This is a genomic window from Williamsia herbipolensis, assembly GCF_036153515.1.
Lineage (GTDB): Bacteria > Actinomycetota > Actinomycetes > Mycobacteriales > Mycobacteriaceae > Williamsia_A > Williamsia_A herbipolensis.
Genome location: NZ_CP108021.1, coordinates 3,271,819 through 3,387,161 on the forward strand (window position 1 = coordinate 3,271,819; position 115,343 = coordinate 3,387,161).

Annotated in this window: 101 protein-coding genes, 1 tRNA gene and 4 pseudogenes (1 of these 106 running past the window's edge); 58 read left to right on the forward strand and 48 right to left on the reverse strand. The window is 66.7% G+C overall.

The genetic code is table 11. From position 1 onward, the window contains the following. Positions 1 to 521, reverse strand: partial view of a FadR/GntR family transcriptional regulator gene (locus OG579_RS15010; protein ID WP_328856593.1) — the 5' portion only. The gene continues 151 nt to the left of window position 1, outside the view; 521 of the gene's 672 nt are visible here — the first part of the coding sequence; its start codon is at positions 519 to 521; its stop codon lies beyond the left edge, outside the window. A 172-nt stretch (positions 522 to 693) separates the two neighbouring features. Here OG579_RS15010 and OG579_RS15015 point away from each other — a divergent pair, with 172 nt between their 5' ends. The 3 genes from OG579_RS15015 to OG579_RS15025 all read left to right on the forward strand — a co-directional run bounded on the left by OG579_RS15015 (position 694) and on the right by OG579_RS15025 (position 4,288). Then, positions 694 to 2,355 (forward strand): bifunctional fumarylacetoacetate hydrolase/alpha/beta hydrolase family protein, encoded by a 1,662-nt coding sequence (locus tag OG579_RS15015; RefSeq protein ID WP_328856594.1) that lies wholly within the window; start codon positions 694 to 696, stop codon positions 2,353 to 2,355. A 25-nt stretch (positions 2,356 to 2,380) separates the two neighbouring features. Continuing rightward, complete coding sequence (locus OG579_RS15020; protein ID WP_328856595.1) at positions 2,381 to 3,685, forward strand: metal-dependent hydrolase family protein; 1,305 nt, start codon at positions 2,381 to 2,383, stop codon at positions 3,683 to 3,685. 150 nt (positions 3,686 to 3,835) lie between these two features. Beyond that, entirely contained in the window at positions 3,836 to 4,288 is a 453-nt protein-coding gene (locus tag OG579_RS15025) for a biotin carboxylase N-terminal domain-containing protein (protein WP_328859254.1), read from the forward strand. Positions 4,289 to 4,398: 110 nt separating this feature from the next. Here the strand turns inward: OG579_RS15025 and OG579_RS15030 are convergent, their stop codons facing one another. From OG579_RS15030 to OG579_RS15040, 3 genes are all read right to left on the reverse strand, one after another. Further along, positions 4,399 to 4,602, reverse strand: coding sequence for a hypothetical protein (locus OG579_RS15030; RefSeq protein ID WP_328856596.1), 204 nt, complete (start codon positions 4,600 to 4,602; stop codon positions 4,399 to 4,401). A 123-nt stretch (positions 4,603 to 4,725) separates the two neighbouring features. Then, entirely contained in the window at positions 4,726 to 5,316 is a 591-nt protein-coding gene (locus OG579_RS15035) for a DUF1349 domain-containing protein (protein WP_328856597.1), read from the reverse strand. Positions 5,317 to 5,360: 44 nt separating this feature from the next. Then, complete coding sequence (locus OG579_RS15040; protein WP_328856598.1) at positions 5,361 to 5,780, reverse strand: winged helix-turn-helix transcriptional regulator; 420 nt, start codon at positions 5,778 to 5,780, stop codon at positions 5,361 to 5,363. Positions 5,781 to 5,879: 99 nt separating this feature from the next. Between OG579_RS15040 and OG579_RS15045 the strand changes: the two genes are divergently transcribed. Next, positions 5,880 to 6,539, forward strand: a complete 660-nt coding sequence (locus tag OG579_RS15045) for an SDR family NAD(P)-dependent oxidoreductase (RefSeq protein ID WP_328856599.1) — start codon at positions 5,880 to 5,882, stop codon at positions 6,537 to 6,539. 22 nt (positions 6,540 to 6,561) lie between these two features. Here OG579_RS15045 and OG579_RS15050 read toward each other — a convergent pair whose 3' ends face one another. Then, positions 6,562 to 7,566, reverse strand: coding sequence for an amidohydrolase family protein (locus tag OG579_RS15050; protein WP_328856600.1), 1,005 nt, complete (start codon positions 7,564 to 7,566; stop codon positions 6,562 to 6,564). Between the two features lie 62 nt (positions 7,567 to 7,628). Here OG579_RS15050 and OG579_RS15055 point away from each other — a divergent pair, with 62 nt between their 5' ends. After that, a complete protein-coding gene (locus OG579_RS15055) occupies positions 7,629 to 8,063 on the forward strand; it encodes a MarR family winged helix-turn-helix transcriptional regulator (RefSeq protein ID WP_328856601.1) in 435 nt (144 codons plus the stop codon). Between the two features lie 39 nt (positions 8,064 to 8,102). Here the strand turns inward: OG579_RS15055 and OG579_RS15060 are convergent, their stop codons facing one another. Continuing rightward, complete coding sequence (locus OG579_RS15060; protein ID WP_328856602.1) at positions 8,103 to 9,083, reverse strand: hypothetical protein; 981 nt, start codon at positions 9,081 to 9,083, stop codon at positions 8,103 to 8,105. Between the two features lie 64 nt (positions 9,084 to 9,147). On the opposite strand from OG579_RS15060, the gene OG579_RS15065 reads away from it, so the two are divergent. Next, a complete protein-coding gene (locus tag OG579_RS15065) occupies positions 9,148 to 9,714 on the forward strand; it encodes a TetR/AcrR family transcriptional regulator (protein ID WP_328856603.1) in 567 nt (188 codons plus the stop codon). Between the two features lie 96 nt (positions 9,715 to 9,810). On the opposite strand, the gene OG579_RS15070 is transcribed toward OG579_RS15065, so the two are convergent. Continuing rightward, a complete protein-coding gene (locus OG579_RS15070; protein WP_328856604.1) occupies positions 9,811 to 11,028 on the reverse strand; it encodes a serine hydrolase domain-containing protein in 1,218 nt (405 codons plus the stop codon). A gap of 176 nt (positions 11,029 to 11,204) precedes the next feature. Between OG579_RS15070 and OG579_RS15075 the strand changes: the two genes are divergently transcribed. Further along, on the forward strand, positions 11,205 to 11,726 hold the full coding sequence (locus OG579_RS15075; protein WP_328856605.1) for a TetR/AcrR family transcriptional regulator: 522 nt from the start codon (positions 11,205 to 11,207) through the stop codon (positions 11,724 to 11,726). A 40-nt stretch (positions 11,727 to 11,766) separates the two neighbouring features. On the opposite strand, the gene OG579_RS15080 is transcribed toward OG579_RS15075, so the two are convergent. The 5 genes from OG579_RS15080 to OG579_RS15100 form a co-directional block, all read right to left on the reverse strand. After that, positions 11,767 to 12,213 carry an alpha/beta hydrolase gene (locus tag OG579_RS15080; RefSeq protein WP_328856606.1) on the reverse strand — a complete coding sequence of 149 codons (447 nt, stop codon included), beginning with the start codon at positions 12,211 to 12,213 and terminating at the stop codon, positions 11,767 to 11,769. Continuing rightward, positions 12,210 to 13,019 (reverse strand): alpha/beta hydrolase family protein, encoded by an 810-nt coding sequence (locus OG579_RS15085; protein ID WP_328856607.1) that lies wholly within the window; start codon positions 13,017 to 13,019, stop codon positions 12,210 to 12,212. Before OG579_RS15085 ends, OG579_RS15080 begins: the two co-directional genes overlap by 4 nt. After that, positions 13,016 to 13,438, reverse strand: coding sequence for a hypothetical protein (locus OG579_RS15090; protein ID WP_328856608.1), 423 nt, complete (start codon positions 13,436 to 13,438; stop codon positions 13,016 to 13,018). The genes OG579_RS15085 and OG579_RS15090 overlap by 4 nt, the downstream gene beginning before the upstream one ends. Positions 13,439 to 13,535: 97 nt before the next feature. Then, on the reverse strand, positions 13,536 to 15,467 hold the full coding sequence (locus OG579_RS15095; RefSeq protein ID WP_328856609.1) for a primary-amine oxidase: 1,932 nt from the start codon (positions 15,465 to 15,467) through the stop codon (positions 13,536 to 13,538). A gap of 29 nt (positions 15,468 to 15,496) precedes the next feature. Further along, entirely contained in the window at positions 15,497 to 16,969 is a 1,473-nt protein-coding gene (locus OG579_RS15100) for an APC family permease (protein ID WP_328856610.1), read from the reverse strand. Positions 16,970 to 17,183: 214 nt separating this feature from the next. Here OG579_RS15100 and OG579_RS15105 point away from each other — a divergent pair, with 214 nt between their 5' ends. Together OG579_RS15105 and OG579_RS15110 are read left to right on the forward strand one after the other, a co-directional pair. Beyond that, positions 17,184 to 18,665: an APC family permease gene (locus tag OG579_RS15105; protein ID WP_328856611.1), complete on the forward strand. Its 1,482-nt coding sequence runs from the start codon at positions 17,184 to 17,186 to the stop codon at positions 18,663 to 18,665. Then, entirely contained in the window at positions 18,662 to 19,339 is a 678-nt protein-coding gene (locus tag OG579_RS15110) for a helix-turn-helix domain-containing protein (RefSeq protein WP_328856612.1), read from the forward strand. Before OG579_RS15105 ends, OG579_RS15110 begins: the two co-directional genes overlap by 4 nt. A gap of 110 nt (positions 19,340 to 19,449) precedes the next feature. Here OG579_RS15110 and OG579_RS15115 read toward each other — a convergent pair whose 3' ends face one another. Next, entirely contained in the window at positions 19,450 to 20,334 is an 885-nt protein-coding gene (locus OG579_RS15115) for a helix-turn-helix transcriptional regulator (RefSeq protein ID WP_328856613.1), read from the reverse strand. 210 nt (positions 20,335 to 20,544) lie between these two features. Between OG579_RS15115 and OG579_RS15120 the strand changes: the two genes are divergently transcribed. The 4 genes from OG579_RS15120 to OG579_RS15135 are packed head-to-tail and all read left to right on the forward strand — an operon-like array spanning position 20,545 to position 23,294. Beyond that, a complete protein-coding gene (locus OG579_RS15120; protein ID WP_328856614.1) occupies positions 20,545 to 21,582 on the forward strand; it encodes a zinc-binding dehydrogenase in 1,038 nt (345 codons plus the stop codon). After that, complete coding sequence (locus OG579_RS15125; RefSeq protein WP_328856615.1) at positions 21,579 to 22,343, forward strand: glucose 1-dehydrogenase; 765 nt, start codon at positions 21,579 to 21,581, stop codon at positions 22,341 to 22,343. The genes OG579_RS15120 and OG579_RS15125 overlap by 4 nt, the downstream gene beginning before the upstream one ends. Then, positions 22,340 to 22,852 carry a cyclophilin-like fold protein gene (locus OG579_RS15130; RefSeq protein WP_328856616.1) on the forward strand — a complete coding sequence of 171 codons (513 nt, stop codon included), beginning with the start codon at positions 22,340 to 22,342 and terminating at the stop codon, positions 22,850 to 22,852. Before OG579_RS15125 ends, OG579_RS15130 begins: the two co-directional genes overlap by 4 nt. Positions 22,853 to 22,874: 22 nt before the next feature. Next, a complete protein-coding gene (locus OG579_RS15135; RefSeq protein WP_328856617.1) occupies positions 22,875 to 23,294 on the forward strand; it encodes a (R)-mandelonitrile lyase in 420 nt (139 codons plus the stop codon). Between the two features lie 197 nt (positions 23,295 to 23,491). Here the strand turns inward: OG579_RS15135 and OG579_RS15140 are convergent, their stop codons facing one another. Both OG579_RS15140 and OG579_RS15145 read right to left on the reverse strand, forming a co-directional pair. After that, a complete protein-coding gene (locus OG579_RS15140) occupies positions 23,492 to 24,976 on the reverse strand; it encodes an MFS transporter (protein ID WP_328856618.1) in 1,485 nt (494 codons plus the stop codon). Next, positions 24,973 to 25,608: a TetR/AcrR family transcriptional regulator gene (locus tag OG579_RS15145; protein ID WP_328856619.1), complete on the reverse strand. Its 636-nt coding sequence runs from the start codon at positions 25,606 to 25,608 to the stop codon at positions 24,973 to 24,975. The genes OG579_RS15140 and OG579_RS15145 overlap by 4 nt, the downstream gene beginning before the upstream one ends. Positions 25,609 to 26,049: 441 nt before the next feature. Between OG579_RS15145 and OG579_RS21985 the strand changes: the two are divergent. Together OG579_RS21985 and OG579_RS15150 are read left to right on the forward strand one after the other, a co-directional pair. Continuing rightward, positions 26,050 to 26,196, forward strand: a pseudogene (locus tag OG579_RS21985) (hypothetical protein); the annotation flags it as partial. Between the two features lie 39 nt (positions 26,197 to 26,235). Further along, positions 26,236 to 26,439 carry an ACT domain-containing protein gene (locus tag OG579_RS15150; protein ID WP_328856620.1) on the forward strand — a complete coding sequence of 68 codons (204 nt, stop codon included), beginning with the start codon at positions 26,236 to 26,238 and terminating at the stop codon, positions 26,437 to 26,439. Positions 26,440 to 26,722: 283 nt separating this feature from the next. Here the strand turns inward: OG579_RS15150 and OG579_RS15155 are convergent, their stop codons facing one another. The 3 genes from OG579_RS15155 to OG579_RS15165 all read right to left on the reverse strand — a co-directional run bounded on the left by OG579_RS15155 (position 26,723) and on the right by OG579_RS15165 (position 28,760). Then, positions 26,723 to 26,932, reverse strand: a complete 210-nt coding sequence (locus tag OG579_RS15155; RefSeq protein WP_328856621.1) for a hypothetical protein — start codon at positions 26,930 to 26,932, stop codon at positions 26,723 to 26,725. Between the two features lie 207 nt (positions 26,933 to 27,139). Further along, positions 27,140 to 27,973, reverse strand: coding sequence for an oxidoreductase (locus tag OG579_RS15160; RefSeq protein ID WP_328856622.1), 834 nt, complete (start codon positions 27,971 to 27,973; stop codon positions 27,140 to 27,142). A 124-nt stretch (positions 27,974 to 28,097) separates the two neighbouring features. Continuing rightward, complete coding sequence (locus OG579_RS15165) at positions 28,098 to 28,760, reverse strand: SDR family oxidoreductase (RefSeq protein ID WP_328856623.1); 663 nt, start codon at positions 28,758 to 28,760, stop codon at positions 28,098 to 28,100. A 367-nt stretch (positions 28,761 to 29,127) separates the two neighbouring features. Between OG579_RS15165 and OG579_RS15170 the strand changes: the two genes are divergently transcribed. Both OG579_RS15170 and OG579_RS15175 read left to right on the forward strand, forming a co-directional pair. Beyond that, positions 29,128 to 29,823 (forward strand): ParA family protein, encoded by a 696-nt coding sequence (locus OG579_RS15170; RefSeq protein WP_328856624.1) that lies wholly within the window; start codon positions 29,128 to 29,130, stop codon positions 29,821 to 29,823. Next, positions 29,823 to 30,698, forward strand: coding sequence for a ParB/RepB/Spo0J family partition protein (locus OG579_RS15175; protein ID WP_328856625.1), 876 nt, complete (start codon positions 29,823 to 29,825; stop codon positions 30,696 to 30,698). The genes OG579_RS15170 and OG579_RS15175 overlap by 1 nt, the downstream gene beginning before the upstream one ends. 636 nt (positions 30,699 to 31,334) lie before the next feature. Here the strand turns inward: OG579_RS15175 and OG579_RS15180 are convergent. The 4 genes from OG579_RS15180 to OG579_RS15190 form a co-directional block, all read right to left on the reverse strand. Further along, the gene (locus OG579_RS15180; RefSeq protein WP_328856626.1) at positions 31,335 to 33,050 is read right to left on the reverse strand and encodes a hypothetical protein; all 1,716 of its coding nucleotides are present in this window, start codon (positions 33,048 to 33,050) and stop codon (positions 31,335 to 31,337) included. Positions 33,051 to 34,008: 958 nt separating this feature from the next. After that, complete coding sequence (locus tag OG579_RS15185; RefSeq protein ID WP_328856627.1) at positions 34,009 to 34,851, reverse strand: SMODS domain-containing nucleotidyltransferase; 843 nt, start codon at positions 34,849 to 34,851, stop codon at positions 34,009 to 34,011. 12 nt (positions 34,852 to 34,863) lie between these two features. After that, a complete protein-coding gene (locus tag OG579_RS21990) occupies positions 34,864 to 36,045 on the reverse strand; it encodes an S-4TM family putative pore-forming effector (protein ID WP_408068683.1) in 1,182 nt (393 codons plus the stop codon). A 225-nt stretch (positions 36,046 to 36,270) separates the two neighbouring features. After that, a complete protein-coding gene (locus OG579_RS15190; RefSeq protein WP_328856628.1) occupies positions 36,271 to 36,957 on the reverse strand; it encodes a DUF4190 domain-containing protein in 687 nt (228 codons plus the stop codon). A gap of 185 nt (positions 36,958 to 37,142) precedes the next feature. On the opposite strand from OG579_RS15190, the gene OG579_RS15195 reads away from it, so the two are divergent. The 3 genes from OG579_RS15195 (at position 37,143) to OG579_RS15205 (ending at position 39,169) form a co-directional block, all read left to right on the forward strand. Next, on the forward strand, positions 37,143 to 37,904 hold the full coding sequence (locus OG579_RS15195) for a DUF4839 domain-containing protein (protein ID WP_328856629.1): 762 nt from the start codon (positions 37,143 to 37,145) through the stop codon (positions 37,902 to 37,904). A gap of 399 nt (positions 37,905 to 38,303) precedes the next feature. Beyond that, positions 38,304 to 38,612: a type VII secretion target gene (locus tag OG579_RS15200; protein ID WP_328856630.1), complete on the forward strand. Its 309-nt coding sequence runs from the start codon at positions 38,304 to 38,306 to the stop codon at positions 38,610 to 38,612. Continuing rightward, complete coding sequence (locus tag OG579_RS15205; protein WP_328856631.1) at positions 38,609 to 39,169, forward strand: WXG100 family type VII secretion target; 561 nt, start codon at positions 38,609 to 38,611, stop codon at positions 39,167 to 39,169. The genes OG579_RS15200 and OG579_RS15205 overlap by 4 nt, the downstream gene beginning before the upstream one ends. A 1,082-nt stretch (positions 39,170 to 40,251) precedes the next feature. On the opposite strand, the gene OG579_RS22045 is transcribed toward OG579_RS15205, so the two are convergent. Continuing rightward, a complete protein-coding gene (locus tag OG579_RS22045; protein WP_456243459.1) occupies positions 40,252 to 41,502 on the reverse strand; it encodes a hypothetical protein in 1,251 nt (416 codons plus the stop codon). 291 nt (positions 41,503 to 41,793) lie between these two features. Between OG579_RS22045 and OG579_RS21995 the strand changes: the two are divergent. After that, positions 41,794 to 47,166: pseudogene (locus OG579_RS21995) on the forward strand (hypothetical protein); the annotation flags it as partial. A gap of 1,116 nt (positions 47,167 to 48,282) precedes the next feature. Here OG579_RS21995 and OG579_RS15220 read toward each other — a convergent pair. Further along, entirely contained in the window at positions 48,283 to 49,143 is an 861-nt protein-coding gene (locus OG579_RS15220; protein WP_328856634.1) for a hypothetical protein, read from the reverse strand. Between the two features lie 69 nt (positions 49,144 to 49,212). On the opposite strand from OG579_RS15220, the pseudogene OG579_RS15225 reads away from it, so the two are divergent. Next, positions 49,213 to 50,019: pseudogene (locus OG579_RS15225) on the forward strand (leucine zipper domain-containing protein); the annotation flags it as partial. Here OG579_RS15225 and OG579_RS15230 read toward each other — a convergent pair. Further along, positions 49,972 to 54,945: a PE family protein gene (locus OG579_RS15230; RefSeq protein ID WP_328856635.1), complete on the reverse strand. Its 4,974-nt coding sequence runs from the start codon at positions 54,943 to 54,945 to the stop codon at positions 49,972 to 49,974. The pseudogene OG579_RS15225 and the gene OG579_RS15230 overlap by 48 nt on opposite strands. On the opposite strand from OG579_RS15230, the gene OG579_RS15235 reads away from it, so the two are divergent. From OG579_RS15235 to OG579_RS15250, 4 genes are all read left to right on the forward strand, one after another. Beyond that, on the forward strand, positions 54,935 to 55,087 hold the full coding sequence (locus OG579_RS15235) for a hypothetical protein (protein WP_328856636.1): 153 nt from the start codon (positions 54,935 to 54,937) through the stop codon (positions 55,085 to 55,087). The genes OG579_RS15230 and OG579_RS15235 overlap by 11 nt on opposite strands. A 234-nt stretch (positions 55,088 to 55,321) precedes the next feature. After that, the gene (locus tag OG579_RS15240; protein ID WP_328856637.1) at positions 55,322 to 55,666 is read left to right on the forward strand and encodes a hypothetical protein; all 345 of its coding nucleotides are present in this window, start codon (positions 55,322 to 55,324) and stop codon (positions 55,664 to 55,666) included. Between the two features lie 1,381 nt (positions 55,667 to 57,047). Next, the gene (locus OG579_RS15245; protein WP_328856638.1) at positions 57,048 to 57,743 is read left to right on the forward strand and encodes a ParA family protein; all 696 of its coding nucleotides are present in this window, start codon (positions 57,048 to 57,050) and stop codon (positions 57,741 to 57,743) included. Then, positions 57,743 to 58,618 carry a ParB/RepB/Spo0J family partition protein gene (locus OG579_RS15250; protein WP_328856639.1) on the forward strand — a complete coding sequence of 292 codons (876 nt, stop codon included), beginning with the start codon at positions 57,743 to 57,745 and terminating at the stop codon, positions 58,616 to 58,618. Before OG579_RS15245 ends, OG579_RS15250 begins: the two co-directional genes overlap by 1 nt. 25 nt (positions 58,619 to 58,643) lie before the next feature. On the opposite strand, the gene OG579_RS15255 is transcribed toward OG579_RS15250, so the two are convergent. Continuing rightward, positions 58,644 to 59,087, reverse strand: coding sequence for a hypothetical protein (locus OG579_RS15255; protein ID WP_328856640.1), 444 nt, complete (start codon positions 59,085 to 59,087; stop codon positions 58,644 to 58,646). 590 nt (positions 59,088 to 59,677) lie between these two features. Here OG579_RS15255 and OG579_RS15260 point away from each other — a divergent pair. Beyond that, positions 59,678 to 60,748: a GGDEF domain-containing protein gene (locus OG579_RS15260; RefSeq protein WP_328856641.1), complete on the forward strand. Its 1,071-nt coding sequence runs from the start codon at positions 59,678 to 59,680 to the stop codon at positions 60,746 to 60,748. A gap of 421 nt (positions 60,749 to 61,169) precedes the next feature. On the opposite strand, the gene OG579_RS15265 is transcribed toward OG579_RS15260, so the two are convergent. Continuing rightward, positions 61,170 to 61,838 (reverse strand): TetR/AcrR family transcriptional regulator, encoded by a 669-nt coding sequence (locus OG579_RS15265; RefSeq protein WP_328856642.1) that lies wholly within the window; start codon positions 61,836 to 61,838, stop codon positions 61,170 to 61,172. 108 nt (positions 61,839 to 61,946) lie between these two features. On the opposite strand from OG579_RS15265, the gene OG579_RS15270 reads away from it, so the two are divergent. From OG579_RS15270 to OG579_RS15295, 6 genes are all read left to right on the forward strand, one after another. Beyond that, positions 61,947 to 63,071 (forward strand): VOC family protein, encoded by a 1,125-nt coding sequence (locus OG579_RS15270; protein WP_328856643.1) that lies wholly within the window; start codon positions 61,947 to 61,949, stop codon positions 63,069 to 63,071. After that, the gene (locus OG579_RS15275; protein WP_328856644.1) at positions 63,068 to 64,009 is read left to right on the forward strand and encodes a fumarylacetoacetate hydrolase family protein; all 942 of its coding nucleotides are present in this window, start codon (positions 63,068 to 63,070) and stop codon (positions 64,007 to 64,009) included. Before OG579_RS15270 ends, OG579_RS15275 begins: the two co-directional genes overlap by 4 nt. Then, entirely contained in the window at positions 64,006 to 65,571 is a 1,566-nt protein-coding gene (gene mhpA, locus OG579_RS15280; protein WP_328856645.1) for a bifunctional 3-(3-hydroxy-phenyl)propionate/3-hydroxycinnamic acid hydroxylase MhpA, read from the forward strand. The genes OG579_RS15275 and mhpA overlap by 4 nt, the downstream gene beginning before the upstream one ends. Beyond that, positions 65,568 to 67,439, forward strand: coding sequence for an acyl-CoA synthetase (locus tag OG579_RS15285; protein WP_328856646.1), 1,872 nt, complete (start codon positions 65,568 to 65,570; stop codon positions 67,437 to 67,439). The genes mhpA and OG579_RS15285 overlap by 4 nt, the downstream gene beginning before the upstream one ends. Then, positions 67,436 to 69,121, forward strand: a complete 1,686-nt coding sequence (locus tag OG579_RS15290) for an MFS transporter (protein ID WP_328856647.1) — start codon at positions 67,436 to 67,438, stop codon at positions 69,119 to 69,121. Before OG579_RS15285 ends, OG579_RS15290 begins: the two co-directional genes overlap by 4 nt. Positions 69,122 to 69,725: 604 nt before the next feature. Continuing rightward, complete coding sequence (locus tag OG579_RS15295; protein WP_328856648.1) at positions 69,726 to 70,706, forward strand: MlaD family protein; 981 nt, start codon at positions 69,726 to 69,728, stop codon at positions 70,704 to 70,706. A gap of 8 nt (positions 70,707 to 70,714) precedes the next feature. Here the strand turns inward: OG579_RS15295 and OG579_RS15300 are convergent, their stop codons facing one another. Further along, on the reverse strand, positions 70,715 to 71,350 hold the full coding sequence (locus tag OG579_RS15300; protein WP_328856649.1) for a TetR/AcrR family transcriptional regulator: 636 nt from the start codon (positions 71,348 to 71,350) through the stop codon (positions 70,715 to 70,717). 279 nt (positions 71,351 to 71,629) lie between these two features. Between OG579_RS15300 and OG579_RS15305 the strand changes: the two genes are divergently transcribed. From OG579_RS15305 to OG579_RS15320, 4 genes are all read left to right on the forward strand, one after another. Continuing rightward, complete coding sequence (locus tag OG579_RS15305; RefSeq protein ID WP_328856650.1) at positions 71,630 to 72,772, forward strand: cytochrome P450; 1,143 nt, start codon at positions 71,630 to 71,632, stop codon at positions 72,770 to 72,772. After that, positions 72,769 to 74,424, forward strand: coding sequence for an FAD-dependent monooxygenase (locus OG579_RS15310; protein ID WP_328856651.1), 1,656 nt, complete (start codon positions 72,769 to 72,771; stop codon positions 74,422 to 74,424). Before OG579_RS15305 ends, OG579_RS15310 begins: the two co-directional genes overlap by 4 nt. Before the next feature lie 142 nt (positions 74,425 to 74,566). Further along, the gene (locus tag OG579_RS15315) at positions 74,567 to 74,887 is read left to right on the forward strand and encodes a hypothetical protein (RefSeq protein WP_328856652.1); all 321 of its coding nucleotides are present in this window, start codon (positions 74,567 to 74,569) and stop codon (positions 74,885 to 74,887) included. A 12-nt stretch (positions 74,888 to 74,899) separates the two neighbouring features. Then, a complete protein-coding gene (locus tag OG579_RS15320) occupies positions 74,900 to 78,286 on the forward strand; it encodes a pyruvate carboxylase (protein ID WP_328856653.1) in 3,387 nt (1,128 codons plus the stop codon). 56 nt (positions 78,287 to 78,342) lie between these two features. Here OG579_RS15320 and OG579_RS15325 read toward each other — a convergent pair whose 3' ends face one another. After that, positions 78,343 to 79,173, reverse strand: coding sequence for a dienelactone hydrolase family protein (locus tag OG579_RS15325; RefSeq protein ID WP_328856654.1), 831 nt, complete (start codon positions 79,171 to 79,173; stop codon positions 78,343 to 78,345). 149 nt (positions 79,174 to 79,322) lie between these two features. Between OG579_RS15325 and OG579_RS15330 the strand changes: the two genes are divergently transcribed. The 4 genes and pseudogenes from OG579_RS15330 to OG579_RS15345 form a co-directional block, all read left to right on the forward strand. Beyond that, positions 79,323 to 79,904 carry a TetR/AcrR family transcriptional regulator gene (locus OG579_RS15330; protein ID WP_328856655.1) on the forward strand — a complete coding sequence of 194 codons (582 nt, stop codon included), beginning with the start codon at positions 79,323 to 79,325 and terminating at the stop codon, positions 79,902 to 79,904. Between the two features lie 80 nt (positions 79,905 to 79,984). Beyond that, entirely contained in the window at positions 79,985 to 82,183 is a 2,199-nt protein-coding gene (locus OG579_RS15335) for an MMPL family transporter (protein WP_328856656.1), read from the forward strand. A 174-nt stretch (positions 82,184 to 82,357) separates the two neighbouring features. Next, positions 82,358 to 82,876, forward strand: coding sequence for an isopentenyl-diphosphate Delta-isomerase (gene idi, locus OG579_RS15340; protein WP_328856657.1), 519 nt, complete (start codon positions 82,358 to 82,360; stop codon positions 82,874 to 82,876). A gap of 191 nt (positions 82,877 to 83,067) precedes the next feature. Continuing rightward, positions 83,068 to 83,547 (forward strand): annotated as a pseudogene (locus OG579_RS15345) (tyrosine-type recombinase/integrase); the annotation flags it as partial. Positions 83,548 to 83,630: 83 nt separating this feature from the next. Here the strand turns inward: OG579_RS15345 and OG579_RS15350 are convergent. Then, positions 83,631 to 83,704 (reverse strand) — tRNA-Pro (locus tag OG579_RS15350). A gap of 51 nt (positions 83,705 to 83,755) precedes the next feature. Then, the gene (locus tag OG579_RS15355; protein ID WP_328856659.1) at positions 83,756 to 84,346 is read right to left on the reverse strand and encodes a TetR/AcrR family transcriptional regulator; all 591 of its coding nucleotides are present in this window, start codon (positions 84,344 to 84,346) and stop codon (positions 83,756 to 83,758) included. Positions 84,347 to 84,434: 88 nt separating this feature from the next. On the opposite strand from OG579_RS15355, the gene OG579_RS15360 reads away from it, so the two are divergent. Beyond that, the gene (locus OG579_RS15360; RefSeq protein WP_328856660.1) at positions 84,435 to 85,475 is read left to right on the forward strand and encodes an ABC transporter permease; all 1,041 of its coding nucleotides are present in this window, start codon (positions 84,435 to 84,437) and stop codon (positions 85,473 to 85,475) included. A 4-nt stretch (positions 85,476 to 85,479) separates the two neighbouring features. Here the strand turns inward: OG579_RS15360 and OG579_RS15365 are convergent, their stop codons facing one another. Then, a complete protein-coding gene (locus OG579_RS15365) occupies positions 85,480 to 86,478 on the reverse strand; it encodes a metallophosphoesterase (RefSeq protein ID WP_045821466.1) in 999 nt (332 codons plus the stop codon). Between the two features lie 82 nt (positions 86,479 to 86,560). Between OG579_RS15365 and OG579_RS15370 the strand changes: the two genes are divergently transcribed. Next, complete coding sequence (locus OG579_RS15370; RefSeq protein WP_328856661.1) at positions 86,561 to 87,034, forward strand: GatB/YqeY domain-containing protein; 474 nt, start codon at positions 86,561 to 86,563, stop codon at positions 87,032 to 87,034. Positions 87,035 to 87,050: 16 nt separating this feature from the next. On the opposite strand, the gene OG579_RS15375 is transcribed toward OG579_RS15370, so the two are convergent. Then, on the reverse strand, positions 87,051 to 89,537 hold the full coding sequence (locus OG579_RS15375) for a penicillin-binding protein (RefSeq protein WP_408068684.1): 2,487 nt from the start codon (positions 89,535 to 89,537) through the stop codon (positions 87,051 to 87,053). 217 nt (positions 89,538 to 89,754) lie between these two features. On the opposite strand from OG579_RS15375, the gene OG579_RS15380 reads away from it, so the two are divergent. Continuing rightward, positions 89,755 to 90,069 (forward strand): WhiB family transcriptional regulator, encoded by a 315-nt coding sequence (locus OG579_RS15380; protein ID WP_045821468.1) that lies wholly within the window; start codon positions 89,755 to 89,757, stop codon positions 90,067 to 90,069. Positions 90,070 to 90,090: 21 nt separating this feature from the next. On the opposite strand, the gene OG579_RS15385 is transcribed toward OG579_RS15380, so the two are convergent. Together OG579_RS15385 and OG579_RS15390 are read right to left on the reverse strand one after the other, a co-directional pair. Next, positions 90,091 to 91,203, reverse strand: coding sequence for an ArsA family ATPase (locus tag OG579_RS15385; RefSeq protein ID WP_045821469.1), 1,113 nt, complete (start codon positions 91,201 to 91,203; stop codon positions 90,091 to 90,093). Next, positions 91,203 to 92,258, reverse strand: coding sequence for an ArsA family ATPase (locus tag OG579_RS15390; RefSeq protein WP_408068685.1), 1,056 nt, complete (start codon positions 92,256 to 92,258; stop codon positions 91,203 to 91,205). The genes OG579_RS15385 and OG579_RS15390 overlap by 1 nt, the downstream gene beginning before the upstream one ends. A gap of 44 nt (positions 92,259 to 92,302) precedes the next feature. On the opposite strand from OG579_RS15390, the gene OG579_RS15395 reads away from it, so the two are divergent. After that, positions 92,303 to 92,467: a hypothetical protein gene (locus OG579_RS15395; protein WP_188486393.1), complete on the forward strand. Its 165-nt coding sequence runs from the start codon at positions 92,303 to 92,305 to the stop codon at positions 92,465 to 92,467. Positions 92,468 to 92,472: 5 nt separating this feature from the next. After that, entirely contained in the window at positions 92,473 to 92,961 is a 489-nt protein-coding gene (locus OG579_RS15400) for a RidA family protein (RefSeq protein ID WP_328856662.1), read from the forward strand. Between the two features lie 4 nt (positions 92,962 to 92,965). On the opposite strand, the gene OG579_RS15405 is transcribed toward OG579_RS15400, so the two are convergent. Further along, a complete protein-coding gene (locus tag OG579_RS15405; protein WP_328856663.1) occupies positions 92,966 to 93,820 on the reverse strand; it encodes an MBL fold metallo-hydrolase in 855 nt (284 codons plus the stop codon). 164 nt (positions 93,821 to 93,984) lie between these two features. Here OG579_RS15405 and OG579_RS15410 point away from each other — a divergent pair, with 164 nt between their 5' ends. Next, positions 93,985 to 94,284, forward strand: coding sequence for a hypothetical protein (locus tag OG579_RS15410; protein WP_328856664.1), 300 nt, complete (start codon positions 93,985 to 93,987; stop codon positions 94,282 to 94,284). A 185-nt stretch (positions 94,285 to 94,469) separates the two neighbouring features. Further along, entirely contained in the window at positions 94,470 to 95,408 is a 939-nt protein-coding gene (locus OG579_RS15415; protein ID WP_328856665.1) for a quinone oxidoreductase family protein, read from the forward strand. A 25-nt stretch (positions 95,409 to 95,433) separates the two neighbouring features. Here OG579_RS15415 and OG579_RS15420 read toward each other — a convergent pair whose 3' ends face one another. From OG579_RS15420 to OG579_RS15430, 3 genes are read right to left on the reverse strand one after another with little or no spacing between them, the layout of a single operon-like run. After that, positions 95,434 to 96,294: a Gfo/Idh/MocA family protein gene (locus OG579_RS15420; RefSeq protein ID WP_328856666.1), complete on the reverse strand. Its 861-nt coding sequence runs from the start codon at positions 96,292 to 96,294 to the stop codon at positions 95,434 to 95,436. A 9-nt stretch (positions 96,295 to 96,303) separates the two neighbouring features. After that, a complete protein-coding gene (gene hypB, locus OG579_RS15425; RefSeq protein ID WP_328856667.1) occupies positions 96,304 to 97,098 on the reverse strand; it encodes a hydrogenase nickel incorporation protein HypB in 795 nt (264 codons plus the stop codon). Between the two features lie 9 nt (positions 97,099 to 97,107). Next, the gene (locus OG579_RS15430) at positions 97,108 to 98,547 is read right to left on the reverse strand and encodes an amidase (protein ID WP_328856668.1); all 1,440 of its coding nucleotides are present in this window, start codon (positions 98,545 to 98,547) and stop codon (positions 97,108 to 97,110) included. 144 nt (positions 98,548 to 98,691) lie between these two features. Here OG579_RS15430 and OG579_RS15435 point away from each other — a divergent pair, with 144 nt between their 5' ends. Further along, a complete protein-coding gene (locus OG579_RS15435; RefSeq protein ID WP_328856669.1) occupies positions 98,692 to 99,309 on the forward strand; it encodes a cold-shock protein in 618 nt (205 codons plus the stop codon). Between the two features lie 66 nt (positions 99,310 to 99,375). Here OG579_RS15435 and OG579_RS15440 read toward each other — a convergent pair whose 3' ends face one another. Beyond that, positions 99,376 to 100,050, reverse strand: a complete 675-nt coding sequence (locus OG579_RS15440) for a Crp/Fnr family transcriptional regulator (protein WP_045821488.1) — start codon at positions 100,048 to 100,050, stop codon at positions 99,376 to 99,378. 176 nt (positions 100,051 to 100,226) lie between these two features. Continuing rightward, positions 100,227 to 100,487 carry a hypothetical protein gene (locus tag OG579_RS15445; protein ID WP_045821489.1) on the reverse strand — a complete coding sequence of 87 codons (261 nt, stop codon included), beginning with the start codon at positions 100,485 to 100,487 and terminating at the stop codon, positions 100,227 to 100,229. 303 nt (positions 100,488 to 100,790) lie between these two features. On the opposite strand from OG579_RS15445, the gene nth reads away from it, so the two are divergent. Genes nth through OG579_RS15465 form a run of 4 tightly spaced genes read left to right on the forward strand, consistent with a single transcriptional unit; the run spans position 100,791 to position 104,138 of the window. Further along, the gene (gene nth / locus OG579_RS15450; protein WP_045821573.1) at positions 100,791 to 101,471 is read left to right on the forward strand and encodes an endonuclease III; all 681 of its coding nucleotides are present in this window, start codon (positions 100,791 to 100,793) and stop codon (positions 101,469 to 101,471) included. Between the two features lie 8 nt (positions 101,472 to 101,479). Beyond that, positions 101,480 to 102,172, forward strand: a complete 693-nt coding sequence (locus tag OG579_RS15455) for a TlpA family protein disulfide reductase (RefSeq protein WP_328856670.1) — start codon at positions 101,480 to 101,482, stop codon at positions 102,170 to 102,172. Beyond that, positions 102,169 to 102,945, forward strand: coding sequence for an NUDIX hydrolase (locus OG579_RS15460; protein WP_328856671.1), 777 nt, complete (start codon positions 102,169 to 102,171; stop codon positions 102,943 to 102,945). Before OG579_RS15455 ends, OG579_RS15460 begins: the two co-directional genes overlap by 4 nt. Then, on the forward strand, positions 102,942 to 104,138 hold the full coding sequence (locus OG579_RS15465; RefSeq protein ID WP_045821492.1) for a MarP family serine protease: 1,197 nt from the start codon (positions 102,942 to 102,944) through the stop codon (positions 104,136 to 104,138). Before OG579_RS15460 ends, OG579_RS15465 begins: the two co-directional genes overlap by 4 nt. A 6-nt stretch (positions 104,139 to 104,144) precedes the next feature. On the opposite strand, the gene OG579_RS15470 is transcribed toward OG579_RS15465, so the two are convergent. The 4 genes from OG579_RS15470 to OG579_RS15485 form a co-directional block, all read right to left on the reverse strand. Further along, positions 104,145 to 105,080 carry an alpha/beta fold hydrolase gene (locus OG579_RS15470; protein ID WP_045821493.1) on the reverse strand — a complete coding sequence of 312 codons (936 nt, stop codon included), beginning with the start codon at positions 105,078 to 105,080 and terminating at the stop codon, positions 104,145 to 104,147. A 51-nt stretch (positions 105,081 to 105,131) separates the two neighbouring features. Next, a complete protein-coding gene (locus tag OG579_RS15475) occupies positions 105,132 to 105,632 on the reverse strand; it encodes a phage holin family protein (RefSeq protein ID WP_328856672.1) in 501 nt (166 codons plus the stop codon). A gap of 116 nt (positions 105,633 to 105,748) precedes the next feature. Continuing rightward, the gene (locus OG579_RS15480) at positions 105,749 to 106,813 is read right to left on the reverse strand and encodes a cellulase family glycosylhydrolase (RefSeq protein WP_328856673.1); all 1,065 of its coding nucleotides are present in this window, start codon (positions 106,811 to 106,813) and stop codon (positions 105,749 to 105,751) included. Between the two features lie 437 nt (positions 106,814 to 107,250). Continuing rightward, on the reverse strand, positions 107,251 to 107,781 hold the full coding sequence (locus OG579_RS15485; protein ID WP_328856674.1) for a helix-turn-helix domain-containing protein: 531 nt from the start codon (positions 107,779 to 107,781) through the stop codon (positions 107,251 to 107,253). Between the two features lie 86 nt (positions 107,782 to 107,867). On the opposite strand from OG579_RS15485, the gene OG579_RS15490 reads away from it, so the two are divergent. After that, positions 107,868 to 109,082 carry a benzoate/H(+) symporter BenE family transporter gene (locus OG579_RS15490; protein ID WP_328856675.1) on the forward strand — a complete coding sequence of 405 codons (1,215 nt, stop codon included), beginning with the start codon at positions 107,868 to 107,870 and terminating at the stop codon, positions 109,080 to 109,082. Here the strand turns inward: OG579_RS15490 and OG579_RS15495 are convergent. Further along, positions 109,060 to 109,695 (reverse strand): pyridoxamine 5'-phosphate oxidase family protein, encoded by a 636-nt coding sequence (locus OG579_RS15495; RefSeq protein ID WP_328856676.1) that lies wholly within the window; start codon positions 109,693 to 109,695, stop codon positions 109,060 to 109,062. The genes OG579_RS15490 and OG579_RS15495 overlap by 23 nt on opposite strands. A gap of 23 nt (positions 109,696 to 109,718) precedes the next feature. On the opposite strand from OG579_RS15495, the gene OG579_RS15500 reads away from it, so the two are divergent. Then, entirely contained in the window at positions 109,719 to 110,225 is a 507-nt protein-coding gene (locus tag OG579_RS15500) for an SRPBCC family protein (protein ID WP_045821498.1), read from the forward strand. Positions 110,226 to 110,239: 14 nt separating this feature from the next. On the opposite strand, the gene nhaA is transcribed toward OG579_RS15500, so the two are convergent. After that, positions 110,240 to 111,445, reverse strand: a complete 1,206-nt coding sequence (gene nhaA, locus OG579_RS15505; RefSeq protein WP_328859257.1) for a Na+/H+ antiporter NhaA — start codon at positions 111,443 to 111,445, stop codon at positions 110,240 to 110,242. A 141-nt stretch (positions 111,446 to 111,586) separates the two neighbouring features. On the opposite strand from nhaA, the gene OG579_RS15510 reads away from it, so the two are divergent. Together OG579_RS15510 and OG579_RS15515 are read left to right on the forward strand one after the other, a co-directional pair. Next, complete coding sequence (locus OG579_RS15510; RefSeq protein ID WP_328856677.1) at positions 111,587 to 113,098, forward strand: SulP family inorganic anion transporter; 1,512 nt, start codon at positions 111,587 to 111,589, stop codon at positions 113,096 to 113,098. After that, positions 113,098 to 113,499, forward strand: a complete 402-nt coding sequence (locus OG579_RS15515) for a MerR family transcriptional regulator (protein WP_328856678.1) — start codon at positions 113,098 to 113,100, stop codon at positions 113,497 to 113,499. Before OG579_RS15510 ends, OG579_RS15515 begins: the two co-directional genes overlap by 1 nt. Here OG579_RS15515 and OG579_RS15520 read toward each other — a convergent pair. Further along, on the reverse strand, positions 113,460 to 114,398 hold the full coding sequence (locus OG579_RS15520) for a helix-turn-helix transcriptional regulator (RefSeq protein ID WP_328856679.1): 939 nt from the start codon (positions 114,396 to 114,398) through the stop codon (positions 113,460 to 113,462). The two genes, OG579_RS15515 and OG579_RS15520, sit on opposite strands and share 40 nt — an antisense overlap. Positions 114,399 to 114,500: 102 nt before the next feature. On the opposite strand from OG579_RS15520, the gene OG579_RS15525 reads away from it, so the two are divergent. Then, entirely contained in the window at positions 114,501 to 115,268 is a 768-nt protein-coding gene (locus tag OG579_RS15525; protein WP_328856680.1) for a glucose 1-dehydrogenase, read from the forward strand. The last annotated feature ends 75 nt before the right edge of the window (positions 115,269 to 115,343 follow it).

Below are 115,343 nucleotides of genomic sequence, written 5' to 3' on the forward strand. Positions count from 1 at the left end.
CGGCGTTTGAGTGATCCCCAGATCGGTTGGCTGCGGCTGTCGATCAGGAGGCGGCTCATGTTGATCAACACCACGTTGTGGGTCGCCAGCGCGAAACTGTGATGCAGCAACGTATCCCAGCGCTCAAACTCTTCAGACGTCGAAGCGGCTTCGCCACCGCGCAGACAGCGATGCATCTCATCGATATCGGCGCGGGTGGCAGCGCCGACTGCAAGGGGTAGCAGTTCGGGTTCGAAGACGAACCGGGACGCCATGATCTCGGCGGGGCTTGGGTGCTCAGCCACCTCGATCTCCGTCGGGGCCTGGGGGGTCAGGAATGTTCCGCGGCCGACATGACGAACGACCACACCGCGATCTTCCAAAGCGTCCAGAGCGGTACGTATCACCGCTCTCGACACTCCGGCTGCCGCTGACAACTCACGCTCGGTGGGCAACTTGTCGCCCGGACCGAACTGCCCGCTTTCGACGAGCGCCTCGACATGACGAAGAGCTACTGCGTTTACGCCGACCGCAACCGTCACCGCTGAACTCCGATCCCTTGCCTAACCAATTTGAACCAATCGTAAGCCATGGGCCCATTGATAATCCAGGTCACATTGCTGGCAGGCGAGTGTTGACGGTCACACCAAGTCGACCTATCGTAACCAATACGAGCCGATACCCGGTTTGGTCCATATTGGTTTGGGAGGTTCTGTGCGTTTCGCGCGAATAGAAGGACAACACGGGCCGCAGCTGTGCGCCGTGGACGACAATGGGGCCGCTCGCGCTGTCCGCTTCGCCGACACCGGCGAAGCCATCACCGAACTGCAGCAGATCATCGCCGCCGGCTCAGGGGGCCTCGGCCGACTCACGCCTGACACCGCTGCGGTGGGTGGCACACTGCTGGCGCCGATCGTGCCGCACCGCAATGTGTTCTGCGTCGGCCGCAACTACAGCGAGCACGCCGCAGAATTCGCCAAGAGCGGGTTCGACGCAACCGGCTCCGCTGATGGCCAACACGTCCCCGAGCACCCGGTGGTGTTCACCAAACCCGCTGCGACGGTCATCGCCTCCGGTGACGCCATCGACCCGCACACCGACATCACCTCGGCACTGGACTACGAGGGTGAGATCGGGGTCATCATCGGTAGGCGCGCGTCCAAAGTGAGTAAAGCCGACGCCCTGGATCACGTGTGGGGCTACACGCTGATCAACGACATGACCGCGCGTGATCTGCAGCGTGATCACAAGCAGTGGTTCATCGGCAAGTCCCTCGACACGTTCTGCCCCCTCGGGCCGTGGGCGGTGACTGCCGACGAGATCGACATCGACGACCTACAGCTCCAGACCCGCATCAACGGTGAACTGCGTCAGGACGCCAACACCGCGCAGCTGATCTTCGACGTGCCCACGATCATTGAAACCTTATCGGCCGGAATAACTCTCGAGCCCGGCGACGTGATCGCAACCGGCACCCCGGTCGGGGTGGGTATTGGTTTCGATCCGCCGAAATACCTGACGGTCGGGGACGAAGTCGTGATCTCCGCGCCCGGGCTCGGTGAGCTGCGCAACGTCATCGGTACTCCGGCCGATCCGGACCACCTCGTCGCCGCGGGATCGAGCCGCTTGTTCGTGGAAAAGACCGGCAGCGGGCCCGCCGTGGTGCTCATCCACGGGCTCGGTGGTGCTACCACCGTGTACGAGCCGCAGGTCGCAGCGCTCGCCGAGAACAACACGGTATTGCGCTATGACCTTTCCGGGCATGGTCGCTCCCCGGTGGCCGGCCCGAACAGCATTGCCGGCTGGGTCGACGAGCTCAAGGCGCTCCTCGACAGCCACGGCATCGAATCCGCGGTACTGGTGGCGCACTCGATGGGAACCCTGGTCGCCACCACGTTCACTGCGACCTACCCCGACCGGGTGAGCAAGGTTGCCCTGCTGGGGCCGGTCAAGGCGCAACCGGACGCAGCCAAGACCGCTACCCGGGCCCGGGCCCGGGCTGTGCGGGAGGGCGGGATGTCCGCGGTCGCCGACACCATTCTCGGTGCGGCACTCTCACCGACCACCCACGAGGGCCGACCGGTCGCCGTGACGGCAGTGCGTGAGCTGCTACTGGGACAGGACCCCGCCGGCTACGCCTTCGCCTGCGAAGCCCTCGCGGCCGCCGTCGAGCCCGACTTCGCGTCGATCTCGGTGCCGGTCCTGCTACTCACCGGCGACGCCGACAAAGTCAGCCCGGTCGCGGTCAACGAAGAACTCCTCGCGACCTTCCCGAACGCGCAACTCAACGTCCTTGAGGGTGTCGGGCACTGGCATTCCCTGGAAGACCCGACCTCCGTCACCCACCGGCTCCAGGACTTCCTGGCCAAGCCCTGATCCACCTCGAGAAAGGACACAGACGATGCCGTCTGCTCAGCCCCACGAAACCCTCGTTCTGTTCACCAACGTCCGCATCTTCGACTCGTCGGGGTCCGACCCCTTCGACGGCGAAGTCCTGGTCCGTGGTGATCACATCGCCGCCGTTCGTCCCGGATCCGGGGACCTCCCCCGCGAGGGTGCACGCGTCATCGACGGCCAGGGCAAGTTCCTCATGTCGGGCCTGTGCGATGCCCATACCCACTTCTCGTGGGTCAACTCCGCTGACCTACCCGGCCTGGGCACCATGGGCGTCGAGGAACACACCCTGCTCTGCGCGCGGTCGGCGCAGACCTATATCGACTCCGGCTACACCATGTGTGTCGGAGCGGCAGCGGCCAAACCGCGTCTGGACGTGGTGATCCGCAACGCGATCAACGACGGCCAGATCCCCGGGCCCCGGTATCTGGCGAACTGTCAGGAGATCGCTGTCACCGGCGGCGCTCTCGTCGATGGCATCACCGCGTTTGCCGACGGCCCCGAGGAGATGCGCAAGCAGGTCCGCCGCAACGTCGAGATGGGTGCCGATCTGGTGAAGCTGTCGATGTCGGGGGAGGAGATCACCGGCAACCAGCACGCCGAGGACAACTACTTCTCCGACGAGGAAACACTTGCCGCCACCACCGAAGCGCATCGACGTGGCCTACGCGTCTGCTCCCATGCCCGCTCGGGGGAGTCGGTGAAGATGTCGCTGCGCAATGGGGTCGACATCATCTACCACGCATCGTTCGTCGACGAAGAGGGCCTCGACATGCTCGAGGCCAAGAAGGACGAGATCTTCGTCGCGCCCGGACTCAACTGGCTGGTGGCCACCCTGCAGGACGCCGCCGATTTCGGTTACCCGCCCGAGGCCGCCGAGGCCGCCGGCTACAAGCACGAACTCGAGTGCGCAATCGACGGACTGAAGAAGATGAAGGAACGCGGCATCCGGGTCCTTCCCGGCGGTGACTACGGCTTCGCATGGACGCCGCACGGCACCTACGCCCGCGACCTGCAACATTTCGTCGACCTCCTCGGCTACACGCCGAAGGAAGCGTTACTGTCGGCGACCGCGCTCGGCGGACAGATCATGCGGCTTCCCGACGAGCTCGGGCAGGTCAAAGCCGGATTCTTTGCCGATCTGATCCTGATCGACGGCGATCCGATCGCCGACATCACCGTCCTGCAGGACCAGACAAAGATCGTCGGGATCATGAAAAACGGTCAATTCCACAAAGATCCCGGAGACGGCACCCAAGCCCGCCCCCGCGATCTCGACGAAATTCACCGCGGCAGCCCAGTACCCGCGTAGAGCACCCGACCGCCACAACGACTAGCAGGGCGGACGCAACCCGCGTCCGCCCTGCTGCTCGTGTGCGCGATGCGGTCGCGTGTGGAGTTCAACCCGCCCGATCCGTCACAAACCCGATGCAGCGAAATCGGGATCGAAAGGCCTCCACAGATGTTTTCGAAAGTGTTGGTGGCCAACCGTGGCGAGATCGCCATCCGTGCATTCCGAGCGGCGTACGAGCTCGGTGTCACCACCGTCGCGGTGTACCGTTCGAGGACCGGAACTCGGTGCATCGCACCAAGGCCGACGAGTCGTATCAGATCGGTGACGAGGGTTACCCGGTGCGCAACTACCTGTCGGTGGAGGAGAACGTCGACGCCTCCGTCTCACCGGGCCGACGCGATCCACCCGGGATACGGATTCGTCTCGGGAAACACCGATCTCGCGTGTGCGCGCGAGGCCGCAGAGTCAATGACGTTCCCGGTGTTCGTCAAGGCGGTCGCCGGTGGTGGCGGTCGCGGTGTGCCCGGGGTGGCCGACCCGACCGGTCTGCGTGAGGCCATCGAGTCCGCCGCGCGGGAGGCGGAGTCGGCGTTCGCTGATGTGACGGTGCTCCTCGAGTAGGCGGTTATCGAGCCTCGGCACATCGAGGTATAGATCCTCGCCGAAGCCCAGGGCAACGTGATGCACCTGTTCGAGCGCGACTGCTCAGTGCAGCGGCGGCATGCGCAGCGTCAGATCTGATCGGCGAACCGTGCGCGCATTGCGGCGATCTGACGGCGCAGGTCGTAAAGCCCACCGCGTCGTCGTCGGGTTGCAACCTGGGAGTTCTTAAGTGACTCGAGTTTGTCGGTCTGAACGACGAGCACGTCGCAGGCACGCTCGAACTCGACGATGAAGTACTGCGCCTGCAGGACATCAGGGTCAAGCGTCGACATCGATCTGACGTTAGCCGACGCCGTGTTCAGTCGCTGCTCACCCGCCGATGGGGCTATCAGCGGAGGGCATCGGGCCGCTTGATCAGCAATTAACCGCTGAACTGTGTTCCGCGCGGTTCAATCTCAAGGCTCGGGATGGAGGCTGGCGTCGGCCGGGGTGGTTCGCCATGACGTGAAGTGAACGGTCAGGTCGGCGTTCAGCGGCGCACAGCAGTACGGCCCCGCTGTCACGTCGGCGTTTGGGTCCAAAGGTGCTACTCGAACGAGTTGCCAGGGATCGTCGTCGACGCGGGCGCGGACGGTGAGCGCATTGCCGGACCGGCTGCCGCGGATGGTCACCAGATGCCCGGACCATTCGGTCACCGGACGCAGCGACCAGTCCGAGGTGCCCTGGGTGACAACGGCGCCCAGGCTGGTCTCGCCGTCGCTGACCTCGATGCCGGCTTTGATCCACGATGTGTCGTCGATCTTGACGAAGATGCCGGCCTGGTCGAATTGGTGGACGAAGTCGAGGCGGAACTGCACCTCGACGGCGGTCTCGAGCGGCAATGGGGCCAGTAGTGCGTGCTCTGAGGAGTGGATGAAGCCATAGGAGGTGATGCGCCAGGCGTCACTGCCCTCGTGGGCGGTGACCCGCATCCCGTCATCGTCGACCGCGACGGCGGCGGGTTCATGTGTCCAGGTCCCTTCGGACCAGGCGATCGTGCGGGGCATGACGTCCCTTTCGTGGAAACCGGCGCGCTGGGGGCCATGCGTTCTCAGGCTGTTCCTGATTGCCGCTGGTCGAATGCGTCGCGGTGGTGTCGGATCTCGCCGGTGTGTTCTGACGCCCACATCGCCATGCCCAGTACGTGTTCGAGGAGTGAGACACCGAGGTGAGTCAGGGCGTAGTCGACGCGCGGCGGTACCTCGGGGTAGACGGTGCGTGTCACGAGACCGTCGCGCTCGAGGTGGCGCAGGGTGAGGGTGAGCATCCGCTGGGATATGCCAGGGACGCTGCGGTGCAACTGTTTGTATCGCATCGGTGTGTCACGGAGAACGGCGATCACGAGAATGCCCCACTTGTCTCCGACACGGTCGAGGATGCTGCGGATCAACGGTGCATCGTCGCCCCACCCCTCGCACGGGCCGGGCAGGGTGGCGTCGTTTGTGAGCGTTGCGTTCTCGCTGGTGGACATGGGCGCTCCTCACGAACACGAATGTGCCTTCTTGTGGCGACGGTGAAACACACAGACGATGTGGTTGCACACAAACAGTAACCATCCAGGGGTGAGAACGTGACGTTGATTGTCATAGTCGGTGCCGGGCCAGGGATGGGTCTGGAGATCGCCCGCGTGTTCGGCCGGAACGGTTTCACCGTCGCGCTCGTCGCCCGTGATCGTGCAAAGCTGGATTCCCTCACCGACGTGCTCAACGGCGAGGGGATCGCGGCGACCGCCTTCACTGCTGACCTGCTCGACGCGGAGTCGATCACCGCGGCATTCGCCCAGATCCGTGAAACCCTCGGAACTGTCGATGTTCTCGAGTTCTCGGCGGCCGACACCAGCCTGCCCGTCGCCGGCGTCCTGGAGGTCACGCCGGCCAATCTTCAGCCACAGCTCGACTTCTACTTCAGCGCGATACATGTGGTGAAGCAGGTCGTCGACGACATGATCGCCGCCAGAACCGGCGCCATCATCATCACCGCCGGAGGTGGGTCGGTGGAGCCGTCACCGGCCATGGCGAACATCAACATCGCGTCGGCCGGTTTGCGCAACTGGGTTCTCAACCTGCACAACGTGCTCTCTGAACACGGGGTGTACGCAGCGCATCTCGCGATCAGCGTGTGGATCGGATCCGGACAACCCGGCACATCGGCAGCCGAGATCGCTCCCACGTACTTCGACCTGTACGAGGCACGCTCCGACGCCGACCCCCGCTACCCCGCGCTGAACTGACGGCTCCGCAGGCAGTCGAGGTTCACCGGTGCGCGGGGGCTGCGGCGCTCAGCCGGGGCACGAGACTGAAGGCGTTGTCGTGCATGACCTTCGCGAGCATCGCGGGACGTGTCGCAAAGTACCCGTCGACGTTGTCGGTGAACCAGCCGGCGGTGCGCGGGTTGGCGGCAGGGAAGTCGGTGCCGAACAGAATGTGGCTCGGGTCGACGAAATTCTCGAGCGCCACCAGATTCGTCTCGAATCCTGACAGTGCGGTCTCGTAGTAGAACGTCCGGAAGTCGGCAAGGATCTCGTTTGCAGTCAGTTCGCAGTCGAGGTGGAACGCGCACAGAGCGGCGACGCGGGCAGCCAGATAGGGCGTGCTGCCGCCCGAATGGGCGAGGATGATCCGCACGTTCGGATACTGCCGTTTGCGTCCGCTGGTCACCAGATCGGCTGCGCCTTTGTAGGTCTCGTTCGGAGTCTCGCTGATCGGGGTGGGTAGGAACCTGCTCGGGGCCCGATTGCTGCCCGGCGTCTGCTCGCCGTGCAGGAACACCAGCGCGTTTCGGCGATCGAGTTCAGCCCACAGTGGCTCGAAGATCGGGTCGCCCAGGGACCGGGCCTCATCCCCGGTGCCGTAGACGTTGGTCAGGGTGACGCCGTCGGCTCCCAACACGTCGAATGCGTAGGTCAGTTCCTCCAGTGCGGCGTCGGTGTCGGTCGGGGTCGGTAGATGCGCGAACAGCCCGAAGCGTCCGGGGTGGTCGTCGGCCGCCTGACGAGACAAGGTGTTCACCTCGCGAGCGAAGTGATGACGCTTGTCTTCCGGCAGCCGTGCTTCCACATCGTTGGGCACGGACAGGATCGCGGTGTCGATCTGCAGGCGATCCATGAAGTCCACACTGACCTGCGGTGACCACGCGTCCTCGTCGCGGAATTTCCAGCCGGTGGTGTCGCCGAACAAACCTGAGGTGAGCATGGCGGTCGGCATGAAGTGGTGGTGAAAATCGATCCGGCCCGGTGTGGTGGCGCTGTCATCAGTCATACCCACACCCAACCCGCAATAGTTGACGCATGTCAATAATCATTGAATGTTAGATTTCTCCCATGGCTGACACCGACGCCCCCGAGCTGCAGCTGCTCGATGCGCTCTACCGACTGAACAAGTTGGTCGTGGCCGACGCCCGGGTGCACGTCGCAGCCGCCGCACACCTGGACCTCGTGGATTTCCTGGTGCTGCGCACGGTGAAGATGGGCGTCGACAGTCCGGGTGATCTCGTGAGCGACCTCGGTCTCAACCCGTCCGTTCTCAGCAGGGCACTGTCCAAGCTTGCCGACTCCGGCCTGGTGACTCGGGAGATCGATGCCGCGGACTCGCGCCGGTCACGGATCCGACTGACCGATCACGGTGTGCAGACGACCGATGACATCGGGGCGCGAATCACACCTGTTCTGGCTCGGCGACTCCACCGTCTGAGCCCCGACAGGATTCGGATCGTGGTGGAGAGCCTGGACGTTCTCTGCGGAGAAACAGTCGACTGAAACCGAGCGAAGCCCTCACCGGGAACGGTGCGGCAGCCTTCAGGCGATGCTGGACGCCTCCTCGCGGTCGCCGACGGGGACGTCCACCGGTGCCGATCTCCGGAAATGCGCAGCGACCGAAAGAGTTACGCCGCCGAGGATCCAGGCGATCAGGACGAGCCACTCGTGCAGGGTTGATGCAGCGGGGAAGTAGTTGACCTCACGGAAGAGGCTCTGCGAGGCGCCGGGGACGAAGTACTGGCCGATCTCGCCCCAGGGGCCGGTGATGAACTGGTGCGGTGTGGCCCCGCCCGAGATCGGGTTCGCGAGCAGCATGGTGATGGCGGCGCCCACGCCGGTACCCGCGGCGCCGAGCAGGGCGTTGAGGCCCACAACCGCCGAGGCGGTGCCGAGCATCGCGACCCCGAGGACCACGGCGTCCGCCCAGAACGAGCCCGCGACGATGCCGAGCACGGGTCCGGTCACCACGGCGGCCAGGAGGCCGGCGGCGACGCCGTACACGCCGAGGGCGAGGAGTCTGCGCCTCAGGCCGGTGACGAGCGACGAGACCAGGACGCCGCCGACGATGCCGCCCAGGACCAGCGGGAACCCCATTGCGCCGAGACCGGTGCCGGTCGGATCGCCAGAGGCGAGCGGGACCACGTCGGTGACGGCCGGGGTCTTTCCCTGGGCGGCGGTCAGCTGGGCACCGACCTTCTCGATGACCGCGGTGCCTGACGCCAAACCGGCCCCGGCGATCAACACCTCCGGCGCGGCCTGGTCGAGTATGTAGGCGCCGGACACCTTTCGCTCCTTGATGGCCTGGACTGCGTCGGCGCGGGTGTTGTAGGACGTGGCGTCAACAGGCAGCTCGACCCCCTGTGGAAGCGCCGCGCCGACGACGCCCACCGGGAGGTCGCGCGGCTCCGAGGTGGCAATGGGCCAGAGGAAGGCCAGGACCACGAGCGCGACGACGAGGCCGGCGACGACTCCGAAACCGACGGCGGCCGTGGGACGGGTGCGGTTGATGGTGGTGCTCATGGCGTTACTCCTTAAACAGAATGACGGTTCTGTTTGGAGAGTAGCCTAGGTTAGGCTTCGTCGTATGCCTCGAGTCAGTGACGCGTATCGCCAGGCACGTCGGGATGAGATCGTCGCTGCGGCCCTGCGCGTGTTGCGTCGGCGAGCGCTGAACGACCTGACGATGGCCGACATCATCGAGGAGGCCGGCCTGTCCGCCGGTTCGGTCTACTCACACTTCGCGCGTAAGGACGAGCTGATCGAGCTGGTCGCGGCCGAGGTGATCGGGAAACGGCTCAGCCTGCTCGCCATGCCGGACGACGAGCCGGCACGTCCCCCGCGCGACGTCGTGCGGCGGTGGCTGATCGGCCTGGAGCAGGCCGGCATCCCGTTCGCGACCGTGGTGCAATTCTGGGGCGAGGCGGCCTTTGACGCCACGATGCGGGAGATCGTGCAGCGGCGGATGAGCGACATCGAGCGTGCGTTCGCCGCCGCCGCCGAGCGCTGGCTCATCGCCGAGGGACGTGAGCCTGCAACTGCGCCCGCCACGGCGCTGGCGATGCTCACCTTCTGTCAGGGCTACATCGTCCGCAGCGCGGTGCTGGGCGCGCAGGACGTGGATGCGTCGCTCGCGGCCATCGATTTGTCGTAAGCGGCGCGGTAGGGGCCGGCGCCCGCTGTCACTCCTGCGGTCGACTTCGCGGCCACTAATTTCGAAATGCCCGCCCCTGAGCGTCTTAGGGCGGGTCTAGATGGTTCGCGCGATCCAGCGCAGGAATTCGACGTTCTCCAGGTCACGGTTGGTGGTTTCTTCGGTGGATGTGCCGTATGCACGGTTGGCGGAGAGTTTGACGATGGTGGTTTTGGTGGCGGGGTTGACGTATACAAGTTGGTTGAGGACGCCGATTGCGCAGTAGTCGCCGTGGTGGCCTGCGGGGATCCACCATTGGTAGCCGTATCCGAGGTCGATGGCGTGGTCGCCGACGATGGGGTGGCCGGCCTCGCGGATGGGTGCGTCGATGGTGGTGGAGTCGTGGACCCACGCGGGGTCGACGATCGATCGGCCGTGCCATGTTCCGTTGTTGCGGTACAACTCGCCCAGTCGGGCGAAGTCGCGAGCGGTCAAATTCAATCCGCCGTAGGACATTTCGGTGCCACGCATGTCGGTGACCCAGAAACCGGGGGTTTCGAAGCCGAGGGGTTCGACGAGTTTTTCGGTCATGTAGTCGGCGACGGTGCGGCCGGTGGCGTGGGCGATCAACGCGCCCAAGATCTGGGTTTCACCGGAGTTGTACCGGCACACCGACTGTGGTGGGTGTTGTGGGGCCATGCGTGCGACGAACCCGTCGAGGCCGCCGTGTCGTCCCATCATTGCCTGGGTGAGGCGGTGGATGTCGGAGTGTGGGTCGTTGTAGTCCTCGTTCCAGCGCGCTCCGGACGACATCTGCAGCACGTCGAGAATGCTGACGCCGTCGTAGGCCGATCCGGGTCGCACGGGAACGTAGTCACTGATGGCGTCCGCGGTGGCGGCGATGTGGCCTTCCTGCAGGGCTATACCGACCAGCGCTGAGATGAAGCTCTTGGCCACCGACATCGACAACCACCGCACACTCGGTCCGCCGGTGAGCAGGTATCGCTCGAGGCGGATGGCTCCGTCGACGATGACGAGCAATGCGCTGGTGTCGGTCTCGGTCAAGAACTGTTCACTCGAGCGTTCCCTGCCGGCGAATTCGTAGGTCGGGGGGAGTGTGAGGGGTGGGCCGACGGGCCAACTCGTCGGTGTCGACGACGCCGGCATCCGTCTGATGGGGGCGAGGTTGTCCATGCTCGCGAACGTCTCGTGTTGCGGCGCGCCGGTGAACAAGCCGGCCTCGGCCAGTGACGCCGGCCGCGACGGCTTCAGGACCCGACGCGCCAGGTAACGCACGGCGAACGAGTATCGGTTCGAGGTTCTGTCCAGCAGCATGTGCGCTCCTTGTGGCGTGGCGAGTAGCGCGAATATAGCAGTACCGATCGGTTCGCATAACCGTTTGGTTCTACTATCTGCGTATGGATCAAGCGGGAGACGGCGTGGATTCGACAGGCCGGGTCGACGGCCGGACGGTGCGGTTCCGGGATCGGCGGCCGCAGCTGCTCGAGGCGGTGACCGAGTACGTGCTCGAACACGGGATGGCGGGTCTGTCGCTGCGGCCGCTCGCGGACGGCGTCGGGGTGACGCATGCGACGCTGTTGCGGCACTTCGCCTCCAAGGATCAACTGTTGGCCGAGGTGGCGGAGCATCTACGGGATGGCCTGGCTCGTGAGCTCGACAGCCATGCCGATCCGACTGGCACCACCTCGATCGGCGATCTCGCCCGAGGGCTGTGGCACACCCTGTGCGACCCCCGTCACCAGCGACAGTTCCTGCTGTTGTTCGAGCTCGCCGGCGGGCGCGGGAACGGTGGGTTGGATCCGCGAAGTCTGTCCACCTCGCTGGTGCACTCATGGCTGGCGATCTTGATCGAGTCGCTCACCGCAGAGGGGTGGAGCCGTGCGGACGCGGTGTCTCGGGCCACGTTGTTCCTCGCCCAGGCGCGCGGGCTGCAGCTCGACCTTCTGATCACCGGCGACCGGGCCCGGGTGGATGCAGCGTTCGAGGTTTCCCTGGAGTTGTTGACGCCCTGACGTCTACCCGGTCCCGGCCGGGTAGACGTGGGACCCGTTCCTATCGGGCGGGGCGCGTGACGGGTGCGAGGTTGCGGGACAGGAACCGCAGGGTGTCGGGGACCGCGTGCTGGATGAGGGTGAGGTGGGTGTCGGCGGGTGTGATGACGACCTCGACGTTCGTGCCGTTGGCCCGTAGCGCCGGCGCGGTTGTCACATTCGAGGTTGTCAGGGGCACGTCGGTGTCGATGAGGCCCTGCATGAGCAGCAGGGGTCCGGTCACACCGACGGTCGGTGATCCGGCCATCGCCCTGATGGTGGCGGCCAAGCCGGGAACGGTACCCAGCGGACGCGCGAACAGATCGCCGAGGACGAGATGGTTGAACTCGCCGAGGTCGTTGATGTCGGACAGACAGGTCTCGGCCGCCTCGTCGAGGATTCGTCTGCCCTGCGCCGTCAGATACGAGTTCAGGTGGAGTTCGGGGTGCGCTTCGCGGAGCGACGTCAACGCAAGCGCCACATACAGGGTGAACGCGGATTGACAGCGTCGACGTTGACGGGCAGCACTCCCGGCCCCAGCAACGGCAGAAGCAGTTCCAGGTTCGCCGGGCCGGCGAGTGAGATCGCGCCTCGATAGCCTGGCCGCTCGTGTGGGGCGTAGGCCGAGACGACGTGCGCGGCTCCGACCGCGGCGCCACCGCCTTGGGAATACCCGGCCACGGCCCAGCGGTGTGCCAGGGGCACACCCAACGCGCGCGCAGCGATGACGCTGTCGATGACGTTCTTGCCCTCGACGTCGGTGTTCACGTAGCTCTGCGTTCCCGGGGTGCCCGCGCCGGCGTAATCGGTGGCCACCACCGCATACCCGGCGTCGAGGAGTCGCTGCAGGAAGTCGGCCTCGATCGCGATGTTCGGGCGGTAGGAGTTGGCCGACGGGGTGCATTCGTCAGCGATCCCCGAGGTGCCGTGGGCGAACGCCACGATCGGATAGCCGCCGGGCGGGGCCGGTCGAGACGGGCGATAGAGAAGTGCGGTCGACAGTCCGCTCGCCGAGTGTTGGGTTGCTGCGCTGTAGAGGAAACGGGTCGGCGTGGGGTTGCGTGGAAAGTCGGTCCGAGCGATCCGCGGCGACAGGGGCACCGAGGTGATCAGCGTTCCGTGCTGATCGGGAATGGGTCCGGAGTAGTCGCGTGCGTCGAGCCCTGACCAGTCCGGGTGTATTTCGGAGGCCGGTGCTGCCGAGGCCGCCGGAGTGAGCACCGGTGCAGCGAGAACGGTCGCCGCGATGACCGCGGTGGACAGCAACTTCTTCATGGTCGTGTGTTCTCTCTGGCGATCAGCGGGGTGGCGGAGTCGACAACGCTGTGCGGCACGGGTGCAGCCGAACGTGGAAGACGTTGTACGACTTCTGTTGTGGTGGTGGGTTCGGGGGTGAGAATCCAGATGACCGCGACGGCCATGATCAGCTCCGTCAGTGCGAGGCCCAGCGCTGCGGTCATGGCAGTGCTGCCGCCGGCGCTTTCGGTCATGTCCGGTGCCATCGGGTGGTGGCTGTGGTGCGGTCCGGTGACAGCGAGGTGCGCGGCGATCATGGCTGCAGCCATGGCGGCTGACATGGCCCATTCGCGGACTCGCGGGTTGTGCGTCAACCGGATTCCGCACCACAGGCAGCCCACGGACATCGCGATGGTCATCAGGTGCACACCGATCGCCATCGGCATGGTGAGCAGCATCCAGATGTGCGTGGTCAGTGAGCCGACGGCCAGTGCTACCGCGAGCCGACCACCCCAGAGGTGGCGATCGTGGGGTGCCGATACCTCTGGGATGTGTTCACGCGCAGCCATGGGCGCAATGCGCGGACGTCGACGCCGGGACGTTCATGACCGGGTTGGCGTCGAAGAAGTTGTAGGGCTTGAGCGTGAACCCGGCGTAGTCGGTCGGCATGACAGGCCAGTCCTCGGCTCGGGGGAAGTGGGTGAGTCCGAATGTGTGCCACACGACGAGGTCCTCGCCGTCGAGCGGGCGGTCGGCCGCCATGTAGCCGGCCACCCCCTGCGATCCGTCGCTCTGGTTCACGAAATCGCCTGCAGCGTAACGCTCATTGACGTCGTAGCGGCTGACCCATACCTGGTTGGTGGTGAACGGGGCGCGTCGGGCGATCGACGACGACGGATCGGCCAGCAGCGTCGGCGACTGCTGCGCGTGCAGCGCGTAGCTGGTCGGCGCCCCCATCCGGTTGGTCTTCTCGGTGCTCGTGATGTGCCAGGTGCGACCCACCTCGGCGTTGGCGCGACGCACGCCGTCGCGTTCGGACCCGATCCTGTTCGCACGCATGGTGAACGCGTTGCCCCACGGGTTGTCGTCGCCGACCGGCACCGTCACCGCGTCGATCTCGTCGACCGCGTTGGCGACGCCGTCGACCGTCATGTCGAGGCGGGCGTTGAACAGGTGCTGGTGATACGGCAAACCGAGACCAGGGGCCACGTGGCTCTGGTAGTCCGAGCCCTCCGGCGGGTAGGCGGCGGTGAAGGCGACACCGGTGAGCTTGGCCTCGAGTTCGATGGTGCCGTCGAGGTACAGGTACCAGTAGAAGCCGTAGTCGTAGTTCCCGACGGTCGTGAAGAAGCTGATCACCAGACGGCGCTGCCGTCGGACCTCAGAGGAACCGGTGAAGATGTCGGTGTGCTTCCACAGCGTGCCGTAGTCCTCCTCGTGCATGCAGATCGCGTTCTTGATCACCTTCGGGCTGCCCTGCTCGTCGGCGAGCACCGCATCGAAGTAGTGGATCTCGCCGAGGCAGTCGCATCCCAGCGTCAACGAGTTGGTGTATCGCCCGTAGACGTATTCGCCGGTGTCGAAATAGTTCTGCCAGAACCGGTTCGGTGACGGGTCGCCATAGGGGACGACCATCTCGTTGATCGATCCCCGGTACATCACCGGGCGATCGAGGTAGCTCAGCTGCCGCATGATCAATCCCTCGCGGGCGTCGAAGGAGATGTCGAGTTTCCAGTTGGCCCACTCGATGTGTTCGCCGTCGACGGTGAAGCTCGGTCCCTCGGGCTGGGTGATCTCGATCGGCTTGAGGCCCTCCAGGGGCGGGCCGGCGACCGCGGGGTCGTCGAAGTTGCCCGACTCCTTCGGGACCTCGTAGGTGCGGTAGTCGATGAGGTCGACCAACTCGCGGCCGATGATGTCGACGTAGGCGCACAAACCGTCGACCGGGTGGGCCCACGGGTGGTCCTTCGGGTGGTCCATGACGAAGGCGAACGAGCGCACCATCCGTCTTCCCTCCTCGCCGGGGAGGTCGTAGCTGCCCGCCGACAGCGGCACCGCAACGGTTGTCGCCGGGTCGATGCCACGTTTGGTCAGCGCCTCGATCCACCGCGGCTGGGTCGCGAGGAACTCGGCGACGATCTCGAATTCCTCGTCGAGAATGGGTACTTGGCCCACGGCTGCGTCGATCTCGCGGACGGACACCTTCTGCGCGGTGAGGTCGATGAGTGCGTCTTTCGTCTCGCCGGTCGCGATGTCGAGGAGCAGCGCCCGCGCGCAACGACTCGGTGCAGGCGCCTCACCGGCCTGATGTGCCAGGACATCCGCTTTGTCCGGCTCGTCGAAACCCAGGTACACGAACCGGGTGGTCGCGCTGAGCGCACCTGCGTCGGCGAGCAAAGCACGCGCGGAACGGATCTCATCCGCGGTCAGACTGGCCAGAACAGCCGTGGCGGTACTGATGGGGGTGGGTGTGTCCAATGTGGTCATGATGTTCCTTCTTCGGATCTCGGTGCGTTCTAGAGGGAGATGGAGTCGGTGAGGGTGTCGTAGGCGGCCGGGTTGCGGCGGGCGATGATGCGGGCCTGCACGACGCCGAGCAGGACGCTCGCCACCACCAGGGCGACGAAAATGTTCGCCAGTGTCGCCGAACCGCCTATCAGGGTGGTGAAGTTGCTGACCAGGATGACGAGGATGCTCACCAGGCCGGCCAGTCCGAGGATCGGTGCGATGGTCGACTGCCACGCCCCGACGGGTGCCTGGTTGCGGCGGAAGTAGACGAGGACCGCCAGACAGGTCAGCGCCATGAGGACCACGATGCCCAGCGTCGCGATGCCGGAGAACCACGCGAACACCTGCAGCTCGGGGTCGAGTCGGGTGGCAGCGAACACCACGACGAGCACCGCTGCAGTGGCGCTCTGCACCAGCGACGACACATGCGGGGACGAATGCCGATCGTGCACCACAGCAAGTCGTTTGGGCATCGCGGTCGCTGAGGCCATCGAATGCTGGTAGCGGGTGATCACGTTGTGGAAGCTCAGGACGCAGGCGAACAGGCTGGTGAGCAGCAGGACGTGGACGGTGACGTTCGCCCACACACCGAGGTAGTTCTGTGCGGTGGTCATGATCATCGCGGCCGGGTCGGCGGCGGCCGCGGCGACGACGTTGTTCACGCCCCAGGCCTGCACCAGCGACCATGACGACAGGGTGTAGAAGATGCCGATGACGGCGACGGCGGCATACGTGGCGCGAGGGATGGTGCGGTCGGGGTCGCGGGCCTCGTTGCGGAAGATGGCGGTGGCCTCGAAGCCGATGAAACCGGCGACGGCGAACATCAATCCGATGCCGGGGGACCCGGACATGAACTGGTTCGGCGTGAACGAGTCGGCGTCGAGGCCGGAGTCGCCGCCCTTGACGATCACCGCGATGTCGAGGAGCACCACGATGCCGACCTCGGCGGCGAGCAGGATGCCGAGCACCTTGCTGCTGAGTTCGATGTCGCGGTACCCCAGGAAGCCGGTGACGGCGACGACCGCGAGGCTCCATACCCACCACGGAATTGACGGCCCTCCGAGGTCGGTGATCGACGACTGCAGTGCGCCGCCGAGGTAGCCGTACACCGCGGCCTGGATGAGCGTGTACGTCAGCAGTGCGAGGTGTGCTGTGCCCAGCCCGAGGGGACGGCCGAGCCCGTAGCCGACGTAGGTGAAGAAGGCACCAGGCTTGGGCACGAACCGCGACATGGTGCTCAGGCCCACCGAGAACAGCAGCAGCACCAGCGCCGACGCCAGGAACATCATCGGTACGCCGGCGCCGTTGCCCAGCAGGATTGCGATGGGTACGGCGCCGCCGACGACGGTCAGCGGTGCGGCCGCGGCGACGACCATGAAGACGATGGAGCTGACGCCGAGGGTGCCGGACAGGGCGGAGGGCGCAACCGAGGTGCTGGCGCCGGCGGCGATCGGACCGGGTGGCGCGACATCTGTGGACATGAGGCTCAACTTTCGACAAGGACGCGTGATCGCTGATGGGACGGCGACCGGTGTGCACTCAGCCTCGGGGTGAACTGGGGCCAGGCGATTGCGCGGGAGTAACACCATCGATTTCCCTCTGGGACACCGATCCCGGTGCCGTCCCAGTGGGTGACATGCCTGGCTCATCGCCGGGTAACACCCGCGAAACACTGCATCCCTAGCGTCCCGAGCCATGTCGGGCAGTCGCACGGCCCGCCGCGCGGGCGCCGCACCATACGGCGCTCGCACGCCGCTGGCAGGCCTGGATCGTCGGTCACTCGGTCAAGCCGAGGTGGCCGCACAATCGGTGTCGTTGATGGCGCCATGCGCCGCGGGTGCATCCGTGCCGCTGCTGATCGCGCAATCGGGTGCAGCGGTGGTGGGCAGCCTGCTCGTGGCGGTGTTCCTCGCCGGGCTGGTCGCGCGGGTGTTGACCGAGTTCTCCTCGCGGATGGCCGCACCCGGTGCGCTGTACACCTACGCAGCCAAAGGTCTGGGCCCGGCAGCGGGGTTCTTCACCGCTGCCGCAATGATTCTCGGATACGGGGCGCTGGCCATGTTCACGCTCACCGAATCGGCCGTGTACGCGCTACGTGCGGCGGGTGTCGACCGGCCGCCGACGGCGGTTTTCGTCGTGACCCTGCTGGGTTTCGGGGCCGCCAGCTCGGTGGTGCTGCTGCGAGGGATCCGCCTCTCGGCACGGGTGAGCCTGGTCGTCGAAGCAGTCGCCGTGGCCATCCTGCTGATCGTCGCCCTGGTCGTCGCCGTCTCCGTGCGGGGACAGGTCGATCTGTCCGACGTCGTCGTCGCACCGAGCGGGGTGACGAACTTCGCTGCCGGTGTCGCTCTGGCGACGTGTGCACTCATCGGATTCGAGAGCGCGGCATCGTTGTCGGTCGAAGCGCGCCATCCTCTTCGATCGGTGCCGGCGGCGATCCGCGGGTCCCTGGTGATCGGCGCGGTGGTGGTGTTGATCGCCACTGCTGCCCAGGCCGCCGGCCGCAGCGCGGTGCATCCCATCCCGACCGGGTCGAACGCCAACCTCGACCGCCTGGTGCAGGGCATCGGTGCCGGCTGGCTGGCACCCGTCGTCGACCTCGGCGTCGTGGCGTCGTTCCTGGCCTGCACCCTGGCGTGCGTCACCGCCCTCGCCCGACTGCTGCTCTCCCTGTCGCGGGAAGGGGTCATCTCGTCGCGTGTCGGACAAACGCACCTGCAGCGAAAAACCCCCACGATCGCGATCGCCGCCTCGATGACGGTGATCGTCACGGCACCGGTGGCCATGGCCCTGACCCGCGTATATCTGGGTTCGATAATCGGAGCACTCGCGACCGCACCGGTGATCGGCTTCATCGCGTCCTACGTCTCGGTCAGTGTTGCCGCACCCGTTTTCCTTCGACGCATGGGCGAATCACAAGCGATCGTCACCGCGATCTCCACGATGGCCGCAGTCGCGTTCGGTGGAATCGGTGTGACGTTCATCGTGGTCATCCTCGACACCGACTGGGCCCTCGGTGCCCTCGGCGCGCTCGGGTGGTTCGCTGCGGCGGCCATCGCCTACGTCGTCTACCGGGTACGGCGCCCCGCCGCACTGGCCGGCATCGGTATTCATGAGACACCAACTCGCAGCGACCTGTGGAGCGGGCACAGGCCACGCTCAGCACCTTCCCGATGAGCTCCACTTTCGGATCCGACGGCGGGTCGCGGTCGATCATCAACGCTCTCGAACTGCTCGAAGAGGTCGCCGCAACCGGGCCCGGCGTCACAGCCAGCGACCTCGCCCACAGCCTCGGCCTGTCGCGCTCCACCACCTACCGGCTCGTCAACCTGCTCACCGCCGAGGAATACCTCGTCCGCACACCCGACCTCGGAGGGTTCGCACTCGGACACAAAATAGACCGACTCATCGGAGTAGCGGCAGGCAGCACCGCGCCCGAACAGGTCCGGGCCGTGCTCGACGAAACGCGCGCGGGACTGCGATTCGGGCTGCACCTCTTCGGATACCTCAGACCCGGAACACCGCGCGCACGTATCACACTCCTCGACATCGACCCCGACTACCCGCTCTCGGACCCCGCACGAATACTGCACAGCCACAATGAATCCGCGGTCGGCCGACTCCTCCTCGCCTACGAGACGAACCCATCGACACCGGCGACCCACGCCGCGCAGATCGGGGCATTCCAGCCCAACTTCGGTTGCCTCGCACTGCCACTCACCGCGTCCAACGGCGCGCTGCGAGCCGCCCTCGCCGTCTCCGCACCCGAACACCGCATCGCCAACGCAGAAGCACTCCTCGACGTACTGCGCCCGACATGCGACACCATCAGCCATCTCATGGACACCTGACTGTGATGAGAAGCCGACGGCACTGATCCTCAGCGGGGTACGTCCGCCAGTCGTGTTGCAGCGCGAAATCAGTTCGCGGGCAATAGATACTGCGAACCGATAGCAATGGATTATGTCCGATTAGTGGAGTCTTGACTGGTTCGCGAGTTGTTGTCCGCGAGCCAGCTGCCCAGTAGGCGCATCGCTTCCTCGGCGGGCGAGTTGGGGGCTGGGGTGTACACGGTCAGGGTGAGGCCGGTGTCTCCGGGAAGTGGCATCGCCTCGAAGCCCAGCTCGATGTCGCCGACGATGTGATGGCGGAACGTCTTCGTTCCTGACACGTGGCGTCGGACGTGGTGGGCGGCCCATCTGCCGCGGAACTCCTCGGACCGCATGGACAGCTCACCGATCACCTGGGCGAGGCGGCGGTCGTGTGGGTGGCGGCCGGATTCGGTTCGCAGGATGGCGACGTTTGTGTCGGCGGCGCGCTGCCAGTTCGGGTAGATGATCTGCGATCGCGGGTCGAGAAAGATGAAGCGCGAGTGATTGATCGGTCGCTCCGCGGAGTCGTACATCGCCGAGTACAACCCGCGGGCGAGGTGGTTGGTGGCGAGCATGTCCTGCGAAGCGTTGCAGACGAACGCCGCCGCGCCGGTCATGGCGTCGAGCATCGACTGCAACGCGGGGCGAATCGACGTCGACTTCTGTTGTGGTGGTCGGCGGGTGCGGGCAGACGGTGTCGCTGCGTGCGCGAGGTCGAGGAGATGGTCGTGCTCGGCGTCGTCGAGTTCGAGGGTGCGGGCGAGGGCGGCGAGCACTGCGTCGGACACGCCGGCGAGGTCGCCGCGTTCGATGCGCGAGTAGTACTCGACACTCAGGCCGGCCAGAGTCGCGACCTCGCTGCGCCGTAGCCCCGGCACGCGGCGGTTGGAGCCGGCGGGTAGTCCGACCTGCTCTGGACGGATGCGTCCGCGTCGGGTGGTGAGAAAGTCCTTGATCTCGCCTCGGTTGTCCACGAATTCGACCCTACGACGAGTCCGACCATCGATGGGGTGCCCTGCGAGTACACCCATCAGCAGGGACTTCTCGGCCGGGGCCGGACGGCGTTGGGTTGATGCCATGAGACAACCGCAGCCCCCCGGAAGCCAGACGGGGTCGCGTCCATCCCGGATGCGGCAGCGGTGTCGTGGAGCAGTACAGAGTCACCGATCGAGAGAAGGACAACAGTGAAAGCAACCCTGATGTACGCCGCCGGAGACGTCCGGATCGAGGACGTTCCCGACTCGGTGATCACGGAGCCGACCGATGCGGTGGTTCGGATCACCGCATCGTGCATCTGTGGCAGCGATCTGCACCCATACGGGTCGATGAGGTCAGATCAGGTGCCGGCGCACATGGGTCACGAGTTCATCGGGATCGTCGAGGACATCGGTTCCGCTGTCACCTCCGTGAGCAAAGGTGACCTGGTGGTCGCGCCGTTCGCGTTCTCTGACGGGACGTGCCAGTTCTGCCGTGCCGGTCTGCAGACCTCGTGCGAGCACGGCGGCTTCTGGGACGGACTACCCGGTGAGGGCGGTCAGGCCGAGGCCATTCGCGTGCCACTGGCCGACGGAACGCTGTTCCCGTTACCCGTCGCGGCGGATTCGGAGTTGATCCCTTCGCTGCTGACGATCTCTGACGTGTTCGGCACCGGATACCACGCAGCGGTTCGCGGGGGAGTGCACGAGGGGTCGACGGTCACCGTGATCGGCGACGGCGCCGTGGGATTGCTGGCTGTCTTGTCGGCCAAGCGCCTCGGCGCCGAGCAGATCATCCTGATGGGCCGCCACCAGGCGCGTACCGATCTCGGTCGGGAGTTCGGTGCGACTGACGTGGTGTCGGCGCGCGGCGAGGAGGGGATCGAGGCCGTCCGTGACCTCACGGGCGGGTTCGGCACGCACGTGGTCCTCGAGGCGGTCGGCCACATGCCCGCCTACGAGCAGGCGTTCGGTGTCGTGCGCGCCGGTGGGACCATCAGCCGGGTCGGTGTCCCGCAGTACGAGGACGCCCCCGTCGGCTTCGCCAGCATCTTCGGCGGCAACATCACCCTGACCGGCGGTCCAGCGCCGAGCCGCGCCTACATGGAGGAGTTGTTGCCCCCGATCCTCGACGGGTCGATCGAACCGGGCAAGGTCTTCGACGCCACCACCGACCTCGACGGTGTCCCAGACGGCTACCGGGACATGGCCGATCGGACCTCGCTGAAAGTGATGGTGACCCCGTGATCACGCTGGACTACACCGGACAGGTGGCCCTGGTCACCGGGGCTGCGAAGGGCGTGGGTTTCGCCACGGCCGCCGCGTTTGCCACCCAGGGGGCTGTGGTGGTGTTGGCCGACCGTGATGCCAACGCTCTCAGCGATTCGGTCGACCGGCTCCGCGCCGACGGGCGCCGGGTGCTCGGCGTGACGTGCGACGTGGCGGACGAGGTGTCCGTTGCCTCGCTCGTACGCAGCACGGTCGACGAGTTCGGCCGTCTCGACGCCGCATTCAACAACGCGGGCATCCAGGTCCCGCGGATCGATGCCGCCGACGAACCCGCCGAGAGCTTCGACCGCGTCGCGTCGGTGAATCTTCGTGGCGTCTGGGCCTGCATGAAGCACGAGTTGGGGCAGATGCGAGCGCAGGGGAGCGGCGCGATTGTCAACTGCTCCTCACTCGGCGGACTGGTCGGCAATCCCGGACTGGCGTCCTACCATGCGACCAAACACGGTGTCATCGGTCTGACATCCAGTGCTGCTCTGGATTACGCCGCACGTGGGGTGCGGATCAACGCGGTGTGCCCCGGCACCATTGACACCCCGATGGTCGCCGACATGCTCGCGACGGGGGCATTGGAGAAGAATGCGATGACAGCCGCCATCCCGATGGGAAGGCTCGGCCGCCCCGACGAGATCGCCGCTGCCGTTCTCTGGTTGTGCAGCCCCGCAGCGAGTTACATCACCGGCGTCGCATTGCCGGTCGACGGCGGGTATGTGGCGCAATGACGTTCGCGACGATGCTCGGCCGGTGGGGTGGCTTATGGGCGGTCGGCGTGGTGCTGGCCGCGTGCTCGACATCGAATGGCCCGGCGGGGTCCGACGCGGCGTCTGCGTCCCCTGACCCGTCACCGGTGACCGGTTCGGCGACACCATCGACCGGCACCGCCGAGCGACTCGTCATCGACGCCGGCGGTGTGCGACTGACCGCCGTACTGCGCGATACCGCCGTGGCGCGTGACGTGGTGTCCCAACTCCCCGTGACCATCGAGATGAGCGATCACGGTGGAGTGGAGAAGACCGGCCGTCTCCCCCGTGCGCTGTCGACGACCGCCGAGCCGTCCGGGGCCGACCCTGATGTCGGTGACCTCGGCTACTACGCCCCGGGGAACGATCTGGTTCTCTACTACGGCGATCAGTCCTACTACGACGGGATCGTGATCCTCGGGCGCCTCGACGGTGACCTGTCGGCACTCGCCCGCACACCGGGCACCATCACCGTCACCGTGTCACGGTGACTCGACAAGAGAGACAACAACTATGAAGATCACCCGCAGCAGCACCGGCGACGACGCCGTCGCCACAGCGAAAGGTCCGTCCGACTGGTTCACCGGCGACGTGTACATCGATGCCGCCGCCGCGTCACCACCGCCGTCGCGAGTGTCGGCGAGCCTGGTGCATTTCATGCCGAACGCCCGGACACACTGGCATCGGCATGCTCTGTCGCAAACCGTGTTCGTCACCGAGGGAGTCGGACTCTGTCAGCGTCGTGGAGGACCGATCGAGGTCATCCGGCCGGGTGACCGCGTGCTGTTCGAGGCCAACGAGATCCACTGGCACGGCGCCTCTGGCGACCGGCTGATGGTGCACCTGGCGATCAACGAGTCCGACGACGACAACGACGCTGTCGAGTGGCTCGATCCCGTCACCGACGAGGAGTACAACGCCGATCGAGCTTAGGTCTGCACGCGGTCCCCGAGCCCATGAGAGGGATACCGCGCGAGGTGTTCACCATGTGTGAAGTTCTCCATCGGGATCGACACCTGGCTACGGTCTTCGCCGCCGATGGGTACCCACTGAACAGTCACCGCTACAACCATCAAACAGGCTTCCTACCTGCGCTCGGTACAGCAAAAATCTCGACGCAAAATGGAGGGTCAGTGGACCGGAGAATCGGTTTGGGCGGTGTGGGTGCCCGGGGCCGCAGTTGTTGCGGCCTTTTTCACGCGGATGAGTGTGAGCGATGCGACGAGGGCCAGGGCTGTCACCACGATCGCGGCCTGGAAGGCGTGTTGCTGTCCGGCGACGAAGATGTCGGCTTGCCCAGCCGCTGTGCGGGCGGCGGGCCCGAGTTCGGCACCGCGCGAAGAGGCCGCGTGGGCGAAGACGGTCCCGAAGACGGCGAGCCCGACAGCACCACCGACCTGCTGGCCGGTGTTGAGCAGGGCCGAGGCCAGACCCGTTTCGTGCGGGGCGACGCCGTTGACGGCGGTCATGGTCAGCGGCACGAAGCTGCATCCCATGCCCAGGCCGAGCAGCAGTAGGCAGCCGAGGAATGGCCAGTAGCTGCTGTTGACGGTGAGTTGGGTGAACGAGACCATCGCGGCGAGGGCGAGAATCGGGCCGACAGTCAGGAACGGACGGACGCCGATGCGAGGGATGAGGCGCCGGACCACCACGATCGACATGAACATGATCGTCGTCGGCATGGGCAGGAACCCGATTCCGGTTTCGAATGGAGTCCACCCATGCACGTTCTGCAGGTATTGGGCCATGAAGTAGAACGTTGTGAACAGCGCCGAGGCGAGGAACAGCATGATCAGGTACGAACCCGTGCGGTTGCGGTCGGCGAAGATGTGGAACGGCATCAGAGGGTGACTCGTACGGTGCTCGACGAGGACGAAGGCCGCCAGCAGTGCCGCGGCGACGGCAAGGGTGACGACGGTGGTCGTCGACCCCCAGCCGTCGCTGGCGGCCGTGGTCAGACCGTAGACGAGTATTGACATCCCGGCCGTGACCGAGATCGCCCCGGGCAGATCGAGTTTCGTCCCTGATCCCTGCGATTCGGCGAGTACTCGTGGTGCCAGGACGAGTACGAGGATGCCGATCGGTGCGTTGATGAACAGTGCCCACCGCCAGCTGGCGTAGTCGGTCAGAACCCCGCCGAGCAGCAGACCGAGAGCGCCGCCGGATGCGGCCATGGCCGCGAACACCCCGAACGCGCGTGCGCGGGCCTTCGGTTCGGTGAACGTGGTGGCGAGCAGTGCGAGCGCGGTGGGTGCTGCGATTGCGCCGCCGGCGCCCTGGGCCGCGCGGGCGATGATCAGCATGGCCTCGCTGGTGGCGAATCCGCCCAGGAGTGATGCGCCCGCGAAGAGCGCGACGCCGACCATGAACATCTTCCGGCGCCCGTAGAGGTCGCCGACACGGCCGCCGAAGAGGAGTAGTCCGCCGAAGGCAAGTGAGTAGGCGGTGACGACCCAGGTCAGGTTGGCCGCCGAGAAGTTCAGGTCGGATCGGATGCTCGGCAGCGCGACGTTCACCACGGTGGCGTCGAGTACCACCATCAGTTGCGCGACGCAGATGACCGCCAGGGCGATCCCGCCGTTTCGGCTCGGGGAGGTGTGTGTCGGCTCGGTCATCTGGTGTCTTTCGAGTGGAGGGGCAAAGGGCGTGCGGGAAGCCCGAGCACCGGTCGCAGGACAGTGCTGACGATCTGTTCGGCGTAGGCGCGGCCGGCGGGCCGACCGGTCGTGAGTGCCCGATGCAGCATCAGCGACGGGAGCAGGCTCGCCGCCATGGCCACGTCGATGTGCGGGGCGAGTTCACCACGGCACCTGGCCCGTTCGAGGATCTCGGTCAGGCGCGCGATGCGGGGCTCGGTGAACCGGATCCGGAATGCCTCGAGCAGGTCGGGCTCCCGGGACAGAGCGGAGCAGACACTGGTCATCACCTGAAACAGCCGTTGCGATTGCCGGCTGCACGATACCGCGGCCATCTGCTCGATGTCCTCGTCGAGGCTTCCGGTGTCGATGGTGCCGCCGACGGGCTTGAGCGTCGCCATCGCGTCGATGACGAGTTCGGCCTTGGTGTTCCATCGGCGATAGATGGTGGCCTTACCGACGCCTGCCTCGGCGGCGACGCCCTCCATCGTCAGGTTGTCGTAGCCGCTACGGACGAGGACGCTGATCGTCGCGTGGATGATCGCCTCGTCGCGGCTCGGATCCCGAGGGCGGCCGCGCGGCGGTTCCGTTGAGGCGGAGGCGGTGGTCATTGAGGGAATCTAGCATAAATACGATACGGTCTCGTATCGTAGAAACCGAGCGTGGCCGCGCTGCATCTTGGCCGATGTCGGTTTCGCGTCCCGTCGGCGCCTAGGTGCCAATCAGCGCGCCGGAGTCCACTTGAGCATCCAGGACTCGTCGCGGCCGGGTGGCGCTGGACTGACACGCCCGGAAGAATGGCGGCGTAACCGGACGACCGATTGTGTTGTCAAGCAGGCGATCCGGAGCCCATAACGTCGATTATGAAATATTGCCTGCTCGCACGTCGGATTCGCCCGCGGCGGCGCCCAGTCCTACAGCTCGCGAGCGAGTACGGCCAACCCACGGCGCATCGCGCCTCTGGTCACAGAAGGGGCGTGTGTCATCCTGTTCTCGAGCGCGATATTCGTGGCCGTGACACCGGCCTTCCGCGCCGCCGGTGAGGATCTACCGTGACCGACACATTTCCTTCTGTCAGCTTGCGTCAACTCGACGAGCCCTACGTCGTCGCTCGACTCGAACCACGTGCGACTGTGGATGTCTCCCGCGCTCTTTCGGTCACTCGCACCACGAGGGAGTTGTCCGTCGTGTGTGTGGACTCCGAGGTTCCTGCCGGCGCCGTAACGGACGGTCCGTGGGTGGCGTTCTACACCGAGGGGACGATCGCGTTCGGGACCACCGGGGTCGTCACTGCTATGACGGCCCCGTTGGCGGACATCGGGTGCCCGGTCTTCGTCATCTCCACCTTCGACGGAGACCTCGTTCTCGTCCCGGCGAGCCGCCGGGACGATGCCGTGACTGCGTTGACCGATGCGGGACATCGGATCTCGACCACCAGCTGATCGAAGCCGACAGCGAACCGGTTGTCCTCGGAACCTTCGACGGCACCGCGGAGACGCCGTGCAGCGTCGTGGCTGACCCCCAGTGCATCGTGCTCATCGGCCCCGCCTTGCCGGTCGTGAACGATGACCGGGCAAGGACGGTGGGGGAGGGGTGTCAGTGCTGTTTGACGTGGTCTCGCCAGCTGTGGATCGGTGCCCATCCGAGGTCGGTGGGGGCGGCGTTGTTGGACAGCAGTGACCCGTAGGTGTCGAGGTCGCCGCGTCGCGGTGTGTTCGGGTACCGCTAAGCGATGATGTCGGCGGTCGGGATCAGCATGACGGTGTCGTCGGCGACTATCAGGTAGGTGTGGAAGCCGCGTGCGGTCTGGTGCAGTGCGCTTTCGACGGCGGTGCCGGCGTCACGGCCGTCGATGTAGGACCAGATGTCCCAGGCTCTGCGGTCGAGGTCGTCGGCGAAGTGGGGGTAGTCGGCGTACTCGTCCTCGTTCTGCACGTAGGACAGCCGTAGTGAGGTGATGCGCAGCGCTGGGTCGTTGTCGGCGAACTGGGCGACGATCAGCTCGTCGACCTGCTTGGAGCAGACCGTAGGCGAGTGGGCGGGAGCGTGATCGGCCCCGCCTGGTTTGTGGTGAATCGGTTCGTGGGCAGCACCTCCCGGCGCCTGTGGCGGCGGTCCGGGAGGTGCTGGCGGGCGGTGGCGTCAGGTCCGGTCGGCGCTGCGGCTGAGCTGTTCGCGTGGTGCGATGTCGGCGCGGACGGTGTCGAGCTTGTCGAGGAGCCCGTCGTAGGCGAAGTTGCCGAGCGGCAGGCGCAGCGGCGGGTTGTCGTCGTGGGCGATGTCGACGATCGCCGACGCTGCTCGCGTCGGGTCGCCGGGTTCGTTGCCCACCTCGGAGCGGAACGCCCGCCGTTGGGCGCCGGCGGTGTCGTCGTAGTCGGCGATCACGCGCTCCGGTGTGACCTCGGCGGCGGAGCTGCCGGCCCAGTCGGTGGCGAAGCCGCTGGGTTCGATGAGCACCACTCGGATGCCCAGGGGTACGACTTCCTGCTGCAGTGCCTCCGAGAGGCCTTCGACCGCGAACTTCGAGGCGTTGTACCACCCGACGGCGGGGAACGACCGTACGCCGCCGACGGAGGAGACGTTGAGGACGGTGCCGGAGCGGTGGGCGCGCATGCTCGGGAGCAGCGCGTTGGTGACTGCGGCGAGTCCGAAGACGTTGATCTCCATCATGCGCCGGACCTCGGCGTCGTCGCTCTCCTCGACGGCAGCGAAGTAGCCGATGCCGGCGTTGTTGAACAGGACGTCGATACGCCCGAAGTGCTCGAGGGCGCGGGAGGTCGCGGCGGTGACCTGTTCGGGGTCGGTGACGTCGAGCACCAGGGGGAGGACGCGATCGCCGCCGACCTCGACGAGGTCGGTGAGGGCGTCGAGGGTGCGGGCGGTCGCGGCGACACTGTCGCCGCGTCGGAGCGCTTCGAGGGCGACTTCGCGTCCGAAGCCGCGGGATGCGCCGGTGATCAGCCAGATGGCCATGGCGGGTGGTCCTTTCGATAGGTGTTGTCCGGAATTCAGGAGGTCGGGCCGGGGTTCCGACCCGGGTCGGTGGTGTGGGTGGTCGGTTGTGCGGGGTGGTCAGGTCGTCATCTGGGGAGGGTGGTCACCAGGTTTGCGCGGTGGGGTGGATGACGACGTCGTTGACGGTGACATCGGCTGGTTGCGCGAGGGCGTAGAGCACGGCGCCGGCGACCGTGTCGGCGCTGATGGCTTGTTCGTCGAGGTGTCGGGCGGTGCGGCGGCCCTGCTCGTTGCCGACCTTGTCGGCCCATCCGGTGTCGATGACTCCGGGGCTGATGGTGGAGATCTGGATGTTGTGGGCGGTGCCGACTTCCTGGCGGAGGCTGTCGGTGACGGCGCGGATGAAGAATTTGGTGGCGCTGTAGACGCCGCTGGAGGCGCCGACGCGGATGCCGGCGACCGAGCTCATGTTCAAGATGTGCCCGGCGTTGCGGTCGAGCATGTGCGGGAGTACGGCGCTGATGGCGTGGAGGTATCCGCGGATGGTGTTTGTGATCATCAGGTTCCAGTCGTCAACGGCCCGATCCTCCCAGTCGGAGAACAGCATCAGCCCGGCGTTGTTGATCAGGTGGTCGATCCGCCCGTGCTCGTCGATGGCCGAGTCGATGAGCTGTTGGACCTGGTCGGGGTCGGTGACGTCGGTGACGTGGGCTGTGGCGGCGCCGCCGTCGGTGCGGATCTCCGCGACGAGGTCGTCGAGTGTGCCGACCGGGTTTCCCTGGTCAGGGCCTCTTCTGTGTCTCAACCAACACGTCGGGGTGGCGGGATTCGAACCCACGACCTCTTCGTCCCGAACGAGCGCACCTGGGCGTTTGATGATGTTGGTGCCGTTGAGGATTCACTGTTTCCGCTGGTGAGTGGCGTTGTGGGTGTTTGTTAGTGAGGGCCCGTTTCGGTGCTGCTGCGGACTGTCTGCGGACTGGCGGGGTTTTCCCAGATCGTGCTTGCTGGCCGGTCGAACGTGCTCTCAAGCAACCGTATTCGATTGATGACTTGTCGTGCATCCTGTCCGCTCGCGGCCCGCCGGAGGGCGGTGTTTACCGCGGTAAATACCGACGCCGTGCGGCGTCGGATGACAGGTAGTTCACGGACGGATCAGTGAGGTGGAGAGCATGGGTGTGCATGTGGTGATGAATCAGAAGGGCGGGGTGGGGAAGTCGACGTTGGCGATGAACCTCGCTGCGGTGAAAGCTGACGTTCTCGTCGCCCCGGCGGGGGAGCGAGGGGTGTCGCCGGTGTTGGCGGTGTCGATTGATCCGCAGGGCTCGGCGGTGTGGTGGGCCGATCGTGTCGCGGATCTGCCGTTCCGGATCGCCCAGGCCCACGACGATGTCGGGATGCTCGGGAGGCTTCGGCATCTGCCGGGTGTTGATCACGTCATCGTCGACACCCCCGGGTGGATCGGCGACACCCCGGGCGCGACGGACAACGGCGGCACCGGCTACGCCTTGGACGCGGTGTTGGGGTCGGCGGATCTGGTGATCGTGCCGATCGTTCCCGAGCCGTTGGCGTTCGACCCCACTGCCCGCACGATCACAAAGGTGATCGAACCGTTGGGCATCCCGTACGTGGTGGTGGTCAACGACTGGGACCCGAGGGATGGACGCTCTGATCTCGAACAAACCCAAGCGTTTGTCCGTTCGCGTGGGTGGCCGCTAACGCGCACCGTGGTCCGCCACTACAAGGTCCACTCCCGCGCCGCTGCCGAAGGTCGGGTCGTCACCGAATACGGCTCCAGCCGGGTCGCACTGCAGGCTCGTGAAGACGTCCAGCGGCTGTGCCTCGAACTCGAAGTGGGGGCCTACTGATGGCCGGCCGCGGTGGACGCGTCGATCTCGCAGACCTTGCGGGTTCGGTCGGCGACACTTCGACCGTTGACGCACCGACGAATTCGGACGGGGTATTTCGGGCGAACGTGCCCCTCGGTCAGCTGGTCGCGAACCCCCGTAACCCGCGTGCCGAGGTCGGCAACCTGGAGGACCTCGCCACGATCGTCGACCGGCAGCTGCAACCCGGGACTGTCGTTAGTCGGGCGGCCTGGTTGGCGCTGTGGCCTGACGCGTCGCAGTTGGGTGCTGCGCGGTGGGTGGTGGTCAACGGCTGCCGGCGCCTCGCTGCCTGCCACCACTACCGACGGGCCGGCATGGACGTCGTCATCCGCGACTCCATCGCTGGCTCGAAAGACACTGTGCTGTGGGCGGCGATCGTGGAGAACATCGACCGCCAAGACTTCGACGTTCTCGAGGAAGCGAACGCCGTCGAACTCCTTGTCACCGAAACCGGCAGCGCCACCGCCGCAGCCCAGCGTCTTGGTCGCAGCCCAGGTTGGATCTCCCAACGCCGAGCGCTGCTCAAGCTCGCGCCCGGGCTGCAGCAGGCATTGCGAAAAGGCGAACTCGCCGTACGCCTCGCCCGCTCACTTGCTCAGGTGCCGCTGGCGCAGCAGGTCGACGCGTGGCGTAAGGCGCAAGACCGTCGAGGAGTGGACCGAGAAGTCCCTGGGGCCGCTGACGTCGCGACGGAGCCGGTGACACCGGCGACGGTCATGTCCCGGGCATTTCGCAAAGTGAAGGCCCAACCAACGGATTTAGTGGTTGCCGTCTGTGAGAATTACGACGAGACCCAGATCAACGAGCTGATCGTCCTGCTGTCCCGAAACCGGCGGCTGACGCCAAAGACGTAGCCAACCGGGTGAGCCCGCCCGGCCGGGGATGTCTATCGATCGAACGGCGCCTTGACCGAATGCGCGTCCGCGCTGAAGGTGGGAGAAAGGCGAATCGAAAGAAGTGGTTCTCCGACACCGGTCCGTGTGTTCAGCTGGGGGTCAACATCGCTAGTCAGACGAGTTTCCCTGCGGCGTTGTTTCGACAGCCGCGTCCTCGACGTCCCTAACCGGTGGTGTCGCCGTCGGGCCGTAGGCAACGCCAGCTCGGGTGTCGAAGACGACTGGTGAACTCGCGGAAGTGGCCTCGCCCAACAACTCTGGCCGGACCCATCGGGCGCCGGCGGTCGGGGGTGGGGGAGTGGTGTCGAGAAGGTGGTGGGGTACTTCCAGCTCGACGAGCTGGGCCAGCAGCTCGCCTCGCCCGGCCGCCGAGGACCCCGTGCCGCCAACCTCTCGGGTTACTACACTCAGCCGCCGAAAGGGCGCGGCCGCTGATGAGTCCGCCGGGTCGCGAGTGGAACCCCGCCGACCGCACTGCCGCTGAGCGGTCGCACATAGCGCCACCGCCGAGAGGACCCGGCGGTGGCGCTGTGTGTCGAGAGACTGCCTGCTTGCTGGGCGTGTAGCCGAGCGCTATCCGACGTTGTCGGTCGGTTACGGGCGAAAAATTATGACGCCGTCCTTGCCCGGCTGGCCATAGCGGCTGGGCCCGCCGAGTCCGGCAATTGAGCTCGTCCTTGGGGTGTAGTAGACATCGCCACCGTTGCCGCCGTTACCGGTCCCGAAAGCGTTGCTGCCGCCGTTGCCACCAAGCCCTCTTCCGTTGGGAGGGCTGAACCCATTACCGCCGTTGCCGCCGTTGCCATTCCCGGAAGCGATGCCGCCGTTGCCACCGATTGCCTCGTCCGGCTTTGGTTGGAAGTCGTACGGGCCGGGCTTGTCGATGATGGCGGTGCCACCGTTGCCGCCGTTACCGGATTGTCCTTGCTGCCCATTGTGTCCGGGGGTGCCGGTGCCGAGGGCGCCACCGGTGCCGGGAGCGCCGCCGGTGCCGCCGTCACCGCTGCGGCCGCCGCCGCCGCCGCTACCGGCCCGGACAGTGGTTATTGTTCCGGAGCCGGTAACGGATTCGCCTGTACCCCCGTTACCGCCGTCGCCTCCGCGACCACCGCTGCCTCCGTTGCCGTTCGCTCCCGAGGCGCCGGCCACGGTACCGGTGCCGCCTGCGCCGCCGCTGGCTCCGTTGCCTCCGTTTCCACCGCGACCACCGGCCTCACCGCCGACGGCACGCCCGCCAAGTAGTAGGCCCGGCTCCGGCGTTCTGGTGAAAATGTCGTCGTCCGGCACGTCAACGCCGTCGATTCCGTCAGTTCCGTTGAGGCCTGCGGCGCCGTTTCCTCCGCTCCCGCCCTGTCCTCCGGTGCCGCCGTTCCCGCGGTTGCCCGCGACGCCGGACGCGCCCTGTTGCCCGCCGGCACCGATTCCCGCGGCCCCACCGACACCGCCCGCACCACCGAGTCCGCCGTTGCCGCCGGCGTAACCCTGTTTTCCGTTTCCGCCGTCGCCGCCGACGGTGGCGGCGTCGATTCCGTTCACGCCTGCGGCGCCGTTGCCGCCAATGCCACCTGCGCCGCCGGCTCCGCCCTGGCCGCCGTCGCCGCTGGTGCCGGCGCGCCCGGCGCTGCCCAGGATGCCCGCGTTGCCGCCGAGTCCGGCGTTTCCGCCTGCGCCGCCGGCCGCGCCTGCACCACCGGCGGATCCGTCACTGCCCGCGGACGCGATGGCTGTTGCGCCGGCGGTGCCGGTCGTCCCGGTGCCGCCGGCACCGCCCGCGGCTCCGGTGCCGCCCGCGCCGCCGATACCGTCAATCGATCCGGCGTTACCGCCGCGGCCGCCGTTACCGCCCGCGCCGCCGGCGACACCGGTCGCGCCGTAGGCCCCGGCCGATCCGTTGCCGCCGGCGCCGCCGTTGCCGAACAGTCCGGCGTTGCCGCCGTTACCGCCGGATTGTCCGATTCCCGAGGCGTTGCCGCCCTTACCGCCGTCCCCGAAGAACAGGCCGCCGTTACCGCCGTTACCGCCGTTCGCGCCGCGGCCGCCGTTGCCGAACAGCAGACCGCCGTTGCCGCCGTTGCAGGCCTGGGCGACACAGTCCGCTGCAGCGTCGGTGCCGTCACCGATGAACACCCGGATCAACATCCCCAAGACATCAGTGCCGCCGCTTCCGGGCGTTCCGATGTCGGTGCTGCCGGTGGGGGCGAGCAGGGCGTAGGACGTCCCGCGGGCACCTGAGGTGACCGGAGTCCACTCGGAAACTGCGGGGAACGCGCTGAACGACGTTGCAACGAAGGGGGCAAATGCCTTCGACACCGAAACAATCGGTCCTGTGCCGCTGGAATCGGCCACGCTACTTGTCGGGATGAACGCCGACGGTGCGGTGCGCGCGATGGCAGGCGGTGCACTCAGCCCCTGCACAGAGTCCGGCAACGATAGGCCCGGATGTGAAGCCACGGCGCCGACGCTCCGGTGGCCGAGGAGCACGGCGACCGCGGTGTTCGACAGGGCCGACACACCACCGTCGTGGGTGGACGACTGGGGTGCGCTGCTACCGCCGAACCCACTCGCCGACGCCGCCGGCGCGACAACACCGGTGGTGAAGGCTGCCGCAGCCACCGCAACTACGCCGACACCAACAACAGACTTCGAACACGCGGACAAATCTCGTTTCGCCACTACAACGGTCCCCTCATTCACGCGACGGGCCGCTCACGCACCTACTACATCGCACAGGCGGGAACTCTAAACAGAGAGTGCAAATATTTTGCAATTACTTTGCGACACGCTAACGATCGAACACCGATCTCTCGAGATCGCGCGTCAACCCCGCCCCCTGCGAAGCGCATGTCGCGAACGGTGTCTTGAACCATTTCGATGCAGGCCGACTGGAGAACTTCGCCTGGCAGACCGTAATGCCCGTTTTCAGAAGCGGTCGGCCGTCACGTTCGATCGCAGACCGAAAGTCCGCAGGCAGACGTCGCCCGCTGGACTTCTGGTTTCCCCGCGCGCGGGGAAACACGTTATCGATGCGGGAAACACTTAGTCCCATTCTCCTCCAACGTCTACTGGTAACGAGACGTGTTGATGTAGGACGAGTTGTTGTTGCTGCCTACCAGGGCCGGGCGCCGCGCCCGTCAACAAATTGTGACGGCTCTGAGCGCCTAACCGGATTTCGCGAACAATGGGTTCGGCGGGTTGCTGCCCGCCGCGGCGGCCGATCATTTCAGGTGTCACCTATCCGCTCAGCAGACCTGCGCGGGCAGGCACCGGCTCATGCGTCAAAGAGAAGCTTTAACTGACTGATCGCACTTGTCTGGTTCCCGGCTGCTTGAAACTCTTTTGCCTTGCGTGCGCGTGTGACCGCGGTAGACAGCCGGGAGAGTGCGACCGTATGGTTGGCCTCCGACGAAGTCGCATTGAATCGCGACCCCAGCCCTGTTGGATCGTTCATGGCCGCCAGGCCGTGCCCGTAAAGTCTGTTAAAGTACCGGTAAAGATCCTGAACAGGCGACCACCATTCCTCGCCGTCGGCGTACTTAGCTGCCCTCATCTCCAGGTAGCACGACGAAACAGGCACATTTCTTTTATACTTCCAAATTTTCGCTTGACGCGCCAAAGACTTAGCTCCGCCGCCATGCTTACCGTTAACGCTGTTTACATACAAGTTATGGTCTTTAGGATGTGTTTTCATCCAGCCACCCGTAGGGTCTGGAATCCAGTACCCATCTTTGTCACCGTTGGTTTTGAAGTTTGGGTATGCGGGTGTCACTTCAACGACCCCGTCGCTGAAGTTGCAAACGACCGCCGGTCGCCGAACAGTGATACTCGTCATCGGAAACCTGGCTTGAAGATCGGCTTTGACTTTGTTCAGGGTGGTCCACTCGGAACCAGGCATGACGCCTTTCAGTGAGACTATGTAGTCGGCGTCGCTGTACTGCCAGACCCCGGTCCCATGTCGTAGTGAGCCGGTCTCAAACATCTCCCGCAGGCCGAAAGTCTGGTCCAGACGCGTCTCGATGCTCGACCTGTGGCTCCGGGCACCGTCGAACTGGCCCGCCGTCGGTGTCCATAAGCTCGTCACCGAGTTGAGATACTGCTCTGCCGTTTGGTTCATCGATGTCTCCTATTATGCGAGTCCGGCTCTGCTTGCTTCTGAAACCATGTCCTGGGCCGTTGTTCGCATCGCGCGCTCGTTTCGAGAGCGCAATCGGTTGTCGAACCAATCTGGAACCTGTGCGTTGCGCTTTCGGATACCGGCGATAGCGTCCTGGTAGCGCCGACAACGCGACTCTTGAAGGGGCACTGCCCCAGCGACGGCATTTGCCCAATCATCAAGAATTACCCGCTGAGTAGTCTCTTTTTCTGCGGCACTCTCGAAATTTTGCCGAATTATCTCAGTCAGTTCCCAGGCGAGGGGAAGAAACGGGGCGACGAAAGCTCCTGCGCCTGCGCTGAATCCTAGTCCGGAGACCAACCATGTCGCCACGATCGCCACTCCGAGAATAAAGCTGGCGCAGACTAGCGACCAGGCCCAAGCTCGGTGAACAGGTGCGCCCCAGCCGACGTTGCTTTGCTGACATATTGCGACGTCGAGTGGTCGTCGAACGCTACCGGTGTTGGGGTACCAATTCTGATCACGTGACCCCGTGTAGCGTGCTGCGGCCTTGGCGATCTCCTGGCCGGGCGGTCGATCGCGAACGGCGGTGTCATTCCACTCGAGCCCGAATACTTGGCAATCGAACGCTTCTTGGATCGAAACCGCGAGCGCTACTCGCCGCCGCTCGCGGTACATAAAGGCGGCATTCAGAAAGAGCAATAGAACACCGCTCACCCAGCCGACGGAGCCCTCGCTGCCGGTGACAAGGCAAGCTATTGAGATGGCGAGTCCAACGCTTACCACAAGCGCAAGGCGAAGCCACTGAGCCGTCTTCACATCAGCGTAAAGACGCGCCTGTGCTCCGACCATTCGCACCGCGTCGTTGCGCGCCTGCGCAACCCGGATTGGCGGGCTCGTGTAAATGGCTCCCCCCGGCGGGTGCGAGATCAGTAATGGATCGATATGCGATGCTATCGGCACCGACCGACACGCAAGGCCAATCGCCAAGGGCTGTCGTACGATTGGATGACAACGCGCGACGCCTCGCGGCAGTGCGGGGATATCGAACTGAGGCGCAACCCGCGACATTACGGTGGGACGCCGCACCGTTAGCTGTACTTTTGGTCGAGCCCAAGTGGAATAAAGCATGTTTGGGCCTTCGCGGAACCTGGCGTTGTCAGGCTGGGTGTTGACGTTGCGATCCCAGTGCATCAGAAGTTTCTCCGTCGCGGAGTAGGTCAGCTACCAGACGGTCGGTTTCGTCGGTGAATGGCTTCCATCGGTACAGAACTGAGTCCTGTTCTCCCCCAGCACCTCACGCCGACAACTTAATTTATATCGACATCGATTCCGCGACAGCGACTGTCCTCGAAGGAGCCACAGCCCGAGCCGCGACAATAATTGGAGAGCATGCGAACCGGTCTGCGGCGCGGCTCGTTACGGACCCGGCTCCCACGAGCCGCCGCTGCCGCCGTTGACCTCTGAAACGCAGATCAACGCCGTTCCCGCGGCTGTGCGGCCGACGCGATCGGTGGCCGGATCGCACGAGTCGCCACGCTCATGTGTCCCTGGTGAAACCTCTGCCGTTTGCACCCATTTGTACCCACCTCCGGCGCCGAGGAATGTGCACACGATGTTCTGTCCGGTATTGGCGTCGGTGGCGATGACACTGGCCTGACCTTCGCTGCACGACTCGTTGAGGACTGGCCCGCTCGTTGGTAACGGAGAAGCTTCGGCGGTGGGTGAGGGAGTTGTCTGCGATGGTGTTGAAGTCTCGGAGGTGGTCGACGACGCCGACTCGGCGGTGGGGATGAACGGCTCGAACACACTGCTGGCGACGGTCTGGCCGGTGTCAGAGTCGGTGTCGTCGGTGAAAGCGCTGGCCATGCCGAACAACACCACCAGCAGAGCCGCGAGTTCGAGAACGCCGAGGACCAAGCCCGCGACCGCGATGCCTCTGCCCGCTGGGCGGGTGAATGCCAGGATACCGAACACGATCGCGACCGGAAACAGGCCGAGCAGCGCGGCGACAAGGGAGATGACCGCATAGACGTTGATCGGGTCCAGCGGGGAAGCGCGCTCCGTCTTCGTAAGCATCACTGTGTCGGGGTCGTTGGTCGACATGGCTAGGTATCCCCTCCGGTCGCGCGCTGCATTCGCTGGTAACGCCGCCTCCCGCACGATAGAACGGATGAATCGGTCATCGCAGCACAATGCGGGTGCCACGCTGCCCACCGGCGGACATGGCGGGCATACATCCAGGGTGTGCGTAAGGCTTCGGTCCCCGCAAATCTGAGAACCTTACGGACATGAAAGCGGACACCGAGCTCAAATACGTGACGAAAGCGGTCCGCGCGGTCCGCGGCATGGAATCGCGGACCATCAAGAAGTGGGAAGCCGAAGGCTGGGAGGTTGTTGCTCAGATACCCGGGAAGCTGAAGACGGAGATCACGTTGCGCCGCCCAGCTCCTAGGTGGTCTCGCCGCCTCATCTGGATCGCCGCCGGCGGTGTTCTCGCGGTTGCTCTCGTGTCCATCATCGTTGCTGGAGTGATCGGTGAAAAGAACGAGGGCCCGGTCGAATCCGACGCAAGCGCGCCCCCCGGGGCATCTGCATGGAGTGGGCGAGCGACTCCCCGGGCGACGAGTACGGCCACAACCTCATCGTCGGCGCCCAAGGACGCTGTTCTCACACGTGAGAACAGTCCCGAGCTTGCGGCTCTGCTCGAATTGACCGACACCTGTTCACCCGACATCGCGGCGTTCGCCGAAGTTCATCGAGGTCAGACGATCTCGTTCCAGGGCAGCATCGTCGCGATTGCACCCCACGGCAGCGCAAAGACCAGATACGACATCCTCATCAATACCGGTGACTTCAGCCCAACGATCGCCCGGCCCGGTCCGAATTTCCAATTCCGCGATGAGAACGTGTCCTACGACTTTCACTGGGTCGGCCAGGTACCAGACACCGTCGGCGTCGGGACGAACCTGAGCATCACGGCTGAGGTCGACCGCTACATCGAAAAGCAGTGCCTCTTTCTCCTCGAACCGGTTGCCACTGCCGTCCGCTAGCTTTGCGCGGATCTCGCCAAGATCGCATCATGACCAGAGCGCACACCTCGACGACGTCGTAGACGTCGCCACCATCGTCGAAGCCGTGCTCGACTGGCCGAAGACGCCTTATTGCCGGTGCACGCGAAACCGGCCGACGTACCTCGACGTAACGGTGCGAATGTGACCCGTTGCCCACGCGCAGAACGGATCCTGGCCGTCGGGCCGTCGGGCCGTCGGGCCGTCGGGTGGTCGATGACAGATGATTGAGCTGCGGTGTTTACCGCGGTAAACACCGCAGCGCCATTCTGGGCTTCGGCGATGGTCTGCCGAAAAGAAGAGCGGCGGGCTCCAGTCTGCGTGCGGGAGAGGAGAAGGCGGATTGTCCGATATTGTTTCGATGAACGTGGGAGGGCTGTCATGTCTGAGGTGTTAGAGGCTGATCTCGATGCGATCCGTGATCTGGCCGGCCAGTTGCGTACCGCGGCGTCAGACGTCCGGGGCCTCGATGCTGCGGAACCTTTCACTGCGACCGTCGACGGGCTGGCAGGCTCGGATACCGCTAGCGCTTGTTCCACGGCTGTCGAACGCATCGTGTCGGCGCTGAGAGAGGTCGCGGGGAGGGTTGACGTCCTGTCGGATGCGAACCGCTCTGCCGCGGACACGATTGGTCTAGCGGACGACACGTATGCGCGGGACATCGCGGCCACGCTGAACCTGTCCCCGTGAGCAACCCCTCTGTCTCCCAGGTACGGCTATGGGCTGCCAACTCGCACACGTTGGGCGACGCGGCATCCAAGGTCGACAGACTGGTCGATTCCTTCGACAACACCATGAATCGCATTACGCGCGACGTCGATGCTGTGATGACGGGATGGAAGGGGGAGGCAGCCCGCGCGTCGCAGACCGCGACCGACTCGGAGAAGCAGATCAGTAACCGGCTGGGAATGGGAATCCTGCAGCTCACGGATATTCTCAATCAGCTGGCACCCGGCTTTCAGACCAGCTGCGACAACGCGAAACGCCTGATCGACCAGATCCAGGCAGCCGGGTACGTCGTCGCCGACAACGGGATAGTCACACCACCGGCGGTGTCTCGGGGCGGATGGCCCACCGACGTTCCCGCGAATGCGACGCCGGAAGAAGCTGCAGCGACCGCGTCGACCAACGCCACCGTGCACAGCGCCGCCGGACCAGCGGTGGGTTGGTTCCTAGCTGCGACGTGGATTCCAAAAACGTGTCGAATGCGACTACGGCCGATAACGACCTGGATCGGTCGCCACTAGGCGTCTGAGTCTGAGCGGACATTGTTCGATATGCAGGGCTCATGGGTTCCGACCCCGCTGCTCGACGTTTAGTTCGCGTTCATTTCTTGAGTGACCCGGGAGGGCCGATTCTGCCGACCTAACCCGCTGTCGATCGCGTAATCATTAGTTGCAGTTAACGATCCATAAAATTCCCCTGTTCGTATGACTCTCAGAATCGACCTGCCCAGGTAATTTTCCTATCGTCTCCGTCCCTTCGACGGTTGCTACTCACCAAAGGACTGTCGATGCGGGTAAAACGAGACTGGGTCCGCGCTGCCAAGATGGCTGGCGGCGCCGTCGCAATCGCCGGGGCATTTGCGGCCGGACAGGGGACGGCTAGCGCCGATACCGTTCCCGGTGCGGGTGTCTCGAACGAAAGCCCCAGCAGTCAGTCCGCCTCAGCGGGTTCGACAAACGAGACGTCAACGCCCACGACTGCGTCGCAATCGCCCACCGCTACGCCGGTTGAGTCACCCACATCCACCCGTCCGCAGGACGGCACAGCCGCTACGTCGCCGACGGCGCCGTCGACTTCCGAGCCACCAAGCACGCCCATCTCTGCGCAGGCCGGACGCGATACGAACGAGGCGCCACACACCGCGCCGACGGCTCCGAGCATTGCAACAAATGCAAACAACCTGCCTCAGCCCGCGACCTCCACGCCTCAGGCCCCAGCGACGTCGGTGGTCGATAGGGCCTCGAAGCCGGAGATTGTGGTCACGACGTCCGCGCCGCCCCAGGCCACACCGCCTGTGACGACAGCCCCAGTCACCGCAGCCCCCCGACCCATCGCAGCGAATGTTGCTCCCGTACAACCGCAGAACCCGTTAACCAGCATTGTTGCGGCCCTTCTCACAATCTTCGGCACTCCGCGAAGCTCACAGCAAACCGCACCCGCCGGCGGGATGGAACAACCAGCCGCATGGGTCGTTGCAGCGGCAGCTCGCCGAGAAGTGGGCGAACAAACTTCCACGTCCTCCACCGCCTCTGCGCGGACTGCTTTGAGCGCCTCACCACAGATCGAGCGACAGGCGGTCACAACCCAAGCGCTCCAAGTGGCCTCAGCGCCCCCTCCCAACGCTTTGGAAATGCTGATTGCGCTCCTGTTCAGCAATGGCACAGCCACTCATCCCGACGGCGGCCTGCTTGCCGGGAATGGCTTCAGCTACGACGCCACGACCTGCGTACTCAATCTCGTTTGCAACGGCGGCAGAGCGGGACTGATCGGTAACGGCGGAAACGGCTACAACGGCGGTAACGGTGGCGATGCACAGCTGATCGGCAATGGTGGTGCCGGTGGTACCGGCACCGCGGGTGTTGCTGGTAGCACCGGGATTGCTGGTACCGCGGGTGGTTCCGGCGGTAAGGGTGGCGTAGGCGGTTTGGGCGGCGTCATCTCCGGTAACGGAGGCGCTGGCGGTGCCGGTGGAACGGGTGGTGCCGGTGGTAATGGTGGCACCGGAACCACCGGCGCCGCTGCGAGTACCGCCGGTGGTGTTGGTGGCAACGGAAGTGACGGCAGTAGTGGTGGTGCCGGCGGTACCGGTGGTGCCGGTGGCGCCGGAGGCGCAGCGCGTGGAGTGGGCCAGAGCGGGACCACTGGTGTTGGTGGAGCTGGTGGCAACGGCGGTAACGCCGGTGCAGCCGGCACCGGCGGTGCCGGTGGCAATGGTGATGCCACTCATCTCGATGGTGGACGTGGTGGCGATGGCGGCAACTCCGGTATCGCGGGTCTTGGCGGTGCCGGTGGTGCCGGATCGACCACCGGTGCCACCGGGGCGACTGGTCTCGGTGGCCGCAGCGGTGGCGACGGCGGCGCAGGCGGTACCGGATACAGCCCGACCACCGCAGGCACTAACGCCGGCAACGGCGGAGCCGGCGGTAACGGCGGCCAGTACGGCAATGGTGGCGCGGGTGGTGCCGGTGGTACCGGCACCGCGGGTGTTGCTGGTAGCACCGGGATTGCTGGTACCGCGGGTGGTTCCGGCGGTAAGGGTGGCGTAGGCGGTTTGGGCGGCGTCATCTCCGGTAACGGAGGCGCTGGCGGTGCCGGTGGAACGGGTGGTGCCGGTGGTAATGGTGGCACCGGAACCACCGGCGCCGCTGCGAGTACCGCCGGTGGTGTTGGTGGCAACGGAAGTGACGGCAGTAGTGGTGGTGCCGGCGGTACCGGTGGTGCCGGTGGCGCCGGAGGCGCAGCGCGTGGAGTGGGCCAGAGCGGGACCACTGGTGTTGGTGGAGCTGGTGGCAACGGCGGTAACGCCGGTGCAGCCGGCACCGGCGGTGCCGGTGGCAATGGTGATGCCACTCATCTCGATGGTGGACGTGGTGGCGATGGCGGCAACTCCGGTATCGCGGGTCTTGGCGGTGCCGGTGGTGCCGGATCGACCACCGGTGCCACCGGGGCGACTGGTCTCGGTGGCCGCAGCGGTGGCGACGGCGGCGCAGGCGGTACCGGATACAGCCCGACCACCGCAGGCACTAACGCCGGCAACGGCGGAGCCGGCGGTAACGGCGGCCAGTACGGCAATGGTGGCGCGGGTGGTGCCGGTGGTACCGGCACCGCGGGTGTTGCTGGTAGCACCGGGATTGCTGGTACCGCGGGTGGTTCCGGCGGTAAGGGTGGCGTAGGCGGTTTGGGCGGCGTCATCTCCGGTAACGGAGGCGCTGGCGGTGCCGGTGGAACGGGTGGTGCCGGTGGTAATGGTGGCACCGGAACCACCGGCGCCGCTGGAGTCGCGGGCGTAAAGAATGGAGCCGGCGGTACCGGAGGTAACGGCAGTAGTGGTGGTGCCGGCGGTACCGGTGGTGCCGGTGGCGCCGGAGGCGCAGCGCGTGGAGTGGGCCAGAGCGGGACCACTGGTGTTGGTGGAGCTGGTGGCAACGGCGGTAACGCCGGTGCAGCCGGCACCGGCGGTGCCGGTGGCAATGGTGATGCCACTCATCTCGATGGTGGACGTGGTGGCGATGGCGGCAACTCCGGTATCGCGGGTCTTGGCGGTGCCGGTGGTGCCGGATCGACCACCGGTGCCACCGGGGCGACTGGTCTCGGTGGCCGCAGCGGTGGCGACGGCGGCGCAGGCGGTACCGGATACAGCCCGACCACCGCAGGCACTAACGCCGGCAACGGCGGAGCCGGCGGTAACGGCGGCCAGTACGGCAATGGTGGCGCGGGTGGTGCCGGTGGTACCGGCACCGCGGGTGTTGCTGGTAGCACCGGGATTGCTGGTACCGCGGGTGGTTCCGGCGGTAAGGGTGGCGTAGGCGGTTTGGGCGGCGTCATCTCCGGTAACGGAGGCGCTGGCGGTGCCGGTGGAACGGGTGGTGCCGGTGGTAATGGTGGCACCGGAACCACCGGCGCCGCTGCGAGTACCGCCGGTGGTGTTGGTGGCAACGGAAGTGACGGCAGTAGTGGTGGTGCCGGCGGTACCGGTGGTGCCGGTGGCGCCGGAGGCGCAGCGCGTGGAGTGGGCCAGAGCGGGACCACTGGTGTTGGTGGAGCTGGTGGCAACGGCGGTAACGCCGGTGCAGCCGGCACCGGCGGTGCCGGTGGCAATGGTGATGCCACTCATCTCGATGGTGGACGTGGTGGCGATGGCGGCAACTCCGGTATCGCGGGTCTTGGCGGTGCCGGTGGTGCCGGATCGACCACCGGTGCCACCGGGGCGACTGGTCTCGGTGGCCGCAGCGGTGGCGACGGCGGCGCAGGCGGTACCGGATACAGCCCGACCACCGCAGGCACTAACGCCGGCAACGGCGGAGCCGGCGGTAACGGCGGCCAGTACGGCAATGGTGGCGCGGGTGGTGCCGGTGGTACCGGCACCGCGGGTGTTGCTGGTAGCACCGGGATTGCTGGTACCGCGGGTGGTTCCGGCGGTAAGGGTGGCGTAGGCGGTTTGGGCGGCGTCATCTCCGGTAACGGAGGCGCTGGCGGTGCCGGTGGAACGGGTGGTGCCGGTGGTAATGGTGGCACCGGAACCACCGGCGCCGCTGGAGTCGCGGGCGTAAAGAATGGAGCCGGCGGTACCGGAGGTAACGGCAGTAGTGGTGGTGCCGGCGGTACCGGTGGTGCCGGTGGCGCCGGAGGCGCAGCGCGTGGAGTGGGCCAGAGCGGGACCACTGGTGTTGGTGGAGCTGGTGGCAACGGCGGTAACGCCGGTGCAGCCGGCACCGGCGGAAACGGCGCAGCAGGCGTATGGGGTAAAGCAGGCTTCGCCGGTCGTGATGGAGCTGGCGGCAACGGGGGCGATGCCGGCGTAGCGGGGTCGCGAGCGGGTACAGGCGGCAACGGGGGATCCGGGGGGACGTCAGGCGCCCGGGGCTCTGACGGCGCGGTTGACGCGTCGAATGTGTACGGCGGTAACGGGGGCGATGGCGCGAACGGCGACGCTGTTCACCGGGATGGAGGGAGCGGGGGATACGGGGGTTCGGCCTACGTCTCCAATATCCTCTCAGCCAGCAAGGCCTACGGCGGCCGCGGCGGCTCCGGTGGGACAGGCACCGGAACTGGGACCGGCGGTGACGGTGGCGGTGGCGGAAACGCTTCCACCAACGGATCCGGCGCCGTGACTCCCGGTGTTGGCGGGAATGGCGGCGATGGACTTGTCGGCGGTAGCGGTGGCTTTGGTGGTGGCGCCACCATCAACAACACCACCTCAACCCAAAACGCTGTAGGCGCAACCGGCGGCACCGGCGGCACCGGCGGAACCGGAAGCGGCAGCGGCGGCGGCCGCGGGGGCAACGGAGGCTACGGCGAAACGTATGGCCTCGGAAACGCTACCGGCGCCGCGGGTCGCGATGGCGCCACCGGTGGTGGCGCCGGCGGAGACGGTGGCTCTGGACGCATCTACAACGCCACCTCAACAGCCGCGGCGACCTCTGGAAACGGTGGAAATGGTGGCGGAAACACCCGCGGCGACTACCTGTCATCAGGAGCGGGCGGCCGCGGCGGTGATGCCTCGACAGCCGGCCTGGGTGACGTCAACCCCGGCAAGGGTGGTGACGGCGGCTCGGGCGTCGCAGGTGGTAACGGCGGCCGTGGCGGTTCGGCAACCATCAACAACAGTGCATCGGCGATCACCGCAATCGGCGGTACCGGCGGTAACGGCGGCACCGGCACGTCCAACCGAGGTGGACGCGGCGGAGACGGCGGCTTTGCCGCAATCTCCTATGACAGCGGATCGACGGCGGACGCTGTCGGTGGCCACGGCGGAAACGGTGGTGTCGGCGGCGGCGGCGATTACATCGGCGGCACCATCGGTAACCGTGGCTTCAACGTGGGCCCCGGCAGCGGATCTGGCGGCGACGGCGGCTACGCAAGCAACTACGGGCACGGAAACGCCACTGGCGGAACCGGCGGTAACGGCGCCATCGGCACCGGAACAGGCGCCGGAAACGGCGGAAACGGTGGCGACGCATACGGATATGGCGTGGGCAACGCCATCGGCGGAGCTAGTGGCGTTGCCGCCACCGATACCCTCGGAGGAGACGGCGGCCGCGGCGGCAACGGCGGCAACGCAGAGATCCGGAGCTCAACCTCGACCGGTAAAGCCATCGGCGGCGCGGGCAGCAGCGGCGCCCTGGGATCCGACGGAGGGAACGGCGGAGACGGCGGATACGCCCTGACTAGAGGTACTGGCACAGTCACCCCCGGCACCGGCGGCAACGGGGGCAACGGAACCATCTACCTCGGCGGTAACGGTGGTGGCGGTGGCAATGCGACCATCACCAGTACCACCTCCACTCAAATCGCCGTGGGCGCAACCGGCGGAGCCGGCGGCGTTGGCGGCACCGATAGCAACAGCGGCGGCGGCTTCGGCGGCAACGGCGGCACCGGCGAAACCTTCGGCCTCGGAAACGCGATCGGCGCCGCGGGTCGCGACGGTGCTACCGGTGGTGGCGCCGGCGGGGACGGGGGCTCGGGATTCATCTACAACGCCACCTCCACCGCCACCGCCACCGGCGGAAACGGCGGAGCAGGTGGCGACGACACCCGCGGCGGAGGGAGCGGGCGCGCTGGCTACATCTCATCCGGTGTCGGCGGCAGCGGCGGGATTGCCTCGACGGCCGGGCTGGGTCACGTCAACCCCGGAAAGGGTGGTGACGGCGGCTCCGGTATCGCAGGTGGCGACGGCGGTCGTGGCGGATCAGCAACCATCAACAACAGTGCATCGGTGATCACCGCTGTCGGCGGTACCGGCGGTAACGGCGGCACCGGCACGTCCAACCCAGGTGGACGCGGCGGTACCGGCGGTTCAGCAGAAATCGACGGCCGGTCCTCGTCTGCTGATGCTGTCGGTGGTCACGGTGGGAACGGTGGTGTCGGCGGCGGCGGCGACCATATCGGCGGCACCATCGGTAATCGCGGCTTCAACGTGGGCCCCGGCAGCGGTTCTGGCGGCGACGGCGGCCGTGCCACCAATTATGGGTACGGAAACGCCACCGGCGGCACTGGCGGTAATGGCGCCATCGGCACCGGTACCGGTGGAGGTGACGGCGGCAACGGTGGTGATGCTCGCAGCGAGGGGTCCGGCGCCGGCAGGGCCATCGGCGGGGCCAGTGGCGTTGCCGCGACCGACACCCTTGGAGGAGACGGCGGCCGCGGCGGCAGCGGCGGAAGCGCAAACATTTCCAACACCGTGTCAACGGGCGACGCAGTTGGCGGCGCAGGTAGCGACGGAGCCCTAGGATCCGACGGCGGGAACGGAGGAGGCGGCGGGTACGCCGCAACCATCGGCACCGGCACAGTGACCCCCGGCGCCGGCGGCAACGGCGGTAATGGAACCACGTATCTCGGCGGTAGCGGTGGCGACGGTGGCGGGGCCACGATCTACAGCACCTCCTCCACTCAGAACGCCGTCGGCGCAGCCGGTGGTAGTGGCGGAACCGGTGGAACGGGTAACCGAGGTGGCGCAGGCGGTAACGGCGGCTACGGCGAAACCTTCGGCCTCGGAAACGCCACCGGTGTCGCGGGTCGCGACGGTGCGGCAGGCGGCGGCGCTGGCGGCAACGGCGGCGCGGGACGCATCTACAACACCGCCTCGTCGGCGGCCGCGTCAGGTGGCGCTGGCGGCAACGGCACATCAGGCGCGAACGGCGGCAACGGCGGTTACGGTGGCTCTGCGCAAAACGCAGGTGCGGGAACCGTTTCCGCGGGGGTCGGTGGCGGCGGCGGCACCGGCGCAAGTCACGGGTCCGGCGGTAACGGCGGTAACGGCGGCAGCGCGTCGATTTCAAACACCAGTTCACACGCTGATGCGGTCGGAGCGAACGGCGGAGCCGGTGGTGACGGCGGCAGCCAAGGCGGGTATGGCGGCGTCGGTGGAGACGCATCCAACGCCGGTACCGGAACCGTGGTCGGCGGAAACGGAGGCGATGGTGGAAGCGCCTACGACTCGAAGCAGACGGGTTCGTCTGTAGGTGGCCGCGGGGGAGCAGGTGGACGTGCCTCGAGCAGCAACAGCGCTTCGCCCGGCGCCGTTGCGGGCCGTCCGGGCCGTGGTGGAAATGGGAACACAGCTGACGGCGCGAACGGCGACACCAGCAACAGCGACGGCACCACCAACGCAGTGTCTTTGCTGTACAGCCTTGGCTATGACATTGCCGCATTCCCCGCCGCAATCAACACAGCTCTTAGCGGCGACTCCACGCAATTGGTCCTCAAGCTCGCTTCACTCGCAGTTGATATCGGCAAAGTGAAAACGTTCGCGGAGGTCTTGCCGGGGCCAGTCGACAAGTTGCTGAAGATCACAAGCGCTCTGGACGCAATCGGAGATCTAGAAAAGCGGGCTCCTGGAATCGCTGACGGAAACCTGCGCGACTTTGTGAACGGACTACTCGATGTCGCAACGATTACAACGACAATCGCCAAGATTCCCGCCGGTGTCCCCGGGCTCGTCGCGGGTGCGCTGATCGATACCGCGATCCTGGGGCTTAAAGAGTTGGTCGATACCTCATTGGGGACGGACAAGCCGTGATGGATACCACCAGGACTCCGGTCTCGTGAAGCGGCTCCTGAGACAAGCTGCAGTTCACCACCGCGGGTCCTCGCCTGTCTCAACAACAGACCGACATCAACAAGCCGACACGACGTCCCTGGACATCACATCTAGCGGTCCCCGGCGCCTCTACGACCAGTAGAACCGGCACACCGGGCCAGGCGCATCTAGACAGGGGATAAGGGACGCGCTGTTGACAGCGTATTCGCTACAGCGCCTTACATAAGACAGGGGATTTGAAGCCAAACTGGCTCAGCGGGGCCAGGGAGCTGACACTCGAAGCCATAAACACTTGCCGGTAGCCGGAATCTCGGAACGCGCCAGTGCAGTAGGTAGGCGTGTACGCAAAATCGTTTCTCATCTTGAATGCCGAATCGTATTGCAGAAACTGAACGTTGTCGGACCTGCTCAGATCGGTGCAAATGCCCCCGCCAACAGCGCCCGGGAAGTTTGCACCGTCGGAGAATGTTCCAGGAGCGCAGACCGACGAGAGCCAATCTTCGTTGGTCCCGGCGACTGACGATCCCGCAGTTGCTGACGTGCCGGCCCCGGCGCCCGCCTCTGAAGAACCATCGTCACGAGTACCGATTACAACCGCGATCACGACCGCGATCACGGCGACGAGTGTGACTCCGCCAAGAACCAGATACATGAACCGCTTGCTGTTCGGATCGCTCGGAGGCGTCGAAGGCGGGTGCTCCCCAGGCGGCCCTGATGGCGGAGGAGGAGTGTGCCAGCCAGTCACAAAATGCCCCTCAGCTCGACGTTGTCGGTGCCACTCAGCTGCGTCGAGGGCTGAGAGTCAATTCATCGTAAAGGATCGTAAGAATCTGGCGTCGAGTGTGGTTCGTTCGGATGAATGTTCGGACGGCCTCGCAGGCACGGAGGACGTGCCATTGTGGCGGTAGGAGTATCGCAACGGCGACTTCGCCGGCTGGATGACGGTGATTCGTAGAATCAAGCGCACGTCGTGCCGGGCGATTGATGAAATGCCGTCGGAGGGCCTGCGCCGATACGTTGGTCCGACGTGTACGACCGTAAGTTCGCGGTCTCGAATAATCAGCGATTGAGCGACGGCGGCGAGGTCGCCCGCGCCTAGAGGTCGGGGTCGAGGACACTTTCTGCCGAGGGCACCGGGGCGTCGTCGAGGTAGGGCGTCGTCACGCGCTCGTTGCGACGGGTCTCGATGGGCGCCTCGGTTCTGCGGGCGTGCTCAGCGACGGCGCGTTCAAGCCGTGCGTTGAGCTGCGCTCGCTCAGCGGCCAGACGTTCGTCGCGTGAGCGCGCCGAGTCCTCTGCGTGGAGCGCGGCAACTAGTTCTTGATCGAGGCGAGCAGCGTCGGTTGCTCGCGCGTTGGTCTCGGCCCATACCGTCTGCGGGACCCCGGTCGCGGCGGCGGTCACGTCAGCCTGGGCCTGGGCGGCGGCGAGGCGCTGTGCGCTGGTTTGAACCTCGCGGAGGAGGCTGTTGACCCGGGATTTGGCGGCGGGCCGCTCGCCGCGGCGAGCGCTGGCAAGCGCGTTCTGTGCGGCAACGAGGTCGCGGCGCAGCGCGTCGTAGTCGCTGCGGATCGTGGTGTGCTCGCGGGCGGCGGCCTCGGCCTGGGAAATGGCGGCTGCCGTGCGGCGGAGTTGGTCGTGGTCGGCACGCACGTCGTCGACGTTGTTGATTGTGCCGCGACGGCGGTAGAGGGCTATATCGGACTCCACGCGTGCTAGGCGAGCGCGGACGGTGGTGATCTCGGTCGCCAGTTCGGGCTCGGTGAGGGCCCGGTTCTGGTCGACGGGTTCGGCGGCCGCGAAGGGCGGCTCGGCGGCAGTGTTGGTGATGGGAATCTCGGTGAGGTGGTGTTCGGTGGTGGCGTGATGGCGGGCCAACGCGTTGTTGATGCGCCAGAGCTGGTTGGCCAGTTGGTCGCGGGTGAGGTTGTCCCGCCTCGCGGCGGTGAGTCGCACTGACTGACGAAGGCCCCCGGGTGTGAAGTGGAGCTGTCTAGTTCACCGCTTCACCACCAGGAGGCCTTCGTGTCCCACGCTAACGCAACATTGACCCCAATCACCCGGCTGCGCCTCGCGCGGCTGATCGTTGACGACGGCTGGACTCATGCCGCCGCCGCGAAAATGTTCATGGTCGCACCCAAGACCGCCAGCAAATGGGCGCAGCGATACCGGGCCGAAGGTGCCTCCGGCATGGTCGATCGCACCTCACGCCCACACCTGAGCCCGACGAAGACCACTGCACAGCTGGTGCGCCAGATCGTGCGCCTGCGCTGGCGGCAACGCCTCGGGCCGGTCCAGATCGGCGGGCGCCTGGGGATCGCAGCCTCGACCGTGCACGCGGTGTTGGTGCGGTGCCGGATCAACCGCCTCAGTCACATCGATCGGGTCACCGGGGAGCCGTTGCGGCGCTACGAACACCCCCACCCCGGGTCGATGATCCATGTCGATGTCACCAAGTTCGCCAACATCCCCGACGGCGGCGGCCACAAATTCCTCAGCCGCCAACAAGGCCGGCACAATGCCCAGGCGACAGCGCGACGCACCGGTCAACGCGGCAACAACTACCGGCCGAAGATCGGAATTGCGTACGTACACACTGTGATCGACGACCACTCGCGGGTGGCCTACGCCGAGATCTGCACCGACGAAAAAGCTGCCACCGCCATCGGAGTTCTCCAACGCGCCACAGCCTGGTTCGCCGAACGGGGCGTCACCGTCGAACGCGTCCTCTCCGACAACGGGGGCAGCTGCCGAACGGACGGCGCCTGGTCTTCTTTGTCCCTGTCAGTCAGAGGTGTACGTCCCGGATCCGGAGGCGCCACGCGTGCCGGAGGCGCCGCCCGCGCCTGTTCCGGCGAGCCCACCGTCGCCGCCCGCCACTGCTCGTGCTCCCGTCACGGCCGACGCGTTGCCACCTCTGCCACCATTGCCTCCGGTCCCGGTGTCGGAGTTCCCGCCCGTTCCGCCCTTGCCTCCGATGGCCACTCCGCTCTGGGTGGAGGCGGTGCCGCCTGAGCCTCCGTTCCCGCCAGCGGTAGGGCCGAGGCTCGCGTATCCGCCCCCGTACGTAGGAATGATGAAGCCGGCGCTTCCGCCTGCGCCGCCGTCACCCGCTTGCGCAATACCGTTGGAGGTCGTGGCTGATCCGCCGGTTCCACCTTCGCCGCCGGTCGTCCTTTCTGTCTTGGTCGAGTAGGTGGGGATGCCGCCTCGTCCTCCGGTTCCTCCGTTTCCGCCTTGCGCGTCGCCACCCACGTTGTTGGTTGAGGTGCCGCCGTTTCCGCCGCGCCCGCCGACGCCTGCGGAACCGGGATTGAGGCCTCCGCCGCCGGAGCCGCCGTTGCCGCCGTTGCCGCCCCGTCCACTGTCGGCGAAGGACCCGTTTTGTCCGCTGGACCCGGTGTTCGCCGCGCCGCCTGTCCCGGCCGGGCCCGCTGCGCCTCCGGCACCGCCTTGCCCTGCGTTGCCGCCGTCTCCGCCGACGCTGCCATCCACTGCATTTCGCGGGGTGATCCCACCCCCGGGGTGTCCGCCGTTCCCGCCGTTCCCGCCGTTCCCGCCGCGAGCCCCGTTGCCGCCGTTGCCGCCGTCCCCGTTGGCTCCGGCGGCGCCACTGTGAAGCCCGACTCCGCCGAGGCCACCGGCGCCGCCGGTTCCGCCTGCGCCGCCGTTGCCGCCATTGGTGCCGTCGGCACCGCGGCCTCCGGCTTCCCCTGGGTTGAGCTGGATGGTGCCGTTGTACTGACCTCCATTTCGCCCGTCGTAGCCGTTCGTGCCGTTCGTACCGGCCACACCGTTGGCGCCGTTCTCGCCTCGACCGCCGGCTCCGCCGTCGCCGCCGTCTCCTTCGGAACCGTAGGCGCCTCCGGTCCCTCCGGTTCCGGGTGCGCCCCGTCTGCCGCCGCTGCCGCCGGCGCCGCCGGCACCGCCGGATGCGCCGTTCTGTCCGTTGATCGCGGTGACCGGTGTGGCGCCGTTGCCGCCGGCGGCGCCGGTGCCGCCGGTGCCGCCATTGCCGTTCGATCCGGCGGTCCCGACGGTCGAGCCGAGTCCGCCGCTGCCGGCGTTGCCGCCAGCGCCGCCGGAACCGCCTGCGCCGCCGGCGGTTCCGTTGGCGCTCTGCGCTGTTCCGTTGCCCCCCGCGGCGCCATCGCCGCCTCGTGCACCGTTACCACCGGTGCCGCCGTTTCCGCCGGCGCCGGTGACTCCGGCACCACCGGCTGCGCCGCCGCTGCCCTGTCCGGCTGCGCCGCCGCCACCGGCTGCGCCTCCAGCGCCTCCGGCTCCACCGTTACCGCCGGCTTGGCCGGCTCCACCAGCGCCGCCGGGCGTGGTGGCGTCTGTGCCCCGCGTGCCGTCGGTTCCGTTCGAGCCGTTGCCGCCCTGACCACCGTTGCCGCCGCGGCCGCCATTTCCGGCGGCCCCGTCGAGGCCGGCGGTGGATCCGCTGCCGCCGATACCGGCGTTGCCGCCCGTCCCGCCTGCGCCGCCGGCTTGGCCCTGAGCACCGATGAGGCCCTCTGTGCCGGCTCCGGTCACCGCTAGGGCGTCTGCGCCTGCCGCCCCGTTCGCGCCGGTTCCACCCGCTCCGCCGTTGCCGCCGTTCCCGCCGCTGCCCTGTTTACCGGTAACCCCGGCTGTGCCGCTGATTCCACCGCTGCCCTTTCCTGCTGCGCCGCCGCCACCGGCTGCGCCTCCAGCGCCTCCGGCTCCACCGTTACCGCCGGCTTGGCCGGCTCCACCAGCGCCGCCGGGCGTGGTGGCGTCTGTGCCCCGCGTGCCGTCGGTTCCGTTCGAGCCGTTGCCGCCCTGACCACCGTTGCCGCCGCGGCCGCCATTTCCGGCGGCCCCGTCGAGGCCGGCGGTGGATCCGCTGCCGCCGATACCGGCGTTGCCGCCCGCCCCGCCTGCACCGCCGGATCCGCCGGCCTGCCCACTCGAGCCGTCGGAGCCGGGGTTCAGGCCCGTGGCGACGCCGGTAGCGCCGGTCGCCCCGGAGCCGCCGCTTCCACCCCGTCCTCCGGTGCCGCCTGATCCACCGGCGCCCTGAACTCCTGCAGTGCCGTCGGTGCCCGCGGTTCCTCCGGTGCCGCCTGTACCGGCGGCACCACCGAGACCGGCGACTCCGCCGACTCCACCGACACCGCCATCGCCGCCCTTACCGCCGGCTGTGCCGGCCGTCCCATCGGCGCCGGGGGTCACCCCGTCCGTCCCGGTGATTCCGTCCGCGCCATTGGCACCGTTTCCACCGGCGCCGCCGTTGCTGGCGTCACCACCGTTACCGCCGTCGCCGTTGACTCCGCCTGCGCCGTCGACCGACCCGGTGCCACCGTGTCCGCCGTTGCCGCCGCGACCGCCGTTGCCGCCGGACCCGCCTGCGCTTCCGTTGCCGCCGTTGACCGTTGACGTCGTTCCATTGACGCCGTCGGTCCCGGTGACACCGTCACCGCCGTTGCCACCCGAGCCGCCGTCACCGCCGGCGCCGCCCATGCCCTCGGTTCCGGCAGTGCCGCTGGCTCCGGTGGTGCCGCCGAGGCCGCCGGTGCCCGCCTGACCGCCGCCCCCGGCCGAGGCCCCGGCGGCTCCGCCGTTGCCGCCGTTGCCGGCGTTGGTGCCGGCAGTGCCGTCGGTGCCGTTGGGCGAGGAGAGGGTGCCGTCTATGCCGTTGGTGCCATCCGTGCCGTTGGCGCCGCGGCCACCGTTACCGCCGGATCCGGCGTTGCCACCGTTACCGCCGTTGCCGTTGAGTCCTGTCGTGCCGGTGACTGATCCGGTTCCGCCGATGCCGGCATTGCCGCCGCGGCCGCCCCTGCCGCCGGACCCGCCTGCGGTTCCGTTGCCGCCGTTGACCGTTGACGTCGTTCCGCTGGCGCCGTCGGTTCCGGTGACACCGTTACCGCCGTTACCGCCCGTTCCGCCGTTACCGCCTGCCCCGCCTACGCCCTGTGATCCGACTGTGCCTGCGGTGCCGGTGGTTCCGCCGGTGCCGTGGCCGGCTGCGCCACCGGCACCGGCTGCACCTCCGAGGCCTCCGGTCCCGCCGTTGCCTCCGGCTTGCCCGGCTCCACCGGCGCCGCCGGGGGTGGTCGCATCAGCACCGTCGGCGCCGGTGGTGCCGGCCGATCCGGTACCGCCTTGGCCGCCGTTGCCGCCGCGGCCACCGTTTCCGGCGAGTCCGTCAGCGCCGGTGACCGATCCGGTGCCGCCGATCCCGGCGTCGCCGCCCGCACCACCGCTACCGCCTGCCTGGCCCTGCCCACCGGTGTTGCCTGTGGCCCCGGCTCCCGATGCTGTAGCGCCGTCAACCCCGCTCACCCCGGTCGCGCCTGCGCCGCCGGTTCCGCCGTTGCCTCCCGCCCCGCCTACGCCCTGCAGGCCGACGATGCCCGTTGTGCCGGTGGTTCCGCCGGTGCCCTGTCCGGCCACACCGCCGACACCCGCGAGACCGCCGGCGCCGCCAACGCCGCCGTTACCGCCGGCCTGTCCGGCGCCGCCGATCCCGCCGGGTTCGGTCGCATCGGCGCCGTTGGCGCCATCAGTGCCACGTGATCCTGCACCGCCGACACCGCCACTGCCACCGGCTCCGCCGCTACCGGCGAGTCCGTCCACGCCGGTGGTGGACCCGGTGCCGCCGGCACCTGCGTTGCCACCGCGGCCGCCGGCACCGCCCTGGCCGCCGACCTCGCCCGCGTTGCCGTTCGCGCCGAAACCGACCGGGGTGGCACCGGCAACGCCGGTTATCCCATTCGCGCCGGCCCCACCGGTCGCGCCGTTGCCGCCCGCGCCGCCGGCGCCCTCGGTGCCCGCCGCCCCGGCTGCGCCAGCTGTGCCGCCACTGCCTCCGAACCCCACCGCGCCTCCGGCGCCTGCTGCGCCGCCGGCTCCGCCAGCTCCTCCGGTCCCGCCGTCGCCGCCGGCGGTCCCGGCTCCGCCGGGTGTGGTCGCCGCGGCACCGTTCGCGCCGTCGGCGCCACGTCCACCGGTACCACCGATGGCGCCGTTGCCGCCCGCACCGCCGGAACCATTCGTTCCTGCGATGCCGGCGCTGCCGAACAGGCCACCACGACCGCTGGCTCCCGCGTTACCGCCCGCCCCGCCGGCGCCCCCGGCACCGCCGGTCGCCCCGACACCACCTGCTGCGCCGGCCACGCTGGCGTCGATACCGGTCACACCGGTGGATCCGTCACCGCCGCGGCCACCGATCCCGCCCGCGCCGCCGATACCACCGGTGCCGCCGATACCACCGGTGCCGCTGAACAGCCCAGCGTTGCCGCCGGCGCCACCGGCACCACCGGTGCCGCCGGCAGAACCTGCTGTTCCGTTCGCGCCGTTGGTGCCTGCGATACCGGTGCGGCCTGCGCCGCCGTTACCGCCGTTGCCGGCCAACACGGCGTCACCGCCGGATCCACCGTTGAATCCGTTGCCGCCGTTGCCGAACAAGCCACTGCGGCCGCCGTTGCACACCATGTCGAGCAGGCAGGTGGCCGAGGTGTAGCTGAACCCGTTCCCGGCGAACAAGCCCGCATCGGGGTGCTCGGCGGTGCCGTCACCGATGAGCAACGCGATCAACGCCTGCAACGGGTTGAACGGCGGAGCCGCCGCGACCACCTGGGTGGTCGCCTGAGTCGTCGACGTCGCGGTGGTGACCAGTTCACGGCGCGCGGCGCCCGCGGCGACCCACGACGACGGCCCGTCGACCCCGACGGGGGTGCCGGTGTCGTGTTGTGGGGACCCGGTCGTGGTGAGGATGGTCAACAACGCAGACACGATCGCCGTCGCCGGCGTCGGGGCAGGTGCCGGCTTCTCGGCCGCGCTGTGGCTGCTCCCGGTGGTGGGGACCTCGAAGGGCCCGATCGACGAACCCAGCGTCGGCGCCGATGCCGTCGAGGACACTGTCTGACCGTTCGTGGTCGCCGCCTGCGGGGTGGAGCCTGTGGTGGGCGCAGGTGGGGTCGTCGGTGTGGCGGTCGGTTGTCCCGGGGCTGTCAGTGCCGACGGTGACGACACCGTCGGGGTGGTCCCAGTCGTCGGGGTGATCGCGCGAGGAGGATCGGCTGGTGCTTGTTGCGTCGTCGTCGGCGTCGCCAGCGTGGTCGACGGAACAGGTGCCGTCGGCGTACCACTAGCGAGGGTGGTGGACGCCGGAGCGGTCGTCGCGGTCGACCCCGGACCACCGTTCGCCGGAATCGAGGCGGGCGTCGACGACGGAGCTGCTTCTGTCGTGGTGGCGATGGTCGTGGTGCTCGCTGGTGCGGTGGTGCTGTCGGCGCTCGATGTGCTCGTCGACGAGGTCACGGTGGGCTCGGCGTGGGCCATGCCGGCACCGGTGATCAGCGCCGCCCCCAACCCGACGGTCATCGCCGAGTTCTTCACCCACGCCGGCACCTCGTGGGCCGTCTGCACGCGGTGTCGTCCTCGACCGGCTTTGGATGCTTTCGCGGCTCGGGCCTTGGCCTTGGCACGGTTCTTCACCCGATGAGCACTCATGACAGCAATCTCGTTCCATTCACGCGCGTACGCCTACCCGCGTGCGTCCCACCAGGAGGGTGTCAGCGAAAACGACCGTTGACGCCGGGATTGAGGATCACTTATCGGGGCTTGCGCAGAGCGTAGGAAGCGAGTGCAAATTTTCTGCAAATCTGAGCGACGGCAACGAATTGCACCATGAACAACCGCGATTGATGTGATTGGTCGTTCATCCCAGACATTCGAGGGCCCGTAACCCAGAAGACGGTGGTCACAGGTCATCGTCCAGTTCGTCCCGGGTACATCCACGACGTGGGACACCTGTGCCGGATGGTCTCGATTGCCTGCTGTCTGTCGCCATAGATGCCATAGGTGCCGGAAAGGTGCTCAGGGGATTGCCTGGGCACCTACGACTCGTCCGGACCGGGGTGGCGCTAAGCCCCGACCGTCGATCGGCGGTCAGTGTTCGGTGCTGCCGAGTGTGTCCTCGAACCGGAATGACCTTGTAGTTGGATGCGAAGAGTCGGGAGTCGGACCCAGACACCGGACACGTGTGCGTCGATCCGGTCCCCGCCCTGGGATGTTCCACGGGTTCGTGTCCAACGCTCGTACAGCCTTCTTCACCCCACCGCTATGCACAGCTTCCGAGCGACCCTGCGGGCGCTCACGGCACCCCCGTTTGAGCGACCATTTATTCAGTCCTGTCCACCTGCACTCTCGAGGCGGTTGCGTCGGCGCCCGGGAGGGTGCGAATGCCGTCTGACCCCACCGAGAATTACCGCTGCGGACTGTGTGCGGACTGGGTGCCGAACCGTAGGCGACGGAGAGGTCCGAAACTGATCGCGCCCCAGCTGAATGGCGGCTGTTCAGCGCTCCATTTGTGTCCCCGACATCAACTTGGGCGAAGGGGATTCGAACCCCGTGACCTCTTCGTTCCCGGAAAGTGAGTAGCTGACGGCAACCGGTCCCGTAAAACGAGGAAGCCCCGACCGGGTTTCCCCTGGTCAGGGCCTCATCTGTGTCTCAACCAACACGTCGGGGTGGCGGGATTCGAACCCACGACCTCTTCGTCCCGAACGAGCGCACCTGGGCGTTTGATGATGTTGGCCCTGTTGGGGATTCACTGTTTCTGCTGGTGAGTGGCGTTGTGGGTGTTTGTCGGTGAGGGCCGTTTTCAGTTGTGCTGCGGACTGTCTGCGGACTGACGGTATTTTCCCAGGTCGTGCTCGCTGGTTGTTAGAACGTGCTCTCAAGCAACCGTATTCGACCGACGTCTCTTGGCGCAGCGTGTCTGCACGAGGCCCGCCAAGGGGTGGTGTTTACCGCGGTAAACACCGACGCCGTGCGGCGCGGGAAGACAGGTAGTTCACGAACGGAGCAGAGAGGCGGAGAGCATGGGTGTGCATGTGGTGATGAATCAGAAGGGTGGGGTGGGAAAGTCGACGCTGGCGATGAACCTGGCCGCGGTGAAGGCTGATGTTCTCGTCGACCCGGCGGGGGACCGGGGACTGTCGCCAGTGTTGGCGGTGTCGATTGATCCGCAGGGCTCTGCGGTGTGGTGGGCTGATCGGGTCGCCGATCTGCCGTTCCGGATCGCCCAGGCCCATGACGATGTCGGGATGCTCGGTCGGTTGCGCCATCTGCCCGGTGTCGATCACGTCATCGTCGACACCCCGGGCTGGATCGGCGACACTCCGGGTGCGACGGACAACGGTGGCACGGGCTATGCGTTGGATGCGGTGTTGGGGTCGGCGGATCTGGTGATCGTGCCGATTGTTCCGGAGCCGTTGGCGTTCGATCCGACCGCACGCACGATCACGAAGGTGATCGAGCCGTTGGGGATCCCGTACGTGGTGGTCGTCAACGACTGGGACCCGCGCGACGGGCGCTCGGATCTCGAGCAGACACAAGCGTTCGTCCGGTCGCGGGGGTGGCCGCTGGCGCGCACGGTGGTCCGGCACTACAAAGTGCACGCCCGTGCCGCCGCGGAGGGACGCGTTGTCACCGAGTACGGATCGAGCAGGGTGGCGCTCCAGGCCCGTGAAGACGTGCAGCGGCTGTGCCTCGAACTCGAAGTCGGGGTCCACTGATGGCCGGTCGCGGGGGACGCGTCGACCTCGCCGATCTTGCCGGGTCGGTCGGCGACGGCTCCACCGTGGACGCCCCAACGAACTCGGACGGCGTCTTTCGAGCGAACGTGCCGCTGGCCCAGTTGGTCGCGAACCCACGCAATCCGCGTGCCGAGGTCGGCAACCTCGAGGACCTCGCCACGATCGCCGACCGGCAGCTACAGCCCGGAACGGTGGTGAGTCGTGCGTCGTGGTTGGCGCTGTGGCCTGAAGATGCGTCTCAGTTGGGTGCTGCGCGGTGGGTTGTGGTCAACGGCTGCCGGCGTCTCGCGGCGTGCCACCACTACGAGCGGGCGGGTATGGATGTGGTCATCCGTGACTCCCTCGCCACCAACCGCGAATCGATCCTCTGGGCGGCAATCGTCGAGAACATTGACCGCCAAGATTTCGACGTCCTCGAAGAAGCAAACGCCGTGGAACTCCTTGTCACCGAAACCGGCAGCGCCACAGCAGCCGCCGAACGCCTCGGTCGCAGCCCTGGCTGGATCTCCCAACGACGAGCCCTTCTCAACCTTGCGCCCGAACTTCAAAAAGCACTTCGCCAGGGCGAACTCGCCGTTCGCCTAGCCCGCTCACTCGCGCAGGTGCCGATGGCACAGCAAGTCGACGCGTGGCGGCGCGCGCAGAGACGCCGAGAAAAGCCGCAGAACGAGCGATCGGGCGAAGCCGGGACGCGGCCGGTCTCGATCCCAACCGTCGTAGTAAGGGCGTTCCAGAGATCGAAAGCTCAACCGTCGGACGTCGTCGCGGCGGTATGTGAGCTATACGGGGAACCCCAGATCGACGAGATGATTGAACTTCTCGAGCAATGCCGAGGGGCCAGACGCGCAAACTAGTTGGCGACGGGGATGCCAATTGTGCTCATTGGAACCGGATGGTCGCCGGCACCTCGGAATCGGACCGCGGATCGTCGTGGTCGGCGCAGGCCACGCGGTAACGCCGATCCGGTTGGACTCCGTGTTCGATCAAACGCGCCGGCAACGACGCCGGGGCGAACTCACCGTCGATCAGTCGACGGAAGAAAGTGCTACGGCGCGCGGCGAGCGACACCGCGTTCTCCTGCAGCACCGCGTTGATCACCGCCGAGTACGAGGTGGCCCAGTGCCACATCATGTCCTGGAGGTCGTCGATGACCTCGGGGCTCATGCCCTGCTCCGTCGCACGGGCCCGAACGATCTCGGCGAGCAAGCGCGCACCCACCTGGATGCTGTGGGCGACCAGTTCGAGCGGAATCTGTTGAGTCGACCACCGACGGGCGAGGTCGGTGAGATCGGCGGTGGTGATCTGCGGGGTGTCGCTGCGCACCTGACGGAGCACGATGTGTAGGGGTTGTTCGCAGCGGTGTTCCAGATCACTTTGCCACTCTTGCAGGAATTAGGGCGCTATCCGCCGCTGGCCTCGACGAGCATCTCGAGGGCGTCGGGGGTGATGTCGCCGCCGGTGGCGACGATCGAGTCGCGCAGCGCGACGGCGGCGGCGCGCGGCAGGGACCCAATGGTTAGAGGGACTGTTCTTCGGCATGAGAGCGGGCGGCGGCGGGGACTGCAGGCAGGTTGGGCAGGCCGGCGCCGATGATGAAGAACGGCCACTCACGTTGCGCGGCAGGGTGCGCACCGACCGCGAACGCCGCTGCCTCATCGCCATCGCCGACACCGGCGAACACCCACACTCCGGGCACGGCAGTTGCGCCACGGCCGCGTCGCGTGTGCACCACCGGCTGGCGGTGTGAATTAACCCAACCGCTGTCGTCACCGGGTCCGGTGCCACTTGCCGGTATCTCGCATGCGCGGGTAACAGACTGTGATTGGCTGCCGATGAGGTTCATAAGTTCGTCGTAGGGGATGGCGAAACGATTGTGGCGGGGTGGGCGCCGCTGACGTGAGGTAGTCGGTGTCGTGGTTGATCCGTCGTCACGGCGCAGGCCAGGGGTGCGGTTGGTCGATTCTTCGACGCTGTATGTCAGGGGTCGTGATCAGCGGCTCGATGCGTTAGTCCGCTTCACGCTGGCGTCTGCGTGTGCCACGGTCGCCATCTATGCCGGTGCGTTGGCCCTAGGGGGATTTGCCCGAAGCGGCAGCGGCACCGCACTCCTGTGGTTCGTCGCAGGTGCTGCGGTAATGAGCGTGGCTGTGTGGGTGGCGAGCCCTGTCGCGCTGTCAGGCTGGCAGGCAACCGTTTTCGCGTGCATCGCCGATCTTGGTATCGCAGCCGGTCTCGGTGTTCTGCGGGACACCCACGTGATCTTTGGTGGTTGCATCGTGTTCGTCCTCACCGGTGTGTTCGTCACCATCCATGTCCCGCCGATCGGTTTGGGAATGCATCTGGTGTTTGTTGCGGCGTTTGTCTGCAGCACGGGGGTGTTGATGGTTGTCCGGGGCGACATCTCGCTGGCGATGTCCGTGGTGGGGGTGACTTTGTGGTTGTGGGTGCTTGTCGGGTCGCCGTTGCTGGGCCGCAGAATCTGGATCGGTATCAGCGCGGCCGCCGATCTCGCTAACTATGACCCCCTGACGGGGGTGCTCAACCGTGCCGGTCTCGACCATGCGTACCGCGAACTCGCCGCCGCCGCGGCGATCGATACGGCAATGATGGTCATAGTGATCGATATCGATGCTTTCAAAGCCGTCAACGACCGGTTTGGCCATGCGGTGGGTGACGCCGTACTAGTAGAGACGGCACACCATTTGACTCACTATTTCGGTCGGTACGCGGCCATCGCCCGATCCGGAGGTGAAGAATTCACCGTGATCGCCACCGGCGACCACGTCACCCTCGAGCGGCATGTCGCGGCCACGCCGACGACAACCCTCGGGGTTCATGGCCCGCCCGTAACGTTCAGCGTCGGGGCGGCATCGTGTGCTTACCGCGACCGTCAGTCTTCGCTGCTACAGGCCATGGCCGCCGCCGACCACGCGATGTACGCGGCCAAAGCCCGCGGGGGTAACTGCACCCACCTCGTCATCTAACGGGGACTCGGGGCCAAGCCGAGGCGGCCGGTCCTACCTGATCACTGTTGCCCACACCGCGCCACTGACCGACGCCCAGGCTGGCCTCACGTTGGCGGTGATGTCGCTGCACGAGACAACCATGCGAGTGTTACGACCGGCCGGCACCTACATTGGTCACAATGGCGACGCCAGGCGACGACACCGAGTCGTGTCTGTTAGACCTAGTCGTCTCCCCGAGTTGGATTGCTGCCAACCCGTCCAACGTGAGCGGCGCATCTGCCGGGAGTCCCCGCTTCCGGCATCTGTGGAGGTGATGATCGGCGTCGTCGAGTTGTTGTGCGACGGCATTCGCGTACTCATACAGTCACGGCTGCCTGGCCGCCCGGGTGCGCAGGCAACCTGCGCGCTCTCGGTTGAGGTTGGCGAGAAAGCAGCGCCCTCAGTCGGAACTTCCACCAAGACCGGGTGGTACGACAGGTTCGATCAGTGGACGTCGGGACACCTCGGTCGCGTCTGCCTTGGACAGCCCGAACATGCGTAGCAGGTTTGCCGCGAGATCGTCTGCGGCGGTGTTGGTGTCGAGGGTCTGATTGTGCTCAAGCATATGCAGGCAGCCGAGCAAGGCGCCCGCCGTGCACGCCAGGGCCATTGCGAAATCGTTGACATCAAGGCGACCCGATATCACTGCAACTTTGAGATCGCGCAGCGCGCGTGGGGCGAGGCCGTCGGCGCTGTCGAGGTAACGGAAGCCCACTTGGCTCATCATCGATGCCATCCGGGGATGGGACATTCTGAGCCGGACGGACATCCGCACCCCGGCCGCGAACACCTCGGCCGGATCGTCCAGCCCGGCGGTCACCTCGTCGAACAGCCGCCCGTGCAATTCGAGGGTGGTGCCGATCGCGGCGTCGAAGAGCTCGGACTTGCTGGTGAAGTGGTTGTAGAACGATCCCAGGCCCACATCGGCGAGCTCGGTGATCTCGGAGATGCTCGCCTCCATGCCCTTCGGCGTGGCCATCAACTGACATGCGGCATCGATCAACGCACCGCGCGTGCGGGCCTTGCGACGGTCCAGTCGATTGCCCGCGGGGGTGGATGAACGGTCCATTGCCTTAGCATAAGCCATCAATTATGAATTGCATTCCAATACTGAAGCACCTTGACAGCTCACAGATCAGAAATGAAGATTTGTTCAGAAGAATCCAGGAGGTCATCGATGACAGTTCCTGCGGACACTCCGCATGCCGATCTACACAGCGAGGACGGCGCCCGGCCGGGCGATCCCGGTGACCGCGCCACCGATCCGGTCATCAAGGTCGTCGATCTGGCGTGGCTCGAGTTCGAGAAGCAGAACATCGCCCAGGCCGAACGCTTCGCCCACGACTTCGGTTTCGCCACGGTGTCGCGAACGGCCGACGAGTTGTCGCTGCGCGGCACGTGGTCGGGGGCGCCGTGCATCGTGATCCGGCGTTCGCATCGGTCCCGGTTCGTCGGACCCGCGTTCCGCGCGGCCGACCACAGCGATCTGCTGAAACTCTCTTACGAGACCGGTCGGCGAGTGCATCCCCTCGGCGATCTGGGGGGCTCGGCTGTCGATCTCACCGATCCTTCCGGCATGCAGATTCGCGTGGTGGCCGGTCTCACCGACCTCCCGTCGCTGCCCGACCAGCACCCGCTGACGTTCAATTTCGGTGGAAAGATCGAACGCTTCAATGCGATTCAGCGTCCGCCGCGCGAGCCTGCCCGCGTTCAGCGGTTGGGTCACGTGGTCATCGAGACACCGAAGTTCCGGGAGAATCTCGCCTGGTACCAGGAGATGCTCGGATTGATCGTCAGCGATTTCCTGTTCTTCCCGGGCCAGCGTGATCGCGGGCCGACGATGGCGTTCATGCGGTGTGACCGTGGCAGCGAGGCCGCTGATCACCACACACTGGCCATGACTCTCGGTCCGCAGTCGCGCTACGTACACAGCGCGTATCAAGTGGCCGATCTCGACGCGGTCGCCGCGGGTGGTGCCTACCTCGCCGAGCGTGGATACCACCACGCGTGGGGCATCGGTCGCCACATCCAGGGCAGCCAACTGTTCGACTACTGGCGCGATCTCGACAAGTTCATGGTCGAGCACTTTGCCGATGGCGACATGTTCGACAACACCGTCGAGGCGGGGTGGGCGCCGATGACGGCGAGCGGCCTGTCGCAGTGGGGGCCGCCGGTCACCCGCGATTTCCTCGGCGCCAATCCCGACCCCGATCTCATCAAGGGGATGTTGTCGGGCCTTCGCGACGACAACGAGTTCGACATCCATCGCCTCCTTGGCCTGCTGAAAGTTGCCCGCTCATGACCACGACCGTTATCCGTACCGCCGACCGCTGGTGGGTGCAGCGCGATGAAGTCGCGGTGCCGATCGAGACCACCGCAGTCACGACCGGGGAGTTGCTGGGTGACCGAACCGCGATCGACGCTGCCGTCGGCAACGAAATCGGCGCCACCCCGGTGGCCGACCTCGAGCTGCTCTCACCGGTTACCGCGCCGTGCCGAGTGGTGGCTCAGATGGTCAACTATCGCAGCCACGCAACCGATTCGGGCATCAACCCCGACCGGGTGTCGGCCACGTTCTTCCGCAAGGCATCCGGGTCGATCACCGGCCCGTTCGGTGACATCGTCAAGCCCGCGCACGTGAGGTTGCTCGATTACGAGGTCGAGATCGGCCTGGTCGCCGCCACGTCGATCGAGGTTGGGACCACCATCACCGCCGATACCCTCGGTGAGTTCTTCGCCGGTGTGGTGATCACCAACGACGTCAGCGCGCGCGACCTCCAGTTACCGAAAACCCAGTTCTACGAGTCGAAGTCGTATCCGACGTTCACCCCGGTCGGCCCCCGACTGGTTCTTCTGACCCACGAGGAGTGGCGTCGGTTCGACCAGCTGCGTCTGCAGCTCTGGGTCAACGGCGAGCGACGTCAGGACGGACGCGTCGGTGCCGACATGATCATCGACCCGGTCAGCGCACTGGCTGTCCTCACCGGCTTCCAGCGACTCGACGCCGGCGATCTGCTGCTCACCGGGACACCGGGTGGTACCGCTCTGTCTGCGCCGCCCAAACCGATCGAGATCATCGGCGCGCTCATCCCGCCGCATGTGAAGTGGGCACAGTTCTTCAAGCGCCAGGCATCGAATCCCAAGTACCTGCAGGACGGTGACGTCGTCGAGGTCCGTATCGCCACTGACGACGGTGCCATCGAACTGGGGCGGCAACGCTGCCACGTGAGATACGCATGACCACCGCGTCCGACCCCGTCGTGGTCGTCGGTGCGGGCCCGGTCGGCATCGCGTGCGCGTTGCTCCTGGCGCGCCGCGGGATCGCAACGGTTGTGCTGGAACGACATCGGGAACCGTATGCGCTGCCCCGAGGGGTACATCTCGACGACGAGGTGTTCCGGATTTTGCAGGCGCTCGGAGTCGACGAGAAGTTCGCGCCGATGACTCGTCCGATGCCGGGTATGCGCCTGATCGACGGCCGCCGCCGGGTGATGGCCGAGTTCACCCGGGACACCGCCGACGGGCGCAACGGCTTCCCGCCGGACAGCATGTTCGACCAGCCCGACCTGGAGGGCGTTCTGCTCGCCGAGGCGGCGACGGTGGATCTGATCGACCTGCGGCGCGGCTGCGAGGTCACCGAAGTCGTCGGTCGGCAGCGTCCGGCGGTTCGCTACGACGACGCGAACGGCGCGTCGCAGGTCGTCGACGCTGCGGCGGTCATCGGGTGCGATGGCGCGAACAGCCTGGTGCGCGAGCAACTCGGTATCACCATGCGCGACTTCGATTTCGACGAGCAGTGGCTGGTCATCGACGTGCTCACCACCAAGCCGCTCGATGTCTGGAGCGGTGTTCACCAGATCTGTGACCCGTCTCGTGCCGCGACGTTCATGCCGGTCACCGGGAACAGGTACCGCTGGGAGTTCCGGGTCCACGACGGTGAAGACCTCGAGAACCTCACATCCGAGGCCACGTTACGAAAGCTGTTGGAGCCGTGGATGACGGCGGCGGAGCTCGACAACTCGGAGATCCTGCGGCAGGCGTTCTACATCTTTCGTGCACGGGTGGCGCACACGTGGCGCGTCGAGCGGGTGTTCCTCGCCGGTGACGCCGCTCATCAGACCCCGCCGTTCGTGGGGCAGGGACTCGGATCCGGGTTCCGCGACGTGTTCAACCTGGCGTGGAAGCTGGCCGACGTGCTCGACGGCATCGCACCGGAATCGGTTCTCGACACCTATGAGTCCGAACGCAAACCGCACGCCACCCGGATCATCCTGATGGCCCTCGCGGTGGGGTGGGCATTGACCGGTGGACAGGGGCGACTCGCCGCACCGCGTCGATTGCTGCTCGCGGCGGTCTGTCGGATCCCGGGCGTCACCAACGCCATGCCGGAAGGCACGCCACCCTTGGGGCACGGACCACTCGTCGAGCGGCGAGGTCGTCGGAAACGACTCAACGGGAGCATCTTTCCGCAGCCATGGGTCCGGACTCTCGATGGTGCTCGTCGTCTCGACGACCTCGTCGGTTCGCGCTACACGCTGTTCACCCGTGGGCCGCTGACCCGTGACATCGCCACCCGGTTGGCGGGCACCGACATCGCCCACATCGACGTCGACGCACTCCGATGCGTCCCATCGACCAGTTCGTCACCGCTTGCCCTGCTGCGCAAGCACCACGCGCACGCGGTACTCGTCCGCCCCGATCGCGTGATCATGGCGACCGCCGTCACGCAGGCGGGCATCACCTACTTGCTCTGCACCTATCAACGCGCACAACGAATGACCCCCATCGGAGTAGCGGTATGACGAACGACCTGCTGTGGCCTCGGTACGACAGCCCGGACAACCTGATCGTCATCGAACGCATTCCTTTGGCTGACCGTGGTCTGCCGGCAACAACTTACGAAGTCTTGCTCCGCGCGGCCACTTACTCCCCGGATCGCGTGGCTGTCTCTTATCTCCCGGACGCCGATCGGTGGATGATCCCGTACGAGCGTACGTTCGCGGATCTGCTTGCTGCGGTGCATCTCTTTGCCCATGTGATGCACGACGCTGGGATCACCCGGTCCGACGCCGTCGCTCTGATCTCGCCGAACTGTAGCGAATTGCATGCCGCCATCTTGGCCGCGGAAGCGGTGGGAATTGCCGCTCCGATCAATCCTTCGCTGTCGAACGATCACGCCGCGGCGTTGATCGAATTGGCGGGCGCAGCAGTCATCGTCGCCGCAGGTCCTGACCTCGACCCGCAGGCCTGGGATTTGGCCCGCGCACTTGCGGTCAAGACCGGGGTGACGAGCCTGTTCGCGTTGCACACTGACGACCCGGACATCGACGCGGCCGCTCTCGAACCGCTCGACGGCGTGACCGTGGCCTACCTCACGGACGCGGCGTCGGGGCTCGCCGACGACGGCCTGCCCGCGACCCCACCAGCTGCTGATGACCTCGCGGCCTTCTTCCATACCGGCGGCACCACCGGCGCGCCCAAGCTGGCGGCGCACACCCACGCCAATCAGGTTGCGACAGCGTGGATGATCGCCGCCAACGGCAGTCTCGCGGAGGGTGACACCTTGTTTGCGGCCCTACCGCTGTTCCATGTCAATGCGCTGATGGTGACCACGCTGGCGCCATTGCTGCGCAGCCAGCACGTGGTGTGGGCCGGTCCGCTCGGTTACCGCGATGTCCCGCTGTACGGCATCTTCTGGAAGCTCATCGAGAAGTACCGGATCGTCGCACTGTCGGGCGTCCCCACCGTGTATTCGGTGCTCGCGCAACTCCCCCTCGACGCCGACATCTCGAGTCTCCAGTTCGCCGTGGTCGGTGCGTCACCTCTTCCGCCCGCCGTCCGCACAGCCTTCGAAACACACACCGGAGTGGCGCTGTGTGAGGGATACGGTCTGACCGAGGCGACGTGCGCCAGCGCGCGGAGCTTCCCCGACCACCCACGGCCAGGGTCGGTGGGACAACGGATGCCGTATCAGCAGGTGCGCGTCGTCGATCCCGAAACCAATTCGGTCATCGACGATCCCGACAGCATCGGCTCGCTGGAGATCGCCGGTCCCGCGGTCTTCGCCGGGTACGTCGGACGCTCCGCTGAGGGTCGTGTCGTCGATCCGTCGAGCGTGGTGACCGACGGGTGGCTTGCCACCGGCGATCTGGCCCGCATCGACGCTGACGGCTTCATCTACCTGGCCGGCCGCGCGAAGGACCTCATCATCCGCGGTGGCCACAACATCGATCCCGCGGTGATCGAGGACGCGATGCGTGCGCATCCCGCTGTCGTCGACGCCTGCGCGGTGGGCCGTCCCGACCTGCATGCCGGCGAGGTGCCGGTGGTCTACGTGACCGTCTCGCAGCCGGTCGAGATCGCCGAGCTCACGCAGTGGGCGCAAGAGCACGTCGTCGAGCGTGCGGCCATGCCCAAGTCGATCCAGATCCGAGACACCCTGCCGGTCACCGACATCGGTAAGCCGTTCAAGCCACCGCTACGCGCCGACGCGACACGACAGGTGGTCGCCGACGAGCTCGCGGCCAATGGTCTCCACCACGCTGCCAGTGAAGTCGAGGCCGGCGTCGTCGACGGAACCGTCTCGGTCACCATCCCGCGGTCAATCTCCGTCACTGCTGCTGCGGAGATTCTGGGGCGGTACGCCATCCGTTGGAGGTTCGCGAAATGACATCAGTTGATGGCTCTCCCGATGAAGCCACGACATCGCACCGGGCGCCTCTGTTCATGATGCGTCCCCTCGATCCCGACGGTCCGCCCTATTCGCGGCGGTGGGCAGGTTTGTTGGTCTTGTGCCTGAGTCTGCTGATCGTGGTGATGGCGAACACCGCGCTCATGGTCGCGGCGCCACGCATGACCGAGGCGCTTAACCTCAGTTCCAGTGACCTGCAATGGGTCATCGATGGGTACACCGTGCCCTACGCGGCGCTGATGCTGCTTTTCGGTGCCATCGGAGACAAATTCAGCCGGCGTGGCGCACTCTGGATCGGACTGGTGATCTTCGCGGCCGGTTCCACCTACGGAAGCCTCGCCGACTCCACGACCACCGTCATCATCAGTCGGGTCATCATGGGATTCGGTGCCGCAGTCATCATGCCTGCCACCCTGTCTCTCCTTGTCTCGATGTTCCCGCGTTCAGAGCGGGCCCGTGCCATCACCCTGTGGTCGGCGACATCAGGTCTCGCGATCGCTCTGGGTCCGCTGATCGCAGGTGCCCTATTGGTGCACTTCTCCTGGGAATCAACGTTCCTCATCAATCTGCCGATCGTGGTGATTGCAGCGATAGCCGCGCTGTTCGTGGTCCCGCCCTCGAAGGCGCACGACGCCGGATGTCCCGACCCAGTGGGGGCGCTGCTGTCTGTCATCGCAATCGCCTCGCTGGTGTACGCCATCATCCAGGGTGCCCACTTCGGTTGGAGCGCTCTTCCGGTGTCGGCTGCTGTGGTGGCGGTCGTCGGGTTGATTCTGTTCGTGCTGTGGGAACTTCGATGTTCCGAACCGATGCTCGAAGTGCGGCGGTTCACGAATCGGACCTTCTCCGGCGCGACGCTTGCGGTGTTCCTGTTCTTCTTGGTCACCTTCGGCGTTATTTACTACGTCGCGCAATACATGCAATTCGTGTTGCGCATGTCAGCGCTGGAGACGGGAATTCGACTTCTTCCCTTGGCGGCAGCCGTTTTCGTCGGTGCGTTCGTATCGGCGCGTGGGATCAAGCGATTCGGAATTCAGGCCACCGTCGGCGCGGGGATGGCACTCGGAGCGATCGGCACCCTCCTACTGGTGCGGATCGGTGACGGATCCACGTACCTCGACTTCCTGCCCACACTCATCCTTCTCGGGCTCGCCATCGGAGTGGCGCAGCCTCCGAGCACCGACGCCATCATGGGCGCCTTCCCAGAGAATCGCCTGGGGGTCGGTGGTGGTGTGAACGACACATCGTTGGAGTTGGGCGGTTCCCTGGGGATCGCGATCCTCGGGTCAATTCTCGCGACGTCCTATACCTCGACCATCTCGCCAACGGTGAATGCGATGGCCAAACAGGCGGCCGGTATACCGTTGTCCCCAGATCAGGCCGCGCAGGCGAAGGCAGTGTTCGACGCGGCCCGCGAATCAGTCGGCGGTGCATCGATTGCGACCGATCAGGTTCGGCAATCCATCGCTGCCATGCAGTCGACGCCGGCAGCGGCGAGGCAGGTCGAGATCCTCACGGCTCAGGCACGCGAGCTGGACGCGGCAGCAGCGCACGCCTTCTCGGCAGCTGTCTCGCATACCTCGATAATCGGCGGAGCCATTCTCGCCATCGGGACTGCCTTGGTGACGGTTCTGCTACGTCGCAGCAAGTCCGACAACTGACTCCGGCGAATCACCGAATGGAGACCCGATCGTGACCGCACTGGACTTCGGCGTGCGACGTGCATCCTCTCGTCAGGGCGCGCCGGTCATCAACGCTGACCTCTATGCCGCACACGCACTCGTCGACCCGCAACCGCTGCACCGGTAGGTCTACGATGCGCCCGGTGGTGCTGGTCGCGATGGTGAGGAAGTGTCCTCGAGCCCCATTCGTATATGACGAAGTATTCAGATCTGTACAAACGCCGGCTCTGGAACGGTCAGATTGCCCAGTATGAGGCAGATCAACTGTTGCTCAAGCACTTTCGGTCCCCATGTAAATTTGTGATGCGGGTCACGACTGAAGGGTAGGTTGCCGGCCGGGTCTGGATGACCGACATTCAGATCTGAGTATCAGCAACCACTGCGTACGGTCATTTTCGATCGAAAGATGTTGCAATCAATTGAGTTAACCAGCCTTGACGCATGTACGCCGGCACACATAAGTTCGTCCTCGCGGCCTTGCAGGGATCAGCCAGGCGAGGACGCAGCAACGGAGCAGAAGGCAGGTGCTGCTGTGGCGTCACGCACTGATCGACGCGGGCGCAGTCCGACCACAATCGGCGCCATGGGGCTGGTCATTCTGGCCATGTTCTCGTTAGCCACCTTCTTTGTGGCTGACCTTCCGTTGGTGGGTGCGGGCACGATCTACAAGGCCGACTTCACCGAGGCGGCGGGGCTCAAGAAGAGCAATGAGGTCCGCGTCGCGGGCGTCAAGGTCGGGCAGGTCGAGGACGTCGAGATCGTCGGCAACAAGGTGCGGGTGACCTTCGCGGTCAACAACACCTGGGTGGGCGATCAGACCAGCGCGTCGATCCAGATCAAGACCGTCCTGGGACAGAAGTACCTGCAGATCGACCCGCGCGGTGACAAGTTGGCCGACCCGAACAAGGTCATCACCCAGACCACGTCGCCGTACGACGTCATCGAGGCGTTCAACGATGCGTCGACGAGCCTGGAGAACATCAACACCGATCAGCTCGCCACCAGCTTCCGCACCCTGTCGAGTGTGTTCTCCGGTACGCCGCAGGAACTGGGCAGCTCGCTGGACGGACTGACCCGACTGTCGACCACGATCGCCAGTCGCGATCAGGAGGTGCGCAAGCTCCTCGAGGCGACCAAGGGCACGTCGAAGATCCTGGCCGATCGCAACCAGGAGTTCACCCGCCTGATCGCCGGTGCGGGAGATCTGTTGTCGGAGTTGAACACTCGGCAGCAGTCGATCTCCACACTGTTGACCAGCACCATTCAGTTGTCGACGACGCTCACCGGCATCGTCCGTGACAACGAGAAGCAGATCGGTCCCGCGTTGGAAAGCCTGAAGGGTGTCACCGACCTACTGCAGAAGCAAGACAGCAACATCCGCCAGTCAATCCTTTACCTCGCCCCCCTAATCCGACTGTATGCGAACGTGCTGGGCAGTGGCCGGTGGTTCGATGGAGTCATTACCAATTTGTTGCCACCAGGTCTCCCGGCACAGAACACGACAAGGCCATTCCTGGGACACAACAGGAACCTCAACATCGGTGGATCAGAGGCGACCGGATGAGTGCCTTCTCACTGCAAAGTGGGCTGCTTTAACGGGCGTCGCGAGATCTCGATTGCCTCTTCCTTCGGCAGCCCGAATTGCCTGAGCATGCTCGCCGCAAGATCGTCCGCGGCCGACTCAGTATCGCGGGAAGGGTTACGCGACAGCAAATGCAAGTACCCCAACAATGCTCCCGCAGTGCATGCCAACGCCCCGTTCAAATCGTCGATATCGAATCGTCCAGCGGCGACCGCAGCTTCAAGATCTCGGTAGGCACGCGGCGCCAAACCGTCGTCGGTGTCTAGATATCGGAACCCAACCTGACTCATTGTCTTTGTGAGTCGAGGATGAGACGTCCTCAGGCGCAGCGACATTCGCAACCCAGCGGCGAACACTTCGGCCGGGTCATCGAGTCCAGAAGTTGCCTCGTCGAACAGGCGTCCGTGCAGCTCCAGCATTGCCCCAATCGCGGAGTCGAAGAGGGCGTCCTTGTTCTCGAAATGGTTGTAGAACGATCCGAGACCGACATCGGCAAGTTCGGTGATATGGGCGACGCTCGCCTCGGTGCCTCCGGGAGTGGACAGCAGTTGACACGCCGCGTCGATCAACGCCGAGCGGGTACGTGCCCTCCGGCGGTCGAGGCGGTTCTCAGGCTTCGTCGTCACGTATCAACGATAACCCCTTCACTAGTGAACACAATGCCAGTTCTGAAGCGACTTGACGAGGACTTGGTCACAAGTGACGATTACATCAGAAAGCTGGAGGTCGATGATGACAATTCCTGCGGATACTCCGCATGCCGGTTCGGATGACGAGGACGGCGCTCGTTCGGGTGATCCCGGGACCACGCCACCGTCAGTCCATCCGGGAACGCAGGTAACGACGTGACTACGACGAACATCGGCACTCGGCGATCCGCAACTCGTCGCCGCAACGCACCGATTGTGGACACCGACTTGTATGGGTCGGATGCGCTGGTAAATCCACAGCCTATCTATCGCCAAATCCGCGACGCTGGAACCGTGGTCTGGCTTTCTAAGCACAAGACTTGGGCGATGGGTCGTTTTGACGACGTGCGGAACGCTCTGCGCGACGACGTCACATTCCGCAGCGGCGCAGGGGTGGCGGTGAGCCCGCTGACCAATCTGCTCGGCCGTAACACGGTGTTGTCGAGTGACGACGATACGCATTCGGTTCGGCGACGAATTCTGATGCAGTCGCTTGTGTCTCGCGCCATCCGGCCGTCGCTGCCGATCTTGCATGACGAGGCGGTCGCCACCGTTGAACGAGTGCTGGAGCGGGATTCGTTCGACGGCATCGCAGACTTCGCCTCGCGCCTGCCTCTGGCGGCGGTTGCCGATCTCGTCGGGGTTCGTGTTGAGCCGCACCAATTGCTGACGTGGGGGGCCGGCACGTTCGATGTCCTCGGTCCCATAAACCGTCGTGCACTCGACGCGTTGCCCACGGCTCTGGGTCTGTTCTTCTACACCGTGCGGTTACGCCGGTCTCAGATCACTCCAGACGGATGGGCGTCAACGGTGCTCGACGCCGCTGACCGCGGCGAGATCAGCAAGACAGTGGCACGCAACATGATCATCGACTTCGTCGCCCCCAGTCTTGACACCACCATTCTCGCGACTGGACAACTGCTGTGGAGCCTCGGACAGAACCCGCAGGTTTTCGAGCAACTGAAGGTCGAACCGGACCTCATCCCGACCGCTGTCGTCGAAGCGGTGCGCTTGTCCTCACCGATTCGTGGGTTCACACGCCGTGTCGCCCACGACACTGACATCGACGGTGTCCGGATGAAAGCCGGAGATCGGGTGGTCTTGTTGTACGCCGCCGCAAACATGGATGAACGCCACTTCGATGAACCGGAGACGTTCTCGCTGCACCGGAGGGGTAGCAACCTCGGATGGGGCCACGGCATGCACACGTGCGTGGGCATGCAATTGTCCAAGCTCGAAATGCAAACACTCCTGCAGGTATTGATCACCCGGGTGAAGACCATCGAGGTCAGTGATCCGGTTCCGCTGTCGAACAACTGCTTGCAGGGTTTCGATTCGTTTAAAGCGAGGTTCACATGAACACACATCAGCCCATCGATCACACCGGCATGCCGCTGGCAGCCCCCAGTGGAAACAATGTCGACGTGATCATCGTCGGGCTCGGACCGACCGGAGCGACAGCCGCCAACCTTCTCGGTCAGCGCGGCATCTCCACATTGATTGTCGAACGCGATGACACGATCTATCCGCGCCAGCGGGCGATCGCCTCTGATGAGGACGCGCACCGGGTATGGCAGGGGCTCGGTCTGTTGGAAGGGATGCTCAAGACGATGTCCTCCGACATTCGCGTCCATTTCAAACACGGCAAGCGAACGTTTGTGTCCATGCAGGGCAACGAAAGCCGCGACCAGGGTGTTCCAGGCACCGCGTTCTACCATCAGCCCGAGCTCGAACGCATTCTGCGCGAGGGGATCCGGCGCTTCCCGACCGTGCAGGTCATGGGAGGTGTCGAGGCGGTTGCCCTGACCCAAGACGCAAACTCGGCGACGGTGACGTTGCGCCCGGTCGAGGGCGGACCCGACCAGACCGTCACCGGCCGCTACGTCATCGCCTGCGACGGCGGATCCAGTTCTATCCGCAAACTGGTTGGAATCGGTTTGCCGGGCCGGCATATCGAGGAGCAGTGGTTCGACATCCAGTTGCGAGCCTGGTACGACTTGCCTCCCGAAGCGCCCCTGGACTTCACGTTTATATCCGACCCGAAACGTCCGGGCGTCGACTGCCCGTGCCCGATGGGTTACCACCGGGTCGAATTCCGGGTCAACAAAGGCGAGACCGTCGAGCAGCTACAGACCGAGGCCGGGCTGCGCGGTTTGCTCGCCGAACGCGGCATCGATTACGACAAGGTCGAGATCTTCCGCAGTTGGGGCTACACGTTCCACATCCGCCAGGCCGAACGGTGGCGCGACGGCCGAGTGTTCTTGGCAGGCGACGCCGCCCACATCATGCCGCCTTTCGCCGGGCAGGGCGTGTCTTCGGGCGTCCGTGATGTCGCCAACCTGTGCTGGAAGCTCGATGCCGCCCTCAGCTCCGCAGGTGGGTCCGACCTACTCGAGTCCTACGAACCCGAACGCCGACCCAACGTGGAGCAGCTGACCAAGTTCTCACTTGGTATCGGTGGAATCGTGATGCTGGGCAGCACCCTTGCATCGAACATGCGTGATGCCGCGTTCATGACTGCCGCAAAGATCCCGCTTCTCGGCGATTGGCTGACCGGGATCGGTCTGAAGCCCCTGTACCGGCTCGGCACCACGGGCGGGTTCTTCACCCGCACGCCGGTACGTCGCAGTCTTCGCGGCGACTTCATCAAGCAGCCCTGGGTTTCCGTTGCCAATCACACTCCGGTGCGGTTGGACACCGTGCTCGGCAACGGGTGGACCTGGGTTGGGTTCCCTGAATCCCCCATTCCCGAGCGGTTGGCTGCCGCCGGGGTCGCCGAGATCAAACTCGACTACGCATCGTCGATTGCGGACCACAAGGTCCCCGCGGGCCGGTACGTCGACACCGAGCGGATCCTCGAGCGGCAGATGCGCCGCAGCCGGGTGCACGGGCTACTGGTTCGGCCTGACCGATTCATCTTCGGCGGCGACCGCGAGCTGACGAGCGCCGACATTGAGCGGGTTGCATCCGCGGTCGTGCCGAATCTCCCCCTCACCGCACAAGCGTCCTAGTTCGCCTTCCCACGTCAGGAACCTGTTGATGTCCCGTCGCTCGCTTATGCCCACATTCGGCCGCCCGTCGAAACTCCGACGAGCTGCGCGGCACCTCCCCGCAATCGTCGGCGCAGCCCGTGCCGCCATCGGGGTGACACACATGATCGCCCCGGCCCGGGCCAATGAACTCATAGCTGGTCGCGATTCGACATTGCCCACCACCCGCGTGTCCGCGCGCACCTTCGGAATCCGTGAGATCTACATCGGTGGTGGCCTTCTCACGGCTATCAGATGGGCTCCAGGCCTGGTTCGTCCACTGCTGCGGGCGGGCGTGATCGTCGACGTCTGGGACACCTGCGCTTTCGCGCTGACGGCCGACTTACCCCGCAGCACACGCACGGGCGGCTGTGCAGTCGCCGGCGGATTCGTCATCGCAGGTGCGCTCGCCGACCTACAGCTGCCTGGCGCACAACGAGTCTGAGGAGACAACGCAGTGTTTTCCAAGATGCTCGTCGCAAATCGTGGCGAAATCGCCATCCGCGGGTTCCGTGCTGCTTACGAGCTCGGGATAAGCACTGTCGCGGTCTACCCATACGAGGACCGAAATTCCCCGCACCGTACAAAAGCAGATTCCTCGTACGAGATCGGTGAACCGGGGCACCCCGTTCGCAACTACCTTTCGGTGCCCACGATCATCGAGGCGGCAGTCAATTGTGGCGCCGATGCCATCTACCCTGGTTACGGATTTCTCTCGGAAAACCCGGAACTGGCGCGAGCGTGCGTAGAAGCAGGGATCACTTTTGTCGGACCTTCTGCGGAAATACTTGAACTGACGGGCAACAAGGCCCGTGCGATCGCCGCTGCCCGAGACGCGGGTCTGCCCGTGCTGTCGTCGTCACCGCCGTCAATCGACGTAGAAGAACTCCTCACCCATGCGCAGGACATGACGTTTCCATTATTTGTCAAAGCCGTTGCGGGCGGCGGCGGACGCGGTATGCGTCGGGTCGATGAGATTTCCGGGGTCAGGGAGGCGATCGAAACCGCCTCACGTGAAGCCGAGTCGGCGTTTGGCGACGCCACAGTGTTCCTGGAACAGGCTGTCATCGAGCCGCGTCACATCGAGGTTCAGATCCTCGCCGACACCCACGGCAACGTCATCCATCTGTTCGAGCGGGACTGTTCGGTGCAGCGGCGGCACCAGAAGGTCGTCGAACTCGCGCCCGCACCGAACATCTCTGACGACCTCCGGAAGCGGCTGTGTGACGACGCGGTCGCCTTCGCTCGCCAGATCGGCTATACCTGCGCCGGGACGGTGGAGTTCCTCGTGGACCGCGACGGGAATCACGTGTTCATCGAGATGAACCCGCGCATCCAGGTCGAGCACACGGTGACCGAGGAGATCACCGACGTCGACCTGGTCCACGCTCAGTTGCGAGTGGCCGCCGGGGAGCGGCTACCCGAGATGGGCCTCGACCAAGACGCCATCCGGATCAAAGGTGCTGCGGTGCAGTGCCGAATCACCACTGAAGACCCTGCTAACGGTTTTCGCCCCGACACCGGACGAATTACCGCCTACCGGACCCCGGGTGGCGCCGGAGTTCGACTCGATGGCGGTACCACCCTTGGAGCGGAGGTGACCGCCTACTTCGACTCCCTGCTGGTCAAACTCACCTGCCGCGGGCAGAGCTTCGAGGCCGCTGTGGCCCGAGCACAACGCGCGGTTGCCGAGTTCCGCATTCGTGGTGTCGCCACCAACATCCCCTTCCTACAGGCGGTTCTGGCCGACCCTGACTTCCGCGCAGGAACGATAAGCACCTCGTTCATCGAGCAGCGTCCTCAACTGCTCACCTCGCACACTTCCGGTGATCGCGGGACGAAGATCCTGAGCTACCTCGCCGACGTCACAGTCAACAAGCCGCACGGGGAACGGCCCTCGGCGGTGTACCCCCGCGACAAGCTGCCCGACATCGATCTGACCACCGCGCCGCCGGATGGCAGCCGCCAGCGCCTTTTGACCCTGGGCCCGGAGGGGTTCGCTACCGCCCTGCGTAACCAGGATGCCGTCGCGGTCACCGACACCACCTTCCGGGACGCCCACCAGTCATTGCTCGCCACCCGGGTCCGCACATCCGGATTGCTGGGCGTCGCAGGGCATGTGGCCCGACTGACTCCCGAACTGTTGTCAATAGAGGCATGGGGCGGGGCCACATACGATGTGGCACTGCGCTTCCTACACGAAGACCCATGGGAGCGCCTCGCCGCTCTGCGTGAAACCGTGCCGAATATCTGCCTGCAGATGCTGCTCCGCGGACGCAACACTGTCGGTTACACCCCCTACCCCGATTCGGTAGCACGCGCTTTTGTCGCCGAGGCCGCTGACACCGGCATCGACATCTTTCGAATCTTCGACGCGCTCAACAACATCGACGCGATGCGTCCCGCGATCGACGCCGTCCGCGACACCGGGACCGCGATCGCCGAGGTCGCACTCTCCTACACCGGTGATCTCGCCAATCCGCGAGAGACTCTTTACACGCTCGACTACTACCTTCGCCTTGCCGAGCAAGCCGTCGATGCCGGCGCTCACATCATTGCGATCAAGGACATGGCGGGCCTCCTGCGACCGGCGGCGGCAACGGAACTCGTCGAGGCGTTGCGATGGAACTTCGACTTACCGGTGCACGTACATACGCATGACACCCCCGGTGGCCAGCTCGCGACCTATCTGGCGGCGTGGCAGGCCGGCGCCGACGCCGTTGACGGCGCCTCCGCCCCGATGGCTGGAACGACCAGCCAACCGGCGCTGTCGGCCATTGTTGCCGCCGCCGCCCACACAGAGCGTGACACAGGACTCGACCTCGCCAACGTATGCGACCTCGAACCGTACTGGGAAGCGCTTCGAAAGGTGTATGCGCCGTTCGAGTCCGGGCTCCCGGCACCGACCGGCCGCGTCTACACCCACGAGATCCCGGGCGGTCAGCTGTCCAATCTGCGGCAGCAGGCCATCGCACTGGGACTCGGTGACCGATTCGAAAAGATCGAAGAGGCGTACGCCGATGCCGACGCCCTGCTCGGTCGACTGATCAAGGTCACTCCCAGCTCCAAAGTCGTCGGAGACCTTGCCTTGCACCTGGTGGGCGCCGGTGTCGGTATCGACGAGTTTGCGGCGGATCCGGGCCGCTTCGACATCCCCGATTCGGTCATCGGATTCCTGCGCGGCGATCTGGGTACACCCGCGGCTGGCTGGCCCGAGCCGTTTCGTGAACGGGCGCTGCAGGGACGAGCGACTGCGCGCCCTACTGCAGAACTCAGCGCTGAGGACGAGAAGGCGCTCACCGAGCCCGGTGAACGGCGCGGCACGCTCAACCGGCTGCTGTTCCCCGGCCCGACATCAGAGTTCCTCAAACACCGTGAACAGTACGGCGACACGACCGGACTATCGGCCAACCAGTTCTTCTACGGACTGCGCCAGGGCGAGGAACACCGAGTCGAGCTCGACGCCGGGGTCGAACTTCTCATCGGACTCGAGGCCATCTCCGAACCCGACGACGCTGGTATGCGCACGGTCATGTGCATCCTGAACGGTCAGTTGCGACCGGTCTCGGTGCGCGACCGCTCGATCGCCGCCGACACACCGTCCACCGAAAAGGCCGATCGAAGCGATCCGTCGCATGTGGCAGCACCGTTCTCCGGGGTTGTCACTGTGACGGCCGCAGAGGGGGTCTCGGTGGAAGTAGGTCAACAGATCGCCACGATCGAGGCGATGAAGATGGAGGCGGCGATCACCGCGCCCCGTGCGGGCACCGTGACCCGGGTGGCCGTCAATGGTGTGACCCAGGTGGAAGGTGGCGACCTCATAGCTGTGATCGACGCGTTGTGACTCCGAAAAGCGCCGGCTGCGTTGAGGTCATTATGAAAGTGCCGGGATGCGCCGTCCTACTCCACCACTGGCTGCAGCAATCGGCGACGGAACAGGTCCAACACTTGGTCGAGTGCAGCGCGGGTCGGCTGGCCCGGCTCGTCGATCAGGCCGTCGGTGACCACTGAGTGCGGGGGACCCATCGCATCTGGATTGGCTGCAGAGTCCGGTAGTTCGACGGCCGTGAAGGCGTCACCGAGTTGTTCCTTGAGCCAGCCAAACCGTTGGGGCGGGCTCATCTTGTCGCCCTGAAAACGCAGGCCCAGAACGCTCAACTCGCCTTTGGCGCAACGACTTTTGACCTTCGCGAGGTCGTCAGCGTTGATATCGATGGAGTTTGCCCTGCGTTTGTTCACCGCGAACGGCAGTGACGGTTGCGACAGAACTGGTGCGACGAGTCGGTCGTCGGCAGCCATGGCAAGCGCGAATCCACCGGTGAAGCACATGCCGATGGCACCGACGCCGACGCCACCGCAGCGTTCGTGCTCCTGAGCCGCGAGGGCACGCAGCCACGTCACGACCGGCGATGACTTACCAGTGGCCAGTACCGTGAACTCTCGACTGATACAGGCGGGGACGATGGCACGAAGAGTGGTGGACGCCGCCCCCAACGCAGAGATGCGGCCACCCATCGGATCTTTGCCATCCACCCCGAAAAGGTGCGGCATCACTGCGGTGCACCCGATTGCCGCGACCTTGCGGGCAAAGTCGGCGACATTCGGTGTGATGCCGGGCATCTCGGACATCACGATGACGGCAGGTCCGGTTCCGATCCGATAGATCGGCGCGGTCCGGCCATGCGACGTGAACTCTGTCCGGTCGAAATCGGCGAGAGTGTCATTGCTCATGATCATCCGTCCCTCGGAGGCGTTCAGGCATCCGTGTCAGCGGCTAGCTCCTACTGACACGCACCGTGTCTGTCGCTCAGCCTTGCGGTGACCAGCAACACAGCACCGTTACCGACCGAGTTGGTCGGTTTGGTACTAACTTAGCGTGTGTGGCGAGAAATTCAAGCACCGATGTCGAGCGAGAAATTCTCAACAGTGCGGCAAGTCTCATCGCACGCTTCGGCCCGGAGCGGTCCACGATCCAACAGGTCGCTGATGCGACGGGCTACTCGAAAGCGGGTCTGCTGCATCACTACTCCAGTAAGCGTGAGTTGCAAGACGCTGTCTTCGAGCTGTCCCGAGCAAAGATTCACGCCGTCTACACGTCAGTGGAGACAGTTCCCGTCGGAGCAGTGCGCGATCGCATGGTGATCACGGCGCTTCTTGACTTGTCACTGGAGCTGCCTGGAGTGGTGTCGTTGATGTTGGCTCCGTTGACAGCGGGTGACGATGAGATCGCCGAGCGCCTTGACGGGGTGGTGCTGTCGGCGTCGTTCAACGGTGTTCAGGAGAACAAGCCGTATGCGCGACGGTTGAAGGCCGATGTGGCGCGCCAGGTCGATATCTCGGCGGCACTGGGTGCAGTCAGCGTCGGATCGCTACTACTCCCGATTGCCGATGCGGCTGACGATTTGAAATCCCAGCTCATCGACGCCTGTATGCGGATTCTCGACCACGGCACACCGGCGTAGGCATCTCGCCTGGCCGACGAGTTTGTAGTGGCCGCTGCTTCATTGGAACATCCGACGAGAATTCGCGAGAGGAACTCGACATGGCGTCGTTCATCCGTCGTATCGGCGCGTATGCGCACCGACATCGATATGCCGTCGTAGGGGTGTGGTTGGTCGTACTCGTGGCGAGCGTTGCGTGCGGAATCCTGCTCTCGGGGAAGATGACATCGTCGTTCGAGATCAAGGGGCAAGAATCTAGCGCGGCGCTGCACAGAATCGACTCAGAGTTCGGACGCGGTGGAACCAACGCTTCCGCCAAGGTTGTTTTCGAAGCTACCAACGCCGGCACTGTGACGGCGGCCAACACGATCACGCGAATCGATGCGATCGTCAACGACCTGCGGGCGCTCCCCGGGGTGCTCTCGGCCAGCGATCCGTTCGCGAGCACCTCGCCAACAGTGTCACCCGATCGTGTCGCCGCCTACTCCTCGCTGATGTACAAGGCCGCCAGCGGGGACGTCACCGACGATCAACGCGCAGCCTTGTTGAGTGCGGTGAAGAGTTCTGGCTCTGCGGATCTCACCGTTGAGGTGACGGGAAGTGCCGTCAAAACCCCCGTTGAAGTTCTGGGTCCCACCGAAGTCATCGGACTCGTCGTCGCGCTGCTGATTCTGGCCTTGACCTACGGGTCGCTGACAGCAGCAGGAATGAATCTGCTCACTGCCCTCGTCGGTGTGGGCATCGGCGCCGCATCGATTCTCACTGTTTCGGGGTTCACGCAGTTGCAGACGACCACGCCGATCCTGGCCGTGATGCTGGGTCTGGCGGTCGGGATCGATTACGCGCTACTGATCATCAATCGATTTCGAATCGAACTGCGCTCGCGCACAACCGTTGCCGATGCAGTAGCCAACGCGGTCGGCACCGGAGGATCGGCGGTGGTGGTCGCCGGCACCACAGTCGTCATCGCCCTCGCAGGGTTGTCGCTGGTCGGGATCCCATTCCTGACCCAGATGGGACTGGCGGCCGCGGGGACGATCATCCTGGCCGTTCTCATTGCCCTGACCCTCGTTCCCGCAGTCCTGGGGTTCGTGGGGGAGCGAGCGCTGTCGAAAAGGGCTGTGGCCGAGCGTGATCGAGTCGACCACGCGACCGACAGCGCGGATCCCGCGTCAGGCGTTCCGAGCAGGGCTTCGGGCCGGTTCTACGAACGGTGGGTTTCGCTGGTGACACGACACCCCTGGCCGACGCTGGTGTCCGTGGTGCTGGTCCTGATTATCCTCGCGGTCCCGGTGTTGTCACTTCGTACGTCACTGGTGAACATCGCAGACCCGGCGTCGACACAGGGGCGAGCAGAAGCGGCCATCAGCAGTCACTACGGTCCAGGTTTCAACAGTCCCCTTCTGGTCCTGGTCGAGGGTGATCGCGCATCGGACGCCGCCTCCGATGTCGCCACAACAGTGAAAACCCTCGACGACGTCCGAACCGTCGGTGCGCCGACGGCCAACGGTGACGGGCGCGCCGCCATCATCAGAGTCATCCCGAAATCGGCTCCGTCGAGCCAAGCGACAGCAGACCTGGTGAGCACGATCCGCAACGCCGATCACTCAGATACGAATGTCTCCGTGTCAGTAACTGGCGAAACGGCGGTGAGTGTCGATGTCGGCGCCAAACTCAGCTCCACGTTCCCCATTTATCTGATCCTGGTGGTCGGCCTCGCGCTCATCCTTCTCATCCTGGTGTTTCGATCGATTCTGGTTCCGGTCATCGGAGTCATCGGCTTCCTGCTGACCATCGGAGTGTCCTTCGGTGCGACTGTTGCCGTCTTCCAATGGGGCTGGTTGTCCGACTTCTTCGGTGTGTCGGCCGTCGGCCCACTGAAAAGCTTGATGCCCGTTCTCGTTGTCGGCATCCTGTTCGGGTTGGCGATGGATTATCAGGTCTTTCTGGTCTCGAGCATGCATGAAGCACACACCCGTGGGCTCGATGCAAAGGAGTCCATCCGCAGCGGGTTCCGCACCGTCGCACCGGTCGTGGTCGCCGCAGCTGTGATCATGTTCGGGGTGTTCGCGGGCTTCATCCCATCCAACGAACCCATCATCAAGGTGCTCGCCTTCGCGCTCACCGTGGGCGTGGCGATCGACGCGCTCGTCGTCAGGATGGTCCTCATCCCGGCAGCCATGGCCGTACTCGGTTCCGCGGCATGGGCACTGCCCGGGTGGCTGCGCTGGATTCCCGCGGTGAATGTCGAAGGGAGCTCCCCAGCGCAAAGCCCCGGACTCCGACCTGTAGGCGATTGATGTCCTATCGCCGTCACAGGTAGGCCTCCCCAGCTGTCTGAGGCGCTGCCGATACGGCCGGATACTGAACTTCTTGTACATTATTTTTGAGTTGTCGATGGGTGGCCGGGTCGCCGGAAGGCGTCATCAGCGAAGCCCACGAGTAGAGGCAAATACACGAATGCGAGGCTGGTCATGAGCGCTGATCTGGTTGAGCTGGTCGACGCCGACGGGTCTCCCTGTGGAGCGGCGCCGAGACGTACCGTTCACGGGGCCGAGACACCTTTGCACCGCGGTTTCTCATGTCACCTCACCGATCACGACGGTCGAATGCTGATGACACGTCGCGCCTTGACGAAGCGCACGTGGCCTGGAGTGTGGACCAATTCCTTTTGTGGACACCCCCGACCGGGCGAGTCCACGACCGCAGCGATTCACCGTTATAGCCGGCACGAGCTGGGCGTCGATGTGGCCGAATTGACGCCCCTCCTGCCCGATTTTCGCTACCGGGCCGTGGACGCCAGCGGTGTTGTGGAAAACGAGCTGTGTCCGGTGTTCGGTGCTCGCCTCGTTGGTTCGGTCCGCATGAACCCCCTCGAAGTTGTCGAGTGCACCTGGGCGCTGATCAGCGATGTCAAGGTCGCGTTACGGGCGACGCCATGGGCGTTCAGTCCATGGTTTGTCGCACAAATGAACCAACTCGAGATCAGGTAGTGCCGGGAGACCAGTCGCCGCTGGTGACGAGCGTTCGCAGCCTGAACACAATTGGCCGCCTGTCAACGAACAGAATCCACCCTGTCGATTGCGTGACGTGCTCGGTGCACGACGGATTGCTTACCGCTCGATGCTCCCGACGTGGGGTTGCCGAGGTGAGAGGCGAACTCGTGTGGTCTACGGCCAAGAACCACGAGCGTCGGTCAGTCCCATACCCCGCCTTCCTTGCTGACGAGCTCGTGGCTTTGGTTCGGCACAAGGGGCGTGACGACCAGGTCTTCACCCGAGGTGGGTCGGTGGTCCTCCGGGTCTCGACGTGGCGGCCCCGGGTCTTCAAGCCGGCGGTCGATCGCGCCATCGCCCAGGCAAACGAGTTGCGAAGCGCTCAGATGCTGCAGGGTCTGGACGAGCTGACGGCTGAGTTTCCGATCGTGACACCGCACGATCTCCGGCACACTGCAGCGTCGCTCGCGATCTCAGCCGGGGCGAACGTGAAGGCGGTTCAGACCATGCTCGGACACAAATCCGCTGCCCTCACTCTCGACACTTATGCAGACCTGTTTCCAGATGACCTCGAGGCGGTCGCCGCGGCGCTCGACAGGGCGCGGGACTCCGCTTTGCTCGCACTGAGAAATTCTCCTGCGGACTGTGTGCGGACTGGAGGGAAATAGCCAATGTCGACAGGTCGTAGAAACGAGGAAGCCCCGACCGGGTTTCCCCTGGTCAGGGCCTCTTCTGTGTCTCAACCAACACGTCGGGGTGGCGGGATTCGAACCCACGACCTCTTCGTCCCGAACGAAGCACGCTACCAAGCTGCGCCACACCCCGTGGCGTCCTTGCGGACAACCTCGTACAGCCTACCGCCTCGGGGAAGGCAGATTAAATCGGCTGGTCAGCGCCGCCTGCGAGCAGTACGACCAGGGGGCAGAACACCGTGGCCACGATGTCGTGGATGGCGTCGGCGGTGAGGTCGCCGTTGACCAGGAACTCGTAGCGCGCCATGTCGAACGGCAGCGAGCGGACGCGCTCTGGGAGTGAAGCCGGACCGATCTCGCCGCGCTCTCGGGCCCGGTGCAGGATCGCGTCGCTCAGCGCAACGCCCTTCGTCTGCAGGATGCGCAATGTCCCGGTGCCCGGTGCGGCCGCCGCGTCGGAGAGCACGCCCAGGGCGATGGACCGGCCCATCGATTCGAGGCGGTCGAGGACGAGATGCAACGTCGCCTCGACATCGCCGGCCAGCGACCCGGTGTCCGCCGCCTGGATGACGTCGTCACTGGCGCTGGTCAGTGCGGCGACCACCATGTCGAGCCGATGGGGCCATCGCCGGTAGAGCACCGGCTTGCTGGTCTGGGCGCGCCGGGCCACCCCCTCGAAGGTGAGCCCGGAGTACCCGTGCTCGGTCAGCTCGCCGAAGACGGCGCGGTAGATGGCGTCGTCGAGCTCGGTGCCGCGTCGCCGTGTGGCCGCCATCCCACCTCCGATAAGAAACGTTGCGTATCTCGACAGTTGAGGCTAGCATTCGGCCGGTAGGAAACGACTCGTATCTTAAGGGGATCTCATGGCCGCCGAAGCGTCAACCACCCGCGCCCACGTCACCCGGACCGTCGTGATCGCCGCGGCGCTCACCGCAGCGCTGTCGATTCTGCTGCTCGCGTTCGCTCTACCCGGCGTCCACTCGACGCCCAGCGACATCCGCGTCGGGGTGGTCGGATCACCGACCGCGACCGCAGCGATCGAGCGTCCCGTCGACACCGCGCAACCCGGAGCGTTCGACTTCTCGCGCCCCGCCTCCGAGGCCGACGCGCGGACGGCGATCGAGCGCCGTGACCTCGACGGGGCTCTGATAGTGGGCGACAACGGGATTCGCACCCTGGTCACCACCGCGGGCAGCCCATCGGTCGCCACGCTGGTCGAGACGTTGGGGAATCAGGTCGCCCAGCGCAGTGGGTCGACAAGCACCGTCCTCGACGTCCGCGGATTCGGTGGCGGCGACCCGAAGGGCGTCGGATTGGCCGCCGGCGCACTGCCGTTGGCGCTGGGCGGATGGATCGGCGCACTGGTCATCATGATGACGGTGCGCCGTCCCCGCGCGCTGGTGATCACCACCGTCGTGTTCGCCGGCGTCGGCGGGTTGGCACTCACCGCCATCCTGCGATTCGTCCTCGGCACCTTCGACGGCCGGTTCTGGCCCACCGCGGCCGCCGCGATGCTGGGGATCGCGGCGACCGCCTTCGGTGTGATCGGACTCCGAACACTGTTCGGTGCCGCAGGCCTCGGTATCGCAGGCATAGCGCTCATCGTCCTCGGCAACCCGCTGTCGGGACTCACCAGTTCACCAGAACTGCTGCCCGCCCCCTGGGGTGCCATCGGTCAGTACCTGCCGCCGGGCGCCACCGGGACCCTGCTGCGCAACACCGTGTTCTTCGACGGCCACGCGACCGCCCACCCGATCGTGGTGCTCAGCGCGTGGCTGCTGATCGGGCTGGCGTTCTACGCCATCGCGACTGTGCGCGGCCGCGGCGACAACGACAGGGTCGAGGAGATCCTCGACGAGGAGTGGGATGTCGAGCCGGAGTCGGCCCGAGCGGGCGCGCGGTGAGCGCTCAGCCCTGACGCATCCCTGCGGTCAGGGGAGGCAATGACTGCTCCTCGTCGTACTCGGCGTCGCCGTGCGAGACCGGGGTGAGGGTGAGCAGCGTGGCCTCGGGCCGGCAGCAGAATCGATAGGGCGCATACGGCGAGGTGCCGAGTCCGGCGCTGACGTGCAGCTTCATCGACGCACCCCAGCTCGACGGGCCCTTCACACGCGACCGGTCGAGTTCGCAGTTGGTGACCAGCGCGCCGAAGAACGGCACACAGAGCTGCCCGCCGTGGGTGTGCCCGGCCATCACCAGGTCGTAACCGTCGTCGGCGAACTGGTCGAGCACGCGAGGCTCGGGAGAGTGGGTCAGCCCGAGCCGCAGATGCGCCAGCGGATTGGGGCGGCCGGCGATGGTCTCGTAGCGGTCGCGGTGCAGATGCGGATCGTCGACACCGGCGGCGGCCACGCGGACTCCGGCCACCTCGAGCTCGCGAACGGTATGGGTCGCATCCAGCCATCCACGCTCGGTGAACGCTGCGCGCAGGTCCTGCCACGGCAGCGGGTCGCCGAACGACTTCGTGTGGTTCTTGTTGAAGTACTTCAGCGGGTTCTTCGGGGTGGGCCCGAAGTAGTCGTTGGAGCCGAAGACGAACAGACCCGGACGCGACAACAGCCCGCCGAGGGACTGGATCACCGACGGCACCGCCTGCGGGTGGGCGAGGTTGTCGCCGGTGTTGATCACGAGATCGGGTTCGAGCGACTCCAGCTCCGAGACCCACGCCTGCTTGAGGCGCTGACCGGGCAGCATGTGCAGGTCGCTGATGTGCAGCACGCGCAAGGTGCCCGAGCCGGGCTCGAGCACGTTGAGGGTGCGATGCCGCAGCGCGAAGGCGTTGCGCTCGATGAGCGTCGCGTACGCCAGTCCCGCCGTGGCCGCACCGGCCGCCAGTGCGGCGCCCTGCTGGAGTGACGTGAGCCGTGACGTACCGGCACCGATCCGCGAGAAGTCGACCTCTACCATCCGGCCAGGATACCGATCGTGTCGAGCCGCTGGCCACAAGAAAGGACCGGGGTCGCACGCGATGGCGATTACCGTGGGCGCCATGACCGATTCCCCGCTCAAGCAGAAGCTCCGCACCGACCTCACCGCATCGATGAAGGCCCGCGACACCGACACCACCGCGACGCTGCGCATGATCATCTCCGCGATCGGCGCCGAAGAGGTCTCGGGCACCGAGGCCCACTCGCTGACCGACGAGCAGGTCATCGGTGTGCTGCTGCGGGAGAACAAGAAGCGCGCGGAGTCGGCGTCGATCTACGACGAGAACGGCCGCGGCGAGCTGGCCGCGAAGGAACGCTCCGAGGCGGAGATCATCTCGCGCTACCTGCCCACCCAACTCGACGACGCCGGCATCGACGCCCTCGTCGCCGACGCCGTCGCCGCGGTGACCGCCGAGACCGGTGAGGCGCCCACCATGCGGCAGATGGGTCAGGTCATGAAGAAGGTGCAGGCCGCTGCCGCAGGCGGGGCCGACGGCAAGCGCCTGTCGACCGCGGTCCGCGCCGCGCTCGGCTGACCGACCGAGGGACCGGTCAGCCGCCCGGGATCACGATCGGCCCGATACCCGGGATCTCGATCGTGGTCGGGGGGAGCCGCGGTCCGCGATCGGGCGCCGGCGTCGAGGCGCGTCCCTGGCCGTCGCTGACGTAGATCGTCACCGTGCTGCCGGGGATGGCCGTGCCCGTGGGCGCGGTACCGGTCACCGTGCCGGCCGATTCCGGGCTGGTGGTGGTCTGCTGATCGACCTTGAAGCCGTTCTCCTGCAGACGCTCCGTCGCCGCGCTCGCGGTGAGACCGACGACGCTGGGGACCCGCCCACGCTCGCTGCCGTTCACGAACTGCGGGTCGGTGGGCGGCAGTTCGGTCGGCCCGAACTTCCCCGCCACCGGCAGGATCGCGTTGTACCAGGTGCGCGCCGGCTCGAAACCGCCGTAGAGGTCGCCGCCGTAGCACTGGCGCAGCGGCGAGGAGCAGATGTCCTCGGGGCTGGTGGTGTCGCCGTAGATGTAGCTGGCGCCGGCGAAGTTGTTGGTGAACCCGAGGAACGCCGAGCTGCGGTGCGCCTCGGTGGTACCGGTCTTGGCCGACACCGGCAAATTCCATCCGGCCGAGCGGGCGGCGCCGGCCGAGGTGCCACCGCCCTTGTCGTCGGCGGACAACGCGTTGGCGAGAGTGTCGGCGAGGCCGCGATCGACGACCTGCTCACACGCGGGCGGGGTGAACGCGACCGCAGTCATCTCCGGCTGGCCGTTCGCGCCGATCACGGTGTTGCCGTTGCGATCCCGCTTCTTCTGCGTGATCGACTTGATCGGGTTCGGCGGGCACCACATTCCGTGCGACGCCAGCGTCGCGGCCACGTTGGACAGCTCCAACGGGTTGACGGCATTGGGGCCCAGCGTGAACGAACCGAAGTTGCCCTGCTTGGTGTAGTCGGCGAGGCTCAGATCGCCCTGACCGGAGGTGCCGGCCTGCGCGTAGGAACGCATCCCGAGCTTCACGGCCATGTCGACCGCCGAGGGCACACCGACCTCGTTGAGCAGCTTCACGAACGCGGTGTTCGGCGACTGCGCGAGGGCGTTGGTGATGGACATCGACCGGGGGTATCGGCCGTCGTTCTTCACGCAGTAGGTGTTGACGGGGCAACCGTTGACGCCACCGGAGGAACCCATCCCCTTGGCCTGATAGGTCGTCGGGACGTCGAGGGTCGCCGACGAGCCGAGTCCCTTCTCCATCGCCGCGGCGACGGTGAAGATCTTGAAGATCGATCCCGCGCCGTCGCCGACCATCGAGAACGGTTGCGGCTGCACGGTCTGGTCGCGTCGTTGGTCGAGCCCATAGTTGCGACTCGAGGTCATGGCCAGCAGATCGTGGGAGGTGGTGCCCGGTCGGATCACGTTCATCACGTTGGCGATACCGGTGAGATCGGGGGCGGCGACCGCCTGCACCGACGCCTTCGTCGCGGCCTGCACCTGCGGGTCGAGGGTGGTGGTGATCGTGTATCCGCCGCGCAGGGCGGCGTCGCGGGTGATGCCGTTCTCGGCGAGGAACTGCAGCGCGTAGTCGCAGAAGAACCCGTTGTCGCCGGAGGAGATGCAGCCCTGCGGCAGCGACCGCGGCTGCGGCAGCACGCCGAGCGGCTTGGCCTTGTCGGCCTCGAACTCCGCTGCGCGGTCGGGGAAGTTCTCCTTCATCGTGTCGAGCACGGTGTTGCGTCGATCGGTGACACCCGACTCGTTGGTGTACGGGTTGAGCGCCGAACTCGACTGCACCATGCCCGCGAGCATCGCCGACTCGGTGACGTCGAGTTGCTTGGCCGACTTGCCGAAGTACGTCTGCGCCGCCGCCTCGATCCCGTACGCGCCGTTGCCGAACGGGACGATGTTCAGGTAGCGGGTGACGATCTCCTTCTTCGCCTCCTGCTTGGCCGCGGCCTTGTCGATGTTCTTGTCGCGCATGGCCTGATCGGTCAGCGTCTGCTCGAGGGTCAACGCCATGCGGACCTCGCGGAGCTTGCGCGCCGGGGTGGTGGCGATGGCGGCCTGGCGGTCGGCCTCGGTGCGCGCGAGAACCAGCAGTTGGTAGTTCTTGATGTACTGCTGATCGAGCGTCGACGCGCCCTGCTGCACCTCACCCGACGACGAGTTCTTGAGGAACGCGCGGATGGTGCCCTTCCAGTCGACACCGTCGTGTTCGAGGAAGCGGCGGTCCTCGATCGAGATGATCGCGCGGATCATGTCCGGCGAGATGTCGTCGTAGCCGACCTGCACGCGGCGCTGATCGTAGAGATATGCAATCGGACGACCGGTCGAATCGGTCATCGTGGTCACCTCGGGGACCGTTCCGTCGAGCAGCTCCGACGACGAGTTCTCGACGGTGGTCGCGGCCTTGTTGGTCAGCAGGCCGAAGCCGCCGGCGAACGGGAAGAGCAGGGCGGCGACGAGCACTCCGGCGAGCAGGCAGCAGCCCAGGAGCACCCAGAGGGCCTTCGACCGCTCGGGGCGACGGGTTGTTTCGGACACGACCACAGGATACGGGGTGCGACGGCCTGCTCCGGGGAGTCGGCGTCGCAACCCCCCTGCTTGGACGCGCGTCCCACTGTCGCGGTTCCCCCCGACTTGACTGTCTGTCTCGCTAATACCTAGATTGATGTACCGAATGTGACTCACGTAACATTCGAGTCCTAAAGTGGCGGGGCTTGCCTCGCGAACGATTTCTAGAAGCGGACAGGGGTTCCCCATGGCGAACGCGGCAGTGACCACCGGTGAGACCGAAGCTCGACTCGCGTGGGTATCGCAGGCCAGGTGTCGGGGTGGCAACCCCGACGAGCTCTTTGTCCGCGGGGCGGCGCAGCGCAAGGCCGCCACCATCTGCCGCCACTGCCCGGTGCAGCTCGAATGCGGCGCCGACGCCCTCGACAACCGCGTCGAGTTCGGCGTGTGGGGCGGCATGACCGAGCGTCAGCGGCGCGCACTGCTGCGCCAGCACCCCGAGGTCACCTCGTGGGGCGAGTTCTTCGAGAGTCAGCGCCGTCGTCACGCCGACGCGGTCTGACTCTTTCTTTCTTCTACGGCGTCACGACGACGCCGCGCGGCCCGGTCCGCCGAGAATCTGCTCGGCGACCGCGCGCAACGCCTGCCGGTCGGCGACCTCGAACGGCAACGACGGCACGCCGACGATCGGCACCCCGGGGTGCGACGTGGTGAAACGCCGCAGCAGGTTCAGCTCCCGCCGTCCGGTGGTGGTGCGTTCGGCGTGGATCGCCAGCACCGCCCGGGTCAGCCCGTCGTCCACGTGATCGAGCGCGGTGCGCGCGGCGTCAGCCGATATCGACGTCAGGTTCGGATGCGTGCGGTTGAGGATGAGACCGGCGAGCGGCATCTTCTCCTCCGACAGGCGGTCGACGAAGAACGCCGCCTCGCGTAGCGCATCGGGTTCGGCGGAGGCGACGACCACGAACTGGGTGCCCGGTCGCTTGAGCAGGTTGTAGGTGGTGGTGGCTCGTTCCTGGAAGCCGCCGAACATCGCGTCCAGTGACTGCACGAACGCCGACACGTCACGCAGGGTGTCGCCGCCGACGATGGTCGACACACCGCGCATCGCGAGCCCCACGACACCGGTGACGACACGGCCCACGCCGCGTCCGCCGCCCATGAGGATCTTCATCAGGCGGCCGCTCATGAACGTGCCCAGTCGGGCCGGCGCATCGAGGAAGTCGAGCGCGTTGCGCGACGGCGGGGTGTCGACGACGACGAGATCCCACTTGTCGAGCGCGAGCAGCTGACCGAGCTTCTCCATCGCCATGTACTCCTGCGTGCCGGAGAACGAGGTCGCGACGGTTTGGTAGAAGGAGTTGTTCATGATGGCCTCGGCGCGGTCGGGCGTCGAGTATTGCGTCACCATCTCGTCGAACGTGCGACGCATGTCGAGCATCATCGCGTCGAGCGAACCCGGTCCATCGATGTCGACCGGCTGCGGCTCGTTGGTCAGCTCCGACATCCCCAGCGACTGCGCGAGGCGTCGCGCCGGATCGATGGTCAACACGACCACCCGGCGGCCCTGTTCGGCGGCATGCACGGCCATCGCCGCGGCCGTGGTGGTCTTGCCGACCCCGCCCGCGCCGCAGCAGATGACGACCTTGGTGTCGGCGGAGCCGAGCACCGTTCCCATGTCGAGTTCGGCGACCATCAGGCACCCGTCCGTTCCAGCAGGGCGGAGATCTCGTAGATCCCGCCGAGGTCGACACCGTCGTCGTAGGAGGGGATCTCGATCGTCGCGATGTCCACCTCGTCGAGTTCGGCCTTGGCCACCTGCTGGGCCTGCACCCGGCTGGCGTGTTCGATCGATTCGGTGAGCAGCCCCTGCAGATCGGCCTCGGAGACGGTGAGGCCCGCGGCGGAGAGTTCGGCGGCGATCGTCTCGGCGTCGACGACCCCCTCGGCGACCGGGTCGATCTGATCGTCTGCCAGATGCGGCGGTGCGACGCGGTTGATGATGAGCGCGCCGACGGGCAGGTTCTTGCCGCGCAACTCCTTGACCGCCTCGATCGTCTCCTGGATCGGCATCGCCTCGAGCAGGGTCACCAGATGGACCGCGGTCAGCTCGGAGTGCAGCAGGTTCGCGACACCGTCGCTCTGGTTGCGGATGGGACCGGTCTTGGTGAGATCGGCCATCGCGGTGGTGACGTCGAGGAAGTTGCCGATGCGGCCCGTGGGCGGCGCGTCGACCACGACGGCGTCGAAGACCTGCGCCCCGGACTTGTCGGTGCGCACCACGCACTCCTTGATCTTGCCGGTCAGCAACACGTCACGCAGACCCGGCGCGACGGTGGTCACGAAGTCGATGGCGCCGATGCGGCGCATCGCCCGCCCGGCGAAACCGAGGTTGTAGAACATGTCGAGGTACTCGAGCAGGGCGTGTTCGATGTCGATGGCGAGCGCGGTGACCGTGCCGCCGCCCTCGGCGGTCGCGACGCGGGTCTCGGTCGGCGGCAGCGGCGGGATGTCGAACAGCTGCGCGATGCCCTGACGGCCCTCGCACTCGACGAGCAACACCTTCTTGCCGCCGGCGGCCAACGCGAGGGCGAGGGATGCGGCGACCGTGGTCTTGCCGGTGCCGCCCTTGCCGGAGACGAAGTGCAACCGAGCCGAACGCGCCGACGCGGGCCACGTGGAGCCGCCCGCGGGGTCGGGGGAGGCGTCGGGGCCGTCGTGGTGCGCACCCTGGGCGGATTCAACTGACACGTAGCAACCATATCCACCCGGCGAGGGCCGATAGGGTGAGTGCCATGAGTGAACTGACCGCCTGGGAATACGCCACCGTGCCGCTACTGACCCACGCCACCAAGCAGATCCTCGACACCTGGGGTGTCGACGGCTGGGAGCTGGTCAGCGTGCTGCCCGGGCCGACCGGCGAGCAGCACGTCGCCTACCTCAAGCGCCCGAAGGGCTGAGCGCGATGTCGGACACGCAGCGATCGTGGAGCGCGCGCCTGGCCGAGCTCGGCATCGAGCTGCCGAAGGTGGTCGCGCCGCTCGGTGTCTACTACCCGGCGGTGCGGTCGGGGAACATGGTCTACACCTCGGGACAGTTGCCGATGGTCGACGGTGAGCTGGCCGTGCACGGCAAGGTGTCCGAGGGTGCCGAGGGCGTGGTGCGTCCCGAGCAGGCCCGCGACGCCGCGCGTCTGTGCGCTCTGAACGCCCTCGCCGCCGTCAACGGCCTCGTCGGACTCGACGCGGTGGTGCGGGTGGTGAAGGTGACCGGCTTCGTCGCCTCGGCGCCCGGGTTCACCGGTCAGCCCGGTGTGATCAACGGTGCCTCGGACCTCCTGGGTGAGGTGTTCGGCACCGCCGGCCACCATGCCCGCTCGGCGGTGGGTGTCGCCGAACTCCCGCTCGGTGCGCCGGTCGAGGTCGAGATCATCGTCGAGGTTGCCGACGACTGATCGGTCAGGCCTCGCGGAGATAGGTGAGCTGGGCCTTGACCGACATGCGGGCGGCGGGCCACAGCTTCTTGTCGACATCGCGATAGACCTTGCGGACCACCTTCATCGGCTTCGCCTGTGCCGGGGTCAGTCCGAGGTCGGCGAGTGCGGCCCGGATCTGGTCGAGGCGTTCCTCGCGGTGGGTCTTGTAGAACCGCGCGACGGGGATGAGGTCGGGGTGGTCGGGGCCGTGTCCGGGCAGCAGCGCGCATCCCTCGCCCTCGACGATGAGTCGGTTCAGTGAGTTGAGGTAGTCGCGCAAGGTGCCGTCGCTGGGGTCGAGGACCGTGGTGCCCGAACCGAGGATCGTGTCGCCGGTGACCATGGCCCGGCCGATGACCCGGGTGGGTTCGGTGGCGGCGGTGTTCGCGGGGTCGCCCTTCGCGAGGTGCTCGACGAGGAAGCTCGTGGAGTCCGCGGTGTGGCCGGGGGTCAGCAACACGGTGATGCGCAGTCCGGCGACCTCGATCACCTCACGGTCGGTGAGGATCGCGCCGTCGCGGCAGTGCGCCTCGGTGCGGGCGCGGACCGGTGCGCCGGTCATCTTGTGGAAGCGCTTGATCGCGTCGGTGTGATCTGCGTGGCGGTGGGTGATGAGCACCAGTGCGACATCGCCGGTCTCGGCGACCCGCTTCAGGTGCTTGCGGTGGGCGCGGGGACCGGGGTCGACCACGACGCAGTCGGTGCGCCCGGGCGCCTGCAGGACCCACGTGTTGGTCCCCTCGAGCTCCATCATCCCCGGGTTCTCACACAGCACCACCGAGGCGAACGCGGTGACGGGACGGCGGATTTCGTACGCGGGATGCGCGAGATCGGTCATGCCACGAACGCTACCGGGTCCGGTGGTGGCAGCACCTGCGCGTTCACAGCCCACTGACAGTGGCGCGCAATGTTCCTGCCAGTCGGCGACCCTACTTTCTCAGTTGTGCGGAGATGGTCCGTGCAGCCAGGTGCCGGGTTCGGTGCAGGACAACAGGAGTGATCGTGAACATCAAGAAGGCAGCCACATCCACCCTCGCAGCGGGATTCGTCGGTGCCGCCATGCTCGGTCTGGGCGTGACCGCCGGAACCGCGAACGCCGCCCCGATCGCGCCCAACACCCACAACCAGCAGGTGCAGCCGCAGCGGCAGCAGCCCCAGCGCGAGGTCACCGTCACGCGCCCGAACTACCGCCCGTTCACCTACCGCGGCGTGCACGTGACGCCGCGCTACGACGTCGCCCGCAACCAGTGGGGATTCCAGTTCAACCGCACCTTCGTGCACGTGGTGCTCGCCCGCCGCTGACCGCGCGCCCGTGCAGACGGGCGACCCCAGAACTCGGCGGCGTCGGGTGCGCACCCCCGCAGACGTACCCGATACCGCCGATCACCGGACAACCCGGCAGACCCCGTCCGTCTGCCGGGTTGTCTCGTCCACGGGCCGGTTCGGCTGCCGTGGAATAGCCGCGTCGGCCGGGGGTTGAAGAGGCCATGACACGCACGGTGGTGGCCCGCGGATACGGCGGCCCGGAGAACCTCGCCTTGATCGACGAACCCGACCGCGATCCCGGCGCCGACGAGGTGGTGGTCCGGGTCGCCGCGATCGGCGTGAACCCCATCGACCACAAGCTCTACAGCGGCGCGTTCGGCAGCGATCCCGACGGCCTGCCGGTCCGCCTCGGTAACGAGGCCGCCGGAACGGTCGTCGAGGTGGCCGACGGGGTGTCGGGACCGACCGGCCCGATCGCGGTGGGCGACGAGGTGGTGGTCTATCCGGTCGACGGCGCCTACACCGACCGGATCGTCGCACCGTCCGGGTCGATCCTGCACATCCCGACCGGAGTCTCGGTCGAACAGGCGGCAGGCCTCCTCGCGGTGGGCGTCACCGCCTACGACCTCATCCGCACGGCCGGTGTCACCGGCGACGACACCGTCGTCGTGCACGGCGGGACGGGTGCCGTCGGGTCGCTCGCGGTGCAGATCGCCGTCGCGGCCGGCGCCCGCGTGATCGCAACCGGACGTCTCGACAACCACGCGGCGATCGAGGCGCTCGGTGCGACTGCGGTGGCCTACGGCGACGGTCTGCTCGATCGTCTGCGCGCCGCGTCTCCCGACGGTTACACCGTGGCCCTCGACGCCGCCGGCACCGACGAGGCGATCGACGCATCCCTCGAACTCGTGGCGGAGCGCTCCCGCATCGTCAGCATCGTGGCGTTCGGTCGCGCGGGCGACGGAATCGTCGTCATCGACGGCAGTTCGGAGGGCAGCCGACGGATCCGGTCGGAGACGCGGACGACGCTGCTGGATCAGCTCGCCGCCGGTGACATCACCGTCACCACCGCCAAGACGTTCCCCCTCGCCGACGCCGCCGATGCGCACCGCGAGCTGCAGAGCTCGCACCCGCGCGGGAAGTTCCTGCTCATCCCCTGACGCCCGATCCCGGGGTGGCGCGACGTCAGCTGACGGCGTGGGCGATCCGGTCGAGGACCGTCTGGATGTGCAGACCGCGACGCGCGTCGCAGGGGTGGTCGGTGCCGGTCGCCACGGCGTCGAGGAACTCGTCGACCAGGACGGCGAAGCACTCGGGTGAGGGCGTGGTGCGGTCGGTGAGCTCCACGACTCCGTCGGGGCCGTGGACGCGGAACTGACTGATGGTGGGCCGCGCCGGAACGCGCAGCGACAGCTGCATCGCGGTGCGCGCGCCGGACTCGTGCACCAGCGACACCGACCAGACGTCGGAGCCGCGGTCGACCGAGGCGGCCTCGACGTCGACGACCGGACCCAGGGCGCGATCCATGAGGTCGACCACGTGGGGCCCGACGTCGAGCAGTGCACCACCGTCGACCCGCCACTGCGACGAGGAGTAGCGACCCCCGAGCAGGGCGCCCGACAGCCACACACCGAGGCCGCCGGTGAAGGTCCCCGCGTCGACGGCGTCGAGGAACGCGCGGGTCTCCGGGGCGAACCGTCGCGTGAACGTCACGATCGACCGCACCCCGGCCCCGGCGACGGCGTCGACGACCGCGGTCGCATCGGCGAGCGTGCCGGCGATGGGCTTGTCGAGGATGACGTGTTTCCCGGCGCGAGCGGCCTCGATCGCCAGCGGCGCCTGGGCCTGCGGGGGTACGGCGAACGACACCGCGTCGTTCGCCGCCAGCAACTCGGCGAAGGTGTCGAACCGCGGCACGGGCAGGTCGGTGGCCGCCTCGGGGCGTCGGGTCCACACGCCGGTCAGCGTCACGCCCGGATGTGCGGCGAGAGCGGGGATGTGGGTGTCGCGAGCCCAGGGCCCGCCTCCGACGACAGCGATGCGCATGCCGAGAACCTACGCCGCGCCCGGACCCCGCTGTCGCAGCCAGTCGAGCCAGGCGCCCATGCCGTCGCCGGTCTTCGCGCTCAGCGGCAGGATCGCCGCGCTGGGGTTGGCCTCGCGGACGGCGCGGATGTAGTCGTCGAGTTCGATGTCCAGGTGGGGGACCAGGTCGATCTTGTTGATCACCACCACATCGACGCTGCGGAACATCACCGGGTACTTCTGCGGCTTGTCGTCGCCCTCGGTCACCGACCACACCATCGCGCGGCGGTGTTCGCCGACGTCGAACTCGGCCGGGCACACCAGGTTCCCGACGTTCTCGATCACCACGAGGTCGAGCTCGTCGAGGTCGAGCCCCTGCAGCGCGCGGTTCACCATCGGGGCGTCGAGGTGGCATTCGCCGCCGAACCCCTCGGAGGTGTTCAGCAGCGACACCTGCGCCCCACGGCCCGCCAGCCGCGCCGCGTCGAGGTCGGTCGCGATGTCGCCCTCGATGATCCCGACGCGCATCTCGTCGGCGATGGCGTCGAGCGTCGCCTCGAGCAGGGTCGTCTTGCCCGATCCCGGTGAGCTCATGAGATTCACCGAGGTCACCCCGGCCGCGGCGAACGCCGCACGATTGATCTCGGCGCGGTGGTCGTTCTCCCCGAAGATCGCGTCGAGCACGTCGACCCGCTCGCGACCGGTGTCGTACCCGGACATGTCACCGTGGTCGTGGTCGTGGTCGTGGTCGTGGTCGTGGTCGTGGTCGTGGTCGTGGTCGTGCGTGTGCCCGACACCGTCGTCGTGTCGATGGAACCTGCCCATGAGCGTCTCCTAGTGTGCGGCCGATCGTGCCGAGACCGCATGCGGCGGAACCCATCCGCCGAATGCCTTCTCGAGTTCGAGCGCGACGGCGATGGTGACGTTGTCGTTGCCGGGTTGCGAGGCGACCTGCACGCCGACGGGCAGATCGCGGGGACTGAAACCCAGTGGCACCTCGGTGACCGCCATGCCCAGCATGTTGAAGATCGCGGCCCCGCCGAACAACCACGGGCGGGCGAGGGTGCCGTGGTGGAACGGGGCGGGTTGCGGCAACGGCGGGTGCAGCATCACGCCGTCACCGATGGCGGAGGCGACCTCATCGGCCAGGTCGCGGGCGAACTTGTCGAGCAACCTGCGCGCCGGGGGCGGCAGCAGTTCGGGCAGCCGATCGCCGATCATCGCGAGCTGCAGCTGAAGGCTGTTGGCGCGCAACACCGCCGGGGTGAGATGGCGTTGGGGTGTCGCGCCGAAGGAGTCGAAGAGGTTCATCACCGACGTACCCGCGTGGCGCCGCAGTTCCATGAGGTAGCTCGCGATGACGCGGCGCATGGCCGGCATCGGCTGCCACACGACATCGGCGCCGCGTTCGGCGAGCGCTGCACCGGCGGCGTCCCGGGCGTCGCGCACCGAGCGGTCCATCGGACGCAGATAGCTCGACTTCGTGGGTATCACCACGCGGAGGCCGTCGAGATCGACGGAGTCGACCGAGCCGCACCGCCGGCCGTCTGCGTCGTCGGCGAGGATCCGCAGGAGCGGCATCAGGTCGGACGCACGACGGGACATGGGGCCGAGTGTCTCGAGGAGATCGACCTCCTCCTCGCCTGAGAGCGAGGGGATCGATTCGTTCGCGGGCACCAGGCCGGGCGAGGGCTTGTGGCCGAAGACGCCGCAGTAGAACGACGGGATGCGGATGGATCCGCCGGTGTCGCCGCCGACGCCGAACGGGATGCCGCCGCCGCCGATGGCCGACCCTTCACCGCCGGACGATCCGCCCGACACCCGTCGCACGTCGTAGGGGTTGGAGGTGCGGCCGTAGACGCTGTTGGTGCTCTCGATGCCCAGACACAGTTCTGCGGTGTTGGTGACACCTACGACGATGGCGCCGGCGCGTCGAAGACGTTGCACCGCAATCGCATCGACGTCGGCGATGATGCCCGCGCGACTCGACAGACCCGCGGTGTGCGGCATCCCGGTGACCGGGATGGATTCCTTGATGGTGCAGGGCACGCCGAGCAGCGGACGGTCGGGATCGGCTTTCGTGCCGGCGGCGTCGACGGCGTCGGCCTCGGCGAGCGCGGCGTCGAAGCGGTCACGCGCGATCGCGCCGAACTCGGCGCGGGAACGCAGCGTGTCGATGTGTAACTGCACGACACGCCGCGAGGTGGTGCGACCGTCGGCGATCGCCTCGGCCAGCTCGAACGCCGACGCGGTGCCGATCCAGTCGTCGTCCACGGCGGCGGAGGTGTCAGGGCGTCTGGCACGAGGGTGTGTCACACCTCGACCATGACACACCGGCGCGGCGCGGGCGACGGTGACAACCAACGTCGACGACGAAATTCGGGTGCGCGGACGGTTGTGGACCCCTACCGTCGCCGAATGACCAGTTCAGGGGTGATCCGCGTGTGGCATCACGACGAGGGGTGGGGCGTGATCGATTCGCCCGACACCCCGGGTGGATGCCGTGCCGACGCCGGCGCGGTGATGGTCGAGGGTGTCCGTACCGACGACGGGATGCCGTTCATGGGACTGCTCGAGGGAGAGCCGGTCTCGTTCGTGTGGGGTCCGATCCGGTGGGACGACGACGAGTTCTCGGTCGCGGCCACCGCGGTCTGGCCGTCCCGCTGCGAGCCGCCCGCCACACTGCCGTCCGGCGCGTTCCAGACCAGCCTGTGGTCGTCGGCGGGCCGCCGGGGCGAGTTCACCGTGTTCGTCCAGCAGGATCCGGCCGACCTCCCGGCACCACCGCCGAGAGCTCCGCTCCCGCGGACCGTCGGCACGGTCCGCTCCTGGAACGCCGACGAGGGATGGGGTGTCCTGGATGCGCCCGAGACGCCGGGCGGTGCATGGATCTTCTTCAGCGAGATCCGCGGGGTGAGCGGGTTCCGTTCCCTCGAGGTCGGTGCGCGGGTCGAGTTCGCGTGGGAAGCGGCTCGTCAGGACGGGTTCGACTACCGCGCCGAAGACGTCGACGTCATCGAGACACCCGCGACATGAAACGACTCCCGCGACAGTGGGTCACTGTCGCGGGAGTCGATGTGTGGAGCAGGTGATCTCGGAGGGTCAGCGGGCGCGGCGCGCAAGACGCTCGGAGTCGGCGATGAGGACGCTCTTGCCCTCGAGCCGCAGCCAGCCGCGCTGCGCGAAATCGGCGAGCGCCTTGTTCACCGTCTCGCGGGAGGCGCCGACGAGCTGGGCGATCTCCTCCTGCGTGAGGTCGTGGGTGACGCGCAGGGCACCGGCCTCCTGCGTGCCGAACCGCTGGGCGAGCTGAAGAAGCTGCTTGGCGACACGACCGGGGACGTCGGTGAAGATGAGGTCGGCGAGGTTGTTGTTGGTGCGGCGCAGGCGGCGGGCCAGCACGCGCAGCAACTGCTCGGCGATCTCGGGGCGGTCGGCGATCCACGCCTTGAGCGCGTCACGGTCCATCGAGACCGCGCGGACCTCGGTGACCGTGGTCGCCGACGAGGTGCGGGGGCCGGGATCGAAGATCGACAGCTCACCGAACATGTCCGACGGACCCATGATGGTGAGCAGGTTCTCGCGTCCGTCGCCCGACCGGCGGCCGACCTTCACCTTGCCGCTGAGGATGATGTAGAGCCGGTCGCCCGGTTCGCCCTCGTTGAAGATGACATGTCCGCGCGGGAAATCGACGGGCTGGAGTTGCTTGGTCAGTGCGGCGACCGCGCTCGGCTCGACTCCTTGAAAGATGCCGGCCCTCGCCAGTACTTCCTCCACGTACGCCCCTTCCTAGGGTGCTGCGGCGGGTCGTGCCCGCGACAAATTGCTCGGCAGTGTTGGATTTGTCACCATGCCACGGCTGAGTCTACGGCCAAGAGTACGAACGGGACCGGAGAACGTCGACTACGCCGTCACCTGCGTCGTTCGCGGGGCCGACGGTGTGCCGGGTGGGGTCAGCTCGCGCGGACCGTCGGGGCCGCGGCGACGGGTGCCTCGTCCTCCACGGGATCGCGGCGGGCGCGGAACTCGTCGAGTGCCGCGGGAAAGCCGTCGGTGGCCAGTGTCCCCACCTGCTCCGGGGCGGCGCCGGCGAGGAATTCCTCGACGTCGTCGCGGGTCACGCTGTCGTCGTCGATCTGGTGTTCCATCTTCTCCATGGCCAGCGCGAAGAGCATGAGCACTGCGGGGAAGAGCAGTACCGCGAGTCCGTGCATGTGCAGTAGTGAACACGACGGAGGTCTCGGTGGGGCAACGAAACCTGCGGGTGGAACACAAGTGTTACCTCGCGCGTGTCGGAGCCGACCCGACCGTCTCGGTCCGGAGCTGATCGGAGGCTGAAGATCTGATCGGCGACCACGGCGGATGCCGTCGAGGACCCTTCGGCGCTCAGTAGTCTGTTGCAGGTGAGCAGCGATCAAACCCCGACGACACCGGCCGGCACGACCGGTCGCCGCCGTCCGACCGCCGCGGCGCGGGGTACCGAGACCCGTACCGGACTGGTCCGTCGTGCACGTCGGATGGATCGCACCCTGCAGACGGCGTTCCCGCACGTGTACTGCGAACTCGACTTCACCACCCCGCTGGAGCTGTCGGTCGCGACGATCCTCTCCGCGCAGTGCACCGACGTCCGCGTCAACCTCACCACCCCGGCGCTGTTCGCCCGCTACCCCGATGCCGCCGCCTACGCCGGCGCCGACCGCACCGAACTCGAGGAGATGATCCGCTCGACCGGCTTCTACCGGAACAAGGCGACATCGATCATCGGTCTCGGTCAGGCGTTGCTCGAACGGTTCGATGGCGAGGTCCCCGGCCGTCTCGAGGACCTGGTGACGCTGCCGGGCTTCGGACGCAAGACCGCGAACGTGGTGCTCGGCAACGCTTTCGGGATCCCCGGCATCACCGTCGACACCCACTTCGGTCGGCTGGTGCGTCGCTGGAACTGGACCACCGAGACCGATCCGGTGAAGGTCGAGCACGCCGTCGGCGAGCTGATCGAGCGCAAGAACTGGACCGATCTGTCCCACCGCGTGATCTTCCACGGCCGACGCGTGTGCCACGCCAAGAAGCCGGCCTGCGGCGTGTGCGTGCTGGCGAAGGACTGCCCGTCGTTCGGTGAGGGACCGACCGAGACCGAGAAGGCCGCGTCGCTGGTCAAGGGACCCGAGACCGCGCATCTGCTCGCCCTGGCCGGGATCTGAGACGACCCATGAGATCCGGTCTGCAACGTATCCCTGCGTCCGCTCGATGGTCGATCGCCGCCCTCGTGGTGGTCATCGCGCTGATCGTGGCCATCTGGCCTCGCGACACCTCGTCACCCGACGGTGCCCTGAGCGCCGGCACACAGACCACCGCCGGCCCCATCCCCGGGGGGAGTGCGTCGGTGAGCCCGGGTGACCTCGACGCCGCCCGGGCCCGTGCCGCGCTCGCACCGTGTCCGGCGGGAACCGGTCCGGCGCCGTCGACCTCGGTGCTCGCCGGGGTGACCGCGCCGTGCCTGGGTGCCGCCGGCGACGTCGACATGGGCGCGGCCACCGCCGGACGACCGCTCCTCGTCAACTTCTGGGCGCCGTGGTGCCTGCCGTGTCGTCGCGAACTGCCGACCGTCGCCGCGTTCGCCGCCTCGGCGGCGGGCAAGGTCGACGTCCTCGCCGTACAGGCCAAGGAGGGGTCGGAGAACCCGGTGCTCGCGCTGGGTCTGCTGAGCGAGATCGACGTGCGGCTGCCGTCGGTGGTCGACACACAGGCGAAGATCGCCGCGGCCCTGGGCATCCCGCGTGCCTACCCGGTGTCGGTGCTGGTGCGTGCCGACGGCAGCGTCGCGAAGGTGCTCCCGACGGTGTTCACCGACGAGAAGTCGATCGCCGATGCGGTGAACCGCTACCTGGGTGTCGCCCTGTGAGTCCTCGATCCGCAGACCGTGACCACGCCCCGACCGTCGCGGCCGGACCGCTGGTCGGCACCGACGCGATCCCGGCGTGGCTGCGCCCCCTCACCGACAACGTCGACGGCGTCACCGACAGCGTGAACAACCGTGGTGGCGACCGGACCCGACTGGTGCAGGCCGCATTCCGGCGCGGGTCGAGGCCGGCGTCGGTGCTCGTCCTGTTCGGCGGAGCCTTCGACAGCGGGGACGGCCACGCCCCGCCCGGCGACGCCGACGTGCTGCTCACCCAGCGCGCGACGACCCTGCGCAACCACGCCGGGCAGGTCGCCTTCCCCGGTGGCGCTCGTGATCCCGGTGACGACTACCCGGTGGGCACCGCGCTGCGCGAGGCGCAGGAGGAGACCGCCCTCGACCCGGACGAGGTCCGTGTCGTCGCCCGCCTGCAGTCGTTCCCGGTCCCGCCCTCGGGTTTCGACGTGATCCCCGTGATCGCGTGGTCGCCCGATCCCGGCGCGGTGCGCGCGGTCGATCCCGGCGAGACCGCGCGTGTGGTGCGCGTACCGATCGCCGACATGATCGACCCGGCCCACCGTTTCCAGGTGCAGCGCACGGTGATGGGTGGCCGTGTGTACCGGGGGCCGGCGTTCTGGGTCGCGGACATGCTCGTGTGGGGTTTCACCGGCGGTCTGCTCGACGCCATCTTCGACACCGCGGGATGGACCGTCCCGTGGGACACCGACGACGTGCGTGACCTCGCGGACATGCTCGAGAAGACAGGACAGCGATGAGCGGTTCGGGTTGGGTCGATCTCGTGGTGATCGCGATCGCGTTGCTCGCGGCCGCCTCGGGGTTCCGGCAGGGCGCGGTCGCCTCGGCGCTCGCGTTCGTCGGCGTCGTGCTCGGCGCGATCGCGGGAATCCTGTTGGCGCCGCACCTCATCGACCACATCGACGATCGCCGGTGGCGTCTGGTCGTGGGCGTCGGGCTGCTGGTGGTGCTGGTCGTCATCGGTGAGGCCTCGGGGATGATCCTCGGCCGCGCCGCCCGCGGTGGAATCCGATCGCTGATGGTGCGTCGCGCCGACAGCGTCATCGGGTCGCTGCTGCAGGCCGTCGCCGTCCTCATCGCGGCGTGGTTGCTCGCGATCCCGGTGAGCAGTTCGGCCGAACCCACCATCGCCAACGCCGTGCGCGGTTCGAAGGTGCTCGGGGGCGTCGACGACGTCGCACCCGCGTGGCTCCGGCAGCTCCCCAGTGACTTCAGCTCCCTGCTCGACGACTCGGGGCTGCCCGAGGTCATCGGACCGTTCGGCCGCACGCCGGTCACCAGCGTGGACCCGCCCGATTCGGGTCTGCTGACGCTGCCGGTCATCGCACAGGTCCGTCCGAGCGTGGTGAAGATCGAGGGCGTCGCCCCCAGCTGCAACCAGGCGCTGGAGGGCAGCGGGTTCGTCGTCTCGGCCGAGCGCGTGATGACCAACGCCCACGTGGTCGCGGGAACGCGGTCGCTGCGGGTGCAGTCGAACGACGGTGCGCTCGACGCGAAGGTCGTGCTGTTCGACCCCGACAACGACATCGCCATCCTCGACGTCCCCGGCCTCACCGCGCCGGCCCTGAGCTTCGCCGACCGCAACGCCTCCACCGGCACCGACGCCATCGCTCTCGGCTACCCCGAGGCCGGTCCGTTCACAGCGAGCGCCGAGCGGATCCGGGAGGTGGTGAACCTCTCGGGTCCCGACATCTACCGCGCCGGGGAGGTCAAGCGCGAGGTGTACACCGTGCGCGGATCGATCCGTCAGGGCAACTCCGGTGGTCCGCTGATCGACACCGACGGCCGGGTGCTCGGGGTGGTCTTCGGTGCGGCCGAGGACACCGCGAGCGAGACCGGGTTCGTGCTCACGGCCGATCAGGTGCAGGCCAACCTGCGTGCGTCGGAGAACCGCACCGCGGCGGTCGACACGCAGTCGTGCGTGCACTCGTAGGTACGGCTAGAGCGTGAGGCGCAGGTGGTGGTCGAGCAGCTCGATCACCCGGTCGGGGTTCTCCTCGTGCGCGTAGTGCCCGCTGCCGTCGATCTCGGCGTAGGTCATCCGCGACGCGAAATACCTGCTGGCCGATAGGGTCTCGGCGTGGATGTACCGGTCGTCGCGACCGCGGGCGGCGAGCACCGGGATGTTGAGGCGTCGGTTCATGAGCCGCATGAACTTGGCGCCGTCGCGACGGAACTGCGACCGGAACGCCCAGCGGCGGTACTCCAGGCTGCAGAACGCGACACCCGGTATCTGCACCGCGGATCGGTTGCGGCGCATCATCTCGGCGAACTCGTCGGTGCGTGCGAACGCGGGCGTGGTGCGTTCGGTGAACATGGTCTCGATGAAGGCCCCGTCGTCGCGGGTCAGCGTCTTCTCCGCGGTGCGGGGCAACTGGTTGCCGAGGAACTCGCCCATGAACGCCGACCGCTGAGGGCCGTTGCGCAGCACCGCATGCCGGAGGGCGCGCGGATGGGGCGAGCCGATCACCGCGATGGACGTGACGGCCCGGGGATGCAGGGTCGCGGTGGCCCAGGCGACGAGTCCGCCGTCGGCGTGGCCGACCAGCGCGGCCTCGGTGTGGCCGAGCGCCCGCACGAGGGCATTGGTGTCGCCGGCCAGGGTCCACCCGTCGTAGCCGCGCGGAGGCTTGTCGGTGTCGCCGTAGCCGCGGAGATCGAGCGCGACCGCCCGGAACCCGGCGGCGTCGAGCGCGGTCAGCTGGTGTCGCCAGCTCCACCAGAACTCTCCGAACCCGTGCAGCAGGAGCACCAGCGGCCGATCGGCCTGCCCGGGGCCACACTCGACGGCGTGGAACCGGATGCCGTTGGCCCGCACGTCCAGGTCGACCCACGGGCCGTCGATCCGCGCGGTCGACGGGTCGGGAGCGGTCACCGGTGGCTCGGAATCGGTCGGCTGGGGGTCGGTCGGCTCGGGATCGTCAGATCAGCGGCGCGGGGCGGCGCCGATGCCGCCGGGGAGATCCACCGGCGCACCTTTGTCGCCACCGGGCAACACGCTGGGGAGTGCCTTGGCCGAGTCGATGGTCTTCTTCGGGGCCCGCACCCGCTTGAACACGATGTAGCCGATCACGCCGACGACGATCGCGACCACCAGGAGGATCAGGAACACGATCCCGAAGGCGGCCCAGCGGGGGAGCCACTCGTCGAGGAGTTCGGCGAGGAAGAAGAAGAAGAAAAAGCTGGAGTAGAGAGCGACGACGGCGGCGACGATGAACAGCCCCGCGCCGATCGCGCCCTTCTTGACCTCGCCGATGATCTCGGTCTTGGCCAGCTCGACCTCGGCGCGCACCAGCGTCGACATGTGCGAGGTCGCGTCCTTCACCAGGCCGCCGATGGACTGCTCGGCCGGGTTGTGCGGATCGCTCAGCGGTATCGAGGAGACGTTTCTGCCGACGTGATCGGATGCACGGTCGTCCAGGCTCACAGCTGTTCCTCCATTGCGGGTCGGGCTACGGCCTCATCGTGCCATGTCCCTCATCGTGTCATGCAGCTGTGGTGTTCGGCGGCGGCGGACCGTTCACGGCGTCCCGCCGCCGGCCCTCACGCGTTCGCCCCCGTGAAGGAGCGGACGACGGAGGCGGCGGGCTTGGCGACCCACGCGTCGGTGTAGACGCCGAACGTGCTCTCCGCGTCGGTGGTGTCGGCGGAGTTGCGGTCGACGAGGGTGTAGATGAAGGCCGGCCCCGCATACGACAGGGTGCGCCAGGTGGTCACGAAGTCGTTGATGAAGTCGGCCTGCTGGGCCGCGCTGACCTGCATCGTGGACAGTCCGTATTCGGTGGCCCAGATCTTCTTCGCCGAGTCGCCGTGGGAGACCATCAGGCTGCGGATGTCGTTGACCTGGTTCAACGGTGAGTTCGCGAGGGTCGCGCCCTGGGAGAACTTCGTGGAGTTCTGATACGGGTGGAACGACAGGGCGTCGAACGTGCCCGCGGCGCCCGCGGCGTACATCTGCGAGACGAAGTCGACCGGGTTCAGGGTGTAGCCGCCCCAGGTGACCACCGAGCCCAGCACTCCGCCGATGACGACGGCCGAGGGGTTCGCCGCCTTGATCTTCGGGTAGGCGGCGGCGAGGAGCTTGGTGTACCCGACGGGGTCGGGCGCAGGGGCGTAGCTGATGGCGCCGTTCGGCTCGTTCCAGACCTCGTAGGCGGAGATCGCCGAGGAGTAGCGCGATGCGAGCGTGCCCATGAAGGCGCCGAGATCGGCGGGGGCGGTGGGCGGCTGATAGACGCTGGTGTTCGCGGGGCGAGCCCAGGTGGGCGTCGTGGTGACGACGGCGAGCACCCCCATCCCGCGTGCCGCGGCGGCGTTGATCATGGTGTCGACGCCTCCCCACGTGTACTGGCCCTTGGTGGTCTCGACAGACGCCCACGGGACCACGAGTCGGACGTTGCGGACCCCCAGTGCGGCGGTCTCGTCGAGATGCTTGGCCACCGCGGTCGGGTCGTTGTAGGAGAAGTAGAGATCGCTGTCGGCGATGCCGAGGGTCGTCGACGCGGCGGTGACGGTCGCGGTGTTCGTGATGACCGCCGGGGGATGAACGGTCGCCGATCCGAAGGCCATCACCCCGAGACCGAGTACCGCGATCAGTGCGATCGACAATGACCGAATAGCATCGCGAAGAGAGACTTGTCGCGTGATTCGCATTTCTGGACTCCATTCCGGTGAACCCCCCGGAAGAATTCAAGTCAAACAAATAGCGGCGGCGAAAAGAAAGTGGTGTCGCGGAATTACATGCGTGTCATGAGAGTTATTCGGCGCGAAATGACAAGAATTTTGTACAGAATCAACCATCGTTGTTTCGGCATAATCCCAGATCAGAGGCGCGTAAGACGCGAACGCGAGACCGATATTCACCACAGTAAATGTGCGATACATAAACTTCTGAAATAGTGTCCGATTTCTTCCCGAAAGCCCCTATCGCTGTCGGATTCCAATCATCGCTATCGAATTCGGGAGCGGGAACGAATGATCATTCATTCTGTGATCAGGTCCGGTACGGACATGTCCGGACCCGGGCTCTCGCCGTCGGGTGCTGTTCAGCTCCGCCCCGGCAGTCGCGGCGTGCGGATCACGACGACGGCTTCGGCGGGGCCTCGGGTGGCGTACCGGTGCGGGGTGTCGCTGCGCCAGGAGTGCGATTCGCCGGGGCCGAGGCGCGTGGTGTTCTCGAGGGGGCCGACCAGGAGATCTCCCGCGACCACGGTCAGGTGTTCGGTCACTCCGGTGACGTGGCCGGGTGAGGTGTGGTCGGCGTCGGCGGCGAACTCGAGCCGGAACACCTCGACGGTCGCGTCGACGAGTTCGCGGACGTCGAGGGTCACCGACGTCATGCCACCGCTCGCGGTGCGGATCGACGCCGCCGTCAACGCGGTCATCGGTACGCCGAGTGGTGTGCACAGTGCGTACAGCGTCTCGATGGTCGGATTGCGCCGCCCCGCCTCGAGATCGGACAGCGAGCTCTTTCCCACCCCGGACCGTCGGGCCAGCTCGGACAGACTCAGCCCGGCGCGTCCACGGAGCTCGCGCACGCGCTCACCCACCGTGGCCGAGATCGATGTCGGGTCCATGGATCTCGACTCTAGGTGCCCGTGGCGCTATCGTTCCGTCAACAGAACGTTCTTTTTGCAGAACGAAGGCCCCGACGGGAGCATCGATGCAGCGGGTGAGTCTGTCCGTGCCGATCGGCGCGGGCGTCGTGTGTGCGGTCGTCGGGTTCACCAGTTCCTTCGCGGTGGTGCTCACGGGGTTGCGCGCGGTGGGCGCGAGTCCGGCCCAGGCGGCGTCGGGACTTCTGGCGGCCTGTGTCCTGCAGGGCCTGGGGATGCTGGCCCTGGCGATCCGGTTCCGGATGCCCATCACGTTGGCGTGGTCGACACCCGGCGCAGCGCTGATCGCCTCGACCGGCGTCGTCGAGGGTGGGTGGCCCGCCGCGGTCGGGGCATTCGTGGTCACCGGTGTGCTCATCGTCGCGACCGGTCTGTGGTCGGGGCTGTCGCGACTCATCGCACTCATCCCGGCCGCGGTGGCCCAGGCGATGCTGGCCGGGGTGCTGCTCCCGTTGTGCCTCGCGCCGGTGACGGCCCTGTCGCACCACCCGTGGGCGATCGCGCCCATCCTGCTGGCGTGGGTGGTGCTGGTGCGGTTCTCACCCCGGTGGGCGGTGCCCGGCGCGTTCGCCGTCGCCGTGGTGGTGATCGTCGTCGACCTCGTCCGCTCCGAGGCGTCGATCGGCAGCGACCAGTTGCTGCCGCAGGTGGTGTGGACGACACCGCACCTCACGGTCGCGGCGGTGACCGGTATCGCGCTGCCGCTCTACATCGTGACCATGGCGGCGCAGAACATCCCCGGCGTCGCGGTGATGCGGACCTTCGACTACGAGGTGCCGTGGCGGCCGTCAATGGGTGTCACCGGCCTCACGACTGTGGTCGGTGCGGGTTTCGGCGTCCACGCGCTGAACCTCGCGGCCATCAGCGCCGCGCTCGCCGCATCTCCCGACGCCGATCCCGACCGCAACCGTCGATGGGTGGCCGCGGTGTCGGCCGGGGTGGCCTACCTGGTGATCGGTGCGGGCTCGGCGGCCGTCGCGACGCTGGTGGTGCTGGCCCCCGAGGGCACCATCCAGGCGGTCGCCGGTGTCGCGTTGCTCGCACCTCTGGCCGGTGCTCTGTCAGCGGCGGCCGGTGCCCCGGGCGACGGGGGACAACGGACCGCCGCCGTGGCGACGTTCGTCGTCGCCGCATCGGGAACGGCGTTCGCCGGTATCGGGTCGGCCTTCTGGGCGCTGCTCGTCGGCATCGGGGTCCACCTGCTGCTGCGGCCGCGACACCCGCACCGGCGGGCCGAGGTCAGCTCTCCAGACGGGTCCTGAGGGTGTCGATCTCCTCCTGCAGCGCCCGAAGCTGTTCGGCGTGGGCGACGTTGAGCTCCTTGACGTAGTCGCGGTCGTACTGCGGGACGATGCTGCGGGAGCAGTTCCAGTCGAAGGCCTCGATGTCGATGACGATCGACCGCTCGCTGCGCGCCGTCATCCGGCCGTCGGCCACGGTCATCAGCGTGGCGTGCAGGTCGGGGTCGGCGGCGGCGTCGATCACCTGGGCGCGTCCGTACAGCTTCAGCCGGGTGCGCATCGGGAAGTCGGCGACGAAGATCGCCACGCGGCCGTCGGTGTCGATGTTCGCCAGCGACGTGAACTGCGAGTTGCCGTGGTGATCGGCGAAACCGAAACGCGAGCCACCCAGGTGGTGGATGAAACCGCGGGGCCCGCTGCGGTACTGCACATAGGGCCACCCGGTCTCGGCGACCGTCGCGAGGTGGATCTGGAACGCGTCGGTCAACATCGCTATCTCGCGGCCGGAGAGTTCCGGCGGCCCGTCGTCGCCACGCTCCATCTCCGAGCCGTAGGCCGTGTAGCTGCCCGTCGCGCGCTGTCGGGCGAGGGTGCGGGGCCCGAAGACGAGGTGGTGGTAGTGGTTGTTCGGCACACCGCTGAGGTTAGGCTCGCCCGATGGCCGAGCATCAGTTGGAACCGATCGACGACGTCTCCTTCTTCCACCGGGCGCCGGTGGCCTACCGGTTCACCGTGGACCTCCCGGTGACGCCCGATGTCGCGTGGGCCGAGCTCACGCGCCAGAACACCCTGGACTGGTGTCGGATGATCAAGAAGGTGACGTTCACCTCGCCCGAGCCGCACGGTGTGGGGGCCACCCGCACCGCGGAACTCGCGCCCGGGTTCGTGAAGATCAACGAGCGCTTCTTCGTCTGGGAGGCCGACGCCGAGGCGGGCACCTACCGCAACGCGTTCACCGTCGTCTCGGCGAACGTCCCCGGACTGCGCCGCTTCGGCGAGCTGACCGAGGTGGTCCCCTCCGGACTCGGATCGCGGCTCACGTGGGCCTTCGCCATCGAACCGGCGGGCCCGCTGGCCAAGCTGCCGGGGCTGTCGGTCGTGAGCAAGCCCGCGCTGGGCACCTTCCGCGCCGACACGGTGAAGTACTTCTCGAAGCTCGCCTGAGGAGCCGCGCCGGCTCAGTCGTCGTCGAGCAGGCGACTGTGCACCCGTCCGCGTCGGATGAGTGCCGCGGCGCCGAGCAGCGACGCGACCATCGAGCTCAGAAGGACTGCGGCCTTGGCCAGTTCGGCCTCGGCGGGCGGTAACGCGAGGTCGGCGATGAGCAGGCTCACCGTGAACCCGATGCCACCGAGGATGGCCACCGCGAGAAGGTCGCGGACGAAGAACCCCTCGGGTTTGGCCGCCAGACGCAGCCGGATGCACAGCCAGCTCGTGCCGAAGATCCCGATCGTCTTGCCGACCACGAGGCCCACCATGATCCCGATCGCGATGCGGTCGGAGAACAGGTCGCCGACGATCGGGGCGCTGATCGGCACCCCGGCCGCGAACAGTGCGAACAGCGGCACGCAGATCGCCGCCGAGATCGGTTGGATGCGGTGCTCGAGCCGCGACCCCGGCGCACAGTCCTCGCCCGGGTCGGGTCGCACCCGGGTCAGCAGACCGAGCGCGACGCCGGCGATGGTCGCGTGGATGCCGGCGTTGTAGACCGCGACCCAGGTGATGATCGCCAACGGGATGTAGACGAACCGGGTGGTGATGCGGCGCCGTTGGCACCACCAGTACAGGGCCATCGCCGCGGCGGCCACCGCCAGTGCGACGAGGTCGAGGGAGTCGGTGAACACAGCGGCGATGATCGCGATCGCGATGAGGTCGTCGACCACGGCAAGCGCGAGGAGGAACACCCGCGCGCTCGACGGGATCCGTGACCCGACCAACGCCAGCACGCCCAGGGCGAACGCGATGTCGGTGGCCGCGGGGATCGCCCAGGCCTTCTCGATTCCCGCTGTGCCCCAACCGATCGCGATGCAGATCACGATCGGGACCACCACACCACCCACCGCTGCGAACACCGGGAGGATCGCCTGTTTGAGGCTCGACAGCTCCCCGAGGACGATCTCGCGTTTCAGTTCGAGGCCCGCGACGAAGAAGAACACCGCGAGCAGTGCCTCCTGCGCCCAGTGTCCGATGGTGAGGTCGAGCCCCAGGACATCGGTCCCGACGTGGGCGTCGCGCAACGACAGGTACGCATCGGCCCAGGGCGAGTTCGCCCAGATCAACGCGACGGCCGCCGCGCCGAGCAGGATCAGGCCGCCGAAGGTCTCGGTGCGCAGGTAGCGGGCGAAATCGCTCGGGGAGGGAGGGGAGAGGCGGGGCGCAGAGATGGCGGGGGTCCTAACCGTTCGCGGGGTCGACGACACTGTTGCCGACCAGACTTCCCGGCGCACCTGTCGAGGATCTTAACGCGATCATGACGACAGCCGGGCATTCGCACTCTCCCCTCCGGGGAGGGTAGGGTTCGCGCAATGCCCACGTCGACCGTCTCCGATCCCGCCCGCGACCAGTCGGTGCTCGCCGCGCTGCGCTCGCCGTCGCGACTGCGCACCGAGGTCCTCGCCGGACTCGTCGTCGCGCTCGCGTTGATCCCCGAGGCCATCTCGTTCTCGATCATCGCCGGCGTCGATCCGCGTGTCGGGCTGTTCGCGTCGTTCACCATGGCGGTGACCATCTCGATCGTGGGTGGCCGCCCCGCGATGATCTCCGCCGCGACCGGCGCGGTGGCCCTGGTGGTCGCACCCCTGGTCGCCGACCACGGTCTGGACTACCTGATCGCCGCGGTGATACTCGCGGGTGTCGTACAGATCGTCCTCGCGCTGCTCGGTGTGGCGAAGCTGATGCGTTTCATCCCCCGCAGCGTGATGGTCGGGTTCGTGAACGCCCTGGCGATCCTCATCTTCATCGCGCAGCTCACGCACCTGTTCGGGGTGCCGTGGCTGGTCTATCCGATGGTCGCGGTCGGGCTCGCGATCATGGTGTTCCTGCCGCGACTGAACGCGATCGTCCCCGCTCCGCTGGTGGCGATCGTGCTGCTGACCGCGGCGACGGTGGCCTTCGGATGGAACCGGGTGCCGAACGTCGGCGACGAGGGTGACCTGCCCTCGAGCCTGCCCGCGTTTCTGATCCCCGACGTGCCCTTCACCTGGCACACGCTGTCGATCATCGCGCCGTATGCGGTGACCATGGCGATCGTCGGCCTGCTGGAATCGCTGATGACGGCGAAGTTCGTCGACGACATCACCGACACGCACTCCGACAAGACGCGGGAGAGCACCGGGCAGGGTGTGGCCAACATCGTCACCGGCTTCTTCGGCGGTCTCGGCGGCTGCGCGATGATCGGCCAGACGATGATCAACGTGAAGGTCTCCGGTGCCCGCACCCGCATATCGACGTTCCTCGCCGGCGTCTTCCTGCTGATCCTCGTCGTCGGGCTCGGCGACATCGTCGCCCTGATACCCATGGCGGCGCTCGTCGCGGTGATGGTGATGGTCTCGGTCGGCACCTTCGACTGGCACAGCATCACGCCGTCGACGCTGAAGCGGATGCCGAAGAGCGAGACCCTGGTGATGTTGGTGACCGTCGCCGTCACCGTCCCGACGGGCAACCTCGCCTACGGCGTCGGTGCCGGGACCCTCACGGCCATGGTGCTCTTCGCCCGCCGTGTCGCTCACCTCACCGAGGTCGTCGACGTGACCGGCCCCGACGCCGCCCCCGACACCCGCGTCTACGCGGTGCGCGGCGAGCTGTTCTTCGCCTCCAGCAACGACCTGATCTATCAGTTCGACTACGTCGGCGATCCCGCGAACGTCGTGATCGACCTCGCCGACGCCCACATCTGGGACGCGTCGACGGTCGCGACCCTCGACGCCATCACCACCAGATACGCGGCGAAGGGCACCGATGTGACGATCGTCGGTCTCGACGCCGCAAGCGCACAGCGACATTCGCGGCTCACCGGCACGTTGAGCGGCGCCCACTGATGTCGGGGACGCACCTGCAGATCGGCGAGGTCGCCGACCGTACGGGACTGTCGATCAAGACCATTCGGCACTACGACGAGGTGGGTCTCGTCGCACCGTCGGCGCGGTCGGCCGGTGGCTTCCGGCTCTACACCGACGTCGACGTCGACCGACTGTTCGCGATCCGCCGCATGAAACCCCTCGGGTTCACCCTCGACGAGATGGGGGAGCTGCTGCGGTCGCTGGCCGTCCTCGACGACCCGGCGTCCACCGAGGCCGAGAGGGGCGTCGCGCGAACGTATCTCGCCGACTGCCACGGTCGGGCCACCCAGGCGTGCGAGAAGTTGTCGATCCAGCTCGACTATGCGCGTGAGCTCACCGCTCAGTTGTCGGAGTTCGCCCCCGGCCCGGACGGCGACTGAGCGCGGTCTCGGCTCGTGGCCGGATGCGCAATGCCGTCGGTCGGGAATTCTGTTGCCGCCCATGTGGACAGCAGTCGTAGTGCCTGCTCGGAGAACGATCCGGGCTCGGCGGCGTAGATGGTGAGTGTGAGCCCGGGCTCGGCGGCCATCTCGAGGCCCTCGTAGGCCAGCGTCATCTCACCGACCACGTGATGGCGGAAGGTCTTCGACCCGGTGCCGTGGTGGCGGACGTCGTGCCGGCCCCACTGCCGACGGAACTCCTCGCTGCGCGTGGAGAGTTCGCCGATGAGGTCGTGGAGCTCCTTGTTGTGCGGGTCGCGGGCGGCCTCGGTACGGAGGATGGCCACGGTGACCTCGGCGAACATATCCCAGTCCGGGTAGAAGGTCGCCGCCCGGTCGTCGAGGAAGGTGAAGCGGGCAATGTTCGGTGGTGCGCCCGGCATGTCGAAGACGTCGCTGTAGAAGGCGCGCGCGAGCGGGTTGACGGCGAGGATGTCCATGCGGCCGTTGCGGACGAAGGCCGGTCCGGCCGTGATCGCGTCCAGGGTCCATTGCAGGCTGCTGTGCGCCTGCCAGGTGCGGGTGGTGCGGCGGCGCGGCGGTCGCGCGACCGGACTGGCGGCGTGCGCGAGGTCGAACAGGTGGGCGCGCTCGGCGTCGTCGAGCACCAGCGCGCGGGCAATCGCGTCGAGGATCTCGGGGGAGGCACCGCTGATCGAGCCGCGTTCGAGCCGTGTGTAGTACTCCACGCTGACCCCGGCGAGCACCGCGACCTCGCTGCGCCGCAGGCCTGCGACCCGACGATTCGTCCCGGTCGGGAGTCCGACCGCGGCCGGCGAGATCTTGGCCCGACGTGAGGTCAGGAAGGCCCGGACCTCGGCTTTGTTGTCGACACCCATGGCGACGACGCTAGTACCGCCGTGCGGCGCGAAGGGAGTCCCTGCGCGTACCCCGATCATCACGGACTCCCTCACGCCCGCGACCGGTGCTGTGGTGGATCCATGACAGAACATCTTTTCGCGGACAAGGTCGTCATCGTCACCGGAGCGGGCACGGGAATTGGTCGGGCCACGGCCGTCGCGTTCGCCGAGCAGGGGGCGTCGGTGGTGTGCACCGGCATCGACGACAGATCCACCGACGGGACCGCCGACCTCGTGCGCGCCGCGGGTGGTCGCGCCCTCTCGGTGCGCTGCGATGTGACAGATGCCGGTTCGGTGGTGAGTGCGCTGGAGGCGACCGTCGCGGAGTTGGGACGGCTCGACATCGCGTTCAACAACGCCGGGGTCGAGCAACCGGTGACCGCGCTGGCCGACATCACCGACAGCGACTTCGACCGCGTCATCGACGTCGACCTGCGTGGGACGTTCCTCTCGATGAAGCACGAGATCCCGCTGATGCTGGCGAACGGCGGAGGGGTGATCGTCAACACCGCCTCGGGAGCAGGGGTGATCGGTATCCGCGGCCAGAGCGCCTACGCCGCAGCGAAACACGGGATGCTGGGGATGACGAAGTCCGCAGCCCTCGACTACGCCGATCAGGGTGTGCGGATCAATGCGATCTGCCCGGGCATCATCGACACCCCGATGATGGACCGGTTTTCCGGCGGCACCCCCGAGGGACGGGCGCGCGTGATCGCCCAGGAACCGATCGGTCGCATGGGCCGGCCCGAGGAGATCGCGTCGGCGGTGCTCTGGCTGTGTTCACCGCTCGCCGCCTTCACCGTCGGGCACGCGATGGTCGTCGACGGCGGCCAGACCGCGGGCCTCTGACCGTGCGCATCAACGGCTCTGCCACCCTTCTCCTCGCCGTGCTCGCGGTCGGCGCATGCGCCTCCGAAACGGGAT

Excerpts from the sequence above, each read along its gene's own strand:
- OG579_RS15030 (WP_328856596.1), bottom strand. The coding sequence starts at position 4,602 with ATGTCGACGCTTGACCCTGATGTCCTGCAGGCGCAGTACTTCATCGTC.
- OG579_RS15060 (WP_328856602.1), bottom strand. The coding sequence starts at position 9,083 with ATGAGCACCACCATCAACCGCACCCGTCCCACGGCCGCCGTCGGTTTC.
- OG579_RS15190 (WP_328856628.1), bottom strand. The coding sequence starts at position 36,957 with ATGTCGACCAACGACCCCGACACAGTGATGCTTACGAAGACGGAGCGC.
- OG579_RS22045 (WP_456243459.1), bottom strand. The coding sequence starts at position 41,502 with ATGAGTGGCATCACCATTGCCACCGGCACCGCCGGTGCCGGCTGCACC.
- OG579_RS15435 (WP_328856669.1), top strand. The coding sequence starts at position 98,692 with ATGACCAGTTCAGGGGTGATCCGCGTGTGGCATCACGACGAGGGGTGG.
- OG579_RS15520 (WP_328856679.1), bottom strand. The coding sequence starts at position 114,398 with ATGGGTGTCGACAACAAAGCCGAGGTCCGGGCCTTCCTGACCTCACGT.
- OG579_RS21990 (WP_408068683.1), bottom strand. The coding sequence starts at position 36,045 with ATGCACTGGGATCGCAACGTCAACACCCAGCCTGACAACGCCAGGTTC.
- OG579_RS15085 (WP_328856607.1), bottom strand. The coding sequence starts at position 13,019 with ATGAAGAAGTTGCTGTCCACCGCGGTCATCGCGGCGACCGTTCTCGCT.
- OG579_RS15295 (WP_328856648.1), top strand. The coding sequence starts at position 69,726 with ATGGGGCTGGTCATTCTGGCCATGTTCTCGTTAGCCACCTTCTTTGTG.
- OG579_RS15095 (WP_328856609.1), bottom strand. The coding sequence starts at position 15,467 with ATGACCACATTGGACACACCCACCCCCATCAGTACCGCCACGGCTGTT.
- OG579_RS15400 (WP_328856662.1), top strand. The coding sequence starts at position 92,473 with ATGTCGGACACGCAGCGATCGTGGAGCGCGCGCCTGGCCGAGCTCGGC.
- nth (WP_045821573.1), top strand. The coding sequence starts at position 100,791 with ATGGATCGCACCCTGCAGACGGCGTTCCCGCACGTGTACTGCGAACTC.
- OG579_RS15070 (WP_328856604.1), bottom strand. The coding sequence starts at position 11,028 with ATGCTGCTGGACAGAACCTCGAACCGATACTCGTTCGCCGTGCGTTAC.
- OG579_RS15445 (WP_045821489.1), bottom strand. The coding sequence starts at position 100,487 with ATGCACGGACTCGCGGTACTGCTCTTCCCCGCAGTGCTCATGCTCTTC.
- OG579_RS15525 (WP_328856680.1), top strand. The coding sequence starts at position 114,501 with ATGACAGAACATCTTTTCGCGGACAAGGTCGTCATCGTCACCGGAGCG.
- OG579_RS15290 (WP_328856647.1), top strand. The coding sequence starts at position 67,436 with ATGACATCAGTTGATGGCTCTCCCGATGAAGCCACGACATCGCACCGG.
- OG579_RS15020 (WP_328856595.1), top strand. The coding sequence starts at position 2,381 with ATGCCGTCTGCTCAGCCCCACGAAACCCTCGTTCTGTTCACCAACGTC.
- hypB (WP_328856667.1), bottom strand. The coding sequence starts at position 97,098 with ATGGGCAGGTTCCATCGACACGACGACGGTGTCGGGCACACGCACGAC.
- OG579_RS15055 (WP_328856601.1), top strand. The coding sequence starts at position 7,629 with ATGGCTGACACCGACGCCCCCGAGCTGCAGCTGCTCGATGCGCTCTAC.
- OG579_RS15245 (WP_328856638.1), top strand. The coding sequence starts at position 57,048 with ATGGGTGTGCATGTGGTGATGAATCAGAAGGGTGGGGTGGGAAAGTCG.
- OG579_RS15335 (WP_328856656.1), top strand. The coding sequence starts at position 79,985 with ATGGCGTCGTTCATCCGTCGTATCGGCGCGTATGCGCACCGACATCGA.
- OG579_RS15285 (WP_328856646.1), top strand. The coding sequence starts at position 65,568 with ATGACGAACGACCTGCTGTGGCCTCGGTACGACAGCCCGGACAACCTG.
- OG579_RS15140 (WP_328856618.1), bottom strand. The coding sequence starts at position 24,976 with ATGACCGAGCCGACACACACCTCCCCGAGCCGAAACGGCGGGATCGCC.
- OG579_RS15490 (WP_328856675.1), top strand. The coding sequence starts at position 107,868 with ATGCAGCGGGTGAGTCTGTCCGTGCCGATCGGCGCGGGCGTCGTGTGT.
- OG579_RS15360 (WP_328856660.1), top strand. The coding sequence starts at position 84,435 with ATGGCCGCCGAAGCGTCAACCACCCGCGCCCACGTCACCCGGACCGTC.
- OG579_RS15185 (WP_328856627.1), bottom strand. The coding sequence starts at position 34,851 with ATGAACCAAACGGCAGAGCAGTATCTCAACTCGGTGACGAGCTTATGG.
- OG579_RS15315 (WP_328856652.1), top strand. The coding sequence starts at position 74,567 with ATGATCGCCCCGGCCCGGGCCAATGAACTCATAGCTGGTCGCGATTCG.
- OG579_RS15485 (WP_328856674.1), bottom strand. The coding sequence starts at position 107,781 with ATGGACCCGACATCGATCTCGGCCACGGTGGGTGAGCGCGTGCGCGAG.
- idi (WP_328856657.1), top strand. The coding sequence starts at position 82,358 with ATGAGCGCTGATCTGGTTGAGCTGGTCGACGCCGACGGGTCTCCCTGT.
- OG579_RS15035 (WP_328856597.1), bottom strand. The coding sequence starts at position 5,316 with ATGCCCCGCACGATCGCCTGGTCCGAAGGGACCTGGACACATGAACCC.
- OG579_RS15395 (WP_188486393.1), top strand. The coding sequence starts at position 92,303 with ATGAGTGAACTGACCGCCTGGGAATACGCCACCGTGCCGCTACTGACC.
- OG579_RS15380 (WP_045821468.1), top strand. The coding sequence starts at position 89,755 with ATGGCGAACGCGGCAGTGACCACCGGTGAGACCGAAGCTCGACTCGCG.
- OG579_RS15065 (WP_328856603.1), top strand. The coding sequence starts at position 9,148 with ATGCCTCGAGTCAGTGACGCGTATCGCCAGGCACGTCGGGATGAGATC.
- OG579_RS15040 (WP_328856598.1), bottom strand. The coding sequence starts at position 5,780 with ATGTCCACCAGCGAGAACGCAACGCTCACAAACGACGCCACCCTGCCC.
- OG579_RS15145 (WP_328856619.1), bottom strand. The coding sequence starts at position 25,608 with ATGACCACCGCCTCCGCCTCAACGGAACCGCCGCGCGGCCGCCCTCGG.
- OG579_RS15405 (WP_328856663.1), bottom strand. The coding sequence starts at position 93,820 with ATGACCGATCTCGCGCATCCCGCGTACGAAATCCGCCGTCCCGTCACC.
- OG579_RS15265 (WP_328856642.1), bottom strand. The coding sequence starts at position 61,838 with ATGGACCGTTCATCCACCCCCGCGGGCAATCGACTGGACCGTCGCAAG.
- OG579_RS15170 (WP_328856624.1), top strand. The coding sequence starts at position 29,128 with ATGGGTGTGCATGTGGTGATGAATCAGAAGGGCGGGGTGGGGAAGTCG.
- OG579_RS15510 (WP_328856677.1), top strand. The coding sequence starts at position 111,587 with ATGCCCACGTCGACCGTCTCCGATCCCGCCCGCGACCAGTCGGTGCTC.
- OG579_RS15050 (WP_328856600.1), bottom strand. The coding sequence starts at position 7,566 with ATGACTGATGACAGCGCCACCACACCGGGCCGGATCGATTTTCACCAC.
- OG579_RS15105 (WP_328856611.1), top strand. The coding sequence starts at position 17,184 with ATGTCGGGCAGTCGCACGGCCCGCCGCGCGGGCGCCGCACCATACGGC.
- OG579_RS15310 (WP_328856651.1), top strand. The coding sequence starts at position 72,769 with ATGAACACACATCAGCCCATCGATCACACCGGCATGCCGCTGGCAGCC.
- OG579_RS15370 (WP_328856661.1), top strand. The coding sequence starts at position 86,561 with ATGACCGATTCCCCGCTCAAGCAGAAGCTCCGCACCGACCTCACCGCA.
- OG579_RS15355 (WP_328856659.1), bottom strand. The coding sequence starts at position 84,346 with ATGGCGGCCACACGGCGACGCGGCACCGAGCTCGACGACGCCATCTAC.
- OG579_RS15235 (WP_328856636.1), top strand. The coding sequence starts at position 54,935 with ATGGTCAACAACGCAGACACGATCGCCGTCGCCGGCGTCGGGGCAGGT.
- OG579_RS15270 (WP_328856643.1), top strand. The coding sequence starts at position 61,947 with ATGACAGTTCCTGCGGACACTCCGCATGCCGATCTACACAGCGAGGAC.
- OG579_RS15130 (WP_328856616.1), top strand. The coding sequence starts at position 22,340 with ATGACGTTCGCGACGATGCTCGGCCGGTGGGGTGGCTTATGGGCGGTC.
- OG579_RS15465 (WP_045821492.1), top strand. The coding sequence starts at position 102,942 with ATGAGCGGTTCGGGTTGGGTCGATCTCGTGGTGATCGCGATCGCGTTG.
- OG579_RS15500 (WP_045821498.1), top strand. The coding sequence starts at position 109,719 with ATGGCCGAGCATCAGTTGGAACCGATCGACGACGTCTCCTTCTTCCAC.
- OG579_RS15160 (WP_328856622.1), bottom strand. The coding sequence starts at position 27,973 with ATGGCCATCTGGCTGATCACCGGCGCATCCCGCGGCTTCGGACGCGAA.
- OG579_RS15385 (WP_045821469.1), bottom strand. The coding sequence starts at position 91,203 with ATGGTCGCCGAACTCGACATGGGAACGGTGCTCGGCTCCGCCGACACC.
- OG579_RS15415 (WP_328856665.1), top strand. The coding sequence starts at position 94,470 with ATGACACGCACGGTGGTGGCCCGCGGATACGGCGGCCCGGAGAACCTC.
- OG579_RS15420 (WP_328856666.1), bottom strand. The coding sequence starts at position 96,294 with ATGCGCATCGCTGTCGTCGGAGGCGGGCCCTGGGCTCGCGACACCCAC.
- OG579_RS15025 (WP_328859254.1), top strand. The coding sequence starts at position 3,836 with ATGTTTTCGAAAGTGTTGGTGGCCAACCGTGGCGAGATCGCCATCCGT.
- OG579_RS15275 (WP_328856644.1), top strand. The coding sequence starts at position 63,068 with ATGACCACGACCGTTATCCGTACCGCCGACCGCTGGTGGGTGCAGCGC.
- mhpA (WP_328856645.1), top strand. The coding sequence starts at position 64,006 with ATGACCACCGCGTCCGACCCCGTCGTGGTCGTCGGTGCGGGCCCGGTC.
- OG579_RS15100 (WP_328856610.1), bottom strand. The coding sequence starts at position 16,969 with ATGTCCACAGATGTCGCGCCACCCGGTCCGATCGCCGCCGGCGCCAGC.
- OG579_RS15195 (WP_328856629.1), top strand. The coding sequence starts at position 37,143 with ATGAAAGCGGACACCGAGCTCAAATACGTGACGAAAGCGGTCCGCGCG.
- OG579_RS15325 (WP_328856654.1), bottom strand. The coding sequence starts at position 79,173 with ATGAGCAATGACACTCTCGCCGATTTCGACCGGACAGAGTTCACGTCG.
- OG579_RS15200 (WP_328856630.1), top strand. The coding sequence starts at position 38,304 with ATGTCTGAGGTGTTAGAGGCTGATCTCGATGCGATCCGTGATCTGGCC.
- OG579_RS15135 (WP_328856617.1), top strand. The coding sequence starts at position 22,875 with ATGAAGATCACCCGCAGCAGCACCGGCGACGACGCCGTCGCCACAGCG.
- OG579_RS15110 (WP_328856612.1), top strand. The coding sequence starts at position 18,662 with ATGAGCTCCACTTTCGGATCCGACGGCGGGTCGCGGTCGATCATCAAC.
- OG579_RS15365 (WP_045821466.1), bottom strand. The coding sequence starts at position 86,478 with ATGGTAGAGGTCGACTTCTCGCGGATCGGTGCCGGTACGTCACGGCTC.
- OG579_RS15250 (WP_328856639.1), top strand. The coding sequence starts at position 57,743 with ATGGCCGGTCGCGGGGGACGCGTCGACCTCGCCGATCTTGCCGGGTCG.
- OG579_RS15175 (WP_328856625.1), top strand. The coding sequence starts at position 29,823 with ATGGCCGGCCGCGGTGGACGCGTCGATCTCGCAGACCTTGCGGGTTCG.
- OG579_RS15515 (WP_328856678.1), top strand. The coding sequence starts at position 113,098 with ATGTCGGGGACGCACCTGCAGATCGGCGAGGTCGCCGACCGTACGGGA.
- OG579_RS15455 (WP_328856670.1), top strand. The coding sequence starts at position 101,480 with ATGAGATCCGGTCTGCAACGTATCCCTGCGTCCGCTCGATGGTCGATC.
- OG579_RS15090 (WP_328856608.1), bottom strand. The coding sequence starts at position 13,438 with ATGCTGCTCACCATGCCGATGGCGATCGGTGTGCACCTGATGACCATC.